The organism is Methylobacterium sp. C33D (assembly GCF_053345825.1).
This window is the reverse complement of record NZ_JBKFAV010000002.1, coordinates 56,242-171,584: the sequence shown is the minus strand read 5'-3', so window position 1 is coordinate 171,584 and position 115,343 is coordinate 56,242. Positions and strand designations below refer to the sequence as shown.

Sequence of the window (115,343 nt, the reverse complement as noted above, 5' to 3'; positions counted from 1 at the left end):
ACCTCATCGAACCGCCTCAGCAGAGGCGGTGAGCTTCACGACCGCGCTTACCAGCTCCGCCTCAAGATACGGTTTCTCCAGCCTCGGCCGGTCGGCGTAGGCCCCCTCTTGTGAAGCCCGGACGTCGCCGGTCGCGAACAGATGAGGGACGCCGAGGGCACCGAGCCGGTCCGCGATCGGGAGCGCCGTGCCTCGGTCGCCGAGGTTGAGGTCAAGAACCGCAGCGTCGATGGTGCTGTCCTCGATGAGATCGAGGGCCCGCTCTACGCTCGGTACAGGTCCAGCAACTTCGGCTCCGGCGCGCTGCAGCCAGCGCTTCATCTCCGAAGCGATGAGATACTCGTCCTCGACGACGAGGATACGTCGACCATCGAGCGGTCGGGCCGGGGCGGACATGGGCGACCTCTTGCAGTGATCAGCGATCGTGAGGATACCCCAGCCGAGCGGGTCTGCCTGAATGCAGGTTAGTTGATAGGCATCTCGATGCGACAGCGCACGCCGTCCTCGCCCAGGGCGTAACGCACGTCGGCGTCGAGGGCGTAGGCCAGTGCCTCTTGGATCAGCTCGGTGCCGTAGCCTCGGCGCGTCACCTCGGCCGGCCGCACATCGACGCCGCTCTCGATCCAGTTTAAGGCCAGCCTCCGGCGACCGGGCTCGCCCGAGATGATCTCCCACTCTACGGAGAGCTGGCCGACGCCGATCTTCAGGGCTCCGCACTTGACCGCGTTGGTGGTCAGCTCATGCAGGGCGAGCGCGAAGTTCTGCACTTGCCGCGCGCTGAGACGTACGTCCGGTCCCGAGACGGCAATACGATCCGAGAGCTCATCGACGTGCGCGGCCAACTCGGCTCGGACCAAGGCGCCGACCGCAACCGTGTCGCTGCCCCCCGTGCTCAGCAGCCCCTGTGCCCGGCTCAGCGCCTGCATTCGCTCCTCGAACGCCTCGACCGAGCCCCCCTGCTTCACCGTTCGGCCCGCCACAGCGGTGATCACGCCGAGCAGGTTGCGGGCACGGTGCTGCAACTCGTTGACCAGCACCTCCTGGCGGTTGACCGCGGCCTTCTCTTCGGTGACGTCGCGGCCGACCCCACCGATCCAGCACACCCGTCCTTCCGCATCTCGCATCGGACAGTCCGTGTCGCGCAACCAGCGTACCGTGCCGTCCTGGGGGCGCCGGATACGGTACTCGAACGAGACACGCTCACCGGCGCGCACCGCCTCGAAGCTAGCGAGGGCGATCTCGCGATCCTCGGGTACGATCAGGTCGAGCCAACCCGTCAGGTTGTCGTCGCCCCTCGCCGCCTCGCGGCCGAGGCCGTAGATCGTCTCGAAGGCCGGTGTGAGGTAGACTTACTGCAGGGTCTCGGCATCGCGGATCCAGAGCACGTCGGACGATGCCTCCGACCCAGCGAACGGCTTCTGAGGCTTGAAGGTGGGTGGGCGTCGACGTCCGCTACGGCGCCCGCGTAGCTCGGAAGCGGCCGAGCGGAAGACCATCCAGAGCGGCTATCCCGAGACCGACCCAGAACGGACGAACGAGTACCCTCACGGTCATCTCTGTAAGCAGACGTTTCAGCGATTTTTGCCATGCCGCTAATCTCCCCAGAGACCTCGGCAATGGTACGCATTCGTCAACGTAGATATTTATTAACCTCACTGACCCAATTGTCTTCGAAACGAGGACGCGATCCGATGTCATTCCTGTCGAACGTCAAAATTCTGAATAAACTACTTGGCGTTGTCGCGCTGATAGGATTTATGATTGCAGGTTGCGTCTGGTTCGCGCAGTCACGCATGACCCAGATCGATGATGCCTACACGCGCTTTGTCGATCACGATGCCAAAGCTGTTTCATCGGCCCGCCGTGTCAACCGTTATATGTTTGAATTGAACTACTGGGTCTATCGTATCATCGCCGAGACCGAAGATGCGCAGATGAAGGCTGCCGACGAAGGCTTCAGATCGGCAACGCCGAAGATGACTAGAGAACTCGCGGAGCTGCGTGAGCTGGCGCCGCCTGCCTTTTCACAGCGCATCGCCGATCAGGCTGCACGTCTTGATCAGTACGTGCGTGACGTGACCGAGGTCCGCCGGCTCGGTACCGCGAATCAGAACGCTGAAGCCATCGCCCTGGTCCATCGCGCGATCGATCCGACTTTCTCCGCGATGGTACAAGAGGGAGGGAAGCTCGGGGATGATATCACGGCCGCTATGGAGAAAGGCTCGAACGATCTGACGGATCAGACCAACGCTACCCGCTACAGCCTGATGTTGTTCAGTGCCCTCGGCTTACTTGCAGGACTTCTGGCCGCAGGTTTCGTGACGATCGCCGGCATCACCCGCCCGCTGGGCAGCCTGGTGGGGGTGCTGCAGCGGATGGCCCGCGGCGAGGTCGACGCCGAGATCCGCGAGGCCGCCCGCGGCGACGAGATCGGCGCCGTCGGCCAGGCGGTCGAGGGCATCAAGGCCATGGTCGCCCGCAAGGCCGCCGAGGAGGCCGAGGTGAAGCGCCGCGCCGACGAGGCCGCGGCCGCCGAGCGCAAGCGCACCATGATCGAGCTCGCCGACGGCTTCGAGCGCGCGGTCGGCGGGATCGTCGGCCTGGTCTCGTCCTCGGCCACCGAGCTCCAGGCCACCGCCCAGCAGATGACCGCCACCGCCGAGGAGACCGCCGCGCAATCGACCAGCGTGGCCGCGGCCGCGGAAGAAGCCTCGACCAACGTCAACACGGTCGCGGCCGCCGCCGAGGAACTCGGCTCGTCCGTGCAGGAGATCGGCCGGCAGGTGCAGGGCTCGGCCCATCTCGCCCAGGCCGCGGTCGGCGAGGCCGACCAGACCGCCCACCTCGTCCAGGCGCTCAGCCAGAACGCGGCGCGGATCGGCGACATGGTCGGGATGATCTCGGGCATCGCCGGCCAGACCAACCTCCTGGCGCTCAACGCCACGATCGAGGCGGCGCGGGCGGGCGCCGCGGGTCGGGGTTTCGCGGTGGTGGCCACCGAGGTGAAGGCGCTGGCCGAGCAGACCGCCAAGGCGACCGAGGAGATCGCGCGCCAGATCGGCGAGGTCCAGGGCGTGACCGCGCAGGCGGTGACGGCGATCGGCGGGATCACGGGGCGGATCCGGGAGATCGACAGCGTGGCGACCTCGATCGCGGCGGCGGTCGAGCAGCAGGGCGCGGCGACCCAGGAGATCGTGCGCAACGTGGCGCAGGCCTCGGCGGGCACCAACGAGGTGACGGGCAACATCGCCGGCGTGGCGCAGGCTTCGGAAGAGACTGGGGCTGCGGCCGGGCAGGTCCTGTCGGCGGCCTCGGAGCTGTCGCGGCAATCCGAGCATCTCGGCGCCGAGGTCGCCCGCTTCCTCGCAACTGTCCGCGCCGCCTGACACGATCCTATCGACGCAGGCGGCACAGTTGCTGACCCGCCTCTCAATTGTCCGCTTCCGCCCTATCACCGCGCGGAAGCGGGTGGGCAGAAAACCACCCTCTGCGGACGTTCAAGAATGTCCACCGGCGGGGCTGGAACTGGCCGAAAGCGGCCGTCTTGTGTGGATGGCTCCCGCATTGCAAGTGGCGAATTGAGCTTCTGACGCGTTGGTCGGGTGCAGTCTTGTGTCCGGCCTGTCGATGCAGTCGTTCATGTTGACCGCTGGCCCTGATGGTATCCGCGAGCTGGGTCCCACTCTGCTTTGCGGGCTATGATGCCCTGGACGTTCGGCGCGGTGTCCCGGCTCCCGGTCTGACCGGTTCGCCATCAACTCTCATCGTCCTCGCAACCTGGAAACGTCTCCTCTGCGTGCTGTCAGGCAGCCCTGGCCGCCGGTGCGCGGTAGGTGCCGCCGCGGGTCATGATCGCCCAGGCGACCCGCGCCGTGCGATTGGCCGCCGCCACGGTCACCACGCGCACCGGCTTGCGCTGCAGTAGCGTCGGCAACCGCGGGTCGACCGAGGTCGGCGTCGCCTTCGTGCGGCGGATCAGAGAGGTCATGCCGACTACGAGCAGGCGGCGCAGGTAGCGGTCGCCCATGCGCGAGATCCGGCCCAGGCGCTCCTTGCCGCCACTGCAGTTCTGCAGCGGTGTCAGGCCCAACGAGGCCGCGAACTGCCGACCGGAGCGGAAGCGTTCGGGCTCGCTCACCGAGACGGCCAACGCGGTTGCCGAGACGATGCCGACACCCGGGATCGTCGCCAGGCGCTGCGACAGGTCGCTGTCCCGATGCCAGGCCAGCAACTCCTTCTCAAGTCGGGTGAGTTGGATCTGCAAGGCACCGATCTGATCGGCCAACCCGGTCACCACGCGCTGGGCGAGCGGCGGCACCTCGGCCGCGTCTCCGGCCGAGAGTCGGGCCGCCAGTTCGAGCGCGTGCCGCAGGCCCCGCGCCATCTCGATCCCAAACTCGGCGAGCAGGCCTCGGATCATGTTCACCAGCTGCGTGCGTTGTTTGACCAGCAGGTCGCGCGCCCGGTGTAGCGCCAGCGCCGCCTGCTGCTCGGTCGACTTCACCGGCACGAACCGCATGCTGGGGCGCGTCACCGCCTCGCAGATGGCAGCGGCGTCGTTCGCATCGGTCTTGCCGCGCTTGACGTACGGCTTCACGTAAGCCGGCGGCATCAGCCGCACGTCATGGCCGAGGCTCATGAGCTCCCGGGCCCAGTGATGCGCTGTGCCGCACGCCTCCATGCCGACCAGGCATCGCGGCAGCTTGGCGAAGAACGGCACGACCTGCGCCCGCCTCAAGGCCTTGCGCACGACGACGTGCCCAGCTGAATCGACGGCGTGAACCTGAAAGATGCTCTTGGCCAGATCGATGCCGACGGTGGTGATCTCCATGGGGATGGCTCCTGCATGAGCGTGGCTGCTGTTTCGACAGCAACCTCATCTTGGCACCGAGATGCCGTCAGTCGGAGCGGGAGCCATCCACCCCATCTGCTTTGGAGGGGGCTTGCTGGAACAACGGACAGCGTCTTACCCGATCCAATCCGGTCATTCCGTCGAGGACGCGAACGCGTCGAAAGCTGTCAGGCGGCAACGTGGGCGAACGTGCCCAGTACCACGGCTGGGCTTTGTCCTCGCCCGGATTCGGAAAGCTCGATCTGGATGAGGCCTGGGAGGTAGGTGATTCCAAATAATCCTGTCTACGAACCTGACACCGTCTCCTGCACCTCCCCACGGGAAAGGGGCCGGCACCCGGGCTCGCGACAGCGTGTTTCAAGGCCAATCAAACATTGTCTTGTAAAGACTTAATCTCTGCTCAAGACATGGGTGATGAATCGAGCGATGACGTCGGCAGTTTCTGCCAACGCTTCGCGATGTGGGTGATGCCCAACATTCGGCATCTCATAAACAGTCAGCAGACCGGCGGGGCAAAGTCTGCGAGCGGCAGCAATCTGGGCCTTGGTTCCGTAAGCATCCTTCGTTCCCTGGATGACGATTGCCGGGACGCTCCATCGCGTGAGGGCTGTCTCGATTGTCCATCCGCGCCGAGCCGGATCCAACCAAGCGTCGTTCCAGCCGCGAAAGGCGCCCTCGACATCGGTATGCCGACGGCCGAGACGGACCTTCAGATCGCCCTTGTCGTAGGCGTCCCGGGCCCGTCGGGCCCCGGCCAGCGTCGCCTCCTCGACGAAAAAATGGGGCGCGATGAGGACGCCGCCCCGCACGCGGATGTCGCCCTCCGCCAACGCGAGGGCCGCGATCGAGGCGCCATCGGAATGGCCGATCAGCAGGCCGCTTCGCAGTCCCGCGAGGTCGAAGACCTGGGGAAGTATGGTGCAGGCTTCCTGTTCGAGAAAGTCGGCCCGGCGGGGCAGAGGCACCGGACTCGAGGCCCCATAGCCCTGCCGCGAGAAAGCCAGGACACCGCATCCGGTCTTCTCGACCAGAATTTCCGGCAGCGGGCCCCACTGCGTGGCAGAACCGAGACCCTCATGAAGCAACACCAGCGTCGGCGCCAAGTCCGGCTGCGGACCGACGAAACGGTATTCCAGCCGTAAGTCGGCCACCGCAAAGGTGCCGAATGTGTCGAGAGGGATCATCCCATCTCTACCATCATGCTCTCCGCGATCTTTTCCGCAATCATCAAGGTCGGGACGTTCGTGTTTGCGCTAGGAAGGCGGGGCATCACCGATGCGTCGGCGACGGACAGGTTCTCGGTTCCGATGACGCGCCCCCCCGGGTCGACCACCGCGCCGGGATCGTCGGCCCGGCCCATGCGGCACGTGCCGCTCGCATGCCAGACCCCGAAGACGTTGTCCCGGACAAAGTCGTCGAGAGCGCCATCGTCTTGGAGCACTGTCGCCCAAGCGTGGCCTAAGACGGCGCGCAGCAGCGGGGCGCGCAGCATGGCCGGTGCATCGAACACGGGGGCGAGGAGGCCGGTGAGCCGCCGGTTGCGAGGGGAGATGGCGCTCAACCGGCGGATCAGCGGCGAATAGTTCGCGGGGAATAGGTCGTCTGAGCGGGGGTTCAGCGTGGGCGAGACCACGAGGTCGCTGAGCAGCCGAATCCCCGAGGCGAGGCGTTCGAGGTCGCGGCGATCCGAGAGCAGGCCGAGGTCGATGTCGGGCGGGCCGGACGGGTTCGCCGGATCGAGACGCAGGCGCCCGACCGAGTGAGGCTGGTTCACCCAGAGGAAGTAGAGCGCGAGGCGTCCGCCGAGGGCGTGCCAGCCGGCACGGGCGGAGGCGGTGAGATACATATCGGAGGCGCAGCCTCCGGGATGGCCGGACGTATAGCGCAGGGCCAGCAAGCTCGCGCGCCGGAAGGTCTCGGGCAGCCGGAGCGAGCGGGGAAGGACCTGGGCCATCGTCAAAGCGGGATGGTCCCGCAGGTTCTCGCCGACGCCCGAACGATCCAGCCGGACGGGTATCCCGCAGGCGGAAAGCGCATCGCCCGGGCCGATCCCGGCACGCAGGAGGAGCACCGGCGATTGAAGAGCGCCGGCGCACAGGACTACGGAGGCGGCGCTCACTTGCTGCTCGGATCCGTCGCCCCGCCGCAGCACGGCCCCGGTCGCGCGGCGCCCGTCCATCACCAGCGAACGGACCTCGAGGCCGGCGGCGATGGTGAGATTCGGCCGGGCCCGCGTCCCCTCGTCCAGATACGCGGCGGCGGCCGAGACCCGCGCGTCGTCCCGGTTGGAGAAGGCCGGCGGGAAGATCCCATCCTCGAACTCGCCGTTCTGATCGACGCGCCGGGGCAGCCCCGTCGCATCGAAGGCGCGGGCGACCGCATGGGCGAAGGGGGGCCATGCGGGCTCCAGGATGCGCCGGATCGGGAGCGGCCCATCATGGCCGTGCAGCGGACCGCCGCAATCGAGGTCGGTCTCGAGCCTGCGGAAATACGGCAGCACGTCGTCCCAGGCCCAGCCCTCGGCGCCGAGCGCGGCCCAGGCCTCGTAATCGCGGGGCAGCCCGCGGTTGGCCGCCTGGACATTGATGCTGGACGAGCCGCCCATCACCCGGCCCTGCTCGTAGGCCCGCCGCCGCATGCGACCGCGGGAGTCGCGGGTGACCGCCGCGTCGAGCCCCGGCCAGATGTAGGTGTCGCCATGGAACAGCGGCATCGGATAGCTGTCGAGGATCTCCGCCGGCACCCGGCCCGGCGGTGTATCGATGCCGGCTTCGACGAGGAGCACCCGGCGCCGCGGGTCGGCGGAGAGCCGGTGGGCCATCACGCAGCCGGCAGAGCCCCCGCCGACGATCAACACGTCGACCGTTTCGGGCAAGGCGTTCACGGGATCAGCCGATCGCCGCGCGCCAGTCGGCGCCGGACGCGAGCACCGCGTCGAGATCGACCTCGGCCTCGCCGGGAACACGGATGCGCTTGAATTTCATGGGGGGCGCGTCGAGAGGAACGGTCGCGTCGAGACCCATCTTCGCGCCGACCCCCTCGCGGCCCGAGGGATCGAGCTTCGAGCCCTGGGCGTGAGGGATGACGACGAGGTCTCGGTCCGCCTGGAACCGCGTCGAGACCGCCCATTCGACTTCTCGCGGGGCGTGGATGTCGACATCCGTATCGACCACGACGGCGTGCTTGATGTCGTAGTGGGCGGCGAAGGCCCCGAGCAGCACGTTCTTGGCCTCGCCCTCCTGCGTCTTCCGCAGGCGGACGTAGAGGTGGTAACGGCCGACTCCCCCCAGGGACAGATGCACGTCCTCGACACCGGGGAAGCTGCGCTGGAGCGTCGCGAGGATCGTGGCCTCGCGGGGGATCGCCCCCAGCAACAGATGCTCCAGACCGCCCCCGACGATCATGTGGAAGATCGGGTCGCGCCGGTGCGTCACCGCATCGACCCGCATGACGTGCCGCTTGGCCCGCTCCCCGTAATATTGCGGGAACTCCCCGAACGGCCCTTCGGGCTCGCGGATTTCGGGCAGGAGGTGGCCCTCGATCACGATCTCTGCGTTCGCCGGAACGCGCACGCCGTTCGTCAGGCACTTGACCACGTCGAGGGGTTGGCCGGTGAGCGCCCCAGCGATCTCCAACTCGTCGTGGCCGAGGGGCACGATGGCCTGGGATGCGAGGAGGCAGGCGGGATCGACGCCGACCACGAGGGCGACTTCGAGGCCCCGGCCCTGGGCCTCGGCCTTGCGGTAGAAATTGTCGGTATGCCGGGGCAGGACCAGCACGCCGATCCTGTCCGGACCGCTGATCTGGCAGCGCAGGATGGCGACGTTCTGCAGGCCGGTCTCTGGGTCCCGGGAGATCATCAGGCCCGCCGAGATGTAGGGGCCGCTGTCGTGCTCGTTCAGAGTCGGCACCGGCAGGAGCTTCAGGATGTCGAGTCCCTCCCGGTGGACGACCTCCTGCGCGGGGGCGGAGTTGCGTTCGTACCAGGGGAGCGGCTGGGCGGCGGCCTGCTGGAAATGGGCGACGAGGCGATCCTGCGTGGTGCCGAGGGCTTCCGCCATCCAGGCCCGGCTCGACACGAGGCCCGAGACGATGGTGCCTGGATGCCCCCCGGGCTGCGGAAACAGGCTGGCCTGCCGGCCGTCGAGGCGGTTCGCCACCGCCGCCGCCTCGTGGCGCAAGCCGATTCCCGGCCGCGCGATGGCGAGGCGCCCATCCCCCGACAGCCGATCGAGCCAGTCGCGGAGGGAACGAACGGGGGTGAGCGCGTTCATGCTGTCCTCACGGCGGGATCATCTCAACCAAGCTTGCCAGGGGAGGAAGCGTTAAGCTCTTCCCGCAGGCGGGAAAAATAACGATTGGTGATGCCGCCCATCAGCCGGTTTGAATTGCGCCGACCGGCCCGCACATGGTCCTCTGGCGCGTTGCTCGTGTCGCCTGGGTCCCGTGTATGGATCTCCGTCAGATCTCCTACTTCGTCGCCCTGTTCGAGGAGGGCAGCGTCACCCGCGCCGCGCAGCGGATGAACGTCGTCCAGCCCGCGCTCAGCATGCAGATCGCCAAGCTGGAACGGGAACTCGGCCAGCGCCTGTTCGACCGCCAGCCGAAGGCCATGGTGCCGACAGCCGCCGGCCGGACGCTGCACCGGCTGGTCCACCCGATCCAGCGGGATGTCGCCGAGGCCCGGGCGGCCATGGCGCGCCTGTCCCAAACCGTGTCGGGCCGCGTCACGGCGGGCATCCTGTCGTCCCTGTCGATGAGCGTGATCCCCAGCGTCCTCGCTCGCTTCGCGGCGGCCTACCCAGAGGTCGAGCTGTCGCTGGCCGATGGCTACAGCAGCACCTTCATCGAGGGCGTCGGCAGCGGCGCCCTCGACCTCGCGGTGATCAACCGGCCGGCCCGACGCCTCGGCCTCGTCATGGCACCCCTCCTCGACGAGGAAATGGTGGTGGTCGGCGGGCGCGACACACCGTTGCCGGTGCCCCTGCCCCTCCGGATGGCGGACCTCGCCGCCCTCGACCTGATCCTGCCGTCGACCCGCCACGGCCTGCGCGTCGAACTCGACCGCCGTGTCACCGCCGCGGACGTGAACCTGAGCCCGAAGCTCGAACTCGACCTGCCCCCCGCGATCGCGGACTTCGTGGCGCGCTCGACGCGTTTCACCGTGCTTCCAAGCATTGCCGTCACCCGTCAGCTCGCCGACGGATCTCTCAAGGCCTACCGCATCGTAGAGCCGCGCATCGCCCGCGAACTGGTGATCATCCACCATCCGCGAAACCCGCTCAGCCATGCGGCGCAGCTCTTCATCGGCATCCTCGAGGAAGAGTTGAACGCGGCGGCGGCCGCACTCCAGGCCCATATAATCACCGGTTGAGCCCCCCGGACTGATGGCAGCGATCAGCCAACGTTATTCGACACGGGCGAGCACACCCCGATACTGTCACCTGCAACGTCGCCGTGCCCGTTGCGGCCGGGAGGAACGATGACACCGCTGCCCGTCGTGGTCGGCATCTCGGGTGCTTCGGGGGTGATCTATGGGATCCGTCTCCTGGAAATCCTGCGCGACCTCGCAATCCCGGCCCATCTTGTGATGTCGCGCTCGGCCGAGGTGACGCTGGCCCATGAGACCGACCTCAAGGTCGCCGACGTCCGCGCCCTGGCCGCCAAGACCTACGCCCAGGGGGACATCGGCGCCTCGATCGCCTCCGGATCCTTCCGGACCCGCGGCATGGTCGTGGCGCCCTGCTCCATGCGGAGCCAGGCCGAGATCGCGACCGGCGTCACATCCGGCCTGCTGACGCGGGCCGCCGACGTGACCCTGAAGGAGCGCCGCCGCCTCGTCCTGATGGTGCGGGAGACCCCCCTCCACACCGGCCACCTCCGCACCATGACGGCGCTCTCGGAAATGGGGGCGATCATCGCCCCGCCGGTTCCGGCCTTCTACGCGCGTCCGGAGAGCCTCGCCCAAATGGTGGACCATACGATCGGGCGGGTTCTTGACCTGTTCGACATCGACGCACCCGGCGTCCGGCGTTGGCGGAGCGGAGAAGGCTGACCAGCGATCAGCCCTCCAGCGCCGTCGCGAGAACCCGCAGCGGTGCCTCCGGCCAGGTCCGGCCGAGATGAGCGGCATAGAGGGCCAGCGCCTCGCCGCCCGAACTCGCCGGCATATCCGGGACCGGCGCAGCCTCGAAGAGAGCCGCGAGGGCGAGGCGCTCCGCCTCGATCTCCGTGAGCTTGATCCGCCTCCGGAGCGCCTCCGTCCCCTGGCCCGGCATGAGGTCCGACCGCATCGCCCGGCGGATCGCCCGTAAGGGAATAATCACCTGTCCGCGCCAAGGGCCGATCCGGTCTTCCGCTTCGGCGAGCGCCGAGGCGTCCAGCCTTCGTCCGGTCCTCCCGCACCAGATTAGGTACAGGAGCAGAGGCACATCGGCGGCGCCCTCGTCCTGGAGGGCGAGGCAGGCCGCGGCGACGCCGGGCCGGCCGTAGAACGCGCAGGCGAAGGTCCAGAGGGGATCACTCGTCATGGGAGGCCTCCGCCCGCGCAAAACCGTATCGTCAGGCCCGGTCGAGATTGCCCTGCGTCTCTGGCGTGAGAAAGGCGCCGACGAGGTAGACGAGCGTCACCCCGGTCATCACGAGCGTCAGCACCATCGGGATCTGCGTCGGCCCATCGGCAACGAGGGAGACGAGCGTCGGCAGCATGCCGCCCAGCGCGAAGCCGATGTTCCAGGTCAGGCCCGTGCCCGTCGCCCGCACCGCTGTCGAGAACTTTTCGTTGAGGAAGATCAGCAGCGGCCCGTAGCTGGCGTTGGCAATGAGCGCCAGCAGGAAGGCGCAGGCTGCGACCCCCACGAGGCTCGTCGTGTTCGCCATAGTCAGGAAGAGGGCGGGAAAGGCGAGCAGGCGGATGACGCCCATCACGAGGAACGACCGTCTGCGCCCGATATGCTGGCTCAGTTCGCCCATGCCGCAGGCGCCGATCGCCGCCGCGACGTTGGCGCCGATCAGGATCATCGAGGCGGTGGCGTTCGGCACGCCGTTCACGAGCTTGAGGAGGGTCGGCAGGTAGCCGGACGTGAGGTAGTAGGCCGCGCCTCCGCCGAAGGAGATGAGCGTCGCGACTACGAAGCTTCGCCGGTTGGACGGCGAGAACAGGGCGCGGATCGGAGAGCCCTCCGCCGGAGCACCCGCCCGGAGCGCCGCCTTCCGGGCCTGGAGATCCTTGAAGATCGGGGATTCCTCGAGATTGCGGAAGAGGATCAGGCCGATCACCGAGGTCAGGAGACCCGAGAAGAACATCAGCCGCCAGCCCCACTCGGTGAAGGCTTCTCCCGGCGCCATGAGCGAGACGACGTAGAAGACCAGGGAGGCAAGCAGGCCGCCAATGGCCGAGCCGCCCCCGCCGACCGCCCCGGACATCAGCCCCCGCCACCGCTCCGGGACGGATTCCGTCCCGATCGTGTGAGACGCCGCGACCACGCCGCCGACGAAGATGCCCTGGACGAGGCGGAAGATTAGGAAGATCGCGGTGGCGAGCCATCCGATCTGGCCGACCGTCGGCAGGAGGCCGAAGACCGCCGTCGACAGGCCGACCCCGGTCACCGCCACCATGAGCGCGCGGCGCCGGCCGAACCGGTCCGCATAGGAGCCGAACAGGGCCGAGCCAAGGGGCCGGATCAGCAGCGTGACCGCGAAGGAGGCATAGGCTCCGGCCAGCGATAGCATCGGCTTGTCGGCCGGAAAGAACAGGGCGCCGACGACGGGCGCCACGTAGAGCAGGATGAACAGGTCGAAGAGATCGAGCCCCCAGCCGAACAGCGAGGCCATGGCGGCCGTCGCCGTTTGCCGGCCCGTGGGCTTGGCGTGAGCGGGGGGATCGGATGCGAAGGTTGCGGCGGTCTGCATGGGGTTCCTCCGGGGGATGCGGTCGTTGCCGCGGTGGGGCCGGTTCGGGCTCTGGGTCGGGGGCCATTAGGGCGCGCACCATCGTGTCCCGCCGGGGCGGGATCGATGCGGTGCCGTGGGGGTCACGGGGGTGTGGGGAGCTGCCCTGCAGCCCCCCGGCGCGGTGGGTTTAGGAGCCGGTGAAACGCGGGGCGCGCTTGGCGTGAAACGCCTCGACGCCCTCACGGAAGTCGTCGGCCTGCCGCAGGCGGCTGTAGCAGTGTCCCTCGAGCTCGATGGCGATGGACAGGCTCGCGTCCTCGGTGTCGTTGAGGAGCTTCTTGGCAGTGCGCTGGGCGATGGGCGAGAAGGCGCGCAGTTCCTCCACGAGGGCGTCGGTGGCCTTCTCCAGGTCCGCGTCGGGCACGCATTCGGTGGCGATGCCCCAGTCGAGGGCCTGCCGGCCGGGGATGCGCTTCGAGCGCATCACGATGTCCTTCGTCCGCGTGATACCGACGATCTTCTGGAGCCGGGCCGAGCCGCCGGAACCGGGGATCTGGCCGAGCTTCTGTTCGGGAAGCGCATAGCGGCAGGTCTCGGAGACGATGCGGAAGTCGCAGGCCAGCGAGATCTCGAAGCCGACCCCGAACGTGTAGCCACGGTTGGCGGCGATGACGGGCTTCGAGCAGCGGGCCGGCGCCGCCATGTTCCAGGCGAGCTTCGAGACGTGTTCGGGCGAGGCGTCGAGGAAGCCCTTGATGTAGCCCCCCGACGAGAAGTGCTCGCCCTCCGCCCGCAGGACGATGACCCGCACGCGGGGATCCTCGTCCAGCGCCTCGAACACCTTCCGGATCTCGTCGCGCTGGGGCATCGCGATGACGTTCATCGGCGGCCGCGCCAGGATCACGTCGGCACGCTCGCGCTCGGCGTCGATCTCGACGCGGAAGCCGTCGAGGTTCGTCAGGCGCGGGTCGATGGTGGGGGTGTCACTCGTCATGGGGCTGGGCTCTCGCTGAAATTCGTTGGGGGGTGTCAGGCGGCCTCGTGGCCTTCGGCGCGGGGCTCGGCCTCGCCCTCGGGCACGTACTCGCCGGCCACGAGCTGACGGCGCAGCAGCTTGCCGACCGGCGATTTCGGGATCTCGTCCACGAAGACGTAGCGGCGCGGCAGCTTGTGACTCGGCAGGCCGCCCGCCCGGCAATGGGCGTCGAGCGCCGCTTCGTCGGTGCTACCGCTCCGCTTGATGAAGGCCGCGACGATCCGGCCCCAGCGCTCGTCGGGCAGGCCCACGACGGCGACCTCGGACACAGCCGGATGCAGGGACAGGCGACTCTCAATCTCGACGGGCGAGACATTCTCGCCCCCGGTGATGATCATGTCGTCGACCCGGCCGGTGACGTAGAGGTCGCCATCGGCGTCGGCGAAGCCGGTATCGCCAGTGAAGTACCAGCCGTCGCGAAAGGCCTTGGCGTCGGCCTCGGGGCGATGCCAGTAGCCCTCGAAGGCTTCGTCGCCTTTGGCGATGACGGCGATCTCGCCCTCCTCGCCCGGCGCGGCGGTTCGGCCTGGGTCGTCCCCCATGGGCACGACACGCACCATGGTGTTGAGGCCCGCCCGCCCGGCCGAGCCGGGTTTCACCGCCGCCTCGTGGTTGATCGTGAAGGTGTAGACCTCCGAAGAGCCGTAATGGTTGACGAACAGGTCCGGCCGGAACGCCTCGGTAAGGCGGGCGAGCAGGCCGTCCGTCATCGGCGCTCCGGCGAAGCCGAGCTTGCGCACGGAGGTCGTGTCGGTCGCCGGGAAATCCCGGTGGTGCACGAGGTCGTGATACAGGGTCGGCACGAGGTAGAGGTTGGTGATCCGCTCGGCCGCGATCAGCCGCAGCGCCCCGGCCACGTCGAAGCGCGGCAGGCAGACGAAGGTCCCGCCTATCAGCGACATGGCGAGGAGCGAGCGCACTCCCATCGTGTGGTAGAGCGGCATGACGCCGAGCGTCCGCTCGCCGCGCCCGTAGAGGTTCTGCGCCACGTGGGCGAGCGCCGCCGCCCGCTCCGCCCGGTGTCGCCGTGGGACCCCCTTGGGCTTGGCGGTGGTGCCAGAGGTGTAGAGCATCAGCGAGATTGCCTCCGCGTCGACCCGGGGCGTCGCCGGGGGGCCTTCGGTGGCGGCGAGGTCGGCGAAGGCGGTCTCGCCGGGGCCGGGTGGCGTGCCGACGGCGATGCGCGGGATCCGCTGCGACGCCGCGCTATCCCGCAGGCTCCCGGCCGAGATCGGTTCGTAGGCGATGGCGCGGGCTTGCGCGTTCTCGATCGCGAAATCGATCTCCTCGGCCTTGGCCCGCCAGTTGATCGGCGTGATCACGATACCTGCGAACTGGCAGGCCCAGTGCAGGGTCGCCGCCTCGTGCCGGTTCTGAAGGACCGTGACGAGGTGGTCGCCGGTCTTCAGTCCGAGCCGGTCGAGCCCCGCGACGGTCGCGGAGATCACCGCGAACCACTCCGTGTAGGTCAGCCGGGTCTCCCCGTCGACGAGGGCCAGGGCGCGGGGATCGCGGGAGACGCTCGCAAGGAAGCTGGTGCCAAGATCAAGCATGGGCGGCCTCCGGGGATGACGGGGCCGGGATGTCGCCCCTGAGTTCCGCAGCCGCCTCCAGGGCGGCCTCGATGATCGGCGCGTAGCCGGTGCAGCGGCAGAGATGGCCGCCGATCACTTCCGTGATCTCCCGGCGTGACGGGTTCGGCCGGAAGGCGAGATAGGCGTCGAGCGACATCAGGATGCCGGCGGTGCAGAAGCCGCATTGCAGGGCGTGCCGCCGTCGGAAGGCCGCCTGCAGCACCCCGAGCCGGCCGGGTTCCGGGGCCAAGCCCTCAACGGTCCGCACGGCGCAGCCCTCGACCCCCACGGCCAGCGTCAGGCAGGCTCGGGCGGGCACCCCGTCGATGGACACCGTGCAGGCACCGCAGACGCCGTGCTCGCAGCCGACATGCGTGCCCGTGGCCCCGAGCCCGTGGCGCAGGGCGTCGGTCAGCAGGGTGCGGGTCTCGACCTCGACCGTGGTCTCGCGCCCGTTGAGGGTGAAGGCCACCGTGTGACGGCCCTTCGCGTCTAGCTGTGGCATGGCACGCCCTCTTGATGGGTATCGCCTCTTGCGGCCCTTGCCGCTTCCTCCAGCACCCGGCGACCGAGGCTGCGCACGAGGTCGCGGCGATAGCGGGCGGAGCCGTGGAGATCGTCCCCCGCGCCGAGGTCCCAGGCGAAGGCGTTGAGGGCATCGTCGAGCGCCGACCCGTCGAGGCGGGGGAAGTCGCGGGCGGTTGGCCGATCGGCGACGCCGCCGACCGCGAGCCGCATCCGGATGCCGTCCACGACGCCCGCGCAGGCGACGATGGCGTAGTCGCCGTGCCGACGCCCCACCTCGGCGAAGGCGGTGCCGGCGCCCTCCCGGCAGAGGGGATAGGCGATGGCCTCGATCATCTCATCGTCGGCCCGGTCGGTGACCATCATGCCGGTGAAGAAATCCTCGGCCGCCACGCGCCGGAATTTCCGGCGGCTGCGCAAGTGAATCTCGCCCTGCAGCGCCACAAGGCAGAGGGGGATTTCCGCGCTCGGATCGGCATGGGCGACGGAGCCGCACAGCGTCCCCCGTGCCCGGGTCTGGATGTGCCCGACCCACGGCAGGGCGGCGGCCAGAAGCGGCAGGTCCCTGGCGAGTCCCGGCCGGTCGAGCAGGATCGCCTGCCGCACGCCCGCCGGGATGACGAGGGACCCCTTGTCGAGACGGGGCTCCTTGAGCGCCGGGATGCGCATCACGTCGACGAGCACGGTGGGCTTCGTCAGCCGCATGTTGAGCATCGGCATCAGGGACTGGCCGCCCGCGATGATCCGGGCCTCGGGGCCGTGCTGGCGCAAGGCTTCGAGGGCGTGATCCAGGGTTGCGGCGCGAAGGTAGTCGAAGGGAGCGGGCTTCATGCCGAGACTCCGAGGCGGGCGAGCAGGCGGCGCAGGAAGACCGGAAGTTTGGAAGAGGGGCCGGCGGAGCCTCCCGCCCGTCGAGCGAGGGCCGTGAAGAACCCCCCGATGATCACCCGCGCGGCTCCATCGAGGAGGCGTCCGCCCACCGCCGCGACCTTGCCGCCCACCGCCGCCTCGTAGACGTAGGCGATCCGCGTGCCCCCCGAGCCGTCGGGCTCTAGGGTCAGGCGACCGGTCCCGCCGCCGCTGCCGAGACCGCCCGTGACCGTACCGGTGAGCGTGACGGCGCGGGGAGCGTCGAGGTCCGAGAGGATCACTTCGGCCTTATAGCGGCCCTTCACCGGGCCGACGCCGAGGGTGACCTCGGCCTGAAACCGGGTGTCGGAGAGCTTCTTCACCCCGTGCGAACCGGGAATGACGGAGGCGAGCACATCCGGGTCGAGGAGCATCGCCCAGACCGTCTCCGGGGGAGCCGTGACGGCGGCCGAGCCCTCCCCGCGCAGGGTGCGGTCGCCCGCCTTCGTGGCGGGCTTCGGGGCAGAGTGGCCGGCGGGGGGCGCTCGCTCCTCCCCGCCCGCTGCGAGGACAGCGAGCTTGGCGGGGGTCAGGGGTAGGTCGATGGCCTCAAGCCCGAGGGCGTCGGCCACCGCGTTGGCGAGGCAGACCGGCGTCGACATGCAGTTGCCCTCGCCGACTCCCTTGGCGCCGAGCGGCGTGAAGGGCGATGGGCTCTCGACGTGCAGGATGCGCAGATCCGGCACCTCGGTCGCGGTGGGCAGCAGGTAATCGGCGAAGGTCCCGGACAGGAAGGCGCCATCATCGCCGTAGGACAGTTCCTCGAAGACCGCCGCGCCGAGCGCCTGCGTGAAGCCGCCGCGCACCTGCCCCTCGACCATGCCGGGGTGCAGGATGCGCCCGCAATCGTGCATCGAGACGTAGCGGTCGATGGCGATTTTGCCGGTGACCCGGTCGATCTCCAGGCCGCAGATGTCGAAGATGAAGCCATGGCAGAGGGAGGAGTTGATGTGGTCCTCCGCGTCCGGCGCCTTCAGTTCCGGGGGGGTCCAGAACACCGTCTCGCGGATCACCGCGCCGAGATCCTCGGGCACGAGGCCCGGCGACCAGTGGCTCGTGGCGGCCACCCGCGCGAAGGGCAGGCCCGCATCCGGGTTCAATCGCGAGGCGATGCGACCGCCCGCGAAGAGCAAGTCTTCGGGACGCAGGTTCAGCTGCGCCGCCGCGATCCGCGCGAGCCTGTCGCGCAGGCGGGTGGCGGCGAGGTGCGCGACCCCCGCCACGGCGGCGGCGAAGCGGCTCGCATAGTTGCCGGAGGCGATCGACCACGCATCCTTAGCGGTATCGAGGTCGGCCGTGACCCGGACCTGCTCCATCGGGAGGCCGAGCACGTCGGCCACCACCTGGGCCAGCACCGTCCGGTGCCCCTGGCCCTGCGGCACCGAGGCGACCTGCACCGTCACCGAGCCGACCGGATCGAGGGTGATGGTGGCGGTCGATTGCGCGCCGTTCTTGGGCCCGGCCTTGGCGCGTTCCTCCGCCGTCAACACGGTCGTGATGTAGCCCATGTTGGAGACGCTGGGCTCGACCGCCGCCGTGAGGCCGATCCCATAGAGGCGGCCCTCGGCGCGGGCGGCGTCCCGCCGCCGCTTCAGCTCATCGAGCCCGCCGTCCCGGGCGGCTTCATCGAGCGCGCGCTGGTAATCGCCGGAATCGTAGAGGGCGCCGGTCGCGGTGCGATAGGGAAAAGCGTCGGCTGGAATTAGATTCCGGCGGATCACCACGAAGGGATCGAGGCCCAGCGTCAGCGCGATGCGCTGCATCACCCGTTCGAGCGGATAGTAGACCTGCGGCCCGCCGAAGCCGCGCACGAGGCCGGTCGGCGTCTTGTTGGTCAGCACCACCCGGTTGCGCACGGCAACATTGCGGATGGCGTAGGCGCCGGTGAGGTTGCCGTGCATCCGGTAGAGCGTGGCGGGTTCGGGCGCCCGCAGGTAGGCGCCGCAATCCTCGACCTGATCCCAGTCGAGCGCAGTGACGCGCCCCTCCGCGTCGAAGGCGGCCCGGAGGGTCGTGACCCGGTTCGTGGCGGAGACGGAGGCCGAGAGGTGCTCCAACCGGTCCTCGATCCACTTCACCGGTTGGCCCACGAGGCGCGCCGTGGCGGCGATCAGCACGGCGTAGGGCGCGACGCCCTGCTTCACTCCGAAGCTGCCGCCGGAATCGGGGGGCGTGCGCAGGCGCAGGCGGTTGCCCGGCACCTTGAGCGCCCGGGCCACCACCGCGTGGATGCTGAACGGCCCCTGGAAGTTCGCCAGCACGTCGTAGGAATCATCGGTGGGATCGTAGGAGGCAACGACGCCGTAGGTCTCCATCGGCGAGCCGGTGTTGCGCGGGTAGCGCACGGTCACGGACAGGCTGTGCGGACTGTTTGTGAAGGCCGCCTCGGGATCGCCGTAGCGGAAGCGGCGGTCGCTGACGCAATTGGCGCCGACGCCCTCGTGCAGGACCTCGCTGTCGGGGGCGAGGGCCGCGAGCGGATCGACCACCGCGGGGCGCACCCGGTACTGCACCTCGATCAGGTCGCAGCCGTCCTCCGCGAGGTAGCGGTCGCGGGCGACGACGATGGCGACGGGCTCGCCGATATAACGCACCCGGTCCACCGCGATGGCGCGGGCATCGACGGCCGCCCGCAAGGCCGGGACGAGGCCGGTCGTGACGGCGTCGAGGTCCCGGCCCGTGACCACGGCGGTGACGCCGGGCAGCGCCTGGGCCGCCTGGACGTCGATGCCAAGGATGTCTGCATGGGCGTGGGGCGAGCGCAGGATCGCCGCGTGCAGCGTGCCGGGCCGCGTGCCGAGGTCGTCGATGTAGCGGCCGAGCCCGGAGAGCAGGCCGGCATCCTCGATGCGCTCCACCGATCGTCCGACATAGGTCGATGACACGATGCCCAAGCCGCTTCCTCCGCCGGACCTCTCGATGGGGTCCGTATCTCGGGGAGAATGGCGGCTCCGTGTGGGTGCGGCGATGCCGAGGCGTCTCGCGACTTACCAAAACGTCTCATTCTTTGATGACGGCGCCGTCAGGCAGCGGGCTGGCCGCCCCGCCGGACGATACCGCGGAAGATGCTCGGGGGGACGCTGACGTGGTCCCGGAAGAAGCGCGAGAAATGTGCGGGCGCGGCGAAGCCGAGGCGCATGCCGATCGCGGTGAGGGGCTCCTCGCTGCTCACGATGGCCTCGACGGCCTGCTCGATCCGGATCGCGTTGAGGAAGACATGGGGCGGGGCCCCGGTGGATTGCTCGAACAGGCGGTAGAACTGGGCGCGGGAGAGGCCCGCCTCGCGTGCCAGCGCCTCGGTGCCCAGCATGGCGCCGGGCTCTGCCCGCACCCGTGCGATGGTGCGTCGGATGCGCCAGTCGCCAGCGTTGCGCCGGGCGGTGGCACGGAGGGAGAGGGGCTCCTCGCGCCAAGCCGTGAACCGCTCGATCACGGCAACCATCAGGTTCGACAGCAACTCGTCCTGGATGTGGGAGGAAAGCGGCGCATAGACCATCTCGGCGGCGAGGTCGTGGGCGAGCCGGCGAATCGTTGGTGTGACGGCGCCCGACGGTTGTCCGAAGAAACCGGGCGCCCCGCTCGCAGACCAATTCCGCCGGAACGCGCCGAGCCAGTCGGGCTCGATGTACAGAGCCAGGATCATTGCCTTGGCCCGCTGGGGATCGTGCAGGTAGGCGTGGGTCTCCCAGGCGTTGATCAGGACAGCCTGATCGTCGGTGAGCGCCACAACCTGATCACCGACGAGGAACTGCGTGTCGTCTCCCTCGACCTTCAGGAGCACATGGCAATGCGGGTGCGCGTGGCGGACGAGGCTGCGGTCCATGTCGAGGAGCGCGACGCGGCCGAAGGCGCCATGGGCGATCTCAAGAGCCTCGGACATCCGCACTATTTAGCATGGTCCGCGGGGGCCAGCTAGATCGCCGCCGGGACACCCGTCCCGTCAGGGCGCCGCAACCGGTTCGTTCCGGAGCGTGGTCCTCTTCCGGAGTTCGGCTGTACCCATCACCGCTAGGGGAATGACGAGGGCCACATAGGCGTTGTCGATTCCCCCGGGATCGCCGGCGAGGAACCAGCCGATCGTCAGGACGAGGGAAACCAGGATGCTGACGACGGCGGCCCGCGGGGTGCCGAAGCGCGGAGCGTAGAAGGCAAAGATGACCAGGACCGCCAGGGTCGCCCGCAGGGATTTCGCGAGGAACGTCACCTTCAGGATATCCGGCGCGAAGATCGCCAGGGGAATCGGGATCAGGCCCACGAGCACCGTCATGCTGCGGACGAAACGCAGGGACGACGTCCCAGCCTCGCCCTGAAGGCGGGAATGATAGAAATCCTTGAACAGCAGGGTGGCGGCGCCGATGCTGAGGGCTGAGATCGTGCCGAACAGCGACCCCGCCAATCCCGCCACCACGATGGCGGCCAGCAGATCGTCCATCCGGGCGATCAGCCCCGGCAAAGCCTGGATCGCGGGGATTCCCGGCAGCAGCGCCGCCGCGCATACACCGACCAGGGCGGCGCCGATGCCGAACGGCACGAGCAGGAAGGCACAATAAAAGCTGGCCTGCCGCGCCGTGCGCCCGTCCTGCACGGTATTGATGGCCTGAATAACGTATTGCGTTGAGAAGACCGCGCCGATGCCGGCAACCATCCACGCGAAGATCTGCGACCAGCCGACCGTATCGACTGCGAACATCGCTTCTGGCACGCGGGCCTGCAGGTTCGCGAGGCCGCCGACCTGAGACAATCCGAAGGCGACGGCCGCGAGGATGCCAAGATACTTCACGACGGCATGGAGGACGTTCGTGTAGATGACCGAGCGCATCCCCCCGACACTGACATAAAGCGTCGCGACGATACCCGTGATGACGATGGCGCTGGTCCGGTCGACGTTGAGGAGGCCCGCCAGGATCGTACCGCCGCCCGCATAGGTCGAGACCGCGACGATCTGGAGCGCGAAGATCATAATGATCGAGGTCGCGAGCTTGGTCGGGCGACCGTAGGCCTTATTCAACGCCCCGGAGATCGTATTCTCGCCGAGTTCCTTAAAACGGGGCGCGAGCAGGATGGCGTAAAGAACGAATCCGACGGCGAGGGCGAGGACGTTCCAGGCTGCCGACACGCCGACTCTGTAGGCCGTCTGTGTGGTGCCGACGCTCGTCGCAGTACCGATGAATTCCGACATCAGCAGAAAGCCGATCAGGAACGCCGGATAGCGCGTGCCGCCGGAGGTAAAGCTTCCAGCGCTCCTCGCATGGCGTCGCACAGAGAAACTGATCAGCCCCATCGCCGCCATGTAGGCCAGGGTCAGGGAGAGAACGATCCAGTTTGGCTGCATGGGTGCGGCCTAACGGCAACGCCGTAGCGCCTGGGCGCCAAGGGAACCCAGCATGTTTCCTCCGAAATCATTCGGGGCCGCAGCTTTCCTCGCAGGAACGAGAAGCAACGGCTATTGCGGGGGAAACTAGATTTTGAACAGGAAGCGGACAAATATTCTGATTTGATCGGCACCATCAGATTATCTGATTCGGCACGATAATTAATATAAAGCGCACCCTAAGCAGGATGCGGTAAATCAAAAAGCGTTTTATATTGATTTGACAACGTATTAGAACAATTTTACAGAATTAATATATGTTGAAGATCGTATTGTGCTCGAAATATTATAAACTTAGACGATAGAAATTGGTCGGTATGTTGTCGAAGCGCATTTGTATGGACCTTGCGTGGGATAGCCACCGAGTAGCAGGACCGCCGAGAAAGCCAACATACTCCTCGCGACCCATGTTTGCCATCTTGGGCGGTGTTGGCGCATCCCGATGGTGGTCTTTCGCGGCAGTTGAACAAACTCAGCTTAGCTTGGAGCACGAAGGGGCGTAGGCCGTTGGCGACGGCGCGAGGACGAGGCTCACCTCGATTATGGTGTCGTTGAAGATCCACCGGGGGATTGTGCGCATCGGACCGAAATTCGTGAAGGTACCTGCGAAGCCTTTTCTACGGCGATTCACCGTCGGATAAATCGACAACCAGACCATCGCTAAGCCGCCGACATAACGTCTGCTTTTAGGTTGCTGCCCGGTTCGGCTGAGTGGCAGCAATGGGCGCCAAGTCGAATGTCCGGTTCTGCGCGCGACGTCGATCCAGCGTGACGAAATCTGGCCGAAAGCGGAATGACTGCTCGAAGGTCTTTCGGACAGACAAGCGGACATCGGTGGTCACGTACGCAAACGCGACGGAGCATTCTTCGTGCGCCGGCCTGTCAGGCCGGAAATCTCATCAAAGCTGTGCACCCAGTTCCGACGACAAACGCTCGCCGGCCTCGCGCAGGTGCGGTTTGAGGGCTTCGGCCCGCTCCGTCGTGAGCCTCGATGACGGACCCGAAAGCGCGAGGGCGCCGATCAGGCGCCGCTCGGTCCCGAAGATTGGCATTGCGAGCGACGCGACATGGGGATCCGTGATGCCCGAGGTGTAGAGCGGGACCTCGACCGGGATCGTTTGCGACGCGCCCGCGTCGCCGAAGGTGCGCAGGACCCGGGCGATGGCGGATTCGTCCATCGGCCGCATGTCGCCGGGGCGGACATTCATCCGCAGCGGTGACGGCGAGTCCGCCCGGAACAGGCAGAGCCGCTGGTTGCCCCGGCGGATGTAGAACGAGGCCGTCTCCAGGGACTCGGCCGCGAGCCGCTCCAGGACGGGGACGATCCGTTCCTCCAGGGCGAAGGATTGCTGGTAGACCGAACCGATCCGGGCCGCCTCGACGCCGAGGCGGTAGCGCCCATCGTCCAGCCGCTCGATCAGGTCGAACTTCTCCAGCGAGATGCACAGCCGCATGATCGTGCTCTTCACGAGCGCCGTGCGGCGGGCGAGTTCGGAGAGTTCCAGGGCGTCGTCGCCACGCCGGAACGCGGTCAGCACCGTCAGAACCCGGTCGGCCGAAGCCACGCCTTCGAGATTGGGCCGCGTACGCGCCTCCTTCGCCATCGCTTCGCACTCGTTCCGGTTTCGCGGTGTTCGGGATCGACGATCCATAGCCATCCGCCTCCCGCTCACCAAGCCGTGACGCCACCTTGCCCACGGCATCGTTGACAGCACCGGCCGATTGCGTCATCTAAAACGAAACGCCGTTTCAAAATTGGCGATTCGGGAGTGGACGTCATGGTGCAAGGGCAACAGGCCCAGGCTCCGACCCACGCGGTCGATGAGCGAAACCTCCATCGCAAGATGATGCGGCGGATCCTGCCGTTCCTCTTCGTGTGCTACGTGGTCAGCTATCTGGACCGCGTGAATGTCGGCTTCGCCGCCCTCACGATGAACGAGCACATCGGTCTCACCGCGACGTCCTTCGGCATCGGCGCGGGCCTGTTCTTCCTCGGCTATTTCATCGCCGAGATCCCCAGCAACCTGATCATGATGCGCGTCGGGGCCCGGCTCTGGATCGCCCGGATCATGATCACCTGGGGCCTCGTCTCGGCGGCCACCGCCTTCGTGACCGGGCCGATCCAGTTCGGCATCGCCCGGTTCCTCCTCGGCCTCGGCGAGGCAGGCTTCGTACCCGGCGTCTTCCTCTATCTGAGCTTCTGGTTCCCCTCCGCCGTGCGGGCGCGGGCCACCTCCCTCTTCCTGCTCGGGATCCCGGTCGCCAACATCATCGGCTCGCCGATCTCCGGGGCGCTGGTGCAGATCGAGGGCTTCGGCCTCGCCGGATGGCAGTGGCTCCTCATCCTCGAAGCCCTGCCGGCGGTGATCCTCGGCATCGTCTGCCTCTTCGTCCTCACCGACCGGCCGGAGAAGGCGCAGTGGCTAACGCCCGCGGAGCGCGAGGTCCTCGTCGCCACCCTCGAACATGAGAAGGCCGCCATCGAGAAGAAGCACCCGATGACCCTGGCCCAGGCCCTCCGGAACTGGCGGGTGCTGCTGCTGGCGGCGATCAATTTCTGCGCGATCATCGGCTCCCTCGGCGTCGGCCTGTGGCTGCCGCAGATGATCAAGCAGCTCGGGCTCGCGAGCTCGGTGGTCGGGGTCGTCGCCGCCATTCCCTATATCTGCGGCGCGGTGGCGATGGTGGTGTGGGGCCGCGTCTCCGACCGGGGCAGCGACCGCACGATCTATCCGGCCCTCTCCCTGGCCCTCGGTGCCGTCGGCCTGACCGCGAGCACCCTGACCCCGACACCGGGCTTGACCATCGTGGCGCTCTGCGTCGCGGTGATGGGCATCAATTCATACACGGCGACCTTCTGGGCCGTCCCCTCGGGCTTCCTCACCGGCCGCGCGGCGGCGGGCGGAATTGCGATGATCGTTTCGATCGGCAATCTCGGCGGCTTCGCCGGCCCGTACCTGATCGGTGTGATGCGCGAGCTCTCCGGGGGATTCACCGCCCCGTTGCTGGCGGTCGGCGGCATCCTCCTCCTCGGCGCCCTGATGATGCTGGCCCTGGGACGGCAGATCCGGCGGGAAGCGATCCCCGTCGCGGTCGCGGCGTAAACGCCATGATCCCGCATCTCCCCCCCGGGCCGAAGGTGCCGTCGCTCACCGCGGCCTTCTGCGCCGAGCTGCGCGCGCGGGGCTTCGCGGGCGACATCACCCTGGCCGAGGCCGACCGCACCGTGCTCGCCACGGACAACTCGATCTACCAGATCACGCCGCAGGCCATAGCCTTCCCGCGCGACCGCGACGACCTCGTGCGCATCGCGACCCTGCTCGCCGAGGAGCGGTTCGTAGAGGTGCGAATCGCCCCCCGCGGCGGCGGAACGGGGACCAATGGCCAGTCCCTCACGGACGGGATCGTGGTCGATCTGTCCCGGCACATGAACCACATCCTCGCCATCGACCCGGTGCGCCGCACGGCGCGGGTCGAGGCGGGGGTGGTGAAGGACCAGCTCAACGCGGCTCTGGCCGCGCACGGCCTATTCTTCGCCCCCGAACTTTCGACCTCCAACCGCGCCACCATCGGCGGGATGATCTCGACCGACGCCTGTGGCCAGGGCTCCTGCCTCTACGGCAAGACCCGTGACCATGTGCTCGCCCTCACCACCGTGCTCGCCGACGGCACGGTCTGGCATTCCGAACCCCTCGACGCGGCCGGTCTGGAGGCGGCCCAGAGCCGCCCCGATCTTGCGGGCGCCATCCACCGGGAGGTGGACAGGCTCCGGCGCGAGAACGCGGCGCTGATCGAGACGACCTTCCCGCCGCTGAACCGCTGCCTCACCGGCTACGACCTGGCCCATCTGCGCCGCGCCGACGGCCGCTTCGACCTCAACGCCGTGCTGTGCGGCTCGGAGGGGACGCTGGGCTTCCTCGCGGAGGCGACGCTCAACGTCCTGCCGCTGCCGCGCCACTTCGCGCTCGTGAACCTCCGCTACGACAGCTTCGACGCGGCCCTGCGGGACGCGCGGACGCTCGCGACCTTCGGGGCGGCCTCGGTCGAGACGGTGGATTCCAAGGTTCTGGGCCTCGCCCAGGAGGATCCCATCTGGGAGGGCGTCGCCGCCTACTTCCCGGAGGATGCGGGCGAGCGGGCCCGCGGCGTCAACCTGATCGAGTTCGTCGGCGACGGCGAAGGTGCGGTCGAGGCGGCGCTCGCCCGTCTGACGGCGGCCCTGGACGAGGCCGGTCGCACCCGTGGCCGACGCGGCTACACGGTGGCCCGGGGCGAGGCGGAAGTCGATCGCCTCTGGGCGATGCGCAAGAAGGCGGTCGGCCTGCTGGGCAACACCAAGGGTGACCGGCGGCCCATCGCCTTCGTGGAGGACACCGCCGTCCCACCGGAACACCTCGCCGACTACATCGCGGAGTTCCGCAACGCCCTCGACCGGCGCGGGCTCGATTACGGCATGTTCGGCCACGTCGATGCCGGCGTGCTCCATGTGCGTCCGGCCATCGACATGAAGGCCCCCGGCGCCGAGGCGCTGGTCCGGGCCGTCACCGAGGACGTCGTGGCCCTGACGCAGCGCTACGGCGGGCTGCTCTGGGGCGAGCACGGCAAGGGCGTGCGCTCCGAGTTCTCGCCCCGCTTCTTCGGCCCGCTCTATCCCGTGTTGCAGGCGGTGAAGGCCGCCTTCGACCCGCGCAACCAGTTCAATCCGGGCAAGATCGCTGCCCCCGAGGGTGCCGCGTTGCTCACGGTGGACGGCGTGCCGACCAAGGGGTCGCGGGACCGGGCAATCCCGGAGGCCGTCCGGGCCGCCTACGACGAGGCGCTCCACTGCAACGGCAACGGCGCCTGCTTCAGCTGGGACCCGGACGAGGCGATGTGTCCGTCGTGGAAAGGCACCCGCGAGCGTCGGCATTCGCCCAAGGGCCGCGCCCAGCTGATGCGCGAGTGGCTGCGGCGGCTGGCTGTCGAAGGCCGCGACCCCCTCGACGAGGCGGAGCGTCTGCGCGCCCGCCCGGGCTGGCTCGCCTTCCCGGCCCGCCTCGCCGCGACCCTGCGGCGGCGGGACGACTTCTCCCATGAGGTCCAAGAGGCGATGGCCGGCTGCCTCGCCTGCAAGTCCTGCACGGGGCAGTGCCCGATCAAGGTTGACGTGCCGACCTTCCGGGCGAAGTTCCTCGAACTCTATCACGGTCGCTACCTGCGGCCCCTGCGCCACCACGCCGTCGCCGCCCTGGAGGTCGCCGTGCCGTTGCTGGCGAAGGCGCCCAGGCTCGCGAATGCCGCGACGTCCCTCGGTCTCACCGGGGCGATCGGGCTCGTCCACGTACCGAAGCTTTCCGGGCTCGACCTGCGCGGGGAACTCGACGCTCGCGGCGTGAACTTCGCCGATGCCGACGCCCTGGACCGCCTCCCGGAGGCCGAGCGCCTGACGAGCGTCATCGTCGTGCAGGACGCCTTCACCAGCCACTACGACACGCCCGTCCTCCTCGCCCTCCTCGATCTGCTGATCGGGCTCGGCCTGCGACCCTGGCTCGCGCCCTACCGCCCGAACGGCAAGCCGCTCCACGTGCATGGCTTCCTCGGCCGGTTCGCGCGGCTGGCGGCTTCCAATGCCGACGACCTCGGCCGGGTCGCCGCGACGGGCGTCGCCCTCGTCGGTCTCGACCCGTCGATGACGCTCACCTACCGCTCGGAGTACCGGCAGGCCCTACCGGGGCGGGACCTGCCGCGGGTCCACCTCGTCCAGGAATGGCTCGCCGGCCGCCTCGAGCCCGGCCGATCAGCTTCTGAAGCCGAGACCTACTGGCTGCTGCCCCACTGCACCGAGCGGGCGACGGCGCAGCCGGCGCTCGCCGACTGGACCAGGGTCTTCGCCGCCCTGGGGTTGCGCCTGTCGGTGCTGCCGTCCGGCTGCTGCGGCATGGCCGGCACCTACGGCCACGAGGCCGAGCACCGGGCGATGTCGGAGCGGATCTACGGCCTCAGCTGGGCTGGGCACGTCGCCAAGAAGGGGCGCTCGGGTCGCCTGCTGGCCGACGGCTATTCCTGTCGCTCGCAGGTCAAGCTCGTCGACGGCCTGCGCCTGCCGCACCCCGTCGAGATCCTCCGCGACCATCTCGCCGCCGGCCCGATGGCCTGCCGGCGGACCACCACCCTCACCGCATAGCCCGACAGGAGCACACCATGGCAGACCGTACGCAATTCCGTTTGGGCCTCGTCGGCTACGGCGAGATCGGCAGCACTCTCGGCGCCGGCCTGCGCGGCGCCGGCCTCGAGTCGATCGCCTGCTACGACAAGTACGCCTTCGACGGACCCTACGCGGACCTCATCCAGGAGCGGGCCGAGAAGGCCGGCGTCACCCTCGTCCGCTCGAATGCGGACCTCGCCGAGGCCGCCGACCTGATCGTCAGCGTCACGCCGGGCGCCGCCTCGCTGGAGAGCGCCGACGCCTTCGCTCCGGTCCTGACGAGCCGTCACACCTTCCTCGACTTCGCCTCGGCGACGCCGAAGATCAAGCAGGGCGTCGCGGCCAAGCTCGAAGCGACCGGCGCCTTCCTCGGAGACGGCTCGATCGAGGGCACGCCGCTGCACGGCTATTCCATGCGGATGCTGTCGAGCGGCCCGGCCGGTGAGCGGGTGCGCGACCTTCTCGTGCCGTGGGGGATGCAGATCGAGTTCACCGGCCCGGTGCTCGGCACCGCCTCGGGGATCAAGATCATCCGCTCGGTCCTGATCAAGGGGATCGAGGCGCTGACCGACGAGATGCTGCTCGCCGCCCATCAGTACGGGATCGACGAGATCGTCCTAGCCTCGGCCTCCAAAACCCTCGCCCGGCCGTGGATGCACACGGTGCAGAGCCTCACCCCGTCGGGGGTGATCCACGCCAAGCGCCGGGCCGAGGAGCTGGAGATGTCGGCCGACGCCGTCGCCGATGCCGGGGTCGAGCCGATCATGGCCCGCGCGGTGGCCCAGCGCCTGCGCTGGAAGGAGAGCCTCGGCCTTAAGGACCACTTCAAGGGCGTCGTCCCCCGGACCTACCAGGAGGCCCTCGACGCCATGGTGCTCAAGGCCGGCCTCAAGCCCGTCGCCTGAAACCTCACTTTCCCGCATCGAAGGACGAACAACCATGGCCATCGGTTTCAAGATCCATCCGCGCACCCGCACGGTCGAGCCCGCCACCGTCGAGAAGTTCAAGGCGATCGCGGTCGCCAACATCAGCGACTCCATGAGCCGCATGAGCCACGGCGGCGCCAGGATCCGGCCGCTCCATGCCGGGGGCGTGCTCAGCGGCGTCGCCCTGACCGTGCGGGTGCGCCCCGGCGACAACCTGATGATCCACGCGGCCCTGAACCGGGCGAAGCCCGGCGACGTCCTCGTCGTCGATGGCGACGGCGACTTGACGAACGCCTTGATGGGCGAACTCATGCTGTCCCACGCGCAGCAGATCGGGTTGGCGGGCGTCGTCCTGAACGGCGCGGTCCGCGATTACGGCTGGATCCGCCAGAACACGTTCCCGGTCTTCGCCGCCGGCGTCACCCATCGTGGCCCCTACAAGAACGGGCCGGGCGAGGTGAACGCCACCATCGCCCTCGACGGCATGGTGATCGAGCCCGGCGACCTGATCGTCGGCGACGACGATGGCGTCGTCTGCGTGCCCTTCGACCAGACCGAAGAGGTCTTCGCCGCCGCCGACAAGAAGCAGCAGGGCGAGGCCAAGACCATGGCGGCGATCCAGGCCGGCACCGTGGACCGCTCCTGGGTCGAGCGCGCCCTCGCGGAGGCGGGCTGCGAGGGGATCTGACCGGCGTCGCCGTCCTTGCGAGCGCAGCGAAGCAACCCAGGGACGCGCCACGTCTGGGACCGGCCCGCATCCCTGAATTGCTTCGCTCACGCTCGCAAAGACGACACGACAACACACCAAAGGGAGGGAGAGCGATGGCCGCCACAGAACACGCCAAGCATCCACTTGAGACGGCGACCATGCGCCGGGTCATCGTGCGGCTCGTGCCGTTCCTGATGCTCTGCTATTTCTTCGCCCTGCTCGACCGGGTGAACGTCGGCTTCGCCGCTCTGCAGATGAACAAGGATCTCGGGCTCACCCCGGCCATGTTCGGCTTCGCGGCTAGCCTGTTCTTCGTCTCGTACTTCCTCGTCGAAGTCCCGAGCAACCTCGCCCTGCAGAAGGTCGGGGCGCGCCGCTGGATCGCCCGGATCATGATCACCTGGGGCTTCGTCACGATGGGGATGGCCCTCGTGACAGGTCCCCATTCCCTCTACGTGATGCGCTTCATCCTGGGCGCGGCGGAGGCCGGGTTCTTTCCCGGGGCGATCCTCTACCTGACCTACTGGCTGCCGAGCGAATACCGGGCGCGGATCCTGGCGACCTTCACGGTCTCGATCCCGCTGGCGACCTTCCTCGGCTCGCCCCTGTCGGTGACGCTCCTCGAACTCGACGGGCTGCTCGGCCTCAAGGGCTGGCAATGGCTGTTCGTGCTTGAGGGCCTGCCCACCGTCTGCCTCGGCATCGCCTGTCTGTTCGTCCTGACCGACCGGCCCCGCGACGCGAACTGGCTCCGCGACGACGAGCGCGCCTGGCTCGTCGGGCGCCTCGACGAGGAGGCTGCCAAGCGCAAGCCGATCGGCCACATCTCCCTGTGGCAGCTCGCCCGCAACAAGTACTTCCTGACGATGGCGCTGGTCTGCTCCGGCGCCTCGGCGACGGGCAGCGTGCTCTCGGTCTGGCAGCCGCAGATGATCAAGTCGTTCGGGCTGACCAACCTGCAGACCGGCTTCGTCAATGCGATCCCCTACGGCATCGCCACGGTGCTGATGGTGCTCTGGGGCCGCCACTCGGACCGGCAAGGCGAGCGGCGCTGGCACACGGCGATCCCGCTGCTGCTCGCCGCCTTCGGCCTGTCGTACCTGAACCTCACCGCGGGCATCGCGACGGCCGTCATGGCCGTGACCTTCGCCCTGGTCGGCGCCTACTCGTTCAAGGGGCCGTTCTGGGCGCTCTCCGCCGGCTGGCTCTCGCCGGGGACGCTGGCGGCCGGTCTCGCCGGGATCAACGCCATCGCCAATCTGATCGGGGGCGGCCTGATGGTTAACGTGGTCGGCCTCGTGAAGGACGCCACCGGCAGCTTCCCCCTCGGGATGCTCCCCGTCGCCGCGCTGGATGCCGCCGCCGCGATCAGCGTGATCCTGATCAGCCGCGCCCATGCCCGCGAGGCCCACGCGGCGGCGCAGCCTGCCTGAGCCACCTCCCACGCGCCCGCACCGAGGCCACGCGATGTCGTTCTTCGCTCCCCCGCCGGCCGTGACGGCCGAAATCTTCACGCGCCTGCCCGACCGATTCCGGAAGGTCCGGCCGACCGCCTGGGCGAACGCCAACCGCGGCGGCCACGCCATCGACTCTTTCCTGGAAGGCCCCGTCTTCGACCGGACCGGCCGTCTCTATGTGACGGACATCCCCTTCGGCCGGATCTTCCGCATCGACCGAGCCGGCGAATGGGAGCTCGTCGCCGAATACGACGGCTGGCCGAACGGGATGAAGATCCACCAAGACGGGCGGATCTTCATCACCTGCTACAGGCGCGGCCTGATGCTCCTCGATCCCGACACGGGGGCGGTGACGCCGTTCCTGGAAACGGCGGGCTCGGAGGGCTTCCGCGGGGTCAACGACCTGACCTTCGCCAGGAACGGCGACCTCTACTTCACTGACCAGGGCCAGACCGGGCTGCAGGACCCGACCGGCCGGGTCTACCGCCTGCGCCCCTCCGGCGAGCTGACCTGCCTCGTCGACACGATCCCGAGCCCGAACGGCATCGTCATCGACGATGCCATGGGCAGCCTGTTCGTGGCCGTGACCCGCGCCCAGCAGATCTGGCGCATCCCCCTGAACGCCAGCGGCCTCGTCGCGAAGGTCGGCGTGTTCGCGCAGCTGCACGGCGGCCTCGGCGGTCCGGACGGCATCGCGCTCGATGCCGAGGGCTGCCTGATCGTCGCCCATACCGGGTTCGGGTCGATCTGGCGCCTGTCGCCGGTCGCGGAGCCGCTGCTGCGGGTGAAGTCCCCCGCCGGGATCTCGACCACCAACGTCGCCTATGGCGGCCCGGACGGGGCGACCCTGTTCATCACCGAATCCCAGACCGGCAGCATCCTCACCGCGCGGATGCCGGCCGCCGGCCAGACCCTCTTCTCGCACCACTGAACGGACCGGACGGATGCCCCCCTCGATGACCCGCCGCGCGCATCTCGCGGCCCTCTTGGCTGGCGCCGCCCTCGCCGCCGGCCTGCGGCCCGCTGCGGCCCAGACCGTGCCCTGGTCCGCGGGCACGGATCGGCCGACCTTCACCGTGCCGCCGGGCGCCACGGACTGCCACCACCACATCTACGATGCGCGCTTCCCGGCCGCGCCCGGCGCCACCCTGCGGCCGCCGGATGCGAGCGTCGCCGATTACAAGCTCCTGATGCAGCGCCTCGGCATCAGCCGGCACGTCGTGGTGCAGCCCTCGACCTACGGGGTCGACAACAGCCTCCTCGTCGAGTCGATGAAGGCGTTCGGGCCGACCGCCCGGGGCATCGCGATGCTCGACGCCTCGGTGACGCCCGAAGAGCTGAAGCGCCTCGACGGGGCCGGCATCCGCGGCGTCCGCTTCGGGACGCGCCTGCCCGGCGGCGCCCCGATCACCGACCTGGGGCCGGTCGCCCGCAAGATCGCCGACTTCGGCTGGCACATCCAGCTGGTCTCCGACGGCGACAAGATCGTGGACCTGGCCGAGACCCTGAAGGGCCTGCCGGTCCCGGTCGTGTTCGACCATATGGGCCATCTGCCCGAGCCCGCCGGCCCCGACCATCCGGGCTTCAAGGTGATCGCCGACCTGATCGACGAGAACGGCGCCTGGGTGAAGCTCGCCGGCGCCTACATCCTCTCGAAGGTCGGGCCGCCGAGCTACGCCGACCGGAGCCGCCTCGCCCGCGCCTACGTGGCGCTCGCCCCCGAGCGGCTCGTCTGGGGGAGTGACTGGCCGCATCCGACCTCGCCGGCCGACGCGAAGCCGGACGATGCCGTGCTCCTCGACCTCCTGGCGAACTGGGCGCCCGACGAGGCGGTGCGAAACCGCATCCTCATGGCTAATCCGGCCAAGCTCTACGGCTTCTGATCCGATTTCCGACGCGAGAGGGCCGGCCTATGCTCAGCCAAATCCGATCCCGGCGCACCGTCCTCCAGGGTGGCGCGGCGTTCGCCCTGGCCACGGCCGCCAGCCTTCGTGACCGGCCGGCGAAGGCTGCGGACGCCACGCCGTTCTCGTCGGGGACGGACGCGCCGACGATCGCCGTTTCGCCGAACGCCTGCGACTGCCACATCCACATCCTGTCGACCCGCTATCCGGCCTCGCCCCACTGGAAAGGCCAGCCGGTGCTGGACAGCGACGTCGCCGCCTACCGTCAGGTGCAGGCCCGCCTCGGGACGAGCCGGGTGGTGGTGGTGACGCCCTCGACCTACGGCACCGACAACCGTCCGACCCTCGACGGCGTGGCGGCGTTCGGCCCCGCGGCCCGCGCGGTGGTCGTGGTCGATCGCGACGTCACCGATGCCGAGCTTCGGACGATGGCGGGCCAGGGCGCGGTGGGCATCCGGGTGAACTTCGGCACGCCGCAATCCTGGGGGCCGACCACCGCGGAGCGCCTCGAGACGATGGCCCGCAAGGTCGCGCCGCTGGGCTGGCACGTCCAGATCTACGCGACCGGCGACACGATCGTGGAACTCGAACCCGTCCTGAGCCGCCTGCCGACGCCCCTCGTCATCGATCACTTGGCGCGGCTCCCGCCCGACCAGGGCGTGAGCCATCCCGCCTACGCCGTGGTGCGCCGTCTGCTCGACGGCGGCCGGACGTGGATGAAGCTGTCGGGGGCCTACCTCAATACCGCGAGCGGGCCTCCCGCCTATGCCGACGCGACGGCGGTCGCGAAGTCCTTCGCGGCCGCGGCCCCGGAGCGCGTGGTCTGGGGCAGCGACTGGCCGCACCGGGGCGAGAAGCACCTGCCCGACGACGCCCGGCTGCTCGACCTTCTGGCCGAATGGGTCCCCGACGACGGGGCGCGGGCGCGGGTTCTGGTCGATAATCCCGCGGCGCTGTACGGGTTCGGCTGAGCGAAGATGGAGGAGCAGATCCAGGCCAAAGCCTCGGTGATCCTGTCGGCTTCAGCGATTCTCCACGTGACATGCCACGGCCGAATGGGCTCGAAGCAGCCTGCCGATCCTGGCTGACAACGGAAGGAACGCGCTTCTACGGCTTGCTCAGGACAGGAGCGCGAGCAGACCGGACAGGTCGGGTCGTTCATCGATCGCCCAGAAGGCGTCGAGGACGCGACGGACCTCGAGCGCATCGAGACGCTTGCCCGCATTCATGTGAAACTTGCGTTCGACGTCGTCGCGGGACATCGGCCTCGACACGAATCCCGGCACGTCGTCGACCTGCCTCACGATCTCGCGCCCATCCCTCAGCGTCGCGGTCAGTCGGTTCGGCACCGCTTTCGGCTGCATCGCCGTGAGGGCAGGGTCCTCGGCGACAGTGATCCGGTCAATGAGGGCGAGCAGGGTCGGATCGCTCAGCTTGTCGGGGGCGTAGCTGTCGTTGGCGATGGCGCCGTCGAGCATCGCCCGCGCGGTGATATAGGGCAGGCTGTGGTCGGCGGTGTCCTTCGTCGTCGGGCGCCACTTCTCGCGGTCGCGGCCGGCGGTGACGTAGCCGAGATGCGTCGTGTCGATGCGCAGGCTCTGAACGGCGTCGACACCACCGGCTACCGCGACGACGTCGATCGCCGCCGGGATCGCCGTCAGGCAGTAGACCTGGGCCGGATAGGGCTTGATCCCGCATCGCGCGATGCGGAAGGGGCGCCCCTCACCGCCGAACGTCGCCACGTCGACGGTGAATGGGCCCGAGACCTGCTTGAAGAATCCGGCGCGGCCTTCGAAGATCGGCGCCGGGCCCGTGAGACCGGCGCGGGCGAGGCGCGCGGCGAACACGCCTGCGCGGGTCGCCTCGGCATCGGCCACGCCCTTCCAGTCCGAGAGCGTCTGGACGCGGGTCTGGTTCATGGCGATATGGCCGTTGATCGCGAGATTGACGGCCTGGGTCAGGGCTTCCGGGGAGAGACGCATCAGCCGGCCCGATGCCAGCGCGGAGGCAGGCAGGCAGTAGACCGGATGGTCCCAGCCATGCCCCGTTACTTCCGCGGCATCGAGCAGGCGGCAATTGATCTCGTAGGCGAGGGCGATCGAAGCGATCAGTTCGCGGCCGGTCGCACGCTCCGCCTCGGCGACGGCGAGGCAGGCGGCGATGGCGTCGCTAGGGTGACCGGGCTCGCGGCCGACATAGACGTCGTTGAAATCCTCGTAGCGGATGGCGACGCCGTTGGCGAAGGCTGCGAGTTCCGGGCTGCTCCGCCGGTCCGTGCCGAGGACCGTCGCGGAGCCCGCCCCGTCACTGAGCGCGATCTCCCGGCAGATCCGCACGGGCCCGGCATCGAGGGCGGCGAGCCCGCATCCCAGCGCGTCGATCAGATGGATCTTCACCGTCTCGACGGTGGCCGGATCGAGATCCTCGGACCGCAGACGATGGGCATAGGCAGCGAGCCTATCGGCGAGGGGAGGTTCCCCGTCGGGAGCGGCCCTCGCCTGTCTGGCGACCAGGGCGGCGCCCGCGGTCAGCCACGCCGCGACCTGACGGCGGGAGGGCGAGGGCGTCATCCGCATAGGCCGCTCTCCCATCAGGCGAAGCCGTAAAGCTTGGCCGGGTTGTCGACGAGGATCTTATCCCGCATCGCCTCGCTGCCGGCCCAGTCGGAAAGCAGGTCGAACAGCACCGCGTCGTCGGGCTTGTGCTTCTCCGTGACGTGCGGCCAGTCGCTGCCCCAGACGAGGCGCTCGGGGGCGAGCTTCACGAACGCCCGGGCGGTGCGCGTTGCGTCCGGGTAGCCGGGCGGCCCGGCCTCGGTGTTCAGGTATGCACCCGCGAGCTTCACCCAGGCCCGGTCCTTCTCGACCAAGCCGGCGATGGTCGCGAAGGCGGGATCGTCGGGCCCCCTGGCTGGATCAAGGCGGCCCATGTGGTCGAACACGATGGGGCATGGCAGCCTGTTCAGCAGGGCCTCGTTCTCCCGGATCTGGTCCCCGGACATGTGCAACTGCACGTGCCAGCCGAGGTCGGCGATGCGCTTGGCGAGCGGCTCGATCGTCGCGATGGCGGCCACCGTGTCGTTGGGGTTCCACACGCTGAAGCGAAGGCCGCGGACGTAGCTGGCGTCGAGGCGCTTCAGCTCGACGTCGGTGACATCCGGGTGCAGGACGGCGATGCCGCGCCCGTTCCCGCCGAAGCGCTTGAGGGCGTCGAGCAGACAGGTCGGGTCGGTGCCGTGGTTCTTCGGCTGCACTGGTACGGCGCGGGTCGTGCCGAGACGCGCCTGGAGCAGGCGATACGCGTCGAAGGTCATACCCGGGGGCTTGGGTGTGTCCGGCGGCGGGAAGCGCGCGTCGATGATGTGGAAGTGGCAATCGCAGGCCTTGGCCGGCGCCCGATGGCGCGGCCGTTCGGTCCCAGCGGAGTTCGGGACCGCTCCGTCGGTCGCGAGCGCCCAATCGGACGTTGCCATGCCGGCCATGGCGGCCGCGACGAAGCCGCGGCGTGTCAGCGTGGGCATTCCCATCCTCCCTGTCACTGTCGTCAGCGGGCGTCGCCGCTGCGGACCACGCCCGCGGCGACGAGGTCGTCGAAGGCCGCGCCCGCGATGCCGATCTGCCCCAGCACCTCCCGATTGTGCTGACCGAGGGCCGGCGCCGGGGTGCGGATCGAGCCCGGCCGGTCGTGCAGGCGCGGCACGACGGCGTGCATGGGGATGAGCCCCATGTCGGGGTCGGGATAGTCGGCGATGAGTTCGCGCTCGACGACGTGCGGATCGGCGACGAGCTTGGCCGCATCGTTGATCGGGCCGATCGTCACCTCGGCGGCCTCGAAGAAGGCGACGTTCTCGTCCTGCGTCCGCTCCGCGATGAAGGCGCCGATGATCGCGTCGAGCTCGTCCACGTGGCGCAGCCGGTCGGCGTTGGTGCGGAAGCGCGGGTCGTCCACGAGGTCGGGGCGCCCGATCGCTCGGAACAGGCGCTCGGCCATCTTCTGGATCGAGCCCGACAGGCCGACATAGAGCCCGTCGCTGCACCGGTAGGCGTTGCGCGGCGCCGAGTTCGTCGAGCGCGAGCCGGTCCGGGGCTTTCCCTTGCCGGTGAGCCGGTAATTGGCGGCCTGCGGGCTGAGGATCGCGAAGAGCGGGTCGAGGAGCGGCAGATCGATGACCTGACCCCGGCCGCCGTTCACCTCGACCTCGCGCAGGGCGATCATGGCGGCTGAGGCGCCGGTGAGTCCGGCGACGCCGTCCGCGAGGTACATCGGCGGCAGCACCGGCTCCCGGTCGGCGAAGCCGTTCATGGCGGCGAAGCCCGAGAACCCCTCGATCACCGTGCCGAATCCAGGCCGCTGAGCGTAGGGTCCGTCCTGCCCCCAGCCGGAGATGCGGATGATTGTCAATCCGGGATTGAGGGCGTGCAGTGACTCCGGCGAGAGGCCCATCGCCTCCAGGACACCCGGCCGGAAGCTCTCCACCAGCATCTGGCAGGAGGGCACGAGTGCGCGGAGCACCTCGATGGCGCGGGGATCGCGCAGCGACAGACACAGGCTCTTCTTGTTGCGGGCGTAAATCTTCCAGTGGGTCTCGACGCCCTCGGTCTTCCAGGCGCGCAAGGTATCGCCCTCGGGGGGCTCAACCTTGATCACCTCGGCACCGAAATCGCCCAGCATCTGCGTCAGGACGTTGCCGGCGAAGAGGCGGGAGAGGTCGAGGATGCGCACCCCGTCGAGGATACCCCGGGCCTCGGGACGGTAGTCGCGCCGGTGCAGTTCGCGCTTGGTCATCGGGCTTCCGTCGCGGTGTGGAGATCGGACAGCGCCACGACGGCGCGGGCGCGGGCCAGGAAGGGCGGATCGATCATGCGCCCGTCCACGAGGATGGCGCCGAGGCCGCGTGTCTCGGCCTCGGCGGCCGCCGCCAGGATGCGGCGCGACCACGCCACCTCGTCCGGGCTCGGCAGGAAGGCGGCGTTGGCGATCTCGATCTGGGACGGGTGGATGCAGGTCTTGCCCGCGAAGCCATGGCGGCGGGCCGCCGCGCACTCGGCGCGGAAGGCCTCGGGGTCATTCACCGCCGCGAAGGCGCCGTCATAGGCGGGCAGGCCGGCCTCGGCGGCGGCGAGCCGAACGGCGACGCGGATATGGGCGACGGCGGCTTCGTCGTGCCGGTCGATGCCGCAGGGCTCCAGCAGATCGGCGTAGCCGATCTGCAGGCCGGCGACGCGGGGATGCGCGCGGGCGAGGTCCGCCGCCCGTCGGAGGCTTCTCGGAGTCTCGATGTTGACGAGGAGGCGGATGCGACCCGCCGGATCCAGGCGGTCGAGGCGGGCGGCCGCCTCGGTGATGGCGGCCGGATCCTCGGCCATCGGTAGGTTGATGACATCCGTGCGCGGCAGAGACACCGCCTCGAGGTCGCGCGCGAAATGCTTGGTGCCGGGAGCGTTGATCCGCACCACGACGGCCTTGCGCAGGCCGGTCGGCGGTTCCCGCAGATAGGCCGCGAGACTGTCCCGCGCCTCGTCCTTGCGGGCTTCCGGCACGGCGTCCTCAAGGTCGAAGGAGAGGGCGTCGGCGGGGCCGGCGGCGGCCTTCGCGAACAGCTCGGGCCGGGAGGCCGGGACGAACAACTTCGAGCGCATCAGCACGGCGCGGCTCCGTCAGGCGATCTTGAAATGCGCCATCGCGACGATGGCCGCGGTGACGGTGAGCGCTCCGCCGATCCGCGTCGCGACCTGGGCGAAGGGCATCAGTTCCATCCGCTCGGCGGCGGTCAGGATCATCACGTCGCCCGTGCCGCCGAGGCCGCTGTGGCAGGCGTTCACGATCGCGGTCTCGATCGGGTACATGGCGAGCCAGCGCCCGACGACGTAGCCGGTGCCGGTCAGCGCGAGCACGGTCGCCACGATGGTGACGAGGTTGGCCGGGTGGAACGCCTCGACCAACTCGTGCCAGGGGGTCAGCGCCACCGCCGTGCTGAACAGCAGCGGATAGGTCACCGCCACCACGAAGAAACGGAACACCACGCGGGCGCCCTCTTCGAGTGAGTCCGGAACCGCCCGCAGCAGCTTCGCCAGGACGACGAGGAACAGCATCGCCACCGGCGCGGGCAGGCCGATCAGCGCATGGATCAGCGTGCCGAAAACGTAGATGGCGATGCCGGTTATGCCGCCGGCCGCCACGGTGGCGACGTCGATCCCGGAGGTGTTGCGGTGAACCGCACCGGGGTCGGCATCCGTGGCTCCGTCTGCGGCGGGTTGGAGCCGGCCGTTGCCGGTGAGGTCAGGGCGGCGCTTGCCCAGCGTGTTCAGGGCGCCGCAGAGGATGATGGCGACGAGGTTCCCGAAGAACACGAGCGGCAGGATCTGCCCCAGCATCCCGCCGTGGTCGACGCCCAGCGCCTCCGCGTAGCCGACCGAGAGCGGGATCGCGCCTTCGCCGACGCCCCCGGCCATCACGGGCACCACGACGTAGAGGATCGACCGCCAGAAACCGATACCGACGAGCCAACCGACACTTCCGCCCACGAGGAGGCCGGCGAGCGACCCCAGCGCCAGGGGCACGAAGATCTTGGCGAAGCCCTGGATCAGCACCCGCCGGTCCATGCTCAGGATCGAGCCGACCACCACGGCAGTGATGAACAGGTAGATGAAGTTCGTCGATTTGGTGAAGGTCGTCACCGACTGCACGAGCGGCGCCGGCAGGAGTTGATGGGCGACGAGGTATGAGGGCAGGAAGATCGTGACCAGGGACGATCCGCCGACCGCCCGCAGCACCGGAATACGCCGTCCGATCTCGGCACAGGTGAAGCCGCCCGCGATTAGGACGGCGATCATCACCGTCACTTCGCCCGAGATCTTTCCTCTGATGGCGAAGGCCGCGATGAGGGTCAGCAGGAGGACATAGACGGGAAGCGGGATGATACCGACCCGCGCTTCCATGGCCCGCGTCCAGACAGACCTTGGCGGCGTCGAACGGGTCGAGGTCGCGACCGGCGACCCGGCAGCGGCATGCGCGCTCATCGTTTCCTCCGCTGAGCCCCGTATTCCGCCGGGGTCGATTTGTGTCGGGCAGGCCCCGCCCGGTTCATCTTGTCCCGCGGCCACTTCGTCGAGTAAAATGAATTGATCTCATCAATTCATGATTTTCTCGCATGAAAATTCCGGTCGATGGCGTTCAGGCCTTCGTTCTCATCGCGGAACTCGGCAGCTTTCGCCGGGCATCCGAGAGCCTCGGGTTGACCCAGACCGCGCTGACCCGGCGGATCCAGAAGCTCGAGGGCTTCCTCGGTGCGGTGCTGCTCGACCGCACGACACGAACCGTGCGCCTCAGTGCCGTGGGCCGCGAGTTCCTGCCCTTGGCCACGCGGCTGATCGCCGATTTCACCCATGGGATCGATCGCCTTCGCACGACCTCACGGCTGGGCATCGGCGACGTTACGGTCGAGACCGTCCAATCGATCGCCTTCCGCCAGATCCCGGCGGTTCTGCAGGCCTATGCCCGCGATCACCCGCAGAACCGCGTACAGATCCTCGAACGCTCCGGCGCGCTGGTGACCGAAGCCGTGCGCAAGGGGGAAGCGGATTTCGGGATCCACATTCAGCAGGAGGCCGATGTCGATCTCGTCGAGGATCGGCTGGTGCGAGATCCGTTCGTGCTGATCTGCCACCGCGGCCATCCTCTGGCCGGACGGCGCGAGCTCCGCTGGTCCGAACTTTCCGGTACGGATCTCGTGACCCTCGGCGGCGCCAGCGGCAACCGGACCCGCGTCGAGGCTCAACTGGCAGCCGTCGACTTGCCGCCACGCGGTCGGTTCGTAGTCGAGAGCACGCCGACCGCTCTGGCTCTGGTGTCGGCCGGCATCGGCGCCGCGATTCTTCCGGCTGCCCTCAGGAGCGCATACCCGCGGGACGATCTCGTCGAGATCCTGCTGACCGAGCCCGCGATCTACCGCACGATCAGTCTGGTGCGCCGCCGCAACACATCACTGACGCCTGCGGCCTCCATGTTCTACGAGGCACTTAAGTCGGAGTTGTCCACGGGCTTCGAAGGGTCTGGACCGTAAGAAGATCCGCCTCGCGCCGCCCTGCCGCGCTGACGAGGGCGTACCGCTCGGAGGTCCGCTTTCGGGATCTAGCCGCAACGCCGTGCATGACCGGATAGGGCGCCAAGCCGAACGTCCGCTTCTGCGCGCGATGGCGATCCGGCGCGGCGTAGTCTGGCCGTAAGCAGAATGGCTGCTTCAAAGCTCAGGCGGCAATTAACCGGACCTTGACCCTGCGGCCTTGGCGTTTCGCTAAGACCCGAAATGGCGCACGCCCAGACGGCCCAGCTACGCTGCTGATGCCAACGCGCGCCTCGCCGTGAACTCGGCAATCAATATTATAAACCTCACCGCCCTTCTGATATTTGCCATAGTCGCGGTCGCTACTGATGATGACCGTGCCAACAATCAGTTTCGGGGCATCAAAATTCCGTATCGGATAAATTGAGCGTAGAGAAAAGGCTTTTGCTCCGTCAGCGGCCTCTTGCCTTCGTCTCCTAGCGATATCGGCTAGAGCGGCGAAGTCCGGCCCAGGTCGATGCGAGGCGGTCGCAGCCGCCGAGCGTCGCGGCGCCGACGGCTGCGATGACGCCGAGCAGCAGGTACGTGCGGGGCATAAGGGTGACATATCCCGGGAACCGCGGGGCGCGACGGCCAACCCGAAGGTCAGGCCGCCGCGTTCGTGATGGCCGCTTACATGCGGTTCATCATCATCTTCCGCTTCATCATCCGACGCTTCATCATCTTCTTATGCATCATGCGCTTCTTCATCATCATGCGCTCGCTGCTGCTCATCCGAACCTGCGTGACGCCTGCCGGGGCGGTCTGAAGGCCGTTCGGGCCCATCGGGGCGGCTGAGGCGGCGCCGGTTCCGAGCACGAGGCCACCGAGGACCGAGGCCGCGAGCGCTAGGGTGGTGATCTTCATTCGATGTCTCCTGTACGGGGAAGGAATCCCCCTTCGCACAGTGATGCAAGATGAGAATTGCGCCGCAAGTTCCTGATTTTCCGAGAGAAATATCCTTGAGCGCTGGCGACCGCGCACAGTTTTTCGGGCGCCGGAGCAGGGCCCCGCGCCGCGCCCTGGCCGGGCGTATGCCGACCTGTACGGAGGCCCGTCCCGAAAGGTTTCAGCTCGGGCTGGGATAAGCGTCCCACCGTCATGCCCACCGTGGCAGGACGGTGGGATCCGGCCCCGACCCTTCATGCGTGGCGTCATGCCAATCTGATCGAGGCCAGGACGCGCCAATCGGTGCGGATGCGGCGTCCCGCCTCGATCCGCACCGTGAACCCCCGTCCATCGAAGAACTCCAAGAGCGGCATGGTCAGGTTGCGGCCGATGCCGGCCATCTCGCGAAATCGCCCGACCGTCAGCAGGCCCTCGGGATGCTCCCGCGCCACCGCGTCCGCGATGCGCGCCAGTTCGGCGACTGCCTCCGGCAGCGCGTAGTAGCTATTCGAGACACGCACGAGCCAGCCGAGTCGGCCGACCTTGTCGAGGAGGCGGCGGAGCTCGTCGGGCTGGCGGCCCAGGCGCTCGGCGAGCACGGTGAGGCGGGGCTGATCCAAGCCCGCCTCCTCCAGCACGGCGCGAACGGTGTCGTAGACGACGGCGTCGGCCGGACGCAGGCGCGCCACGTGGCCGGGCAGGTGCAGGAGCGCGCCGCGTCGCAGTACCCGTTCCGTCCGGACGAGGCCGTCGAGGGCGGCCGGGAGGGCGGGACGGTCCCCGGCCTCCACCGTCGATGCGATCTCGTCGTGAGTGAGCCCGGGGTTGTCGGGCTGCGCCATGTGCGTCCGGGCGAGTTCGGACACCACGCGCGCGGCCAGCACGGCGATCCGCGAACCCTGGAACGCGAGCCGCGGGCCATCCTCCGCGACGACCGCACCCTCCTCCGCGACGAGGGCGTCCAGCATCGCCGCGGGCAAATTGCGCAGGCGGGCGAGGCGGACGAGGTCGACCCCGGGTCCGGAGGTGGCGAGGAGGCCTCGGAGGGCGCGGCCGTCATCCACGGTGTCGAGCGCAGCGACGACCGCCCGGCGTTCCGGCGTCCAGGGGCCTCGGCGCGGCCCGTCCACGTCTAGCACCCAACCGCCCCCGAGCGTACGCACGGCTGAGACGTCGCGCAGGACGAAGCGGTCACCGGCCAGGGCGCCGATCTCGCGGTCGAGCGTGATCACTGCCCGGGCGGTCGCGCTCGGTTCGACCGAGCCAGCCCCAGGGAGCAACAACCGTCCCGTCACCGCGGCCGCCCCGAGATGGAGATGCACCGGGGTACGGTGGCGCAGGGGCCGACCCTCGTGCGGCAGCACGCGCACGGAGACGTCGAGGCGGGTCGCCGGACCGTGCAGGTCCGGCGCCAGGACCCACGTGCCCCGACCCACGTCGTCGACGGACAGCCGGGGACCAACCAGGTTCAGGGCGCAGCGCTCCCCAGCGCGCGCGGTCTCGGCCACCGCGTTGTGGACGCGCACGCCGCGCACCCGGACCTCGCGCGCGCCGGGCGAGACGAGCAGCCGGTCGCCCACGCGGACCGTGCCGGCATGTACCGCGCCGGTCACGACCAAGCCGGCACCGGGCACGGTGAAGTGCCGGTCGACGGCGAGCCGGAAGCCGCGGTCAGCACCGGTCGGGACGCGGGAACGAGCCGTGGCCTCCAGCAGGCGGGCGAGGTCGTCGATGCCCGATCCCGTCAGCGCCGAACAGGCGACGACCGGCGCTCCCGCGAGGCCGGTACCTGCGAGGAGGGCATGTATCTCCACGGTCACCGCGGCGATGCGCTCCGGGTCAGCGCGGTCGGCCTTCGTCACGGCGACGATGCCGCGGTCGAGGCCGAGAAGGTCGAGGATGACGGCGTGCTCGCGGGTCTGCGGCATCACCCCGTCGTCGGCCGCGACCACCAGCAGCGCGCAGGACACACCAGTGGCGCCCGCCACCATGGTTCGTACCAGGCGTTCGTGCCCCGGCACGTCGACGAAGCCGAGCGGGACCCGCAGGCGACCGTCCCGCGGCGCGTAGGCGAAGCCAAGATCGAGAGTGATGCCCCGGGCCTTCTCCTCGGGCAGCCGGTCGGCGTCGATGCCGGTGAGCGCCTTCACCAACGCGGTCTTGCCGTGGTCGATGTGGCCGGCGGTGACAACGATCATGCGGCCTTCTCGTCCGCGGAAGGTGGCGGCGCGGGAGCCCCCCGCGCCGCCTTCCGCCTCAACCCTTGATCCGGGTCTCGGCGAGTTCGGACATGCAGGTGTCGTAGGGCGTGAACGCCACCCGGTCCGACACCGCGAACAGGGTGAAGGGCGAGTACAGGAACAGGGCCTTGGCCTCGTCCTGTAGGTACCGCTCCACCTCGCGCACCACCCCCTCCGTCCCGGTCTCCGGCGTATGCAGGAGCTTGTCGTAGAGGGCGTCGAACCTCGGGTCTTCCGGACCCTGGCGCAGGGTCGCGTCCTTCCCGAAGAATTCACGGTGCACGCAGGCCACCGGATATTGCGGCGTCCAGTCGAAATACCATTCGAGCTTGACGTCGAACTCCTCCGGCAGGTCGCCCCGGTCGCTGACGAAGCGGCAGCCCAGGCCGACCTTGGCGAGGCACTGGCCGATGGCCTCCACCACGCCCTTCCAGGCGGGCGACGCCACGAAGACCAACTCCCGCCCCCCGAGGCCCAGGCCGTCGAGCGTGCGCTTGGCACCCTCGGGGTCGTGTAGCATCGGCTTCATGTCCGGGTCCGCGCCGTAGCGGCCGGGCTGGATGAAGGCCGGGATCACCGTGCCGTAGCCATGCGCTCCGTGCTCCAGCACGAAGGCCTGGTCGATGGCGAGGTTGAGCGCCCGGCGGGCCTCCGGTTTGCGCCAGGGCGAGTCCGGACGGTTCTCGTTGAAGACGCCCGTCAGGATCGTCTTCGCCTTCTTCGTCTGGATCTTGCCGTGCTCGCTTGCCGGGAAGGCGTGCGCCTCGTCCGGCGTCAGGTCGAACACCACGTCGACCCGGCCGTCACCGGACGCCACCGACTTGATGCCCTCGGCCTTGCCGATCACGTTGTCGTAGACGATCCGGACCGTCGGCCTGCGGGCCGGGTTCCAGTACGTCGGGTTGGGCTCCATGACCACGCGGTCGGAGCGGCTATCGATGAGCGAGACGCCCTCGGTGAGCACGAACGGGCCAGTCCCCCACGGACCAGGCGCGTCGATGACTCACCAATGACCTTCTGCCGAACCCGTCTTCGGGTCGACGAAGCCCCACTCGTTCCAGAAGCGCGTAGACGGTAGGTGCATGCCGCGCAGCTTCATCAGCGCCGCGGAGTCCCCGCCAGGGAAGCGCATGCGAATGGTGCGCTCGTCCACCGCCTCGCAGGTCACGTCCCGGGCGAAGTTCAGGAAGGCGCCCGGCGGGTGCGGATTGGTCCATTCCTGAACCTTGTCGAAGCCGAGCTTGAACATCGCCGCGTTGAAGGGCTCGCCGTCCTGGTAGACCGCGTCCCGCATCGTGAGTTCGAGGGTCTCCTTGTCGAGCCAACGCCAGCTCTCGGCGAGGCTTGGCTGGCCGATGCCGTCGTGGTCGACGCGGTTGGCCTCCTCCATCGTGTTCCAGGTGATGGAAAGCCAATTCACCGGCGACGGGTCGACCACCGTCACCGTGTTGTGGGGTCCCCAGGGCTGGCCGCCCCCTGGATCCCCGGTCGCTTGCGCGTCCATATTTCCTCCTATGTTCGACCCGCATGGCGTGCGGGCATCGTCCGGCCCATCGCGAGCCGACAAGTTGGAGGGCGCCGGCAATGACGCATGGCCCTCGATAGATCCGCCCGGGTCGCCGGCCATCCCGCCGTCGAACCCACGCAGGAAAAGTTCGCCTCCGCAGGGAGCATCGCCGCCTGCGCGCGGTGCATCCTCAGTCCGGGTCGTCGTCCCGGGCCATGCCCGTCGCGGCGACGCGGTCGGCGAGTTCCTTTAACTCCTGGCGCAGGTCGGCGAGGTCGCGGTCGCCTAGCCCGGTGCGGCAGACGACGGCCTGCTGGGCCTCTGAGACCCTGACCTCCAACGACCGGCCCGTCTCCGTCAGGGCGACGAGGACGACGCGCCGGTCATCGGCACGGGCGCGAGTGACGAAACCCGCAGCCTCCAGCCGGTCGACCAGGGGCGTGATCGCGCTGGACGTGAGTTGCAGCCGGGTGGCCAGGTCATGCACCGCCGTCACGCCGTCCTGCCAGAGCGCCAGCATGACGAGGTACTGCGGGTAGGTCAGCCCGAGCTCGCCCAGAAGCGGCCGGTAGGCGCGCACGACCGAGTTCGTCGCGGCGTAAAGGGCGAAGCAAAGTTGGTCGTCAAGCCTGAGCCCAGGCTGCTTAGTCGATGTCGCCATTGAGCGGCGCTCCGTTCAGACCTGAATCATTCACGCGTGAACGGTGCTGTCAACCCGTCGGTTTCCCTGGCCGCACCCGAGAACGACACCGGCGCGCAGATCGCCCGAATGCGCGGCGATTGGGTCGGCAGGACCGGAAATGGTGAAATTTTGGCACGAGAGAGCAGGGAGATGGATTAAAGGCCAGCCTGAGACGTTTATCTTGCCCCCAAATAGATACGGCAATGTCGTTGCCGTTTTCCAGTCGGGACACTTAGTCTAGCCGACATCAGAAAATGATTTGAAGCAGCTTTAGTTCGGGATGTGACTTGGATGGTACATCGGTGCGCTGCGTTATCGTCTAACTTGCGGCGCGATTGGTGTCACGAACAAGAGATTGCTGTGATTAAAAACCTGCTTGGTGTTCTGGTTGCGAGCACTGCTCTGACCGGCGCCGCCTCGGCCGCCGACCTGCCGCGCCGCGCCGCCCCGCCGCCAGTGTTCACCCCCGTCCCGGTCTTCACCTGGACCGGCGCCTACTTCGGTATCAACGCCGGCTACGCCTACACCGAGGCGGACACGATCCGGACCGTCGGCATCGGCGCCCTTCAGAGCAACGTGAACAACCTGCTGCGCAGCCCGGCCGTCCGCCTGCCGCAGGACGGTTTCTCTGCCGGTGGTCAGGTCGGGTACAATTACCAGTTCACCCCCGGCTCCGGCATCGTCGTCGGTATCGAGGCTGACGCCCAGTACATGGATCTGCAGCGCACCGGCGTGCAGTCGATCTTCCGTCCGGCCTTCAACCCGAACGTCCTGACCAACACGTACCGGACGGACCTGAGCTTCCTCGGCACCGTCCGCGGCCGGGTCGGCTACGCCTTCGACCGCGTGTTCGTTTACGGCACCGGCGGCTTCGCCTACGGCGACGTGACCCAGCGCGTCGGCTTCCAGACCGCCGCGCCGCTGACCTATTTCGGTAGCCGCTCGCGGATCGATACCGGCTACGCCTACGGCGGCGGCATCGAGTACGCCTTGCCCACCGACTCGTTCCTGAACTTCTTCCGGTCGAACGCCGTGACGATCAAGGCCGAGTACCTGCGCTACGACCTCGGCAGCCACAACCTGCTAGTCGGCTCCGTCGGCGGCCCGGGCGTCGGCTACATCTCCCGCTTCCGGACCGAGGGCGCCATCGCCCGCGCCGGCCTGAACTTCAAGTTCGGCTCTTACTGAGATCCGGTCGAGCTGCTCCCGGCCTGCGCGCCGGGAGATGCGACGGTGGGCGAGGGGTAGTTGGTCCTCCTCGTCGCCTTCCGCCGCATGAGAGCAGCCCTCCGGCTGACCTTCGTATCCCCAGCCCGATCAAACTGGCCGCGAGGTCGGCTACACCCTGGGAGCCCCCGCTCCTGGGGTGCTTTTTGATACGACCACTTCCCAGTCGGGGCCGCATATGCCGAACGAGTGCTCGGGAGCGGTCGCGAAGGGCTATGGCCGACCAGTCGCTGGTGGCCTGCTCCAATTAATCCCAGAGCGTCCGCTTCGTCCGGGCCTGCGCCGGAAAGAGTCTCGGCCGTAATCCACCCTGAACGGCCATCTTGCTTCCGACCCAATCCAGTCGAAAAGCTCGATCCGCCTCGGCCGAGAAAGCAGACAACCCACGCCCAAGTCACTGCCGACCTGCGGCCGCCAAGCTGGCACGGTCAACGATTTCGATTGCGCCCCGACGAAGTTCGATCAGGCCCGCCTCTGCCCATTGCCCCAGGAGGCGGCTGACCACCTCACGAACGCTGCCGATGTCGTCCGCGAGCTTCTGATGGGTCACCGCGGCGACACCCCGCGGATCGGCCTCGGCCAGGAGCCGTTGCGCGAGGCGCTGCTTCAGCGGCGCGAATGCGACCTCATCGATCAGCGTGAACAGGCCGGACATCAGCCGCGTGTAGTCGTCCATGACGAAGCTGCGGAACGCGGCGCTCTCGCCCATCAGATGCTGGAACGTGCCCACCGGCAGAGCCGCCAACTCGGTCTTCTCCTCGGCCACGCTCTGCGCCGGGAACGTGCCGCCGGACAGCAGGCACTGCGTGGTCAGGGCACAGGTGCCGCCGGGGCCGACCTTGTAGATCAGCACCTCGCGCCCGCCCTCGGACATCCGGAAGATGCGCGTGCGGCCTTCCAGGCACATCAGGTAGTTGGCGCACTCGCCATCAAGTTCGTAGGCGATGGCGCCGGCGTCCAGGACCGGGAAGTGGACGGTTCCCCGGGCGATCTGCAGGTGCGCCGGGCTGAGCGCTTGAAGCAGCGGAAACCGGTCGATCCAACGTTCGACCTTGTGGGCATCCGTCATGGCGGCACAGTCCCCCGGCCATGACGACGGGCTGATCGTCCGGCTCGCGTTGCGTTTTTCTCCCGCCGCGCCGGACTTGTGTGACCTGGGTCACCGACCGGGTGCAGCGGGCCGGCATAGCATCGCGCCACAACGAACACGATAAGGCGCCCGCCATGTGTGGCGCCGCCGGGAGTGAACCGATGCGCCGCCTCGCCCTCAGCTTCATGCTCGCCGTCCTCGCAGCCTGCCCCGCCTCGGCCGAACAGGACCTGCTGCTCGGGGCGGACATGTCCTCGCCCGCCATGACCAAGGCCGAGATGTGCCGCGCCGACGTCGAGACGATGATCAAGGCCGCGGACGGCAAGCCGGTCGACCTGCACGACAAGTCCCTCTCCGGGCTCGATCTCTCAGGGCTGAACCTCCGGGGCGTCAACCTACGGACGGCGCGCCTTAACAAGGCCAACCTCCGTGGCGCAGACCTCAGCGGCGCGAACCTCGAACAGGCGTGGTTTCTGAAGGCCGACCTGTCCGGCGCCAAGCTCGCGGACGCGAAGATGTTTGGCATCACCGCCCGGGACGCCAATTTCAGCGGCGCCGACCTCAGCCGCTCCATGCCCATCGGAGACTTCAAGGGCGCTAACATGAGCGGCGCGACGTTGGTCGACCTCAAGGGTGGGGCCGACATCAAGAACCAGTCCATGGGCCTGATGCGGACGGTGTTCACCTCGGTGAACCTCTCCGGCGCGAACCTGTAGGGAGCCAACCTCGGCCGGTCGCGCCTTGAGTATGCCAACCTCAAGGACGCCGACCTCACCGACGTGATGCTGATGAGCTCGGATTTGTCAGGCGCCAACCTGACCGGCGCCACAGTCACGGGCGCGGACTTCAAGAACGTCGACGTCAGCGGTGCTCGGCTCATCGACCTCAAGGGGCAGGCCGAGGCCAAGGACTGGGCGGAAAGGGTGAACGTCGACCGCGCCGTCACCCAGGCGACCAATTGAGCCGGCCGTCTGCCTAGACCCATCACCAAGGACACAGACAGCCCATGACCACCCGTCGCTTCCTTCTCGGCGCCCTGGCTGCCGCTCCCTTGCTGTTCGGTACCGCCGCGAATGCCGCCGAGGCGGTCTTCAGCCCCGAGGCCTTCGAGGCGGCGCAGAAGGCGGGCAAGCCGATCCTCGTCCACGTCACCGCGCCGTGGTGCACCGTCTGCGCGGCGCAGAAGCCGATCCTGGCTAAGCTGGAAGCCCAGCCCCGGTTCAAGGACCTACAGGTGTTCGACGTCGACTTCGACAGCCGGAAGGACGTGCTGAAGCGGTTTGGCGCGACGAGGCAGAGCACCCTGATCACCTTCAAGGGTGAGAAGGAGACGGGTCGTTCGGTCGGCGATACCCAGCCGGAGTGGATCGAGGGCGCCGTCGAGAAGGCGTTGTAGGTCGGTCGTGGCCACGACGTTCGGCCTCGCGTTTATCGCCGGCATCCTCTCGGTGCTGTCACCCTGTGTGCTGCCCTTGCTGCCGCTGGTGCTTGGTGCCGCGGCATCGGAGGACCGGCTCGGCCCCGCAGCCCTCGCCGCCGGCCTCGCGCTGTCCTTCGTGGCTATCGGGCTGTTCGTGGCGACTGTGGGGTTCGCCATCGGTCTCGACGACGATGTCTTCCGTACCGTCGCGGCCATAATGCTGGTCCCAATCGGGCTCGTCCTGATGGTTCCAGCTGCCCAGACCCGGCTCGCCGTCACCGCCGGTCCGGTGAGCAACTGGATCGAGAGCCGGTTGGGCGGTTTCTCGACAGCCGGGCTCCTTGGGCAGTTCGGGGTCGGGCTGCTGCTAGGGGCGGTCTGGAGCCCCTGCGTTGGGCCGACCCTGGGCGCTGCGTCCCTCCTCGCCGCTCAGGGGCGGGACCTGGGCACGGCGGCGCTTACGATGCCCCTGTTCGGTCTCGGCGCCGCCCTGCCGCTCCTGCTCCTCGGTACGCTCTCGCGCGAGGTGCTGATGCGCTGGCGCGACCGGATGATCGGGCTCGGCAAGGGGCTGAAGGTCGCCCTGGGCGCCATCCTCGTGGCCACCGGCCTGATGATCGCCACAGGCTACGACAAGGCTGCGGAGACTGTCCTGGTCAACGCCTCGCCGGCCTGGCTTACGAACCTGACCACCCGGCTTTGATGGCGGGCACGCCGTAGACACTCTTCGTCAAACCGTGCTCGGGCCGGCAAAAGGCGAGCGGCGGTGAGAGGGTATCGCGGCCGATGGCGGGCGCCGCGCGAACCCCTTTGACGGCTCGCACGTGTCCCTCCGGACGAAGCCATGCCATAGGTATATCCTGAACCAGCCGATGCGCCGGAGCCCGCCGGAATTCGCTTTCCCGCGGCAAGGGAGGAACCGTGCCGAACGTGGGGACTCCTGCAAACGCGGACCTCGCGCGGCTGATCGCGGCCGTGGCCACGGGCGACCGCCTGGCCCTGCGCGCGCTCTATGACGCCGCCGCCCCGAAACTTCTTGGGATCATCCTCCGTATCCTGAGGGACAGGGACGCGGCCGAGGATGCGTTGCAGGAGGTGTTCGTGCGCATATGGCAGCGTGCAGGCACCTATGATCCGAGGACCGGGCCTGCGACCGCATGGCTCGGCGCCATCGCCCGGCACAAGGCCATCGACCGCCTTCGGCAGGATCAGGCCACCCGCCTGACCCAGGCCGACGAGGACTGGTTCGAACGCCTCGCCGATACAAGCGACGGCGAGGCGGACCTCGCCCGCCGTGACGCCCTCGCGCATTGCCTCGAAGCCGTCGAGCCCGCCCAGCGCGACTGCCTCGTCCTCGCCTATTGCGAGGGCTGGTCACGCGAGGAGTTGGCGGCACGGCACGACCGCCCCGTCAACACGGTCAAGACGTGGCTGCGCCGCGGCCTCATGAGCCTGCGCGGCTGCCTGGAGGCGACATGAGCGGCGATGCTGGCACGGGCGCCGCGCCCTTCTGGGCGGAGGATCCCAGCGGCGCGGCTGGGGAGTACGTCCTCGGGACCTTAGCCGCCGACGAGCGCGCCGTCTTCGCCTTGGCTATGGAGGGGGACGCCTCCCTCCGCGCGACGGTGGCCGACTGGGAGGCGCGGCTCGCTCCGCTCACGGCGACGGCCCCATCGGTCAAGCCTGCGCCCGACGTATGGGATGCAATCGAGGCCAGGATCGGGACGGATCGCTCACCTGAGGTCGATGCCGGTGGCGCGACTGTCCGCAGGCTGGAGCGCGGGCTGCGGATCTGGCGGCTTGCCGCGGGGGCTGCGACCGCGCTCGCGGCCGGCCTCGCCCTCTGGCTCGCGGTCGGGCCGCGGCCTTCCGCCACCGACCGACAGTACCTGGCCGTGGTCGACCGCGGCGGCACCCTGCCGGCGCTGATCGTGCGCGTCGATCTCGACGGCGGCACCGTGCAGGTCCGCAGTCTCTCGGCGGAGACGCCGCCGGACCGCAGCCTGGAGCTCTGGTTCGTGGGGGCGAATGCCGCGCCGCGCTCGCTGGGCCTCGTCACTGACCCGGCGGCACGCCTGCCCGTGCCGGCCGCCCTCCGTGCCGGTGCGGAGGGTGCGACCCTCGCGGTGTCGGTTGAGCCGAAGGGCGGCTCGCCGACCGGTGCGCCAACAGGCCCGGTCGTCTATTCCGGAAAGCTCCTGCGCGAATGAGGCGGGCTCCGGCCTCCGCCGGCGCCCGCCCCCGCGATCAGGGCATCAGCACGCCGCTAACGACGTGGATGACGCCGTTCGACTGCATCACGTTCGGGATGGTCACCGGAACAGTGTTGCCCTTCACGTCGGTGACGTAGACTTTCTTGCCCCTGGCCGAGACGGCGAGCGGCTCGCCCTCGACGGTGGTGAGCTGGTTCTGTCCCTCCGGCTTCTTGGCGAGCGCCATCAGGTCCTTGGCGGTGTAGACGCCCGGGACGACGTGGTAGGTCAGGATCTTCGTCAGCGTCGCCTTGTTCTGCGGCTGCACGAGGTTTTCCACCGTGCCCGGCGGCAGCTTGGCGAAGGCGGCGTTGGTCGGCGCGAACACCGTGAACGGGCCCGGACCGTTCAGCGTGTCGACCAAGCCGGCTGCCTTCACGGCTGCGACCAGCGTGGTGTGATCCTTCGAGTTGACCGCGTTCTCCACGATGGTCTTCTGGGCGTACATTGGCGCGCCGCCGACCATCGGGTTCTTGGCGAGCGCCGGCGCAGCGACGAGGCTGAGGCCGAGAGCGACGCTTAGAAGGGTCTTGGACATGGTGTCTCCCTGATACTGCGCCCCTCCAGGGGCGTCGCAGGGGCCTACGGGGCTCGGCGGGGGAAAAGTTTCAGGCCTGTCCGACGCCGCCGCAAATGCGTCCGAAGCCCCAACTGACCTCACTTGCGGTGACACGGTGGTATCGATCAACCCATTCGCGCGTTGACGTTTCCTATCGCCCACGGGTCGGACAGACGTGCATGCCATGTATTCGGACACGCCACGTCTGGGAGATAAATCTTTGCCGCCCATCGGCGGGCACGGCATCGAACTGGAGGTGACAAAGTTGCCCGAGGCCAAGCCCGGCTTCGTGCTCCTGCCGCGCCGGTGGGTGGCCGAGCGCTCTTTTGCCTGAGCCACCCGCTTCCGCAGGCTCGTCAAAGATTACGAGCGCTATGCGAGCACACTGGCAGACCTCCACCTCGTCGCTTTCGCCTACCTCATGCTCAGACAAGCCGCTCCGCTCGCCAAAGGCCCACAACAACGTCTAGTCATCTCGGCGGTGAAGGAATCCCTGCCATCGCTCTCGCGAGGAAGCGATGGCAGGTCATTGAGGCATTGATGTCCGCTTCTGAAATGTTGTCCGCCTCTGCTGAATGACCGAGATGGGCGCAAAGCGGAACGTCAGCTCTCCGATTCGAGCACTGCTACGTGGCCACAAAGCATATCTTGGCAGCTATCTGCCGTTGTTTAAAGCATTCGCCATCCACAAAATATGATTCCACGCGGGATCGCTGTTTAGATGCGTCACTTGATGGCAGAATAAAGCTTCGCGCGAACGGTTAGCTATAAATAATTTACCGATTATTTGCCAACCAATGCTCCACCGCGCTTATGAACTCCTGTCGCATGCCGCCCGATGCTGCAACCGAGAGCATCGAGCCGAGTGCGGCTGCTGGATCGGGAAGCGACCGCTCAATCGAGTTCTCGTGTTTGGTCGGCACGGCATATCGCTCGATCAAGCGGATCAAGTAGATGGCATAGGCCGGGGGTCCCCGCTCGGCCCAAAGATGCACGGTGCGACGTGAAACACCAATCTCCTGCGCGAGTCCGATCTGGGTACGCCCAAGCCGACGCAAGACGGCTTTAAACTCGTCTCCATTCATGATTGTTTGAGATCCTTGCCGATGCGGCGCCCGAGATGCCCCTCGCATAGTCGCGCAGAGAAATCTGGAGGCTTCCGTCGTTCCTTTGATCGGGAGCTTTATCGAAGGAATGGTAACATCTCCTACAGCCATGCCGCGATAGGAGTGACCCTCGTGATCCACGAGCAACTCCGGACAGGCTTATCCCTATGGCTTTTGGCCGTACTCCCCAGGACGAGCGTCTCAAAGCAGAGCACCTCCAAGCCGAACAGCAAGCCGAGGAAATCGACCTCCTTCAACGTCGCACGAAGGAACGGTCTGTGGTGGTCGAGCACAAGCGGTCACGCACCTCACGCCTGACCGGACTTGAACCAAACCCCTCGTCCGCGACGACCACCATCCAAGTGACCCAGAAGATCAGAAGTCAGAAAAATTCGCTCGGCGCCGTGGAGAAGCGACCACCTCCGAGAATCGAGCTTGCCCCGGTTGGAGCAGTTCCAGGGAAAAAGTAGGGTTCGGCAACGGAAATCCGTTTCTGCCGGCAACACGAGGCCAGATTGGAAGATCGCGTGCTTGCGAAGGGATGAAAGGCTCCGACGCGGGAAACATATTTGCCTTACGCGCCGGGGCCTAACACAGTGACGTTTGTTGGCGGATCGTCCGAGCCAACAACGCTTCACTCCGCAAAATCTCAGTCCTGGGCAAATCCACGACTGAGATCACGCCTAATTTCTTCAAACTCTACTCGTCTTCTTACTATCTCGGTCAGACCCTCGATGAGAATCTCGCGATCGCCGTCGAAGATCTCGCACAGGGCGTGTATTGCGTCTGCGAGCGGCTGTAGATCGCCCATGTCGGAGGCGGAAGGCGGGAGCGCGAACATCACTGCACCTCCTCGACCTTAGAGACTATCTCGCATAAATTCCCTTCGTCGTTCGCCGCCAAGGCGCAATCGATCTCTGCGCGGGACAGGTAGCCCTCTCTCTCGAGGAGGCGGGCGATCGCTTGCAGGGCCGGCCTGCGCTCGCTGAGAGTCGCTCGTGCCCGCTCACCCGCACGACGGAGTCGCTCGGACACCGCGGGCAACAGACCTGCGATCATGACCATCTCACCGGATGCCGGCTCTAGGTGGATGTTGCCGAGGTGGCCGAAGCCATAGGCCAACTCGATGTTGCGTGCGATGCGCGTCGCCATCGCGAGATCCGATTCAGGTCCAAGCCCTGCGCCGGCCGAGCCAGCGCCGAGTTCGATCTCCTCAGCGACTTTACCTCCCAGGATCGAAGCCAGTGCCGCCTCGAGGCCAGCAAAAGTCGTAGCACCATCGCCGGCTAGCGACACCAGCGTCTGGCCGCCGTCGTCGTGCAACGACAACTCCATGAACGCGCCGAAGCCCAAGGCGTGGCCGACGATCGCGTGACCGGCTTCATGAACGGCGACACGGTACCTCTCCTCCGGAGAGAGCGGCCGGCGCCCTTGTCGGATCTCGATCAGCAGATCCCCCACAGTCACGTCTCTGCCGCTTCGACGCGCGGCTCCCTTGGCGCGCCGGACGAACGCTTCGACATCGGCGCCTGTCATCCCTCGCGCGGCCAGCGCCAGCGGCAGTGTCGATTGATCCGCCAGGATCCCTGCTCCGATGTGATGCCGGAAGATTCGAGCGAGCGCGGCCGTGTCAGGTTTCGCGATCTCAATCTCCCGATCCAGGCGACCGGCCCTTTTCACCGCAGGATCGATCTGATCCGGGTGGTTCGTTGCCGCGACGACGACGACGCCCGGCCTCTCCTCCATGCCGGCCAGTAGCTCGAGGAACAGATTCACGATCTGCGTCCAGTACTGGACGTACTCGCCTCGGATCTGCGCACGATCGGAGATGCCGTCGAGTTCGTCGATGAACAGGATGCACGGTGCTTGCGATCTAGCCTGGGCGAAGACTATGCGGATGGCCTGTAACGTTCCGGACAGGTAGCTCGAAGCGTTCCATTCGGCGACTGACGTTGCCACCAACGGCACCCGGGCGCTTTTCGCCAAAGCTTTGGCAAAACTCGTCTTTCCGACGCCAGGCGGGCCCGATAACAATAGCCCCCGGTGGTCGAATTCCTCCCACCCAAGACGTCCAGCCCTATAGGCCTGGAGATCGGCAGCGGCGGCCAGTCCCCAGGTCTTGGCCTCGCCATAGCCGTCCAACACCTCCAGGGGCGGCCCCTCGCCGAGATAATCAGCCTTGGCGGCGACGATTTTCTCGAGCGCTTCGATGCAGGCATCTGGCGTGCCGGTCCGTCGGAAAGCGACAGGCAGATCCGCGATGTCGATCATGCGAAGCAGATCGGGATCGATCTCCCGCGATGGCATGCCGCCGGCGACGGCCTCGATCACGAGCGTGAGACCGGCCTGGTCAAGATTCATGAGAGCGATCCGATGCTCGGATGAGCGCGTCAGGTCACGCGGCAACTGCCGCACCGGATCGGGCGAGATACCGACGATCGGAATCCGAACATGAAGAGCCGCGCGGATCGCCTCGTTGCCCTTGTCCGGCCTCGCCTCAGTCCCGATCCCATCGCAGACGAATAGCGCGGCATGCCGGCGAGTCAGTTCACGGCCTGCTCGCCCTACAGCGAGATCGACGATTTTGGCCTGGGACCGGAACAGGCACTTCTCGGCGACGATCCGGGCCGGCTCGACGAGATCCGAGACGTTCGTCGCGAGGGAGACCACAGGCGCTTCCCGACGAAGGCGCCGTACGAGGCCCGTCTCGGCGGCTACGGCGCGCGCGAGCATGACGGCAACAGCAGCCAGGTCGGCCGGGATCGGTACATGAGCCGATTCGGGTCGGTCAGCCTCGTCCTGCGCGACGATCTGCTCCACGGCATCGTCGTCGAGCGAAAGTCCGTCTTCGTAGGCATCTGAACTGAAGCGTTGACTTGCCTTGAGCCGCTTGCGCTCTTCGTGGACGAGTTGCTGCAGAAAGGCGCGCGCGAGGCGATCGGAGGCTTCACCCGTCGGGGCGGGCGGGATCGAACCTGCGGATGCATAGGTTGGGAATGGCATACGAGATCTCCCACGGTCGGGCGTGGGTAGGCGCCGACCGTCAGCTTTGCTGCTGGGATGGTGCGGCGACGCGGCTGACTCGACGAAGTCGAGACGCTCTGCAGGCATCGCTTTAGGAGATCGCCTGCTTCATAGGCGATCTCCAGTTTGTAGAACACAAATAGAACAACTGATACCGGCGCTGGGTTTTGTCCACAAGCTGGGCTTGCATCGTGCTGTGTCGTCGCTGGGCTATCGGCCACCTGCGCCCGTCAGCTACCCAGATCTGGCCTTCCGGCTACCCATGACCGCGACCATGCAGTAGCCTCTTGTAACTTGATCCATCCCGCGTCGGGTATACTCCTCGGCGCGGTGGCGGGTGAGAGACCGTTAGCCTCTGGGGCCACCAAGCCCGCAATTGAGCCAGGGTCCTCGCCCGCCGTTCCATCGAACCCGAACAGTCGCTTGGGCCGCTCAACGCGAAGCCCGCTGCGCAAGGATGGGGTCAGATGGACGCTCCTGTTGTCGGGATCGACGTGGCTCGTGACCGCCTCGATATTCACGTTCATCCCGCAGGGGCAGACTTCGCCGTTGATCGTACGACCGAGGGCGTGGAGCAGCTGTGCGACGTCGAGGCGGAATTGAAGGCGATCGCCGCGAGCGCGACCGTATTTCGCCGGCTGTCCGGGGGCAACAAGGACGATGTGCTCGGCCGCTTCGGCCGGTTCTCGCGCGCCTTCGACATCTCAACGGCGACGCCGCTGGTCCTCTACCTCGGCACGACGATCGACGACCCCGTCGAACTGGGTTGCGGCACTCGCCATCATCGAGTCGTTCATCGTCCGTCGCGACATCTGCGGTCTGACGATGGCGGGCTATAACAAGGTCTTCACCGACCTCATCTCACGCCTTCGGTCAATTGATCGCCAAGTTCTGCTAGGCACCTTGCGGGACGGTCTGGCCGCGGGGACCCTCGACACGGTTCGCTGGCCCGACGATGCCGAGTTCGGCGATGCGTGGCGCTCCCGCACCCAGTACAAGCCGGCGCGGCAAGCCAGACTGCGTCACCTGTTCGAGCGGCTTGAAGAACGCAAGCGCGCGAGTGCCTCAGAGATCGTGGAGATCAAGACGGATCTCACCCTTGAGCACATCATGCCTCAGAAATGGCGGACCCACTGGCCGATCTCGGGCTTCGCTCACGAGAACGAGGCCGCCCCGAGCGCCGATTACCTCTCGCGGCAGGCTGCGCGCGAAGGCAAGGTGCACACGCTGGGTAATCTGACGCTGCTCACCCACACGTTGAACGCAGCGATCTCGAATGGGGCGTTCTCAGTCAAGATGACGGCCGTACGGGCGCAAGCAGCCTTGGTCCTGAACCGCGAGTTGCTCGACTACGACACGTGGGACGAAGACGCGATCACGACTCGCGGGGCGGCACTGTTCAAAGTCGCTTCGCAGTTGTGGCAGGCACCTCCACCAGCAGTTCCAGGACCGGTGTGACCGATTGTTTGGCCTCATAATGTTCCAGCTGTCCTAAGCCGCCACCTCGTGCGACGGTTCGTGGGTCAGGACGGGCCAAGTGAGAGCCGCTGGGTCGACGCTGTAGCGCCGGGCCCAGTCAGCCAAATTCTGCGGCCGATAGGCTGCATCGGCGCGCCAGCGGTCGAACACGGACGCATCAATGGTTTCGTTGACGATCTCGTCGTGCCCGCCTGGGAACAGCCGCGGCGGTTCACCGATGATCCGGAAGAATGGGTGGTTGAGCTTCGCCTTGGCATAGAGGCCCCAGGCGAACTCACGAAAGCTGTCTGAGATAGCCGCGCGCAGCATATCAGCGCCCGGCTCGACGGTGCCGCGGAACGCGAGGCCGTGCCCTTCGGCCTTCTGCATCAGCCATTGAAGCGGCCTCTGGGCGAGGAGATCGCTGCGGCAGCCGCCGCCGACATTGGCATGCGCGCCGACGAACCAGCGCTGCTCGACGCTCGCGATCGTACGGGGAGCGGCCAACTCATTGGCCGGGACGCCGTCGCGAATTTTCTTCGTCCACAGCGTCGGCGCGAATGCCTGGCGGTGCTCATCGACCGCGACCGCATGGTAGGCATTCTCCAGCGGCACGCGTAGTCCGGTATGTAGAAACTTGAAGCCGGACCGGCTGAGGCCGGGTATGTTCCCGAAGGGTATGCCGAGCGCGCCGACGGTGTCCCAGACACCGACCATCTTGATCGGCACGGGCATCGCGTCGGCTAGCATCCACCGCTCTTCCAAGCCGAGCTTCGCCGCGACCGGCGCGGGCATCTCGGCGAGTTGGCGGATTGTGGGAACGGCGTCGTCTTTCCGATAGCGCTCGAACAACTGTGCCACGCCGAGCGCCGCTCCGGGGCGGAGAAGCCCGCATTTGGCGATGAAGCCGGCGAGGCTGCGCGCGGTGTAGACCCCGCGGCTGAACCCGAAGATGAAGATCTCGTCGCCGGGTTCGTAAGCCTCCACGAGCCATTCGTAGGCCTCGGTGATCGCCCGGTCGAGGCCATAGCCCAGCATGCCGCCACGGACCTTCTCGCCGAAGTTCGTGCCGACGCCTTTGCTATAGTAGACGACCTGGCGCGCGCCATCGTTGCTGCGCGCCGCGCAGAGTGCCTTCAGCCGCCACACGTTCGTGTTGTCGCCGACGGTGTTCCACGTCCCATCGAGAAACAGGGCCACGCGCTTACGCGTTTGCCCGCCCGTCTCGCTACCCGGGTTCGACATGGGTCTATCTCCCCATTCCAAAGAAGCGTTTGATCCGGCCTAGCAGACCGGGAGATGCGGGCGTGGGCACCAGAGGCGGTACGACCGGCGGCTTCTGCTCGGGCGTGTCGTAGAACCGCGCCCTGGCAGCCCGATCCCGGGCTTGCTCCGCCGTGACCTGCTCCGGGGACCAGGGACCGGCCTCGATCACACGCCCGCGCTTCACCACGTAATGCGACCTGCAGGGCTGCTGCCAGTTTCCGACTGACGGGCTGAGAGAGATCGTGTCGCCGTCGAAGGTCATGGACCAGTCGGTCGGCGTGAACGGTGTCACGACCTCCTCGCCGCAGCCGCAGCAGCAGCGGTGTGCGGCGGTGGCGTAGGCCATCGACACGTAGAGGATCCCCGGCTCCAGCTTCTCGGGGAGGTTCTCGACGAAGCGATGCTCTAATTGCTTATGGCGCATCAGGGCTTCTCCTCGTTGAGCAGGAGGTTGCCGTCCGTCGTGTAAGTGCTGTGCAGCTCCCCCTCGAGGTCGCGGTAGAAGCCCCGGAGCTTCTTCCATTTGACAACCGCCATGATGGCGTTGAGCGCGTTCAGGTCGGCGACCTGGATGTTGGAGGCGTACACGTCGTCGGCCCCGCCGCCGGCGAACGAGACGTGGCGACGGATCCGATCCCGTGCGTTGGGCGTGCTTGCCGTGACGCGCAGGATGCCGCCGAGCGTACCGTCGGTCAGATCGAGGCCCATGCCGCAATCGATGAACGACGCGCCGATCGCTTCGAGTTTCTCCACAACGAGGCGCTTGGCCTCGCCCGCGTCGAGGCAGAGGAACGCGAAGGTGACGCCGTCGAGCAGTGCGAGGTTGGCCGCGGTGATCGGGACCGAATGCGGAACAATCCCGCGCCGCATCCGCCCATAGATCCCTGCCAGGTAGTCGACCTTCTTAGGTGCCTCGCGCAGTTCCTCGATCGACGGTGCTCCCGGTGCACGGAACGCGTTGTGCTGGAGGAACTCGTCTCCATCGATGAGCCGGATCTCGCGCACCGGCGTCTTGGCGATGAGGTCGAGCACGTAGCCACCCGATCCGCCGAGGCCGATGATCGCGATGATCTCCGGCTCCAGTCGCCCGGTCAGCGCGCCGATCCCTACCCGATCGGAGGCTGTCTCCGTGTAGTTGAAGACACTCTCCTCATCCGGCTCCGGGGTGCGAAACACGCGCGGGGTCGCACTGGCGTCCAGCGTCATCGCCGGCCCAGAGAGGATGCGCGCGTAGGTCGTCATCTTCTCATAGTGGTCAGCGTAGAAGCCGACATCCGGCTTGCTTGAGAAGGCATGCTGCGTTGTGAGGCCGTGGCCTAGGTCCTGGCGAACGCTCTGGTGGGCGATAGCCTGGATTGGCCTCCCCTCGGCTGTGCACGGATATGCGCCGTCGAACATCATGACGTGCGTGTTCGGCCGGATCGTCACGTCACCGGCGAGGGTGAGGGTCGAGATCAGCGTGCCTCGGCGGACGCGGCACGCGTTGTCGACGTAGGGGACCTCGCGCATCACGAGGTACCCGCCGACGATCTGCACGAAGTAGCCCTCCTCGCGCAGGCGGGCGAGGTCAGGACTAGCTCTGAACAGTGCGCGTGACATTGAACGTCGTCCCCTTCTTCACGTTCACGGCACCGCCCGCCGCCAGTTCGCCCGCAGCAGGCGTCGCAGCCGCGTGGCGGTAGGTCATGGTGAAGACGACGTTGGGCTGTGCCTGCCCGGGGAAGGCGATCGCGACGATCTCCTCGAACGTGACGCGGGTTCCCGGCACAGTGCGGGCGCGGGCGTTCACGATGATTTCGGTTTCGACCGGCGGCTTGGGCGCGACGATGAAACGTTCGACCCCGGGGCCGGACAGATCGAACGCGGTGTCCGGGTCGATCAGTCGGTCGCTGCCGCCGGGCACATCGAGAAAGACCCCGTCATCCGGTCCGGGATCCGCAAGGATGTAGAGGTCGGCCCCGTCGATATGCGTCCGGCCCCACATGATGCGGGCCTCCCGGACGATGAAGGGAAACAGCACGCCCGTGCGGAAGGCGACGAAGCGCTCCACACCGCGGTGGCGGAGGTTGTACTCCTCGTGGGGGCGCACGTCCTCGAAGTCGCCGCTCGGCAGGATGGCGAAGAGGCTGAATTCCTCGGCCGGGTGCAGTCCGGCCTCTGCGAGGATCTGCTGCCCGAGCGGGACCGGATCCTTCAGGAAGAGATCCTTGAACTGCAGGTCCTCGAAGGCGAAGGCCACCCGGTGAGCGCCGTGGTGTTCGGCTCGATGTCCGTGGCCGTGCGGGCCCCCTTCACCGTATTTCTCATGATCAAGCACGACGTCGTATCCTTGTCTCGGCCGGACGGTGTCCGGCTCTCAAGCTTGGATCGACGGTGGTCTGGCGGACCGGTAAGCGGCCCGCAGAAATTTTTGAGAACTCAGCGCCTGCGGCGTGTCAGCAGTCCGTCCGGCAGGGGGCCGCAGACGAAGAAGGCGGGGCATCGGGGGCAGGTCCGCTGCGACTGAACTGCCGGAAAGTTGCCGGCGCGGATACCGCCGAGCACCTGCGCGAGCTTGGCCCGGCGGTTGCGCAGCACGGTCTGAGACATGATGACCGGGCGTTCCACGCCGTCTGCGAGGTGGATCAACTCGACGATGACGCCTGGGAACGCCTGCTGCGCCGCCAGTAGGAGCGCGGCCGCGCCAATGTCGTCATTCTCCTTTGAGCTTTTGTGTCCCGTGCGCACCCGCCGGAACCGGCGTTGCCCGTCAGCGTGCATCAGCAAGTCATCGGCGCGTACGACGACGGTATCGCCGTCGATGTCGAAGGCGATGTCAACCGGCTGCTCTGGAACATGGCCGTGGCGGGTGGAGAGGAAGTACGTGACGAGCGGGACGGCGAGGTCTCGATAGGCTTGGTGGTCGGGCCCGGCGATATCGTGGGCCACGAACGCGGCGGTCAGCGCGATCTCGAGGGCGGCGGCTTCGCCGGTCTCCGGTGCCTCGATCACGGCCTCGACGACCGTGCGGACAGCCTCGTGCATCCGCATGTACGCGGATTCGGTGCGACGGCCTCCGATCCGCAGGACATGCGTGTAGAAGAAGCGGCGCGGGCAGGCCTCGTAGAGGGCGAGCTGCGCGCCCGAGAACGACATCCCGCCCTCGAAGGCGAGCTCGACGGGCGCGCTGTGCACGCTTGCTGGAACGGTCAGTGCCGGCGCGACGTGGCGGCGCTCGAGGCCCTTGCCGAGCCTGTCGAGGAAGGGCGATAGCGGGCGGGCGGTGCCGTTGGATTTCTTGGTCGGGGCGTAGGCGATGAGGCGGTCGCGCGCCCGGGACACGGCGACGTAGAACAGGCACTCCTGCTCCTCGGCGTGTGCTGCTTGGTGAGCCGCAATCCCGCTCTCACGCGCACCCGCGATCATCCCGTCTGGCGGTGGACAGGCTGGCGTACCGGCTGCGCGAGGCAGAGTATCGCCGTTCATACCCGGCAGGTGGACGATGTCGAATTCCAGCCCCTTGGCGGCGTGGATCGTCATCAGGCGAACCCCGTCGAGCTGCTGCGCCGCGGCGGGCAATTGGCGCAGGTCTCGATCGTCGCGCAGGCGCACGAGCCGCCTTATGCGGTCGAGCACGAGCGCGATCCGATGAGGCCCCGGGGCGCTTGGCTGCGCGCGCAGGAAATTCATGAGCTGCCATATCGCGATCCCGGCGCTTCGTTGCGCAACATCGGTGGCGGCAGTGAACTCAGCCGCCCGCCGCGTGCGATCAAGCAGCACTGTGGCCAGCACGACCCACGGATCAGACGATCCATCAAACCCTTCGGCGATGGCCGCCAGCGTACATAGGGCATCACGAGCCGGAGCCGTCAGCCCTGCCGGACTGAAGGCTGCGCTCGACCAAGCTCCAGGAAGAAGCTCAACATCGCGAAGGTGATCGAGGACGACGACGAGATCCGCCATCGTCAGCCGGTGATCGGGTCCGCATGCCGCGCGAACTAGACCCATCGCGCGAGGGTCACAGAGAAGTGACAGAAACGCCAGCAGATCCCTAACTTCGGGACGCTCGAACAGGCTGCCGAGGTAGAGGACCGGAACGCCGAGCAGCTCCAGATTCCGTCCCAGATCGGCGAGTGCCTCGTTTCCGGTGCAGAGCACGGCTTGATCGGCGTAGCGGTATCCCGCGCGGCACATCTCGGCGATCGCCTCAGCCACGGCCGGGGCTTGCTGCTCTTTGTGATCGACCGTGCGTAACTGGAGGTTCGTTCCCCCGTCACCCCGGTCGGGATGCAGCGTGCTCTCGCCCGCGACAGCCATGCCTGCGCCGAAGCTGGAAAACCCTCTGACGACTTCCCCGAAAGAGCGGTAGTTCGTGGTCAACCTGCCATGCTTCCCGCCTGGAAAATCCTCGGAGCCGAAGCGAGCCATGTTGAACGACGAGGCACCCCGGAACCGATAGATCGACTGGCGCACGTCACCGACGGCCCACAAGCCTTGTCCGTCCCCGCACAGAGCCGTCAGCAGCCGGACACTCGCGCGGTTCACATCTTGGTATTCGTCGATGAGCACGTGACGGTAGCGCGCGCGCAATGCGGCGCGGAGGCCTGCGTCCGCCTCGAGTAGGCACACTGGTTCGGCTACTAGATCGCCAAAGTCGAGGCGGCCGCGTTCATGCTTGAGGTCCTCGTACAAGGCGTAGACGCGGGCCACTTCGGCCGCCCGGGCAGCCTCCTTCGCTTTCGCGTCGTCTCCGTTGGCCGCGTCGCTCATTGCCCGGGCAAGCGCAGCATAGGTTGTTGCATCCACGACCTCGTCTTGCGCGCGTGAGATCGCCGCGAGGATGTCGGAGATGATCGCGGTCGGATCGTACAGATTGCGATAGTGCGTGAGGTTGAGGGCGGCGAAGCGGTTCTCAAGGAGTTCGACCGCCTCGGCGCGGTCGATCATCTCGGGGGGCCGATCCCGGTTTGCTGGGTCGACCCGCCGTAGCAGGTCAAGTCCGAACGCATGGAAGGTCCCGATTGTCATCGCGGCCGCAGCGCTGGCATCGACGCCCGCGATCCGCTCGGCCATCTCGCCCGCCGCCTTGTTCGAGTACGTCAGGACCAGGATCGAGCGAGGGTCGATGTCGTCCTCTAGAAGTCCCGCGACACGGTTGGTCAGCGTCTGCGTCTTGCCGGTGCCGGGGCCGGCCTCCAGCAGGTAGGGTCCGCCGCGGTGGGCAGCCGCGTCGATCTGCGCCTTATTAGGCTTTTTGGGACGAACCGGACGCGTGCGCGCTGGCGTTGTTTCCGGTTCGACCTTAGGCAGGAGCAGAGCGTCCAAGAGCTGCGGTGCGACGACCTCGAACGGCGCGCCGAAGTGCGCCGCGATCTGCGTGGCTGTCAGACCTTGCGCGACATGCATGTCGCGCAGCACCGGCCGCGGCAGGAGTAATTCGCGGGCGAACAGGTCCATCTGGACTTCGCGCCGCTGCCTGCGGCTGTAATCAACCCTGTCCGGCCCGATCGGCGCAGGCTCTGATGAGCGGGCTGGGTCGACTACGGTCCCGTCCGTTGGATCTCGCCTGTCGCCGAGTTCGGCATGGCCGATCTCGTGCGCGACGAGAAAGGCACGCTCAAAGTCTGTCCCGCGCTTCTCGTGGACGATCAGGTCGTCCTTCGGGATAAGCGTAGCCCGCCCGCCATCGAGGATGGCTGCACCGGGCTTGGTTGGTTCGACGTCCAAGCCGCGCAGGTCGGCAATCGCGACCGCGAACGCATAGGGGTGGCATGGGTCGTGGCCTGCGGCGACGGCGCTCGCGTGCAGGGCGGCGGCAGATCGTCGTGCGAGTTCGACCGCGTCCACGTTCAGTCGCGGCCGGCGAGGAGGTCCGAGATTCGCGCCGGCTCGATGTCGGCGTCGATGAGGATCTGTTCGAACGACACCTGCTCTGTGACCGTGGGCTGAGTGTCGGCCTTGTAGCTACGTCCAAATGCGACGCCGGGCGGCGTAGCAAGAGTCGCAAGGAGTGCTTCAGTCCCAGCCCCGAGCGCTGTGGCCAATCGCTCGATGAATCGTCGCGGTACGGTCTTGAGAATCACCCTGCGCTCGCGGAAGGCGGTCACGACTTGCCGCGGCACAGAAAGAATTCGTGCGACCTCCCTCAGTTGCGTCGGGGAACGGTCAGCGAAAGGGTCAACGACCGGTTCAGAGACGGCATCGCGTAGTCTGGCCCACGAGGCATCGGTCAAGGCGACCTCGTCCGGGCTTGGCGGATTGTTGTCATCATCGATCGGTCGGACAAGCTCGCGATATAGGGAAATCAGCGCCGCCGCATGCTCCGGGTGGCGTTGGACGTACCGAGCTAGTGCGGTCACGTCGCTCTCCGCCTCCAGGGCAAAAGCATCCAGTATGTCGTCGAGATCGGGCGTCTCAGCTGGTCGGCTCACGACGCGTCCTCCTGCGTCAGTAACCGGCGCAGCGATTCGAGCGCTCTGTCGCGCCGATTTCGAACCGTCTTCTCTGCGAGCCCGGTCGCTCGCACGATGGATTCGACATTCGGATCTTTCGATTCGATCGGCATTCCCCTGTGCACGAGCATCTCAACGATCTCTCTTTGTTCCGGTGGCAATCTGTTGATCGCTGCGTCGAGTTCAGACCGGTAATCCGTCGCGTATTTCGTCGCGATCGTGAACGGATCGGACGCTTCAGCGGCCTCCTCCACATTCGCGAGAACGTCTCCTGTTTCCTCATGGAACAGGGGCTTGGCCTTGCGCTCCTCACGCGTCACGGCGCGTTCCGCGCTATCACGGAGCCGCGCGATGGCAGACGCGAAGCGTACCTCGTAAAAATCAAGGCGTTCCTCGTAGGCCTGCCCGTCGGCTGCCAGCAGATCTGTGAAGCGATCCAGGACGTAATCTCTGACGCGTAGGCTGTGGGCTAAAGCGGTTTTACCGTCCGCCGCCTCTGCTCGCGGCATTTGCTTCAGCAGCCGCCTGACCAGGATTTTATGGAGCTGCTCACTGAGTGCCAGCGCTCTCGCGCCATATGCGCGCCGTAGGAAATAAAGAACGCACTCCGAGCGAACATAGTTGGGATTACTGCTGGGCAGGTTGCAGGTCCAAATGAGATCGGGATCACCGAGTTTGGTGAGTGAACCGATCCGGGATTCCACCTCCGGATCACGCTCGTAGGGTCGCCCGTCCAGACGCCGCTTGCGTAGCGGCGTGAGAGCCCCGCCTCCGACTGCCATTTTCTTGCTTCGCTGGCTCGATCCGCCCTCTAGCCGCAACTGCTACGTTAGGTTGAGTCGCTCCGCAACAGGCTACTGCCTCACGTGTGCGCCATCTGTTGGCGCGGACTTTCTCGGCGCGGAAGCATGCGACGGATGCAAGGGGCGTCCTCGAACTTCATGCCCCAGCACTGATGCGGCTTGGTTGTTCGAGGAACGCGTCGAGTTCAGGGTCGATCTCGACTTAATCGAAACGCCGGGGCAAAAAGCCCTTATTTATCAACGGCGCTTGTGTGGCTGTGACAAATTATGCTGAGATCGAGGTCAAGAACGCACCCAAAAACGACAATCTATGGTGTGCCTCACGAGAGAGTGGCGGAGAGGGGGTCCGAACAACTAATCAATTAAACACTTGATTATAAGAGTTTTTTTAATTGTCGCTCGAATTTACCCCAGCATTTGCCCCAGCAGATCGACGGTGCGAGCTTCCGTTTCCTCGCTCAAGGCACGGAGGCGACGCGACGCTCCTCCTCGAACTGCCGTAGCGCCAAGACGTCCTTGTAAAGGGCGCGCCTGTGAGAGCCGACCTTGCGGTAAGGCAATCGGGCGGCGTCCATGCGGTGGTAAATCACGGGCCTCGAGCCCCCTAGGACCTACGCGACGGCCTCTCGCGACAGCTCGGTTTCCCTCGAGCCCAGCATGACCTCTTCGGCCTCGGCGAGGCGGGTCAAGGCGGCCTCAAGCGCTTGCATCGCCGACGCGGTCAGTGAGCCGAACGTCTCGCCAGAGAAGCCACACAGCGTCAGAACACCCGCCTTGAGAGCGCCGTCGGTTCGGAACCTGCGGATCTCCAGAGAGAGGCGGGCATTCGGCTCGCGGTCTGCTTCGGTGGACGCAATGACTGCCGCGGCCTCCGGCATGACAGCCCCATCAAATATCTGAAATAATTGTAAGTTTTCCGGGATAAGTGGCAAGTCAGCGCCCCGGCACGGCGGCCGGGCAGCAGGGTCACCTCGGCAGTACGCCCTATGTGGTGGCAGCCCCACACTCTCGATGAACGACGTTTGGAGCGGCTCCAAAAAAGCTAAGCTGGATTGTCAAATCGGTTCGCCAATGGGACCAACAATCTGGATAGCCGGATTGCCGACATGGTCCTCATACCCGACGAAAGCAGGCAGGTGCCCCGTCCAGACTGCCGAAGGCCCCTGTACGTGCACCTGCCGCCGAACCTGATTGTCAGCCTCAAGAAGGCTGCTCTCGACGAGAGCCGGCCTGTCTACGCTTTGGTCGAGGAAGCTGTGACGCATCTGCTGTATGCACGACGTGAAGCTGCGGCTCTGGGAGGAAAGAAGTAGTGGCCATTCAGAGCGTAAGGCAGCTTTGCGAAGTCAGCGACATCGTCTCGAAGGACGGCCTGGTCGATCAGATCGCCAATCTGGATGACCTGCACAAGGGCAAGATAGATCCAGATGCCTTCTTCCGGCGCAACCATTTCACCGAGGGTCTGAGCGCGCTCGTCCGGAACGGCTTCGACCGTCTCTCCGGCAGGACCGGAGACGGTGCGTTCTACCTCTCTCAGTCGATGGGCGGCGGCAAAACGCACTCCCTCATTGCCTTCGCCCTGCTCGCCCAGGATGACGGCCTTCGCCATCGCATCATCCCGAACATCGCGCCAACCGCGACCTTCGGCTCGGCGAAGGTCGTCATCTTCAACGGCCACCAGAACCCCTCGAACTTCCTCTGGGGCGAGATCGCCGACCGTTTGGGCCGTCCAGGGGCGATGGCGCGTTTCTGGAAGGATGGCGCCAAAACGCCGGGCGTCGACGATTGGGTGGCTACGCTCGGCGACGGCCCCGTGCTGATCCTGCTGGACGAGCTCCCGAGCTACCTGCAGATGGCCGAGGGGCAGGCCGTCGGCAACTCGACGCTCGCCGACATTACCATCGGCGCCTTGGAGCGTCTCTTCAATGCCCTGTCGCAGCTTCCACGGGCCTGCGTGGTCGTCACGAACCTCATCGACGACGTCTTCGCCGAGGGCTCAGGCAAGCTGAAGACCCTAATCAACACGCTGAACAAGCAGTACGGCAAGTACGCCCAAGCCATCACGCCGGTGCAGCAGAACTCCGGCGAAGTCTTCCAGATCATCAGGAAGAAGCTCTTCGACAAGCTGCCTGATGGCGACGTCATCGACGAGATCGCGCAGGTCTACGTCGACGAGCTCAACCGCGCCAAGAAGGTCGACGACGTCCCGTCCATACCGGAGAGCTTCATCGCCCGGATACGCGAGACGTACCCCTTCCACCCATCCATCCGGGACATCGTTGCCCGGTTCAAGGAGAACCCTGGCTACCAGCAGACCCGGGCCCTCATCCGCATCCTGAGACTCGCCGTCCGGAATGCCTGGACTTCCACCGACTCGATCTTCCTCATCGGGTTGCAGCACCTCGACCTGAACCATCCCGGGACGGTTGAGGAAATCCGCAAGATTAATAATCACTACACGAATGCCATCTCTAAAGACATCGCCGACCGGGGCAACGCCCTGGCCGAGCAGGTCGACGCCGGAGAGGGCTCGTCCACCGCGTCGTCTATCGCCAAGCTGATCCTAATGTCCTCGCTGTCGACGGCCGAGCAGCCCATCCTCGGGCTGAGGCGATCAGAGGTCATCGAGTGCCTGATCGACCCGCTCACCCGGACACCGGCCATCTCGTCCGCCTTGGACAAGCTGTCGGGCAACGCCGAGTACCTGTTCAAGGGACCAGACGAGCGGATCTACTTCGGCCAGACGGCCAACGTGGTCTCCGAGATCAACAACACCGCCACCAGTCTGGCGGAGGAGGTTGTAGACCAGGAGCTGCGCAACAAGCTCGGGGACGTGTTCGAGCCGAAGACGAAGGCGCTATACAACAGGAACCTGGCCATCCTGCCTTCGCTCGACGAGATCAAGGTCGGCGACGAGGACGTCACCCTCGTCATCGTGGAGCGACCGGCGCAGAGCCTACCCCCGCCGCTCGTGGAGTGGTGGGAGAAGCTCGACCGGCAGAACCGTGTCCTGATCCTAACGGCCGACCTGAACTCGCTGGGCTCATTGCGCACCATCGCCCGCCAGATGCGCGCCATCTCCATCGTGGAGAAAGCCATCGCGTCCAGGCACGGCAAGGAGTCGAGCCAGATGCGCGAGGTCGAGGGCATCAAGGCGCGCGCCGCCAATAGCTTCACCTCCGCCGTCCGCGAGACGTTCACCACCCTCGTGTTCCCCACGGACAAGGGCCTGCGCGACTACGGCCAATTCCGCATGGAGTTCGACAACAACGACTACCGGGGCGAGGAGCAGATCCTCAAGACGCTCGAAGCCCGCGGGAAGTTCTACCCGGCCGGCAAAATCGAGACCGAGATCTCCACGCTGCGCGAGGAGGCGGAGCACGAGCTTTTCGACGCCGACGCCGTGCAGCGCGTGGAGCTCAGGCGCAAGGCGGCTGCCAAGAAGGGCTGGTACTGGCTCGCCTCAGGCGGCCTCGATCACCTTATCACCGAGAGCGTGCGCACGAAGCACTGGCGCGAGCGCAACGGCCTCATCGAGAAGAAGTACGACCGGCTCACCGCCGTCACGGTCCGCTTGGAAGGGTCCTTGGACGCTGCCCTGGAGAAGGGCGTTTACAAGCTCATCGTGACCCCCGAGGAGGCGGACACGGTCTACGCCTCCGCGACCGGGCAGCCTGACCCAACGGTTTCCGGGAAAGTCTCCGGGCGGAGCTACGAGACCAGCGCGACCAAGGTTTGGTTCCTGCCCGTGGACAGCCGGGGCGAGGCGAAGACGGGGCCTGCCGTTGAGTGGCTCGCACCGGTCAAGCTCGCCGCGCACGCCGCGTCAACCTCCTCCGGGACCACCATCGACTGGACGGTCGTGCCCCGGTCCGCCGAGGTTCGCGCGTCGTTCGACGGCTCCGACCCGATGCATGGCCATGTGGTCACCGCCCCACTTTCGGTGCCGGCGACCGCGAAGGAGGTCAGGCTCGTGCCGGTGGTTGACGGTCGCTCCGGGGAGGAGGTTCGTGTCGGGTTGGGCGGCGGCAGGGACGCGCCACCGCGACCTAGGGAGATCCGCGAGGATCGCCCGCTCCTGCTGCGCCATCAGCTTCGTTTCGACTCCATCACCCGCCTCACCGACGCGATGACGGCCCTGCAGGCTGCCACTGGCGCGGTCGTGCGCGGCGGTCAGATCGAGATTGGGGCCGAGGAAGGCGACGTGTTCGCCGACATCACCTTCGGCGAGGGCGTCTCGATGTCGGCAGATGCGGTCTCGGCGGTCATCTCGTCGGTGGCCCAGTCTGGTGGATTCACCGCGACCCGGGCCAACGCGAGCTTCAACGAGACCCGGTTCGCCACGGGCAAGGACTACAAGTTGTTCGCCGACGCCGTGGGGCTCGATTTCGAGACCATGAAGTGGGCGCAGGATGAAGGCGTCTGAGGGGTAGCGTCATGCCGGATTTCGATTGCCCCGACTACTACATCGAGCACTGCTACCTCGTGCAGGTGCCCCGGGCCACGAAGGAGACGGTCGACGTCTTCGAGGTGTTCGGCCGGCCGCCGGTCGCGACCGAGGCGGTGCTCTCCCCCGAGGTCATCCTCCGGGCCCAGCTCCCCAAGGCCAAATGGGACGCGGTCTCGGGCGAGGTCCGCTCCGAGTTCAACCGGCGCCTTAAGGCGGAGCGCAAGCGCGCGGGCTCGTGGGCTCAGGGTAACAACGGCGTCCAGCGCTTGCTGGGCAAGGAGCTCCTGGTCCTCGTCTGGGCCGTCGAGCAGGACGACGTGTCCGTCGAGCAGTGCGACGTCGCCATCCGGAACTGGCTCGGGTTGAAGCCCGAGGAGCGCTGGTGGCTCTACACCATGACCGCGGCATCGACGGGGTACTCGCACCAGAGCGGCATGGGCTGGCGCGACGCGCTCCGCCGCGCGCTGTGCTTCGGCACAAAGCGCGACGTGTTCTCGCTTGGCGTCATGACGGGGCGCGGTCACCTGCCCCCGCGGAAGAACACCGGCGTCGCCCAGCAGCCTGACGTAGCGCAGAAGCGCATCGAGTTCGCCGCGCTCAGGGCTATCTCGGACCGGCTGGAGGCATTCGCATGAACGTACATTCGTCCATGACCACGACGGTCGTCCCATATTCCCTTAGTGATGCGCCTTGCTTTATTGAAGCGCAATTCCCCGTCGGACGCGTTTCGGCGGAAGTCTACAAGGAAAGAAAGGCTATTCACGGTCAGATACTGACGTCCCTCGGGTCGTACTGGAAGGGGCGCAAGCCGCTTCTGCTTGTCAGGGCTACGCTTCTCGGCTTGCTCCTACCAGCAACCGAGGAGCCGCTTAAAGATTTGCAGATCTTCCTGACGTTGCTGGGGATGGATGATCGCAGCTTCGTGAAGCGGATCAAGACAATTCGACCCGAACAAATCGACACCGACTGGCCAGGCTATCGCGATTTGGTCGAAGCAGAGTCCAAGCCCCGGTGGAGAGCAGGGCTGTCGAAAGATGAGCGAGCTGAAAAGCTCGGGGCGTGGCTAGTAAGCCTACCTTATGCAAAGCGCCTTGCGTTCTGTTACAGGCCCGATGAGTGCCCCGTCGATCTACAGGCGGATGCTTGGGACGAAATAAATCTACACCTTAAGACGGGCGCCAGCAGTATTCCCGAACTCGTTGAGCAACTTGGGATTATGCGCTATGGGCACCGCCCTCGGGTTGCGGACACCTTCGCCGGCGGAGGTTCGATCCCGTTTGAGGCCGCTAGAATAGGATGCGAAACGGCTGCATCGGATCTCAGCCCGATAGCTTGTATGCTCACTTGGGGTGGGCTGCATATAATCGGGGGAGCGGCCGAAGAGCAGGCAATAGTTCGCAAAACTCAGAAGAAGGTTGTCCAGGCCGTCCAGGGCGAAATTGACAAACTTGGATTTGAGCGTGACCGCGAAGGCCGTAGATCGAAGGCGTATCTCTACTGCGCCGAGGTCCGCTGCCCGAAGACGGGTTACCTTGTTCCGGTCGCGCCATCTTGGGTGATATCACGCAACCACCGTGTTGTAGCTCAGATTTTTGCTAGACCGAGCAGTAAAGACTACGACATTCGTATTATCACGAATGCAACCGATGAAGAAATTCTGGCAGCGGAGACCGGCACGTTAGTAGGCGACAGAGTGGTTCATCCGCAAAACCCCGGCCGCGAAGGCGTCGCCATGTCGGTCATTCGCGGAGATTACAAAGGTGAAGCTGGTGGAATCTCAAACCGAATCCGGCGGTGGAGCAAGAGTGATGTCACTGCAAAGGAAGACGATGTCTTTCGTGAGAGGCTATATTGCATCCAATGGCTGAAATCTGACGCAATCGAGGCTTTTGAAGCTATCGATGGCAATGCGGAGGAAGAAGGGAATGAGAGCGATAGCCGTTCGACCTTCTTTGCCGCACCCACCGCTCACGATCTTAACAACGAAGCAATGGTTCTTTCGCTGGTCCAGCGCGAACTCGCGACGTGGCAGGCCGCGGGGTTAGTTCCCGATCAGGAAATATTGACCGGCGACAAGACTGACGAGCCAATCCGCACCAGAGGGTGGACGCATTGGCACCAATTATTCCTGCCGCGGCACCTCTTATTCGGAGCCATCACACTAAAGCACATCCGGAATGTAGAACATCCGCTTGCAAGGGGCGCACTCCTTATCAGCTTTTGCCGCACCTTAAATTACATGTCCAAGATGACGCAGTGGATGGTCCGCAATCCGACTCCAAAGAAGCCGGCAGATGTAGTCAATCATGTATTCTACAATCAAGCTTTGAACACGTTTTACAATTTCGGCGCCCGTGCCTCGACAGGTCTCCTTCCTGCGCTCGGCAAGGCGTACCCAAGCGCCAGCTTGCCTGGCGAGGGAAGCGTTTCAAGCTTCCCAGCGAAGGATATCACAAAGACAAACGACATATACGTTACTGATCCCCCCTATGCGGATGCTGTAGCTTACCATGAGATTACAGAATATTTTATAGCTTGGGCCCGTAAACTGGGTCAAGATTTCTTCCCCGGCTTTGTCTGGGACTCTCGGCGGCAGCAAGCCATCAAAGGAGTGGATGAAAAATTTCGAGCTGACATGGTCGGTGCTTATCGGTCCATGGCGGACCACATGTCGGTGAATGGCAGTCAGGTCGTTATGTTCACCCACCAGGACGCTGGTGTCTGGGCTGACTTGGCCGCGATTATGTGGGCTGCCGGCTTGCGGGTTACTGCGGCATGGAACGTAGTCACTGAAACTGAGAGCGCAACAAAAAAAGGCAACTACGTGAAGGGAACAATCCTTCTAGTCCTACGCAAAAGAGTCGAGACAACGAATATCAAGCGGATGGACATTGAAGGAGAGATCGAAGAAGCCGTCGACCATCAGCTTTCTGCCTTGCATAGCCTAGACGAGGACTGGACATCAGAAAGCCTGTACACGGATGGCGATCTTCAACTAGCTGCATATGCGGCAGCGCTTCGCGTCATAACAAATTACGCCACCATCGACAGGAAGGAGGTCGGCGCCGACGTCTATCGCAAGCTTGCGAAGGGCGAGAAAACGGTGATCCGCGAGCTTATCGAGTATGCGGCCTCCGTAGCCAACAACAAGCTCGTCCCCGATGGCTTCTCTCCGGCCATGTGGAGAGATCTCGACGCGCCCTCCCGATTCTACGTCCGTATGCTCGACATGGAAAGCAACGGAATAACAAGGTTCGCGGATTTTCAGGATTTCGCCCGGACTTTCTCCGTCGCCGACTATGCTGATCTGATGGACTCAACGAAGGCGAACTCAGCCTCGCTCGCGGGTGCTGGTGTCCTGAAGGGTAGGATGCTCGGCGGCAAGGGCTTCGGCTCTTCCCTACTGCGACGCGTGCTTTTCGCCACCCATAAGACGATGCAAAAGGACGACCCGCGGGAAGGACTGGCGTTCCTCAAAACAGAGCTTGGGCAGGACTACTGGCCCAACCGGGCGAAGCTCGTGTCGCTCGCCAAGTACGTCTCCACCAAGACCGCGCGGACGCGCCCTATCGAGAGCTCGGCGGCCGACCTGCTGGCCCAGCGCCTCGAAGTCGACAAGGTCTGAGCGCGGACGGAGGCAAACCGGTGGCCATGTTGCGTTACTCCTCCCGTCGCGGGTCCTTGCGAGACATGCTGGGCGAGCGCCTCTCGCGCTCGCACCGCTACCTGCGCATCGCCGGCTATTTCCGATCGTCCCTCCTTGAGCTCATGTCGGAAGAGCTTTCGGGCATCGACGAGATCCGGGTAGTATGCAACGCAGAGCTCGACCCGAACGACATCAGGGTTGCCAAGGCCGCCAGCGAGGGCTCGGACGCGCTGTCGCGCGCGCTCGTGGCCGGCTGGATGGCCGGGCAGTCCAGCATCGAGGAGCTTCTCGCGAAGAGTCGCTACCGCATCCTGCACGACTTGCTCGCGTCGGGACGCATGCGCGTGAAGGTCGTGCCGCGGGACGGCGCGAACGTGTTCGTGCACGGCAAGGCCGGCATCATGGAATTTCGGGACGGCGGTTCGACTGCCTTCGTCGGCTCCATGAACGAGAGCGCCACCGGCCTCCTGCACTCCTATGAGATCATCTGGGAGGACGACGCCCCGGAGGCGACCAAGTGGGTGCGGGAGGAGTTCGACCATTTCTGGAACCTGGGCGTGGACCTGCCGCAGGCGGTCATCAGCCACATCGGCGCGGTCTCGCAACGGCTTGAGTACGCCTCCATCGAGCTCGCCCGGAAGGAGGGTGGCCTCTCAAACCCTGCCTCCTCCCTGGTCGAGCGCCCGATCTACAAGACCGGCCAGATCCTGCGGCCCTGGCAGAAGCGGTTCGTCCAGGCCTGCGTCGACGACCATGCCCTATACGGCAAGGCGCGGTTCCTGATCGCGGACGACGTCGGCCTCGGCAAGACCCTGTCGATGGCCGCGGCGGCCATGGTGCTCTCGCTCCTGTCCGGAGGCGGCGTGCTCATCCTGGCGCCGGCGACCCTGACGCGGCAATGGCAGACTGAGCTGGAGGACATGCTTGGCCTTCCCTCGGCCATCTGGTCCTCGGCCAAGAAGCAGTGGCTCGACACCAAAGAGTTCGCCGTTTCCCCCAAGGGCGATGCCAGTGCGGTCGCCCGTTGCCCGATGCGCATCGGCATCGTCTCGACCGGGCTCATCGTGAGCGGGGACGAGGACGGCGAGATCAAGCACCTGCGAGAGTGCCACTTCGGGGTGGTGATCCTCGATGAGGCCCACAAGGCGAGGGCGGACCGTGGCGGCAAGGACGACGCCCGGACAGGCGCCAAGCGCCTCCTGGACTTCATGGAGCGCATCGCCGCCAACTCCGACAACGTCATCATCGGCACGGCGACCCCCATCCAGCTCAAGGCCGTGGAGTTGCACGACCTCGTCGCGATGCTGGCCAAGGGTACGACGCACGTCCTCGGCAAGGAGGGCAGTCGCGCCTGGTCGTCGGACGCCAGCATCGGCTACCTCACCGGCGAGAAGCCGTGGCCGGAGGACCCGACCGACCAGTGGGGCCTGCTCCGGAACCCGCTGCCGCCGGCATCGGAGTCCGGCTTCTACCGGGTCGTGCGAACGGCCCACCGCCTGCCGGACGGCCGCATCGACGGGCCTCGTTACGACGAGCTCTCGCAGGGTCAGAGGAGTCGGCTGCGGACCGAGTTCCCGACGCTCGTGGCCCAGACCAATCCCATCATCCGGCGCGTCATCCGCCGCTCCCGCACGATGCTTGAGAATGCCGGCCTGCTGCCCCGGATCGACGTGGTCGTGCATCCGCGGGCCGGGGACGGGCTGCCAAGCGAGCTCTTCTCCGGCGAGGGCCTGGAGATGGGCTTCTCGTTCCGCCAGGCGTACGATGCCGCCACCCGCTTTTGCAGCCTCTACGCGCGCACGCGGCCGGCCGCGGGGTTCATGAAGACCATCCTGCTGCGACGCATCGGCTCTTCGGTCGCGGCCGGCCTGGCGACGACAAGGGCGCTCCTGGCGGGCGCCACCAGCGGGTCCGCCATCGACGACGGGGACGAGGATCTCTTCGCCCAGGAGCGCGAGCGCATGCCGCTCACCCCCGACGAGACGGAGGCGCTGCGGGAGGTCGAGACGCACCTCCTGGCGGTGCTGGCTCGCGGCAAGATGGACCCCAAGGTCGACGTCATCATCCGCTACCTCGCCGACAATCGCTGGCTCGCCGACCACGGCATGATCGCGTTCAGCCAGTTCTATGACACGGCCGAGTTCGTGGGCGAGCGGCTCGCCGAGCGCTTCCGCGAGCAGCCCATCGCCATCTACGCGGGCGGCGGCCGGTCGTTCGTGCTCCACAACGGCGAGAGGCGCCGCACCGACCGCAACGTCATCAAGGACCTCGTTCGGGCAGGCACCATCAAGCTCGTCGCCGCCACGGACGCGGCTTGCGAGGGTCTGAACCTGCAGCGCCTGGGCTCCCAGGTGAACGTCGACCTGCCTTGGAACCCCTCCCGCCTCGAACAGCGAAAAGGGCGCATCCAACGCATCGGCCAGCGCCGGCCCGAGATCCACGTCGCCAACCTGCGCTACGCGGGCACCTACGAGGACGAGGTCTACGGGGCCCTCTCGGAGAGGTTCGAGGACATCTTCAAGGTGCTGGGCCAGCTGCCGGACTCCTTCGAGGACGACTGGGTCGACGCCGTCCTGAAGGACCGGGAGGCGGTCAAGCTGTTCCCGAAGCGGGTGGAGCAGATCCGCAGCCCCGTCGAGCGCCGCTACTTCCGAGACGTGGCGGACGACGATGGGCTCGATTGGGAGGGGACCGAGCGCATCATCTCCTCACGGGACATCGAGGAGTTCATGCGCAAGGGCTGGTGATCATGCCGGTAGGCCGCTCCCAAGCGCAACGCCATCGCCATCCCGCCGCAGGGCGGGGACGGACCAGCTTGGCCGGTCACTAGCCGACCAGCTTCGCAATCGCCTCTAACGCTGCTCGCTTCCGCCATGACGACGTTCGGCAGATCCGGCCACTACCGGACGAACCAGCAAGGAACGACCTTCTGGGTCAGCGACCACAGCGTGAGCCGCGACGACTGGCCGGCCGGCCTGCCTCGGCCGGTCATGCGAGCCTACGGGTGCGACGACGCCGTCTCGCCCTCGCGGAACGTGACCATCCCCAATGCCCACTGTCCGGTATGTCACCAGCCGGTCTTCTTCTTCATGGCCGCGAACGGCGGCCGCGTCTTCTTCGACGACCTGGGTCCGCCCTGGCCAAAGCATGGCTGCACGATCTCGGCGACGGCGGGTGTTCCAGGGTTCGCCGACGCGGGGCGCATCGCGCGGTGGCAGCAGGAGCGCCGCGGGTTGCACGGAGTGTCGGTATCGGACGACGCACTGGCAGTGCGCCCGGATTGCGTCCGGGGCATCGCGCGGATCGTGCGTCGGCGCGGGAGAGCCGTCGCCGTCGTCGAAACCGACGATGGCACCGTCGCCTTCGAGGTCGAGGGCGCTTGGCCCGGACGCTCCTCGAAGGCGGTCTACTTCCGCAGGGTCGAGCCACCGGATGCACCCGAAGCCTTGGAATACCTGGCGCCGGATCTTGCCGTGGTCGCGATGCGCGTGGTCGCCGCGGTCGAAGTACCGACCGAGCCCTCCGTCGACGATTTTCCTGCCATCGCTGAGCTCGGCATCCCTGATGTCGATGTTTGGATACGGACCCACCTGCCCGGGTTCGCACGCGGCCCACGCCTCAAGATGGGGGGACACGTCGTCGGGGTCGCCGGCAGGCTGGGCCGGTCCCGCGTCGTCCTGCTGCCGCTGGCCGCCTGGTTCGACAAGGACGAGGACGATTGGGGCCGCGACGATGCCGAGCGGGTGGCGAATGGCCTGCGCCAAGTGCGCGAGTGGACTGGACGGATCGGGCGGATGCTGGACCGGTCCGACCGGACCCGCAAGGACCCGTTGTTCCGGGACGTCTTCGTTTGGCTCGTGCCGGAAGGATCCTGGGCGTTCGATATGGAACGCGCGGCCCGCGACTTCTCCCGGTCAGGGCCCTCGCGGCCCGGTGCCTCGCTTGGGCCGCCCCCGGTCCATGTGGCGCAGGCCTTGGAGAAGGAGATCGAGGAGGATCTCCGCGAGACCCGCTTCGGCCTCGACGAGCTCATGCCCGGGGAACGGGTCTACCTATCGGAAGGCGCGAAGCGGCATACCGAGAAGCGTTGGCTCGCCGCCATGCAAACGGAGTCCGGGCTCGACCCGACCTTCGCGCACCTGGAAGGCGAGGGTGTCCGGTTCCAGTTCATGGGCACTTTGGTCAGCCTACCGCAGCGGTGGGGTCAGCAAGCCATCCTGCCGGACGGGCGCAGGCTGCTCGTTCTGCTGCACCTTTCCTCCCCGGAACTCGGGCTTGCCTTCGTTCACTTCGGTGCGCCCGTCGAGAACGATTACGGCTTCGAGACCCATGAGGCCGACGCGATCTTCCATGCGAAGCGGCTCGCCGTAGCCCTCAGGTTCCTCGATACCGGTGCCGGGCGCTAGCTTGGCTCCCACCGGCAGTCGCGGTCCCGCCTTTCCTCACATGTAGAACCGATATCTCGGGTCCGGGACCTGGCCCTCGCCGACGTGCTTGAGGATCTCACCCACCTGGCGGGCGGCCCGCATCGTGATGGGCAGCGCCCCGTCGAACTGGGTGTTGTTCCAGTTCATCTTGGTCAGCGCCAAGGTCTCGTTCAGGAGCATGTCCCACTCGGTCCTGTCGCGGCGATGGGCCTTCATCATCAACGGGTTCGGGACGTAAAGCCCGGGATAGGTGGCGAAGAAGTCGACGCTCCCCCGGGTGTAGAGCAGCGAAGTCTCCCTATCGAGCCGCATCGCCGTGCCCCGCAGGGGCGGGTAGTCGCCGTCCCGCATGAGGCGCACCGGCGACCGGCGCGGCAGCCAGATCAGGTCGGCCTGGTCGATGCCGAGCTCGTCAATGGCGGCGTCGAAGCCGGCGGTCTCCTCGCGGTGGAAGGGGGAGCTCTTGTGGACGACGAGGCGCGCCGGGAAGGTGCCCCACTCGCGCTTATAGGTGGTGAGCGAGTTCCTGGTGAGCGCGTATGCGTCCTCCTCTGAAAGGTAGGGATGGCGGTCGTTCTTGTCGCGCAGAGCCCGGCCGCCCTTGAGGATCAGGCCCTCGCCCCGTTCGTCGAATAGCTGGGCGGAGCTCGTGCGCAGGGAGGTGCGCCCGAGGTCCTCGAAAAAGCTGATCCCCAGGAAGGTCGCGGAGTATTCCTCGCGCCCGCGCACCATGCGCCAGGGCGTGCCGCCGGCCTTGTAGTAGAGGGCGCAGAACAGGTTCCAGGCCCGGGTGGCCTCGTCCTGCACCCGCCTGGTCGAGAGCTTCGCGAGCTTGCGCTTAATCACCGCCCGTTCGTCGTAGGTGGACGGCCAGACGATCTGGATGGGGATCTTGTAGGCCAGGGTGGCAGCCTTCAGCGCGCCCCGGAAATCCTCGTATGGGTTGGCCTCCTCGTCATCCTCCACCACCTCCTTGGTAGTTTCTGCTCCCTCCGACTCGGTTGTCCCGCCCTCGGACTCTTCCGGGATCCTGAGGTTCTTCACGCGCTCGATGAGCTCAACCGGCAGAGCGCAGACGACGACCTGGGGCGGCCGGTCCATTTCGGAAAGGTCGCGGATCTCCTGCTCGAACAGCTCCACGGCGAGGCGGATGGCGACCTCGTCGTGGGACTCACCGGTCACCTTGGATATGCTGGCGGGCCGCAGGACGCGCTGGTGGTGGCGGTCGATCTCGAACCAGCACCGGAACGGCCCCGCGATGCCGCTGCCCGGAAAGGCGGGGAAGAGGTTGGGCTGCCAGCTCGGCTTGGCGGGGATCTCTCGCTCGCAGCGGGCGAACCACTCGCGGAAGCCGTCGACGGTCTCGGAGGAGCCGATCAAGCCGACCCGGACCGTCCGGGTCCCCTCGGTGGAAAAGTCGACGGGGCCATGCTCGACGAGGCCGAAGCGCACGTCCGGGTGGCGCCCGTCGCCGCCGAACTCCAGCAGCGGCTCGTGGACGTGCTGCAGCCTAAAGGTCGAGCTCACTCTGTCCTGCCTTCCGAGCCTTGCTCATGTCCGGGTCCTCGCGCGCCGACCAAAGGTCGTCGGGGACCCCGTAGGGATGGCGCAGCGGATCTAGCGCCTCGAAGCTGAGATAGGGGTACTCTTCGCGGAGCATGTCGCCCCGTTCCGTGAGCAGGGCGCGCCACAGGCGCATGTGCCCGCGCACGTTGGAGTTCCGCTCAATCTCCTTGATCCGCTTCAGGTAGTCCGGGGCGAATGCGCTCTCCGCGAACCCGTCCCGGGTGAAGTGGTAGGTCGTGTCGACCGCGAGGTACCACTCGCCGTCGAGGTTGAGGAAGCGCGGGACGAACGCCGCGTGCCGCAGGTAGGAGGCGGCAGTCTTCTCCTTATTGAGGCCATGCCGGGACACCACGGTCCGCTTGCCGTCACCGCGCGCGTCCTTGAACGTGTAGACGCGCTCGCCCCGCCGCTGGGGATTGCTCTTGAAGAAGTAGAACCGGCGGCCGCGGTCGAACACGAGGCGCTCGCGGACGCGCTCCCCCAAGCACAGCCCCAGCAGGCGCACGAACAGCCTCCTGCTGGCCTCGCCGTCGGACTCCGCCCAGTCTAGCGTCTCGATCTGGTCGATGCTCCCCTGGTCGCAGGCGTCCTCGAAGAGTTGGTCGTCGAGGTCGCGGAAGGTCACCAGCCGGTCGCCGTCCACGACCCAGTCGATGGGCGGTCGCTCCCGCTTGCGCCTGAGCGCGTCCCTGACCTTGCCAGGGCCTTCCTCGATGGACGCAACGTTGAGGCGGTACGGGAAGCTGGCCCGGAGCAGGTTGGTCTCAAGCTCCTCTTCGAGCCGCATCGACGGGGTGACCACGCCCGGCCGCGCGAAGCCCGCCACGAGTGCGGCGAGCTTGCCGACGGCCTCCGGGGTGAGCTCGTCCTCCCGGCGGACAAAGACCACCTTGCGCGACCGCTTCCGGTCGGGGTCCTGAAAGTACGACTGGATGGATTTCCAGCAGATGAGTTCGGTCGCCGGGTTGATCACGACGAGGATGACCGGCGTGTTCGCGTTCGACCAATACTCCAGGTCGCGGTCATCCACCCGGAAGGAGAAGGTCTCTCCGTTGTCCTCGGCAAGCCTGCTCACCGTCTTGAGCTGTGCCGCGACGTACTGCGCCTTGACCTCACCCGTCTCGGGATCGCGCAACTCGATGAAGCCGTCGATGCCCGCGTCGAGGGTTCCAGTCGTTGGGTGGAACGTCAAGCCGGCATCGAGGATGCGGGCCGCGAGACGATGGACGCCAGCATCGCCGAGCATTTGGCTCCCCGTAAGCTTCTTCAAAGCTTCTCCCACAGCGCGTTGACGGCAGCCACCTACATTATCTGTACTACGTTTGTTCGCCTACGAGTGGATGCCCTCGTCCCATTAGACTTCGGCTCGCTGCCCTACCTTACCCATGCGCTGACCTCGGGCAAGCTGGACGTTACAAGATCCACAAGGGGTCGAGAGCTCGCTCTGGCAGTCCTCACTTGAACGCTGGCCATGGCTCTTCCTCAGGCAGCGGCTGCCTTCAACGCCGTCCAGGCGATCTCACGGACCTGAGGTGATGCTACCGGCCAATCGCCATCGGGCAGCTTTCCCAATGCGGAGCGAAAGACCTGCATCTGCGTGTCGCCAACCCTGAGGCCGCGCAGACTTGGCAGTCGATCCAGAAGGGCGAGGGAGCGGTCGGTCCCAACTATGGGTCGGTGACCCTGTGTGCGTACCTTCCAAATGCCGTTGAAGGCCGGCTTGCCCTTCCCCGGGCGGGAAAAGTCGAGATAGATCCGACCCGGTCTGCAATCGTCGAGTATGTCGTTTCTGACCTCGTAGAAGGGCGCCTCGCCCCTTGCGTCGTAACCTTGCCTGTCGTCGAGTCCGTATTCCCCCTCGACATCCTTCCAAGTCCGCTCGGCCTCGTCGCTCGGGGCGCCGTCCTTGTACAAGGTCACCCACACATCGAGGCCATCAAACGGCTTTGGCTCATGGGCGAGGGCATGCAGGAGCGTCGGTCGCCGCGCCTCTCGGACCTTCGTGAGTTCGCCGCGGGCCGCCTCGACCATGGTGGCGTCGACTGGCGTGCCGCGGCGCCACGCCGCCTCGAACCATACGGACGCATCATCGATGACTGTTTCGTCGTCGCATAAGACGGCCGTCTCCGTTCGTGCCGGCGGCTCGTCCGAAGCGCCCAGGCCGCCGCGGGAGGCGTTCGCGGAGCCGAGCACGACCAGGCCCGGGTACAGGTAAGTCTTGGCGTGGAAGCCTTCGACCGTCATGATGGTTGCGCCGCCGCGGATGAGATCAAGGATGGCGCCAGCGTGGCAACCCTCGCTCCATAGATCGCAGATGACCCGGGTGCTCCCTAGAGCGCTCCCGAGGCCAAGGCGTTCGACCGCACCCGCTCCCCAATAGGCAACGCCAAGACGGCGTGTGGCATGCTGCGCATTGGCCCGCCTCAGGGCTTCGATGATGAGTTCGCCAGCCAAGAACCTGGTCGCCATCGCTTTCGCCCCCACTTCTTCCCATTATGTTGCAACACCCATGGCAAAGGTCAGGCCTGGACATCTCCTCGGGTCGAGGGAGGCCGTGGCGATTCTGATTTCTGCACAAACAGCTTAGTCAGAGTTCGGCCGGAGACGTGGCTCGCCCGCGACTTTGTGCAGTTCCGGGACGAGTTCCTTCCGCGAGTCGGCGACGAACGACTCGCGACGTTGAGGTCGGCCCCATGACCCGGAGCTGCTGAGCCGACTACGCAACCGACTCAGCTGGTGACGGCAGCCTTCGACGCAGCCCGGCCAAGGTTCCAGACCTCGAGGGCGGCCTCGGCAATCCACTGCTGCCTGGCTTCGATGGCGGCCTTGTTCCAAGCCGGAGCAGGGTTCAGCCGCTGGGCCGCCTGCGTGATCTTATCGCCCACCCCGACCGCCATCGCGGATGCCTGGCAGCGCGCCAGGAGGAACTGGGACTTCGGGTAGGAAAGAGCTTTCTTGCTGTAGGCGGCGTTCTTGATCACGCGGTTAACCGCTGCTTCCACCAGCATCAGGTTGCCGAGGCGATTGATCAAATCGACATCCGCGGCTCCGTCACCGAACTCCGCTCTAGCCTCCTCGTCCGCTCCCTGCGCCAGGATGTGCTCGATGTCGTTCTTGGTTTCCAGGTAGTGCGTAAGGCTTTCCCGGCCGGCCTCACCGTAAGCCAGCACGTCGAAGTGGCGGGTGAGTTTCGCCATCAGGTAACGCAGGCGGAACTTCCGCATGTCCCACGCGTGGAGCGACAGCAGCTTCGTCGTGAATGCTTGCCGGTGCTCATTCTTTTGCCGGACGAAAAACTCCTCAACGAACGTCGTGAAGGCAGGTTCACCTTCCACATGCCGGAGCTTGCGTGCCGCCTGGGCGATGCTGCGCTCGTAGTCTTTGGTCGGAATGCCGGCGATCAGCCAGATGAACATCAACTCCTCTACCTGCCGTGTGAGCCGCGAGAACAGGGCCGGCGGCAGGTGTCTCCCCGCGAGCAGAAGCACCAAGTGCTGCTTGACGGCTGTTCCCCCCAGGGCCTGCGTGTTCATGATCCCATTGTCGAGGTGCCCCGTCACGGTCTTCCCGTCTGTGAAGTTTAGGTAGGCGATGGCACCGTCCCGCAGGCGTTGCGCAAAGCCAATGGGGTCACTGCCATGCCTCGTTTGCTTCTCGTTCTTTACCAGCCACTCGTAGATGTCTTCCTCACGCAGTTGGCCTTCCACGTCGTAGGTAGCCATTAGGTAGTAACGAAGGAAGCGAAGCGGCTTCTCACGCGCTTCGTAGATCGCTTGCGTCAGGGAGCGCCATATGTCCTTGAGCTTGACGAAATCGCCTTCCTTCGCGTTCATGAATAGTAGATTCTTCAACAGGTCCATCGCGTCCAGGCCCACGCCCCGGTCGTTGATGGTCTCGAAAATCTTTAGCGCGCGACTTATGTTGGGCGTCTCAATGCGAATGAGCTTGACCTTGTTCGTAAAATATCCGAGGAACCGACGGAGGCCATTCGGGTCATTAGGAAACTGAACCGTCAGGAACTCCCTAATGGTGTCGTAAGCGCCCGCGAGATTCCGGATGGAACGGGTGCCTTCGCGGCGTGCATCCAGTCCTTTGCCGGTGCCGTAATCAACGAGGACACCGCTGGCATCCTCGTACTGGAGGTCAAGCCTCATCCGCTCAACCGTTTCGCCGTGCCAATTCATGTCGGCAGCCGCTATCTGCGCCTTCAGCGTCGGTGGCACTTGTCCGTCAAGCTCAGAGATCATGTCTCGTAAAGCGCAAAGCGTCAGGAACGAGGTGGTACTCCGTTGCTGCCCATCTATAAGGTCAAAGACACCGTCCTTGCTTGGGCATACGACGATGGTCCCGATGAAATATTCCGGCGCGCTGTCCTTGGTAGCTTCCTCAAATTCACTGTGAATATCCTTGAGAAATTGCTCAACTTCCTCGCCTCGCTCGCCCTTCGCGTCTCGTTCACCCCAGACGTATTCGCGTTGATAATCGGGAACTCGATAGAAGCTCAAGAAAATCTGAGCGAGACTTAGGTCCTGCGACGTGATCGAGTTGGCGGTCATCATTCCTCCGTCGGGATGGTTACTAGTCCGGCGCTTGACCCGAATGCCGGCAGCCAGTGGCGCCAACAGGATGCCGGACGGCGCAGGGCGATTAGCGGCAAGGTGTCTACGAATACCGTCACGTCTGCAGCCGGTTCGGCAATCGCCGGAGGCTGCGTCTCGGATGGCGGTCGGCCCTCCCTTTCACGCATGACCAGGAACAGCTCGACCGTCGCCATCGCGTCCGCGAGGGCCCAGTGCTTGGCGTCCGGTAGTTGGACGCCCGCCTGCGACGCCAGGATGGCCAGCTTGTAGCTGCCGAACCCCGGATAGGCACGCTTCCCGAGCCGCATGGTGCAGAGCACCTCCCGGTCGCTCCAGAGGTTCAGCCGCTCCATCTCCGCCTGGAGGAAGCGGCGGTCGAATCCCGCGTTGTGAGCGACCAGGGTAGCGCCCTCGACGAAGGCCGAGACCTCGCGCATGATCTCGGCCAACGTGGGCGCGTCGGCGAGCATGCCGTTCGTGATACCTGTGATCGCCGTAATGCGTCCTGACACCGGGAACCCGGGGTTCGCGAGGCTCCGGAAATGGCGACCGATCCGGCCTTTCACGATCTCGACCGCCCTGACCTCGATTACGCGGTCGCCGTTGTTCGGCGACAGGCCGGTCGTCTCGAAGTCGATAACGACGAAGCGCTCGCCTGGCTCTGCAAGGGCGTGCTCCAGCTCGGCGATCTTGGCGAGCGCGGAGGCATGCCCTTGGTCGGCGGCTGCGTGAAGCCTGACGTGCCCCTCCTCGCGGTCGGCTGGCGTGCCCAGTCCCTCCAGGTGCATCAGGCCGAATTCGTACTGGGCATCGAGGTCGCTGCCGTCATCGGCCGCCAAGGGAAGCCACGAGAGGGCCTGCCCCAGGTCGACCTCGAAACCGACGCCATCCCGGTAGGCGCGCCCGAGGTGTAGCTTGGCTTCGGCGAAGTCATAGTCGGCCGTCCTGCGCGGACGATTTGAATGAGGGTGCGCTTCTCCCGTCCGCACTGAGTCCTCGCATTTCCTACTCGAATTCGTCAGCCCGGCCTGGTGAACAGGCCGCTCTTTTTTACATCCTCCCAACTGGGCCTATGGAAAACTGGCTTAACCGCCTTCGCGGCCCCATTCTTGGAGGTGATGAAGGCAATCATCTTGCTCTGCCAACTTTGCCATAGCGCATCGGCGCCATGATAGATTACATCTTCGCCGAAACCAAAGCATACGCCGGTCGCCCGATCGGCCGCCCGCGTATAGAACTGATAGACGCCATCGCCAGTATCTCGATAGCCGAATTCCCGGTTTCCCGATACCGGATGCTCTCCGGGGCACGCAAGGCCGATCTTCACCGGAGTGAAAACCCATCGATTGCTCGCCGCAACGCTGGTGACCACCGCCCCTTCTTCCCAGAGCAGGCCCTTGGGGATTTTAAAGACCATAATCGTGCCCAAAGGCGCATCGCCGGCTCCGCCCCACTTCTCGCTGTCCTTGTCGTCCATCCCAGCGAATGTGGACAGCTTCTGATCGAAAAAGTCGTTTAGGTTTTGCCGCATAAATTTGAACAGCTCGGCGGCCGTATAGCTTGAAGGCAGACGTATCACATCCACAGCATAGCGGTCGAAGTTCACCTTAGTCGCGGGCGCCTCGTCAATCTTCTGGACACTAAATTTTACCCTGGGCAGTCCTGCCGCCGCGCGCGAGGCTCCTAGGGCCGCAGCATCGGGAAGGAGGTTCAAGAGGTCCTTCCACGCCACCCAAACAGGCGGCGCTTGCCCGGACGAGGACCGCACGCCGAGAAAAGAGGTGCTCGCGGCGCCCGCGAGCACGCTGCGGCGCGATATCAGAGGCGTAGCGCACGTCCGATTTTCATCCATCACCTATCTCCCCTGCTGTGGTTTGGAGCGTCGTGAACAGTCCATTCGTCGGCTTCCCGTGCGGCTGTTTCCGCGATCGAACCAAGAGCCTCAGTTCTCCTTCAGCGGCTCCGACACGTGGACGTGCAGTACACACGTTGCGAGCGATTGGCCGGCGGAGTTGCACAGCCAGGCGTTCTTGCAAATTAACCCTACGACCTGCGGCTTCTGCCGTAGCACGTCGCCCGGGATGCGGAACTGGCCCGTCCAACGCCCCTCGCTGCTGAGCACGAGGTGCCCAATGCCTTGGCCGAGCTCGCTGCCGGCCCGGTGCAGCTCGGCGTCCCGGTCATCACCCGTCACCGCCGCCTCATCGCCGCCGAGAATCTCGGTCGGCCTCATGCGGATCCGGTGCCCGGCCATGCCAAGCCCGCGGCAATCGGCCTGGCCAATGTCACGCCCACCTGGCTGAACGACCCGCTTGCGCTGTGTCGCGCGTCCATCGGCGTCACGGCCACGGCGAACCGGTACACGGGCGGGACACAGCCCTGGAGGAGCGCTGGGGCGGAGGGCCGTATCCGCGGGAGAGCGCCGCCCCCGGGCGCGGCGGTCCGGTCGGGGCGGGCGTGCTCCTGCAGCAGCACGAGTCCCGGCTGGAACAAGGCGTCCGCGGAGGTAGCGAAGCTCATCATCAGATCTACATAAGCGCCGGGCCCCTCGTCCGGCGGCCCAGGTAGCTTATGCGCGAAGTGCACCGGCGCACTGAGGCAAGAGACTGAGGTCATTGTTTCCTGAGTGGCGAGGCTTTCGATGTCGACGAACGCGGGTACGGGCATCAGCACTTGCGGATCGAACCGGGACCACGCGCCGAGATCGACGTGACGGTAAGGTAAGAAGTCGCTGAATCAGCGCGGCGGGGCGCAGGGAAACGCCCGGGGCGAGCGGAACAGTGCCGATTGGGTTGTCCCCCAGTAATAGCTTCATAAAACGCTTCAGTTACCCGGCGCGGTCAATCTAAGGCGCGCTCGATTTAATTGATAATTAGCTAGCTGGTGGGATATTAGCCCTATGACGGAGACGTTCTCAGCTCAATGCAGCCGTATGCAACTGTCCCGACCGCCGCCCCCACCGTTTACAGCCCTGCAAAGATCCTCGAGGGTCGCGTAGTCACCTGACACGTCGGTTCCCAAAAAAATATTTGTCAGCGTCACAACCTCTTGGCTCACGCCAGTCTTGGGGCGGTAGCCGTTCTGACTTGTGCTCAACGGCTGAGGCTCTGAGGCTACTTGGCCGCACATTGGGCTGGACCAGTTTATCCCCCCCACGTACGGGCTGAGGATCACTCCGCCAGCGGCCGACAAGACCATGAGGAAAACCATGCCTAAAAAGCGGACCATGATTTGGCTCCGAATGCAAAAAACACAACTAGCGCGCTGATGATGACGACAATGCAAATTACCCCAAAGAAAGTAAGAATGCGATCGACTAATTTTGCCTTTGGCTTCTCCGGCGGATAGCTGTGAGGTATGGGGTCGACCCCAGGTATAGCGGGTTGGTCGTTTGCGGCCACGCTGCGGTAATTACTCTCGTAGAACGTGGTTGCTTCACGCCAAGCTCGATCAATGCCAGCGAGCCACGCCGCAGACAGCCCGGTGCGCAGCTTCGCAGCAATAATCGAGAAGAATATGCCGACCAGCGTGGCTCCAAAGCCCATTCCGATGCCAGCGTACATAGCGGACTTGGCTTCTAAGCGAATGAGTGGGTCCGCTGCATCGAGATTACGTGCTTCGAACAGAGAGTTTCCGATTCCGAAGACGGTCCCGAGAAAAGCGATCTTCAGCATCGTATCGCCGAGCATCTCGAGCATGTCGACGTGAGTCGCGCAATCATCGACCAACATGTCCCGGTAGTTACGGAGGCGGGTCTCGGCAGGGGTCGTCGAGGGCGACAGCGCCTTTTCGAGAAATCTGTCGACGAATGCTCGGACGCGCTGCTCGCTAGCGTTCTGTAGTTCCTTATCGAAGGCCGCCTTGTCCTTTGGCCCCAAGGGATCTTTCAATCCCTTATGGACTAGCGCCGCAACATAGCTCGGCGCCCCCAGCCAGCGTGCCAGCAGACCAGCTGTTTCGATGGCCGTGAAGACGAACACCGCAAGCGTGAGCAATTGAATTGGACCCAGCAGAAAGGCCCCCCACCGAACGTGCTGCAGGTGCTGAACAAGCGCTACCCCCTCCCCGTTCAGGAGATTCCCGCGCAACTTTTCCATTGTGCTGCAGGAAGACGGGTCGAGGAGTTTCCGCGACTCCGCGCACAAGAGCTTCTCTTGTCCCGGTTTCCCACGCCAAACAGCCTCCGTCCTCCTGAGTAGGACGTCACTGGAATCGATTATGCGCGGATGGGCAACACCGAAGAGGGGCTCCAAATCATAGAAAACACCGTCCTGATCCAAGAACTCAGCCATCGGGGCATCCGAGCCGACGGGCTTCTGTGCGTCGGGCTGATCCAAAGCCGGAACCTTCTTTGGACAGAAAGAATGCGTAATTTTATATCGAAGCTGCGTCGCAGTTCGCTCTAAATCTATTTTTACATCTATACCAGCGTTACAGTAGGCGATATTTACATCTTTAGCAAAGCCGCTGGCATTGTCAGGGGCAACCGGAAAAAACCAAGGCACGGCTACGTATTGGTGGAACCACCAAGCGACTAGGCCAGCGACGAAGATTTTGATCGCGAGGCGTGACACAGACCGAAGACGACCGACGTCAGGACCCCAGAAAAAGTCTAGTATCAATGGCATGATGCAACATCCGTAGGCTCGATGCACTCTGAGCGCAGCAGCGTGTTTTTCGCTCTGTCGTGATTGCCGAGTTCCAACTCTGCCATCCATGCGCGCACGGCTAGGTCCCCATCGGTGATGCCGCCCGCGAAAAGCATTGCAGCCGTCCAGTGGCCGATCAGATTCGACGACTGCATCTCGCCCGTGCCGCGATTACGGTCATCTTCCGGTGGTATAAGCTTGCTAACGTCCAAATTTAGCACTGTATTTGCCCAACGAGAAAGGTACGGCGTACTCGGCTGAGCCGAGACGGATTCTAGGATCCAACTGTGATTTTCGTTGAGCTTTACCGCGAATAAGATCGACGCTTTAGGGCCGTCGACATGAATGCTGACTGGGGACGCGGGCGTGCTTGTAGATGGTTTAAACTGATTACACGCAGGGGCAAACGATAAAGAAATTTTTCCTGCTTTTGACCATTGAAATTTAACACAATATTCTAAGTCTAGACTTTGTATTCTAGCTTGAAAGAGAACTGCCTCGGACGTTGTTGATAGAACGGCAGGTGATACACAGCGATTATTGCCCACAGCCGCCAGGATTCGACTAGCAAACATGAGCGGCCGCGCCAACGGTGCCGACGGGTCGCAGGTCAACCTTCGAGCATAGTCGATGTCGTTTTTGCGATAAAACTCTGTATGACAGCCTTCATCAGAGACCTTAGCGTTCTTGATTGCATCGACAAAACCGCTCGATGGCTTTCCGCTCCAACTACATAGAGGAATGGCCTGCAAACAGACACTCTCTTCCTTGCCTTCGGAGGATACACGAACGTCTAGTAACGTGTTGCCGGCCGCCGATATGGCCAGGATTGTGCCCGGGCCGATCTCGCAGGCTGCAGCGGGAGAGAAAGCTGTCCAAAGAGCAAAGACTACCAACAGATAGATGCGCGTCATCGGCACTCGCCCGTTCTCGTGAAGCACTTCCAGGGGCGTCCCAGCCGGCTTTCGAACTGGACCTCAACATGGTTCTGGCCTTTGGCTAACAAAACCTCGTCAATGGTCAGCCCGTCGATTTCCGACAGATCAATCAATTTACGACATTGATTCCCGTCCTGGTCGCTACCGGCGGACGTGATCAACTTTGACGCGCCCGTTGCTGAAAGGCGCACGACAACCAGAGTCTTCCGGCAATCCTCCGCAGGGTATGACATGACGAATTCGCCAGGCCCTTCTGTTGCTTTGGGACTCTTCGGGGTCGCGGCATCGAAGATAATGATGGCTCCCAGTGCTCCGCAAAAAAGGTCTGTCGCGACTACAGAAAACCAATCCGCTCGGCGTACGCTTCTCATGGCCGGCATGACCTCAACGGGAAGATGGCAGCCGGATCACCGGTCTGAACCGTTGCCGTGAGGCATGTCTCAGGCCAAGCAAGTGAATAGAGATGGATTTGACATTGCTGCTTCACTGGAAAACTGATTTTTCCATACTGAAGTGTGCATGGCCCTTGCGAGCAAGTGTTACTGGCGATCCACCCCGTATAAGCTGCGCCGATTACATATCTAGGTGGAGTAGATGAGCCGTATCCCACGGCCCGAAACCTGTGCTCAGGGACGTCGCCCGGGACGATGGCTAGGCCAGAAAATTGAATGATGCCGCGGTTTCCGACAGAACTTCCGGAGAATACAAATGGCGCCAATGCAGCGACAGGGCCTGCCGAGTCCCAAAGGAAGCTCTCGTTTAAGGTGGCTGATTTGTACGGGCAGGCTTCAAGTTGCAGGAACGAGTCCGCTAGCTTTAGAACGTCCTTGCCTATGCATCTCCTTGCCTCCTCCGGCAGAAGCGATATGCCGTCATCGTTGGGACAATCACTTTCCATCACGACGACAGCTGTCTCCGTCTCACTTGGACTTCCTGACGGCTTCGATATCCAAAGGAGAAGGAAGGCGCCGAAGAGAGCCGCGATAAAATCTACCTGATAAAGGTTGGAACGTACCCGTCGACGCTTCGGCATCGGAGCTAATCAACGATTCTATTGCAGGCTTCCGCCGAAGTTTTCAGCTTTGCGATGGGCTCTTGTTGCAGCTCCCGAGTGTACCCGAATGCGGAATAATTATTTGTGTCGCCGTCGCGGACTGCGATACCTTTGATTCCAGAGCCGCCCTTGCAAACCACTACCAATCCGGGCCCAGGATTGCGTGCTACCCGCGTCAGTAGCGGATCACCTCCGAAAAAACGTTCGCTTCCGGGCTTGCTCTTTAGACGGCAGCGTATTTGTCCAGTTGGCACGCCTTGGCAGGTCACGTCCGGATCGCCGCCAGGAGTAGCCAAATTTTCACTTGGTCCACGGTTAATGGCTTGATCGGCCGTCTTTTCACGAACCTCTTTCTCCAGGTCACCCTCACGACTTGGCCCGACGCTGATTGTCGATGTGCTCCCTGACCCGGTCGGGGTATCCTTGTCTCCGTCTCCTGGGCCCTTTCCCTTTCCGCCGCCACTGCCGTCGAAAATACTCATCAGAATAGCAACGAAGAGCATGGCGCCGCAGACGTAGGGGTTTCCACCACTCGCGAAGCACACGTTTGCCGCCATAGTCAGAGCCGTTGAGAGCAGCGCTTTCGCATCTTTCGCTTGGGTGATCTGCCGAGCCGCTCTGTCGATATCTTCGGCGCATTTCCTGACATCGGGATCTGGGTAGCTGCCAAGAGCTGAGAGTTTCTTGGGATCGACGTCGTTGATGTTGCGAGGAAGGAGGCTCTCATATTCGCCAGCTTTTGATGCAACAACCGACCGACACTTCGAAAATGTGGCTACAGCATCCGACTCTTGCTTTAGAAGACCCTCTTTAAGGTTGTCGATGTCTTTTTGACTGCAGCCCTCTAGCTTAAAATTGAAATTTTCTGGCGTTACCTTGGCCTTGGCAGCGCCGCCCACGCACTTTTGGACGAGGCTAGCGACCGACGGTTCGAGTGCATTGAACTTCGTAGGATCCTCAAGACTCTTTACGAGATCCTGTGACAGGCCCCGACTCTCAGCATCTGCAGCTTTTTTCTGCGCCGTCTCTTTATCTGGCTTGGCTTCGCCCGCGACCTGCTTCGCCAGGATCGTAGCAAGAGTTCTTAGTATTTCTGACTGAGCTTGTTGTGTAGACTGAGCCTGTTCTTTCAAACCGGCGACGTCATTCTGAATTTTCTCGAGCGGAGTTTGTGAATGAGCTTCGTTTTGGAGCCCTATACTAACCACAAGCGCGTACACGAGGAATCTGCGCATATGCCCCATCACCGCCCGCCGTCTATTTATTGTATCAAGCTGGCTCTGTACAACGCCGGCTGGAAGGTTGCTAGGGCGTATCTGCAACATGTCTCATTAGTGCGAGCGCGCCAGCTTTTTGCTGTCTTCATTCGTATTTGGCATAGAATCCGCTCGGCCTGCGGTGCGCCAAAGGGCGTGAACTCATAGTTTTGTGTGCTTGCACCGAGTTTACAGAGACGCCCTAGCATTATAGTTGCAGACTAATACTCCTATCTAAGAGATTTCGGATGGGGAGGCGAGCCTCAGCCTCGCTGGAGTCCACGCTGGAGCTCTGGTCGATGACCCTTGGCAGGCCAAGCAGCGCATCCGCTTGCTTTTTGCTGCCCGCAGTGTCGCTGCCCCGGCCAACGCCTTCCTGAACGACCTGCTCGGAGGTGAGCGGCGCAAGACCGGCTGGATGCCGGTCGTGGCCGCCGGGGATCCGGGTCCCTGGCGCCAGCGGGCCATCCTCGGTCGCACGCACTGGGATGCGGAGGCTCTGCACGATGTGGTGCGCGATGACGACGTCGAGACGTTCGCCTCACCTGACGCTGTTCTCGTGGCCAACGAGATCGGCTTTCTGAAGCAGGGCAAAGCCTTGTGCGGTGTCGGCCTGCAGCACACAGGCTCGGCCGGCAAGATCACCAACCTCCAGATCGGGGTGTTTGCCGCCTCCATCTCGGATCAGGGCCACGCCTTCATTGACCGTCGATGTACCTGCCAAAGCCTGGACCGGGGATCCAGCCCGAAGGCAAGCGGCGCATGTGCCAAAGGCGACCACCTTTGCCACCAAGCCGCAGCTGGCGCTCGCCATGATCGAGCGGGCCATCCAGGCAGAGGTGCCGTTTGTCTTGGTGGCGGCCGACAGCATCTACGGCGTGGGCGAGATCGAGCCAACGCTTCGGTGTGCTGACATCGGCTACGTGCTGGGCGTCAGCGGTCAGCATCACTTCTGGTCCTGGGTCGCAAACCTCGACGTCGCAGGCCCCGCCGAGGACATCGCCAAAGACATCTCCGACTGGGACTGGCTGCGCCTCTCGGCCGGAGCCGGTACCAAACGACCTCGCCTGTTCGATTGGGCCTATCTGCCGCTAGCCACGCTCCGGTCCGACGCGCTCGAAGCCGCGCACGATCAGAGCCTGTGGACGCGCGGCCTGCTGATGCGGCGCAGCCTGGCGGACGGGGCGCTCGCGTACTTCACTACGCGGTGCCCGGCCGGCGAGCACCACGTGGACCACCTAGCTGGCCGGGACCGCAGCCTCGACGGCGCCAAGGCGAGCGCAGGAACTCCTCGTGCCGGTGGCGCGGCATGTAGCGGTCGATCATAGTCCCCTCCAGCACGTTGAGCGCAGCAAACAACGTCGTGGTGCCATGACGAACGTAGTCGTGAGGGTGCGTGGCCCGCCGTCCCGATTGGAGCGGTCGGTCGTGCCGGGTGCGCTCAAGACCCTGGATCTGGCTCTTCTCGTTCACAGGTAGCACCACCGCCTGACGGCGCGGGTCCAAGTAGAGGCCGATGATGTCCTCCATCTTCTCGCCAAAAGCCGAGGCGGCAGAGCGGTTGAAGGTGCGAACCCGGTGCGGCTGCAGGCGGTGTTCCTGCCAAATGCGCTGAACCGAGCAAGGAGATGCAGATCGCTGCAGCGACGCCGCGACCGGTCCAGTTGGTGACCCCACTAGGCGGCTCGGAGCCAGTCAGGGTCAGCACCTTGACCAGGATGTCTGTAGAGTGAGGTGGGTTGCCGGGCGAGCGGGTCTTGTCGCGCAGCAAGGCGTCGACACCCTCCTCGGCGAAGCGCTGCTGCTAGCGCCAGACGGCGGGTCGGCTGACGCCAGCTTGTTGGGCGACCTGGAGGACGGACGGGCGTTTGGCCGAGAGCTGGACGATCCTGGCGCGCTGGATGTGCTTGAGAGGTCGTGTCCGATCCGCGACGATGGCGGACAGGCGGGTCAGGTCGGCGGCACTCGAGATCACACAGACAGTCTGAGCCATACCTCAGACCCGCACGGCCTACGCCTTCCGCGAGTCGTCCGTGTGCGTCAACTCAACAGAAGGAACCCTATACGAAGCCTGGGAGAAAACAGCCGCCCCGGACAACCGCATCGCGGAGTTGCGATCTCAGCGGCGATGCAAGAGGCCCTGCGCTGGGCCCAAAGTATCGAGACGTACGACAACTTGATGCGTCCCTACGCGGCGTAGTGCGGATCGCGCAGCGTCTGGGAGGTGCAGCCCGGTCAATCTGCCACATGCGCAACAATAGCCGGACAAAAAAACCCAACAACGCCAGCGATAGGAGGGGATGGAAAGGAGGGAAGAGGAAAGTATACCATATGTAAGATCTTCCGCCCATAAGTGCTTGTCATAACAGCGGAAATGCACCGCAGGCGGACACCCACTTCTCGACCATGAGATCGCGTACCAAGTCGGCCTCCGGGGCAGCGACGACGATCTCGTCATGCACGGGCACGGTGATGATCCCGCGCTTCCTGGCTGCCCGCATGACAGCGCCAAGGATTACTGCCTCGAGTGCCTGTAGGCGAGTGCCACAGCCCGCGCAGAAGGATCCGGCGATGGCCTCGTGCCGCACCGCCACCGCGTCGAGGAGCCGGCGAGCATTGTCCCGATGGTCCGGACGCACTGTGATTGCCTGGCCCTCGAAAATCTCGCTATTCGCCAGCCTAAAGGCCATCGCGCCGACCGCTTGTTGCCGGCTGCCCGCGTTGATCAGGATGAGCAGGGCGAGTTTGATCTCGTCACGCTCGAAGCCGGGGACGTCGTAGGCGTCACCATCGAGTACCTTGCCGGCCTGGGCGTAGAGCAGGTTCGGGTGCGAGGCCCCGAAGTCGATCAGTTCGACCGGCATGCTCCCTATGGTGAGCTGGCGCCGTCGCTCCTTCGGCAAGTTCTGAGCGAAGTGGCCATACCAACGCATCCCCTCTTTCCAGCTCCCATTGTTGGCGATCCGGCGTAGCTCGAGGTGGTCGGGCCTAATGAACATCGACCTCTTCTGGTTGCCGTTGGCGTCGAGCAGGCCCGGGACAATGACGGGGCCGGACTCAGTCCAGTTCACGTCCTCGACCTCGAGGCGAATCTCAGCCGACGCTAGGGCCTCGTTCTGGGCCCGGATATCCTTCCGTGTCGCGATCGTGCGTTCGGTCTCTGCGTACCCCACGATCTGCTTGCTTGCGTCCTTCATGATCAGGACTTCGGCGCCGACCCGGCGGTTCACGGCCGGCTGCTCGCCGAGGCGGGTGATCAGGTCGTCGGTTGCCTTCATTCGAGACTGCTTTCCCTTGCCGCCATCGCGCCAGTTCTTGCCGCGCTCGACCTCAAGGAGGCCCGCGCCCTCAAGGTGCATGACGCCCTGCCGCACGTTCGCGTAGGTCATCAAAGGGTGATAGCGGCGCAGAGTCGTGTAGGCGTTTCGGTTAAGGCTGAACGAGGTGGCTCGGCCCTCACAGTGTCCGATCAGGACATCGGCGACGATGCTGCACATCGCGTCCGCGAGTGGCTTTCTAAGATTGTGCTCGAGACCGAGTAAGGCCAAAACGGCCGGGCTAACCTCATGCCCCATCAGTAGTGGCTGATCTCGCTGTTCACCTACGGGAAGTTCCCGCGCATCTAGATTGCCTGTGGCATTGTGATTCCAGTTGATCAAGTTCCTGTCCGACACCCTGTCGCGTCACGCCCTGGCAGGCCATCGCGGCGGGTTCGCCCCCTGTTACTGGTCCTGATGGATTTTTTCTCTGAGCCCGGAGGCCATAAATTCTCTGATGACTAGCTTCGCCTAGCTGTGGACGACCGGCGTTTATTGCTCAACTGCGTCGACCGCCCAGGCGGATGGGCGCGTACGGAAGCTGGAACCGCGGGTCAAAATTGAGTAGGCAATGGCCTCTTTCATGCTGCCGTGCGGCCAAGCTTCTCCCCTTAGACACTCTCGACTGCGAAGAAGCTGACGCGGTCATCACCGTTGATGTGACGTCTCCCTAACTGAAGTTGCTGCCTACGATGTTCGATGTTCGAAAAAATGCTTTTAATATTTGCGTAAATGCGCCTGCCTTTTGAGGGCGGCCCTATTTCTAGATAAAAAATTAGACCCTTTTTTAAGGCGCATCACGAGCGGGTCGTTAGAGTCTGCCCGCTAGCTCGACAAGCTATTCAATAGTCGGCTGCGAGTGCTCATTCTGCATGCGCGAAGATGAAGGTACTGGCCGGCGGCGCCCTCGGCCCGCCGGCCCGCAATGTCAACTAGTGTTTAGTTGGAGTAGAAGGCGTCGCCCTCGCCTTTCGCCGCCGACGCCGACGCGAGCCACGCTTTGGCGCTCGCGGTGCCCAGTTCGATGCGGTGCTCCGGCCAGTCCAGGCCCATCCACATGCCTTCTATGAAGATATCGGCCGCTGCGGCTTCATCCGGATCGAATGGTCGGGATGCTTCGATCTCAGCTGCTAAGTTTTCCGCTAGGCTTGTGCATCGGAAGCGTTCGCCCCTCTGCCGTAAGCTTGCCTCGTACAGGGCTTTCGCGAGGATGTGGAAGTCCTCGCTCACGTAGATCTTGCGCTTGCTCACGCAGCCCTCCGGCTCGGCAGTGTGTTCCACCACGTTTGGGCGTCCTCTCGGCTGATCAGGACACGCGAACCGATCCGCTTGGCCGGAAGGCGTTCGGCCCTCATCTCGTCGAAGACGCGGTTCTTACTGATGCGGTAGGTCGCGCACATCTCGGCGATCGTAAGCACCTGGGTGCTGGCGGGTGGCAACTCCTGCGCCATTTTGTAGTGTTCGTTCATCGAAACTCTCCTGGGCCCAGCTGGGCTATGGAGAGAGGGCTACTGGCTACGCTCCCACAGTAAAAGGCCGTCGAAATTTCCGTGGCACCCGACCTGCCACGGAAATTCAGCGGCGATTTTCGTTGGCCGCCACACCGTATTGGAGCTTGACAGCCAAACGGTAGCGATTTTCGAGAGTCGCCGGGCTGGTTCCCGGCTCCAACCCGAGCGCCTCGGGGATCCACTCCGAGTCAGGCGATGAACCCGCGATAAAGCGGCAGATAGCTGTATTCGTGACGAGATCCGACCGTATCAATCCGTCCCGCGACGCGTCCCTCACCAACTCAACGTATAATAACAGCTTTGAGTTTTGCAGATCCGTCCATTTCTTGGGTCTGCCGACCTTCTTGCCTCCGGAAACAGGCGTGCTCGTGTGCACACCGCCCAGCAATTCCGGAGCGTACCGGTTAGCAAGCCGCAGCGCGACCGCGCGCCAGTCCGTCGGATCACTTACACCGACATGTGCGAACAGCACTGCATGCTTATGGCTACCTGCATCAACGGCGCCATCGTCGACCGAGTCTTCGCTCATTCCGAGGCTCCTGACGCAACGAATTCGGCCCAAGCGCTCATCAGGGCGCGGCGTTTCTCAAGAGCGTCGCCGCGTCGATAGGCCTGTTCCGTCGCGTTCCCGACTGCATGCGCCAGCGCTGCCTCAGCCACCTCGCGAGGGTAGTTTGTGGTCTCTCCGGCCCAGTCCCGAAACGATGACCGGAAGCCATGCGTCGTCGCTCGGACGCCCATGCGTTTGAGCAGCGCACTGAGCGCCATGTCAGACATCGGCTTGTCAGCGCGGAAACTCGGGAACACCAGGTTGCCTCGGCGTAGCGGTTCGACAGCATCAAGGATTTCGAGCACACGCGGACTGAGCGGCACTCGATGCTCGCGCTCCGCTTTCATCCGCGAGGCTGGTATGATCCAGGTATTGGTTTTCCGGTCGATCTCTGACCACGGGCATTGCAGAACCTCACCCACACGCGCCGCAGTGAGAATTGTGAATTCGAGGGCAAGAGCCGAGATCGCCGTGCGTGTGCGGAGCGCGGCAACGAAGGCCGGCACCTCTGCGAAAGGCAGGGCAGCATGATGACCACGAGCAAGCTTTCGGCGCTTGGGCAATAACTGATCGAGGTGACCGCGCCAGCGGGCTGGGTTTTCTCCCGAGCGCAGCCCCTTGGCCTTGGCAGCGTCCAGAACGCGCTCGATCCGTCCTCGCACCCGTGCGGCCGTCTCATTCTTTGTCGTCCAAATTGGCGAGAGGACGGCCAGCACGTCGTCGGTGGTAATTTCCGCCACCGGTTTGGCCCTCAATGAGACGGCGTAGGTGTTGAGCGTGGAGACCCATTGCGCTCTGTGCTTCTCGTTCTTGAAGCCCTTGGCCAACTCCGGCAGGAGCGTGTCAGCGAAGGCACCGAAAGTCACAGCCCGCGCTTTGGCAAGATCAGGTCGATTTTTCTCCGCAATCGGGTCTCGGCCCTCTGCTATGAGGCGGTGGGTCTCATCCCGGCGCCGACGGGCGTCGGCGAGCGAGACAACGGAAGCGCTTCCGAGCCCCATCTCCCGTTGCCGTCCTCCGTGCCGGAAGATCATGATCCAGCGTCGCGAGCCGCCCGGATCGACGACAAGATAAAGGCCTGCGCCGTCGCCGTAGCGACCCGGCTCTTTCGTACGCGAGACCGTCAAAGCGGTAAGCTTGTTGACCGCGCGAGCCATGTGTCCGCCCAACCCCCAGCATCTGCCCCAGCAGCAGGAGCTCTATCGGGCAGGACTGGGTGAAACTATGTCAAGCCGTTCGGACGGGAAAGCGCAGCGGAAACAAGGGCCAAGAGGCCTCAGCGAGACCGCCTCAAGCAGTAGACTGGCGGAGAGGGGGGGATTCGAACCCCCGATGCCCTTGCAGGCATGCCGCATTTCGAGTGCGGTGCATTCAACCGCTCTGCCACCTCTCCGCAAGGTGCCTCGATGAGACGGGCGGTGCGTAGCACGCGCGGTCCCGCTTCACAAGCGAGACGTCGCGCGCCGGCGCCGGATCAGACCACCACGGTGATCGCCTGCGCGGCGCGGGTCAGACCGGTGTAGAGCCAGCGCGCCCGGTGCTCGCGGAACGCGTAGGATTCGTCGAACAGCGTCACCCGGTCCCACTGCGACCCCTGCGCCTTGTGCACGGTCAGCGCGTAGCCGTAGGTGAACTCATCCGTCTCGCGCCGCAGGAACAGCGGGATCTCCTCGTCCGTGCCGGAGATCATCGCGCGCAGCACCTTGATGTCGGTCGGCTTCCGGCGGAGCGCCGGATCGTCCTCCGGCACCACGTCGAGGCGGATCAGGTCCGGACGCGGCGGCGCGCGCAGCGCCTGCACGGTCCAGGTCGAGCCGTTGAGCAGGCCCTTCACCCGGTCGTTGCGCAGGCAGACCAGCTTCTCGCCGATCGCCGGCATCGGGTCCGTGTGGCCGGCGAGTTCGCGCAGCCGGGCATTGTAGAGGCGGCGTGTCTTGTTCAGACCGACCAGCACCTGATCGCACTCGAGCACCTCGGCCGGATCCAGGGCGCGCCGCGACACGATCCGGCTCTGCCCGTAGCTGCCGAGCTCCAGCCGGCCGCCCTCGCGCACCGTCATCGCCATGCGGACGATCGGGTCGTCCTTCGCCTGCCGGTGCACCTCGGTGAGCATCACGTCGGGCTCCGCCTCGGTGAAGAAGCCGCCGCCGCGCACCGGCGGCAGCTGCGCCGGGTCGCCCAGGACGAGGACCGGCCGCTCGAAGGACAGGAGATCGTTGCCGAGGTCGGAATCGACCATCGAGCACTCGTCGATGATGATCAGGTCGGCCTTGGCGGCCGGGCCCGAGCGGTTCAGCGTGAAGGTCGGGCCTCCCTCCTCCGCCTCCTTGGTGCGGTAGATCAGCGAGTGGATCGTGGCGGCGTCGTAGCAGCCCTTCTGGCGCATCACCGAGGCCGCCTTGCCGGTGAAGGCGCCGTAGACCACCGTGCCGTCGACATCCTCGGCGATGCGGCGGGCGAGCGTCGTCTTGCCGGTCCCGGCGTAGCCGAACAGCCGGAACACCTGCGATCCCCCGTCCCGCCGCCACGCGGCGATCGCCTTCAGCGCCGCGTCCTGCTGCGGCGCGTAGGCGGCCGGCAGACCCGCACTCACGGCCAGCGCACGGTCGGCGGCATCGAGGACAGGATGGAGGCGACGTTGCCGCCGGTCTTCAGGCCGAAGATCGTGCCCCGGTCGTAGAGCAGGTTGAACTCCACGTAGCGGCCCCGCCGCACCTGCTGCTCGTGGCGGTCCGCCTCGGTCCAGGGCGTGCCGAGATTGTCGCGCACGATCTTCGGGTACGCCTCCAGGAAGGCCCGGCCCACGTCGCGGGTGTAGGCGAGGTCGGCCTGCGGCGTCCCGCTCCAGAGGTAATCGTAGAAGATCCCGCCGATGCCCCGCGGCTCGTTCCGGTGCTGGAGGTGGAAATACGCGTCGCACCACGCCTTGTAGCGGGCGTGATCGATGCCGTGCGCCGTGCAGGCCCGCTCCAGACAGGCGTGGAAGTGGCGGCTGTCCGGATCGTCCTGCGTGCGACGCCGGTCGAGCACCGGCGTCAGGTCCGCCCCGCCCCCGAACCACGCCCGCGTCGTCGCGACGAACCGGGTGTTCATGTGCACCGTCGGCGCGTGCGGGTTCCACGGATGGGCGATCAGCGAGATGCCGGTGGCGAAGAAGCGCGGGTCCTCGGCGGCGCCGGGCATCTGGGCGCGGAATTCCGGCGCGAACTCGCCGTGCACCGTCGAGATGTGCACGCCGGCCTTCTCGAAGACGCGGCCCCGCAGCATCGCCATCACGCCGCCGCCGCCCGGCCGCCCCGTGTGGTCGGTCCGGTTCCACGGCGTCTTCTCGAACGTCCCGGGCGCCTCGGGCGCGTCGGGATGGAACGGGCCCGTGGCCTCCGCCTCGAGGGTCTCCAGGGCGGCGACGATCCGGTCGCGCAGCGTCTCGAACCACGCCGCGGCCTCGGACTTCATGGCCGTCACGTCGGCCTCGGAGGGAGGCGCAGCCAGGGCTGCGCGCGCGTCGTCCGGCATCGTCATGACACAGGCTTTTCCACCCTGCCGGGCGCACGTCAATGCGGTCGCCGCCCCGCATGAGCGCGCAGGGCGCCCGCACCGGCATCCCGGCCGGGGCCCCGGGCGGCGACGACCGCCCTACGCGGGTGCCGGCCGCTCGCCGACGGGCTTGAGCAGCCCCGTGGCGGTCGCCACCAGCTCGCCGGCCTCGTCGCGGATCTCGGCCTCGCAGAAGATCACCGACCGCCCCGCCCGGCTGACCCGTCCCTCGGCGATCAGGACGCCGCGGCCGGGGGCGAGGAATCGGGTCTGCATGTCGAGGGTCACCACGGGACGCCCCGCCCGCAGCCGCGCCGCCGTCCCCAGGGCGACGTCGAGCAGGGTGCAGAGCGCGCCGCCATGGGCGATGCCCAGGTTGTTGGCGTGCTCCGGCCGCAGGGCGAGGCGCAGCCGCGTCCGGCCCGCGCGCAGGTCGAGCGCCTCGATCCCGCAGTGATCCACGAACGGGATGATGGCGCCGAAGACGGTGCCCGGCTCGGATTGCTGGTCCTCTTGCTGGTCCACGTCGATCGCCCCGGATCCTGCCCTGCCCGGATCCTTATCGCCCGCCCGCGTCCGAGGCCATGACCGGTCCGCCGCAGATCACGTGACAGTCTGGCCGAAACGTTCGTCCCGCCCCGAAGGCTCACGGGACATCGCGGCGGGCCGCCGCGTGAAGTTCCGCGCCTCTCATCAGACCGGAGACGGATCTTCGCAGAGGAAGCCGGCGGCGAGATCGCGGCGGAAGGCATAACCGGCGCCCGTCCGCGTCGCCCGGTCTCATCCAACCTCGGCTCCGGGGTGTCGGTTTGCTCGACCGTCGATTTCAGCTCGACCCACGGTTTGAATAATATGCGTGTTCATGGCCGGGGCATTGTGTAGGGAAATGCTCGACGACGACTTGATTTTGCTGCACAGACGTTAGAACCGTCCCAGGACGGTCGGATAGAGGGAATCATCGATGGACGACAACGCCACTGAGCAGCAGCAGACTTTTATCGAGCAGGCCTCCGACATCGTCTCGGCGTATGTCTCGAACAATTCCGTGCCGATCAGCGAATTGCCCGGTCTGCTCGCCGGCGTTCACGCCGCGCTGACGAAGCTGTCCGCCCCCACGGCGACGGTGACCGAGGCGGCCGACAAGCCGACGCCGGCCCAGATCCGCAAGTCGGTGACGCCGGACGCCCTGATCTCGTTCATCGACGGCAAGCCGTACAAGACGCTGAAGCGGCACCTGTCGCGCAACGGCCTGACGATCGAGCAGTATCGCGAGCGCTTCGGGCTGCCGCGCGACTACCCGTCGACGGCCGCGAGCTACTCGGCCCAGCGCTCGGAACTCGCCCGCAGCCTCGGCCTCGGCCAGCAGCGCCGCAAAGCCGCCGCCCCGGCACCGGCTCCCGAGCCCGTCGCGGAGACGGCCGAGAAGCCGAAGCGCGCGAGCCGCCCCCGCAAGGCCAAAGAGACGGCCTGAACCGCCCAGACGCCGGCCTGAGCCCGGCGCTGCCCGGGCTCGTGGATACCGGCCGGCGCGCGTCCCGCGCGCCGGTCCGTCACGCGAAGTCGGCGAGATCGTCGGCGACGTCGCCCGCGGCGATCTCCGTCTCGGCCTTGTGCCGCTCGGCCGCCTCGGCCCCCGCCTCAGGCTCCGCCTCGGCCATCCCGGGCCGTGTCACCGGCCGCCCGGACACCGGCGCGGTCTCCGGCACGGTCTCTGGCGCCGCCCGGCCGGCCTCTCCGTCGGGGGATCGATCCGTCACCCGCCCTGCCATGATGCGCTCCCCGACCCGCAGACGGGAGAGCAAAGCGCGGACGGCCCGCCGCGTTCCGCGCGCGGCGCAGCGCGACCGCGTCGCGCGCGGCGTCGCCGGGCCGGCGGTGAGCACCGTCCGCGGAATAGCGCCGTATCGAGAGAGGTCGCCGCGCGTTGAACGGCCGGACACGCCGATCGGGAGCGGGATTTGGGCAATCGCTACGGGCTGGAGATCCGCGCCGCCGCGGGGTCCGACGCCGCGGGTCTCGCGGCCCTGCTGGGCGAGGCGGGGGTCGAGGTCGGCGCCGCGGACCTCGCGGCCCGGATCGAGGCCCTGCAGCGGGCCGGCGGGACCGCGCTCGTGGCCGTGGAATGGGGACCGCCGAACGGCCTCATCGCCGTCGCCCCCGTGCGGACCCTCGACGCGCCGCGGCCCTTCGGCCTGATCACCGGCCTCGCCGTCGCCGCCGAGTCCCGCCGCCGGGGCATCGGCCGGGTCCTGCTGAAGGCGGCCGGCCGGGCGGCGCGGCAGGCGGGCTGCGACCGGCTGCTCCTGGCCGCGGGGCCGGACCAGGCGGCCCTGCGCGCCTTCTGCGACGCCGCCGGCTTCGCCGCGGACGGGACGATGCTCGCGCGACCGCTGCTGAAGCGGGGCGCCGGGGACGGCTGAGATCCGCGACATCCTGGCCGAAGCCGACCGGGCCCATCGGGCGTTACCCCCGGAGAGTGGAGCCCCCCGATGACGCTGCGATCCGAGACCCCGCCGCCGCCCGCGAACCTGCCCTGCGACCCGCCGCCGGATTCCGAGGCGCCCACCGCCGCGCAACTCAAGGGCGACATCGACAGCGGCCGCACCGCCGACAAGACTCCGCACATGGATATCGGCGCGGCTCCGCTGGGGACCTGCGAGGAGGCCGGCGGGACACCGCCGACGCCCCAGGAAGTCCGGATCGCACGGCAGAACGAGCGCGCCCCCTCGGAGCGGGCGGGCAAGGGTTACCCGCACCAGCGACAGCCCTGGGTCCTGCCGCTCTATGCCGGCATCATCGTCGCGGCGGCCGTGGGGCTCGGGCTCGTGCTCTGGCTGACGCACTGACAGTCGCACTGACAGTCCGGCCGGGGTTGAGCCGGGAGGGTGCCATCCTGGCGCAGGACGGCACGGTCGCCGCGGAGGCGGCTTAAAGGTCGATTCACGTCGATGCGGTTAGCGTGACCTTACTGCAGTCTTGCGTAACCGATCCTCCATGCCCCCATCCGTCGATGCTCCGCCGGACCTGTCCGGGCTCCTCGAACTGTCACGCATCGAGAATCTCGATCTCAAGCCGGTGATCCTCCGGGTTCAGACGGACCTGTTCGTCCGGGCCGCGGCCCGGGACCGGAGCGAGATCGAGATCTTCGAGTCCCTGGCCTGCGGGCTGATCCCGACGGTGGACGAGGAGACGGCCCGGGTCGTGGCCCGCAAGCTGGCCCCCTGCCCCGAGACGCCCCCCGCGGTTCTGGAGGCCCTCGCCCTGCGCGGCGGCGGCGCCCGCGACGCGGTGGTGGAACTGGCCCCGACCCTGAGCCATCGCCTGATCGAGGCGGCCCTGGCCGAGGGGTCGGACATCGCCGCCCGCATCGCCGCCCGGGCCGGGCTGAGCCGGGAGGCGGTGGACGAACTGTCCCGCGAGGGACGCCCCGAGATCGACCGCGCGCTGGCGGCCAATCTCGGCCACACCCTGCGGGGCGCGGCCCTGTCGCGGCTCGTGGATCGCGGCCGCACCGCCCCCGACCTCGCCCGGTTGCTGCTGGTCCGGCCCGACGTGTCGGCCGCCGACCTCGTGCCCCTGTACCTGCACGCCGACCCGCTGCGCCGCACGGTGATCGGCCGGGCCGTCGAGGCGACCGCCGCCCTGCGCCCCTGCCCGCCGCCGCCCCGCGGCCTCGGCGAGACCCTGACCGGCCTGTCCGCCGCCCGCGACGTGCCGGCCTTCATGGCGGCGCTGGCCGACGGCCTCGGCCTGCCGCGCGATTTCCTGACCGTGGTCGCCGACGCGAGCGCCCGCTACGACCTGCTGACCCTCGGCCTGAGGGCCGCCGGCCTGCACGAGGAAGAGGCGGTCTACATCTTCCTGACCCTCAACCAGGGGGTGGCGCGCTCGGCCGAGCGCGTGGCCGACCTCGTCCGGCTGTTCCGCACCGTGAGCCGCCCGGCCTCGCGGGACCTGATCGCCGCGATCCTCGACCGGCCGCTCGCCGAGCGCGGGCGGAGCGAGGCCCACCAGCCGGCGCACGGCCCGGAGGCCAAGCTGCGCCAGGGCGCCGAGCGCGCCGCCGGGCAGCGGCCGCCCGTGCCGGCGCGGGCCCGGACGGCGAGCGGCGGGGAGCCGGCCTGACCGGCCGGCCGTCAGCGCGGCCCGGTCCGGGGATCGCTCCGCGGATCGCTCTCCGGATCGGCGCCCCGCCAAGCGGGCTGCCGGTCCGTCTCCTGCAGGGTGTCGTTCGAGGGCGGCGCCTCGGCGGCGCGGCGGCTCAGCTCCGCCATCAGGCCGCGGGCCAGCACGGCGCGGACCGCCCGCTCCCGGGTCTCGGGCGGGACCGCTTCCAGGGCGGCCGGCACGACCGCCTGGGCGCCCGGAACGGCCCCGGCGAGCTTCCGGGCCTCCCCGGCCGGATCCGCCCCGGTGCGGAGCATGGCGAAGTAGGAGAGCACGCCGATCACCAGCGCGGCGCGCAGCAGGACGGTCATGGGACGGTTCCTCCGCTCGAGATCGCGCGAAGCATTCGACGGATTTCGTGAACCGGGCCTCTACCAACTCGAGCTTTCCCGCACGATGGTGAACGAAGCTTGTTCGCGATCGGCTGGTTACCTCGCGGAAAGCATCCCGACCATTCGGACAAGTCCCGCAACACTCGTTTAAGCCGGCTCTGCGACCGTCCGGTAGTCGTTCGAAGTCGAACCGGAGGCGCGACGGATGCGGGAACGCAGCCAGCGCGACGCGTGCCAACCTTGACCATCAAGACTGTCCTGACGTCGCTGATCGACGAACGGCTCGCGGGCCTCGTCCACGAATCCGTGGCCGACAATCCGGCCGCCCGCGCGCGCCACCAGCGCTTCCTGGTGTCGCGGCTGGCGACCGGCGCCGTGATGATGGCCGGGCTGCCGCCCTACCTGCTGTGGCGCGGGGTGCCGTCGGGCTTCGAGGTCCTGGCGATCGCCAGCCTGCTTCTGCCGGTCCTCGCCGCCGTCCTCCTCACCCGCACCGGATCCCTGTGGGTCGCCCACGCGGTCTCGTCGGCGGGCCTGACCGGCCTCGTCGTCGCCCTGGCGGGCGTCACCGGCGGCGTCACCTCGCCCGCCGCCGTCTGGCTCGTGGCGATTCCCCTGGAGGCGCTGGTCTCCGGCTCGCTCCGCGCGACGATCGCGGCCGCCGCGATGGCGGTCCTCGGCGTGCTGGCCGTGGTGGCCCTCGGTGCCTGGGCCGGCGCGCTGCCGGTCATGGACATCTCGGCCGCGATCGCCCTGCCGGCCTTCGCGATCACGGCGATCGGCCACGTCGCCGCCCAGGCCCTGGAGCACATGCGCAACGAGGGCGCGTGGCGCGAGCGGCTGCGCGACAACGAGGCCCGCGACCGGCTGCTGCTCTCGGCGATCGACGACCTCGTGACCTGGCACGACCGCAACGGCCGCGTGCTGGAGGCCTCGGTCTCGGCCGTGCGGCTCCTGGGCAGCGACCCGGCCCGGCTGCGCGGACACGGCCTGCTGGAGCGCGTCCACGTCGCCGACCGTCCCGCCTTCCTCAAGGCGGTGAGCGACGTCGCCGCGACCGGGCGGCCCGCGACCCTGCCCCTGCGCCTGCACGTCGAGGCCGAGACCGGCCGCGCCGACGGCGCGAGCCTGATCTACGCCGAGATGCGCGCCCACCGGATCGAGCACGGCCCGCACGACGCCGCCATGGCGGTCGTGGCGGTCACCCGCGACATGACCGAGCACCACCGGCACGCCGTGGAGTTGGAGCGGGCCCGCGCCGAGGCCGAGCGGGCCGACGCGATCAAGGGCCGGTTCCTGGCCAACGTCACCCACGAGCTGCGCACGCCGCTCAACGCGATCATCGGCTTCTCGGAGGTCCTGGCGGGCGAAGGCGCCGTCAGCCTCGGCCCGGTTCAGGCGCGGGAATATGCCGGCATCATCGGCGCCTCCGGCCACCACCTGCTCGGCGTCGTCAACACGCTGCTCGACATGAGCCGGATCCAGAGTGGCAACTTCGACTGCGCCCCCGAGGCCTTCGACATCGCGGACCTGCTCCGGGCCTGCTGCGACCTGATGCGCCTGAAGGCCGACGCCGCCGGCGTCGTGCTCACCGCCGCCCCGTCGGGACCGGTGGAGATCACGGCCGATCCCGCCGCCTGCCGGCAGGTCCTGATCAACCTGATCTCGAACGCCGTGAAATTCACCCCGTCGGGCGGCCGCATCGACCTGTCCCTGCGGCGCGGCGCCGGCACCCTGGACATCGTCGTGGCCGATACCGGCCTCGGCATCGGCGCGGACGACCTGCCCAAGCTCGGCACCCCGTTCTTCCAGGCCGGGAGCGGCGGCTACAAGCGCCAGCACGAGGGCACCGGCCTCGGTCTGTCGGTGGTCCAGGGCCTCGTCGGCCTCCACGGCGGCTCCCTGCTGATCGAGAGCGCCCCGCAGGCCGGGACCGTGGTGACCGTCACCCTGCCCCTGGTCTGCCAGGCCCCGGCGGCCGCCCACGGCCCGGCCCCGATCCGCACGGCGGTGGGGGGCGCCCCGGCGCCGCGCCGCGTGGTGCGCCTGCCGCTCGGCCTGTTCGACGCGGAGCCGGGCCTCGCCGCGGCCCCAGCCGACCCGGTCCTGCGCCGCACCGGCTGACCCGAAGATCCCCGGAAGGAGACATGATGTCAGGCTACCGCGAGATCACCGTACCGGGCGAACCCGGCCGCGCGCGCCGGTCCGCACCGGGCCGCGCCGCGGTCCAGGGTGACTGGCGCACCGTGCTCGTCGGCGCGCTGAAGGCGACGGGCGCCACCTGCCGGACCAGTCCGGGCGCCGTCCTGGGCAGTCTCGTCGCCCTCGGCGCGGCGGGCTTCGTCTGCGTCAACGCCCTCGGCTACCAGACCGGGCGCCACCCGGCGCCGATCCTGCCGAAGCTCGCCCAGAAGGCACCCGCCCCCCGCGAGGCGGCGCCGGCCGCCAGGGAGGCCGCCAGGGAGGCCGCCCGGGAACCCGCGCGGGATCCGGTGCGGGTCATCGAGGCCGACCGCGCCGCCGCGCCGGTCCCCGCCAAACCCGCGGCCCGGGACGCGATCGGCGAGCTGATCCGGTCCGAGGAGACGACCGCCTCGGTCACCCCGAAGGCGTCGCCGGTTCGGCCGGCCGCCAAGCCGGCCCCCAAAGAGGCGAAGGACGCCAAGGCGGCCAAGAGCGAGAAGGACGGAGATCTGGTGCTGCGCGCCCAGAAGGCGCTGTCGAAGCTCGGCTACGCGGTGAAGCCCGACGGCGCGATGGGCCCCGGCACCCGCGCGGCGATCGAGAAGTTCGAGCGCGGCGCCAAGCTGCCGGTGACCGGAGAGGCGACGGGCCGGACCCTGCGCGAACTGGTGGCCCGGGCGGGCCACGGCTAGCGCGAGTGTGGCGGCACCCGCTCCGCCGGAGCGGCGCGGGTGCCGATCGTCGTGAGAGCGCGACCCTCAGTACTGCGTGCCGGTGAACCGGCAGATCGTCTTGCAGCGCGGGCCGCCGTTGGCCTGCCAGGACTTCGCGTGGCCGATCGACCCGGTCATGTCCTGCGTGGGATTACCGCCGGGCCGGTGCACGACGATGTTACAGGGATCGCTCGGAGTCCGCTGGTAGCGCGGGCACGACTTGGACTCGCGGTTGCCCAGTAAATCCATGAGCGTCTCCGGACGGGCGTGGGCCGACGGCACAACACCGCACAGGCAGGCGACCATCAGCGTCGCGAGCGAGGTCATTCTCCGCATCGGAGTGCTCCTTAAATCATCGTGACATGCGAATTCGGGCTCCCTTTGCTCAGTTAATCAGCAGAAAATACTATAGATGTGCGTTGACGCACATCGATCAATCCTTTTTTAATCCCGAAAAAGGCTGGAATTCTTGCCGGAATATTCGGCGCGCTGAACCGTCACTCTCTGATGGCGCCGCGTCGAGCGCCCGAGCTTGCCCGAACCGCCGCTTTCGCGCATGGCGGAGGCCGCACCGCTCCGGACCGCGGGGTTCAGGGTCCGTCCGCGGCGCCGCGGACCGCCCTCCCCCGGCGCGCCGAGGCTCACAGGGCAACACACGCATGCGCCTGCGCTCCGATTTCTGGGTTTCGGCCCATCTGCGGCGCCTGGACGTCGCCGGCATCCCGGCGGTGCTGCGCCGGCGCGGATCCGCGGAGGCGGGCGCGATCTTCGTGAAGGTCGATCGGCTCGACGGCAGCGCCGACCTCTACGGGCCGGCGCCGCAGGCCCTGTTCGAGGCCGAGGAGAGCGGCGACCGCCGCTTCGCCGCGATCGTCTCCGGCGGGAGCCCGCTCGACGTGGAGGAGCGCCTGACCAAGGAGATCCGGTTCGATTCCGATCTCTGGATCATCGAGATCGACGACCGCCAGGGGCGGCATTTCCTGGATCTGGCGGAGTAAGGGAGGGCGCGACGCCCTGGGTCGCTCCGCTCCGCTCGTGATGACGGAGCGGAGCGAAGGCAGCGGTCGTCAGCCCTCGATGATGCGCTCGTCGAGCTTGCGGTCGACGGTCGCGACGGTGCGGTCGATCTCGGCGTTCGGCTCGCCGAGCTGGTGCGCGATGAGCTTCACCAGCAGGTCGACCCGCTCGATGTAGGGCGCACCGTTCGCCACGGCCCGCGCCGCCGAGGACGGCTTCAGCAGGCTCTCGGCCGCCTTGGCGTACTTCTCGAAGGGTACCTGATCGGCCGGGTCGGCGCCGAGCTTCCGGGCGATGCCGTCGACGTGGTCGTAGATCGCCCGCGAGGCCGCCAGGTCGCCGTGCACGGCGTCGTGGATCGATTGCGGCTCGCCCGGGGTGATGCAGCGGTAATTGCCGGTGAGCAGCATCGACCACTTGGCGAGCGGCACGAACAGCGAGTCGAACACCTTGAGCTTCACCGGCACGTCGTGCCCGTCGAGGCGGACGGCGTCGATGTCGGCCTCCAGCTCGCGGAGCAGCCGGTTGTGGGCCTCGTCCGCGAAGGTCGCGGCCTTGAAGTTCGTCGGCAGGCCGACGTGGAGGACGTTCGCCTCCTCCTCCGGCGGCCGGAAGGCCTGCGGGTCGGGGGAGCAGAGCGACACCAGCCCCGGCTCGAACCGGTCCCACACGCCGGCATTGGTGTAGGCGTCCTCGAGGTCCATGGCGGCGAGCGCCGGGATCCGCTTGAGGTAGGGCAGCGGCGGCATGTTCATGATCGACAGGCACGGCAGCTTCGCCGCCGCGATCTTGATCATCAGGACGCGGATCGTGTGGTTGTTGTACTGCGGCTCCTGCATGGCGAGGCCGACGAGGTCGTAGCGCGACACGTCGACGTCTTCCGGCGGCATCGCGTCGACCTTGCCGGGCAGGTCGCGCGAGTGGATCGCACGGTGCTCCTTCTCGTCGCGCAGCTTGATGCGGACCTCGGTCCCTTCGCGGTTGATCAGGTCCGCGGTCTTCCGCCGGCACACCAGGGTCACGTTGTGACCGGCCATCAGGAGCTTGGTTCCCAGGAGCGAGCCGTAGGAGGCCCCCAGGATCAGGATGTTTCGGGCCACGTCTTTCCTCCCCAGCATTGAAGACTTGCTGTGTGTTGTCTGGCTGCTGGGAACAGCGCGTCCACGCCACGCCCCGAGCGCACATGCGATGGATGGCAGCCGGGCGAGAGGAAGGCAAGCCTTCTGGTATACCTAATCCCAAACCCTTTGTGAGGCCCTGCCGGTGACAGGCGGGGCGATCCCTATCCTCCGCACCCGGGATCTCCACAGGGCGGCGCCTCCGGGACCGCGCGCGGGGCCGTCCCGAGCCCCCCAGACGACTGCCCTGCCCGCGTGCCCTAGCCCCACAGCTCCGGCGTCGGCGGGTGCATCAGGCTACGCTCGTAGCGCAGCGGCGGGTCGCGGTCGCGGGCCAGCAGCAGCGGCCCGTCGAGGTCGACGAACTCCGCGTCGTTGGCGAGCAGGGCGGCCGGCGCCATGCCCAGCGAGGTGCCGAGCATGCAGCCGACCATGATCGAGAGCCCCCGGGCCCGCGCCTCGCGGGCGAGGAGCACAGCCTCGGTCAGGCCGCCGGTCTTGTCGAGCTTGATGTTGATCGCGTCGTAGCGCCCGGCGAGCGCGTCGAGGCCGGCGCGGTCGTGCAGGCTCTCGTCGGCGCAGACCGGCACCGGATGCGCGATTTCGGCCAGCAGGGCATCGGCGTCGGCCGGCAGCGGCTGCTCGATCAGCGCGACGCCCGCCCTCAGGCAGGCCTCGAGGTTGGCTTCCACGTTCTCGGGCCGCCACGCCTCGTTGGCGTCGACGATCAGCCGGGATTCCGGCGCGCCCGCCCGCACCGCGGCGATGCGTTCCGGATCGCCGTCCCCGCCGAGCTTGACCTTGAGCAGCGGCCGGTGGGCGGCCTCGCGGGCGGCCTCCGCCATGCTCTCCGGCGTGCCGAGGCTCAGCGTGTAGGCGGTGATGGCCGGCCGCGGCTCGGCGAGACCCGCGATCGCCCAGGCGGGACGCCCGCGGCGCTTCGCCTCCAGATCGAACAGCGCGCAGTCGAGGGCGTTGCGTGCGGCGCCCCCTTTCATGCGCGCCATCAGCTCCTCCCGGCCGATCCCGGCCGCGATCGCCTCCGCCTGCCCCTCGATCAGGGCGCTGACGCTCTCGACGCTCTCGCCGTAGCGCGGATAGGGCACGCACTCGCCGCGCCCGACCGCGTCGCCGTCCGCGATCGTCGCCACCACGACGGCGATCTCGGTGCGGCTGCCGCGCGAGATCGTGAAGGCGCCGGCGATCGGGAAGTGCTCGACGGCGAGGGTCAGGCGGCGGGCCATGTCAGGCCTCCGGGAAGTCGGCGACGATCCGGTCGACCAGCCCGTCGACGCCGAAGCGCACCGGGTCGGTCGCGGGCAGGCCGTGCTCGGCCGCGAGCGCGTCGAGGAGCGCCCGGGCCTCGCCTTCGGCGAGCGCCTGGGTGTTCACCGCGATGCCGACCGGCCGGATCGCCGGGTTGGTCAGGCTGCCGAGTTGCACGGTGAGGTCGATCACCTGCCGGATGGTCGGCAGGGGGTGCTTCACGCCGCGCATATTGGTGCGGGTCGGCTCGTGGCAGACCACGAAGGCGTCGGCCTGCGCGCCGTGCAGCAGGCCGAGGCTCACGCCCGCGAAGGACGGGTGGTAGAGCGAGCCCTGGCCCTCGATCAGGTCCCAGTGGTTCGGCGCGGCCTCGGGCGCGATCGTCTCGACGGCGCCGGAGATGAAGTCGGCCACGACGGCGTCGATGGCGACGCCCCGGCCGGAGATGAACACGCCGGTCTGACCCGTGGCGCGGAAATCGGCGTCGAGGCCGCGCTCGCGCATGCCGCGCTCCAGGGCCAGCACGGTGTACTTCTTGCCGACCGAGCAGTCGGTGCCGACGGTGAGCAGGCGCCGCCCGGTCCGCTTGGTGCCCTTGCCGGTGGGGAAGCGCTCATCGGTGTGGCGCACGTCGTGGAGCTGGCGGCCGCGGCGGGCGGCGGCCTCCGCGATGGCCGGCACCGCGCCGAGCTTCACGTGCAGGCCGCTCGCCACGTCGAGACCCGCCTCGATCGCCGCCACGATCTCCTTCACCCAATGGTCCGGCAGCACGCCGCCGGCGTTGACGACGCCGATCACCAGGGTCCGGCAGCCCTTCGCCAGGGCCTCGGGCAGGGTCATGTCGGGGATGCCGAGATCGGCGGCGCAGCCGGCCAAGCGCATCTGGCCGACGCACCATTCGGGGCGCCAATCCTTGATCCCGTAGGCGGTCTTGGCCGCCAGCGTGTCGGGCACGTCGCCCAGGAACATCAGGTAGGGCGTGGCGATCTGCATCGGTCGAGCAACCTTCTCCGGAGGCCGGCGGACCGTCTATGCGGGATCGCGACCGTTCGGCGCAATGCACGAGGCCGGCCAGGACGGTGGACGCGGCGATCGTCGGGCGCATGCCGGGGCTGCGCGCCGTCATCGCGAGCGCAGCGAAGCGACCCAGGGCAGCGCGACGTCGGGAAGCGTGGCGCCGACTGGATTGCTTCGCTGCGCTCGCAAAGACGGTTTGCCGCCTCAGATCGGCGGCGCGCCGAAGCCCCGTTCAGGCGGCGCGTCGTCGCGCGACCTGCGCCTCGTTCGCCACCGCATCGACGGGCGACAGCACGCCGGTCGCCCGGACGAGACCCTCGGCACCCGCCAGCGCCCCGGCGCGCAGTTCCAGGCCGAGGAAGCGCGCGCGCTCGAACGGACCCGGCAGGGTCAGTCCGTCTGCGAGCACGCGGTCGAAGCCGAACCGGGCGTAGTAGGGCGCGTCGCCGACCAGAAGCACGGCGCCATGGCCGAGGGATTCGGCCCGGCCCAGGGCCGCCTGCATCATCACAGAGCCGAGGCCCTGGCCCTGGATCGCCGGATCGACGGCCAGCGGCCCGAGCAGCAGCGCCGGGCGGGCGTCGCCGGTCTCCACGTGCCACAGCCGCAGGGTGCCGACGAGGCGACCGCGCCGGGTCGCCGCGAAGGCGAGAC

General features: G+C 66.6%; 92 protein-coding genes, 1 tRNA gene and 7 pseudogenes (1 of these 100 running past the window's edge). 34 read left to right on the top strand and 66 right to left on the bottom strand.

Annotated features, from left to right (window positions below):
• Positions 1-3: 3 nt before the first annotated feature.
• From ACLBXO_RS02230 to ACLBXO_RS02220, 3 genes and pseudogenes are all read right to left on the bottom strand, one after another.
• A complete protein-coding gene (locus ACLBXO_RS02230) occupies positions 4-396 on the bottom strand; it encodes a response regulator (protein WP_447684365.1) in 393 nt (130 codons plus the stop codon).
• 68 nt (positions 397-464) lie between these two features.
• Positions 465-1,037: an HWE histidine kinase domain-containing protein gene (locus ACLBXO_RS02225; RefSeq protein WP_447684407.1), complete on the bottom strand. Its 573-nt coding sequence runs from the start codon at positions 1,035-1,037 to the stop codon at positions 465-467.
• Positions 1,038-1,058: 21 nt separating this feature from the next.
• Positions 1,059-1,337, bottom strand: a pseudogene (locus ACLBXO_RS02220) (PAS domain-containing protein); the annotation flags it as partial.
• Between the two features lie 354 nt (positions 1,338-1,691).
• Here ACLBXO_RS02220 and ACLBXO_RS02215 point away from each other — a divergent pair.
• Entirely contained in the window at positions 1,692-3,386 is a 1,695-nt protein-coding gene (locus ACLBXO_RS02215; RefSeq protein WP_447684364.1) for a methyl-accepting chemotaxis protein, read from the top strand.
• A 416-nt stretch (positions 3,387-3,802) separates the two neighbouring features.
• Here the strand turns inward: ACLBXO_RS02215 and ACLBXO_RS02210 are convergent, their stop codons facing one another.
• From ACLBXO_RS02210 to ACLBXO_RS02195, 4 genes are all read right to left on the bottom strand, one after another.
• A complete protein-coding gene (locus ACLBXO_RS02210; protein WP_447684363.1) occupies positions 3,803-4,831 on the bottom strand; it encodes an IS110 family transposase in 1,029 nt (342 codons plus the stop codon).
• A 410-nt stretch (positions 4,832-5,241) separates the two neighbouring features.
• A complete protein-coding gene (locus ACLBXO_RS02205; RefSeq protein WP_447684362.1) occupies positions 5,242-6,036 on the bottom strand; it encodes an alpha/beta fold hydrolase in 795 nt (264 codons plus the stop codon).
• Positions 6,033-7,736, bottom strand: coding sequence for a GMC family oxidoreductase (locus tag ACLBXO_RS02200; RefSeq protein WP_447684361.1), 1,704 nt, complete (start codon positions 7,734-7,736; stop codon positions 6,033-6,035). The genes ACLBXO_RS02205 and ACLBXO_RS02200 overlap by 4 nt, the downstream gene beginning before the upstream one ends.
• A gap of 4 nt (positions 7,737-7,740) precedes the next feature.
• Positions 7,741-9,126, bottom strand: coding sequence for a UbiD family decarboxylase (locus ACLBXO_RS02195; protein WP_447684360.1), 1,386 nt, complete (start codon positions 9,124-9,126; stop codon positions 7,741-7,743).
• A gap of 176 nt (positions 9,127-9,302) precedes the next feature.
• On the opposite strand from ACLBXO_RS02195, the gene ACLBXO_RS02190 reads away from it, so the two are divergent.
• Together ACLBXO_RS02190 and ACLBXO_RS02185 are read left to right on the top strand one after the other, a co-directional pair.
• Positions 9,303-10,226 carry a LysR family transcriptional regulator gene (locus tag ACLBXO_RS02190; RefSeq protein WP_447684359.1) on the top strand — a complete coding sequence of 308 codons (924 nt, stop codon included), beginning with the start codon at positions 9,303-9,305 and terminating at the stop codon, positions 10,224-10,226.
• Positions 10,227-10,334: 108 nt separating this feature from the next.
• Positions 10,335-10,907 (top strand): UbiX family flavin prenyltransferase, encoded by a 573-nt coding sequence (locus ACLBXO_RS02185; protein ID WP_447684358.1) that lies wholly within the window; start codon positions 10,335-10,337, stop codon positions 10,905-10,907.
• 7 nt (positions 10,908-10,914) lie between these two features.
• On the opposite strand, the gene ACLBXO_RS02180 is transcribed toward ACLBXO_RS02185, so the two are convergent.
• The 10 genes from ACLBXO_RS02180 to ACLBXO_RS02135 form a co-directional block, all read right to left on the bottom strand.
• The gene (locus tag ACLBXO_RS02180; RefSeq protein ID WP_447684357.1) at positions 10,915-11,382 is read right to left on the bottom strand and encodes a TIGR02444 family protein; all 468 of its coding nucleotides are present in this window, start codon (positions 11,380-11,382) and stop codon (positions 10,915-10,917) included.
• A gap of 31 nt (positions 11,383-11,413) precedes the next feature.
• Positions 11,414-12,763: an MFS transporter gene (locus ACLBXO_RS02175; RefSeq protein WP_447684356.1), complete on the bottom strand. Its 1,350-nt coding sequence runs from the start codon at positions 12,761-12,763 to the stop codon at positions 11,414-11,416.
• 169 nt (positions 12,764-12,932) lie between these two features.
• Complete coding sequence (locus ACLBXO_RS02170) at positions 12,933-13,739, bottom strand: enoyl-CoA hydratase/isomerase family protein (protein ID WP_029357553.1); 807 nt, start codon at positions 13,737-13,739, stop codon at positions 12,933-12,935.
• 35 nt (positions 13,740-13,774) lie between these two features.
• Positions 13,775-15,334 carry an AMP-binding protein gene (locus tag ACLBXO_RS02165; protein WP_447684355.1) on the bottom strand — a complete coding sequence of 520 codons (1,560 nt, stop codon included), beginning with the start codon at positions 15,332-15,334 and terminating at the stop codon, positions 13,775-13,777.
• On the bottom strand, positions 15,327-15,860 hold the full coding sequence (locus ACLBXO_RS02160; RefSeq protein ID WP_012321639.1) for a (2Fe-2S)-binding protein: 534 nt from the start codon (positions 15,858-15,860) through the stop codon (positions 15,327-15,329). Before ACLBXO_RS02160 ends, ACLBXO_RS02165 begins: the two co-directional genes overlap by 8 nt.
• The gene (locus tag ACLBXO_RS02155) at positions 15,848-16,711 is read right to left on the bottom strand and encodes an FAD binding domain-containing protein (RefSeq protein WP_447684354.1); all 864 of its coding nucleotides are present in this window, start codon (positions 16,709-16,711) and stop codon (positions 15,848-15,850) included. The genes ACLBXO_RS02160 and ACLBXO_RS02155 overlap by 13 nt, the downstream gene beginning before the upstream one ends.
• Positions 16,708-19,683, bottom strand: a complete 2,976-nt coding sequence (locus ACLBXO_RS02150) for a xanthine dehydrogenase family protein molybdopterin-binding subunit (protein WP_447684353.1) — start codon at positions 19,681-19,683, stop codon at positions 16,708-16,710. Before ACLBXO_RS02150 ends, ACLBXO_RS02155 begins: the two co-directional genes overlap by 4 nt.
• Before the next feature lie 128 nt (positions 19,684-19,811).
• On the bottom strand, positions 19,812-20,669 hold the full coding sequence (locus tag ACLBXO_RS02145) for an AraC family transcriptional regulator (protein ID WP_447684352.1): 858 nt from the start codon (positions 20,667-20,669) through the stop codon (positions 19,812-19,814).
• A gap of 60 nt (positions 20,670-20,729) precedes the next feature.
• Entirely contained in the window at positions 20,730-22,121 is a 1,392-nt protein-coding gene (locus ACLBXO_RS02140) for a sodium:solute symporter family protein (protein ID WP_447684351.1), read from the bottom strand.
• A gap of 938 nt (positions 22,122-23,059) precedes the next feature.
• Complete coding sequence (locus tag ACLBXO_RS02135) at positions 23,060-23,764, bottom strand: IclR family transcriptional regulator (protein WP_447684350.1); 705 nt, start codon at positions 23,762-23,764, stop codon at positions 23,060-23,062.
• A 174-nt stretch (positions 23,765-23,938) separates the two neighbouring features.
• On the opposite strand from ACLBXO_RS02135, the gene ACLBXO_RS02130 reads away from it, so the two are divergent.
• From ACLBXO_RS02130 to ACLBXO_RS02095, 8 genes are all read left to right on the top strand, one after another.
• Positions 23,939-25,264 carry an MFS transporter gene (locus tag ACLBXO_RS02130; protein WP_447684349.1) on the top strand — a complete coding sequence of 442 codons (1,326 nt, stop codon included), beginning with the start codon at positions 23,939-23,941 and terminating at the stop codon, positions 25,262-25,264.
• Positions 25,265-25,269: 5 nt separating this feature from the next.
• Positions 25,270-28,323, top strand: a complete 3,054-nt coding sequence (ydiJ, locus tag ACLBXO_RS02125) for a D-2-hydroxyglutarate dehydrogenase YdiJ (RefSeq protein ID WP_447684348.1) — start codon at positions 25,270-25,272, stop codon at positions 28,321-28,323.
• Between the two features lie 17 nt (positions 28,324-28,340).
• A complete protein-coding gene (locus tag ACLBXO_RS02120; RefSeq protein ID WP_447684347.1) occupies positions 28,341-29,249 on the top strand; it encodes a DUF1932 domain-containing protein in 909 nt (302 codons plus the stop codon).
• 34 nt (positions 29,250-29,283) lie between these two features.
• On the top strand, positions 29,284-29,958 hold the full coding sequence (locus tag ACLBXO_RS02115) for an RraA family protein (RefSeq protein ID WP_447684346.1): 675 nt from the start codon (positions 29,284-29,286) through the stop codon (positions 29,956-29,958).
• A gap of 134 nt (positions 29,959-30,092) precedes the next feature.
• Positions 30,093-31,412, top strand: coding sequence for an MFS transporter (locus tag ACLBXO_RS02110; RefSeq protein WP_447684345.1), 1,320 nt, complete (start codon positions 30,093-30,095; stop codon positions 31,410-31,412).
• 34 nt (positions 31,413-31,446) lie between these two features.
• Positions 31,447-32,367, top strand: a complete 921-nt coding sequence (locus ACLBXO_RS02105; protein WP_447684344.1) for an SMP-30/gluconolactonase/LRE family protein — start codon at positions 31,447-31,449, stop codon at positions 32,365-32,367.
• A gap of 13 nt (positions 32,368-32,380) precedes the next feature.
• The gene (locus tag ACLBXO_RS02100) at positions 32,381-33,319 is read left to right on the top strand and encodes an amidohydrolase family protein (RefSeq protein ID WP_447684343.1); all 939 of its coding nucleotides are present in this window, start codon (positions 32,381-32,383) and stop codon (positions 33,317-33,319) included.
• 29 nt (positions 33,320-33,348) lie between these two features.
• The gene (locus ACLBXO_RS02095) at positions 33,349-34,311 is read left to right on the top strand and encodes an amidohydrolase family protein (protein WP_447684342.1); all 963 of its coding nucleotides are present in this window, start codon (positions 33,349-33,351) and stop codon (positions 34,309-34,311) included.
• 147 nt (positions 34,312-34,458) lie between these two features.
• Here the strand turns inward: ACLBXO_RS02095 and ACLBXO_RS02090 are convergent, their stop codons facing one another.
• Genes ACLBXO_RS02090 through ACLBXO_RS02070 form a run of 5 tightly spaced genes read right to left on the bottom strand, consistent with a single transcriptional unit; the run spans position 34,459 to position 40,359 of the window.
• Complete coding sequence (locus ACLBXO_RS02090) at positions 34,459-35,916, bottom strand: MmgE/PrpD family protein (protein WP_447684341.1); 1,458 nt, start codon at positions 35,914-35,916, stop codon at positions 34,459-34,461.
• Positions 35,917-35,930: 14 nt separating this feature from the next.
• The gene (locus ACLBXO_RS02085; protein ID WP_447684340.1) at positions 35,931-36,860 is read right to left on the bottom strand and encodes an amidohydrolase family protein; all 930 of its coding nucleotides are present in this window, start codon (positions 36,858-36,860) and stop codon (positions 35,931-35,933) included.
• Between the two features lie 23 nt (positions 36,861-36,883).
• Complete coding sequence (locus tag ACLBXO_RS02080) at positions 36,884-38,125, bottom strand: CaiB/BaiF CoA transferase family protein (RefSeq protein ID WP_447684339.1); 1,242 nt, start codon at positions 38,123-38,125, stop codon at positions 36,884-36,886.
• Positions 38,122-38,979: an HpcH/HpaI aldolase/citrate lyase family protein gene (locus tag ACLBXO_RS02075; protein ID WP_447684338.1), complete on the bottom strand. Its 858-nt coding sequence runs from the start codon at positions 38,977-38,979 to the stop codon at positions 38,122-38,124. The genes ACLBXO_RS02080 and ACLBXO_RS02075 overlap by 4 nt, the downstream gene beginning before the upstream one ends.
• Positions 38,980-38,997: 18 nt before the next feature.
• The gene (locus ACLBXO_RS02070; RefSeq protein ID WP_447684337.1) at positions 38,998-40,359 is read right to left on the bottom strand and encodes a 2-hydroxycarboxylate transporter family protein; all 1,362 of its coding nucleotides are present in this window, start codon (positions 40,357-40,359) and stop codon (positions 38,998-39,000) included.
• Positions 40,360-40,490: 131 nt separating this feature from the next.
• Here ACLBXO_RS02070 and ACLBXO_RS02065 point away from each other — a divergent pair, with 131 nt between their 5' ends.
• On the top strand, positions 40,491-41,402 hold the full coding sequence (locus ACLBXO_RS02065; protein ID WP_447684336.1) for a LysR family transcriptional regulator: 912 nt from the start codon (positions 40,491-40,493) through the stop codon (positions 41,400-41,402).
• Positions 41,403-42,074: 672 nt separating this feature from the next.
• Here ACLBXO_RS02065 and ACLBXO_RS02060 read toward each other — a convergent pair.
• The 4 genes and pseudogenes from ACLBXO_RS02060 to ACLBXO_RS02045 all read right to left on the bottom strand — a co-directional run bounded on the left by ACLBXO_RS02060 (position 42,075) and on the right by ACLBXO_RS02045 (position 46,737).
• Positions 42,075-42,308 carry a hypothetical protein gene (locus ACLBXO_RS02060; protein WP_447683833.1) on the bottom strand — a complete coding sequence of 78 codons (234 nt, stop codon included), beginning with the start codon at positions 42,306-42,308 and terminating at the stop codon, positions 42,075-42,077.
• 287 nt (positions 42,309-42,595) lie between these two features.
• Entirely contained in the window at positions 42,596-44,527 is a 1,932-nt protein-coding gene (gene selB / locus ACLBXO_RS02055; protein WP_447684335.1) for a selenocysteine-specific translation elongation factor, read from the bottom strand.
• Positions 44,528-44,585: 58 nt separating this feature from the next.
• Positions 44,586-45,959: pseudogene (locus tag ACLBXO_RS02050) on the bottom strand (ABC transporter substrate-binding protein).
• A 307-nt stretch (positions 45,960-46,266) separates the two neighbouring features.
• Complete coding sequence (locus ACLBXO_RS02045) at positions 46,267-46,737, bottom strand: MarR family winged helix-turn-helix transcriptional regulator (RefSeq protein WP_100253365.1); 471 nt, start codon at positions 46,735-46,737, stop codon at positions 46,267-46,269.
• 381 nt (positions 46,738-47,118) lie between these two features.
• On the opposite strand from ACLBXO_RS02045, the gene ACLBXO_RS02040 reads away from it, so the two are divergent.
• The gene (locus ACLBXO_RS02040; protein WP_447684334.1) at positions 47,119-47,946 is read left to right on the top strand and encodes an outer membrane protein; all 828 of its coding nucleotides are present in this window, start codon (positions 47,119-47,121) and stop codon (positions 47,944-47,946) included.
• Positions 47,947-48,379: 433 nt separating this feature from the next.
• On the opposite strand, the gene ACLBXO_RS02035 is transcribed toward ACLBXO_RS02040, so the two are convergent.
• Positions 48,380-49,054, bottom strand: coding sequence for a Crp/Fnr family transcriptional regulator (locus tag ACLBXO_RS02035; RefSeq protein WP_331298285.1), 675 nt, complete (start codon positions 49,052-49,054; stop codon positions 48,380-48,382).
• Positions 49,055-49,236: 182 nt separating this feature from the next.
• Here ACLBXO_RS02035 and ACLBXO_RS02030 point away from each other — a divergent pair.
• The 5 genes and pseudogenes from ACLBXO_RS02030 to ACLBXO_RS02010 all read left to right on the top strand — a co-directional run bounded on the left by ACLBXO_RS02030 (position 49,237) and on the right by ACLBXO_RS02010 (position 52,705).
• Positions 49,237-50,037 (top strand): annotated as a pseudogene (locus ACLBXO_RS02030) (pentapeptide repeat-containing protein).
• 44 nt (positions 50,038-50,081) lie between these two features.
• The gene (locus tag ACLBXO_RS02025; protein ID WP_447684333.1) at positions 50,082-50,471 is read left to right on the top strand and encodes a thioredoxin family protein; all 390 of its coding nucleotides are present in this window, start codon (positions 50,082-50,084) and stop codon (positions 50,469-50,471) included.
• 7 nt (positions 50,472-50,478) lie between these two features.
• Positions 50,479-51,198, top strand: coding sequence for a cytochrome c biogenesis CcdA family protein (locus ACLBXO_RS02020; protein ID WP_447684332.1), 720 nt, complete (start codon positions 50,479-50,481; stop codon positions 51,196-51,198).
• A 218-nt stretch (positions 51,199-51,416) separates the two neighbouring features.
• Positions 51,417-51,974, top strand: a complete 558-nt coding sequence (locus ACLBXO_RS02015; RefSeq protein ID WP_354456434.1) for a sigma-70 family RNA polymerase sigma factor — start codon at positions 51,417-51,419, stop codon at positions 51,972-51,974.
• Positions 51,971-52,705 (top strand): anti-sigma factor, encoded by a 735-nt coding sequence (locus ACLBXO_RS02010; protein ID WP_447684331.1) that lies wholly within the window; start codon positions 51,971-51,973, stop codon positions 52,703-52,705. The genes ACLBXO_RS02015 and ACLBXO_RS02010 overlap by 4 nt, the downstream gene beginning before the upstream one ends.
• Positions 52,706-52,742: 37 nt before the next feature.
• Here ACLBXO_RS02010 and ACLBXO_RS02005 read toward each other — a convergent pair whose 3' ends face one another.
• Positions 52,743-53,285: a fasciclin domain-containing protein gene (locus ACLBXO_RS02005; RefSeq protein WP_447684330.1), complete on the bottom strand. Its 543-nt coding sequence runs from the start codon at positions 53,283-53,285 to the stop codon at positions 52,743-52,745.
• 256 nt (positions 53,286-53,541) lie between these two features.
• Between ACLBXO_RS02005 and ACLBXO_RS02000 the strand changes: the two are divergent.
• Positions 53,542-53,760: pseudogene (locus ACLBXO_RS02000) on the top strand (transposase); the annotation flags it as partial.
• Between the two features lie 322 nt (positions 53,761-54,082).
• Here ACLBXO_RS02000 and ACLBXO_RS01995 read toward each other — a convergent pair.
• From ACLBXO_RS01995 to ACLBXO_RS01985, 3 genes are all read right to left on the bottom strand, one after another.
• The gene (locus ACLBXO_RS01995) at positions 54,083-54,391 is read right to left on the bottom strand and encodes a helix-turn-helix domain-containing protein (RefSeq protein ID WP_447684329.1); all 309 of its coding nucleotides are present in this window, start codon (positions 54,389-54,391) and stop codon (positions 54,083-54,085) included.
• A 670-nt stretch (positions 54,392-55,061) separates the two neighbouring features.
• Positions 55,062-55,253, bottom strand: a complete 192-nt coding sequence (locus ACLBXO_RS01990) for a hypothetical protein (RefSeq protein ID WP_447684328.1) — start codon at positions 55,251-55,253, stop codon at positions 55,062-55,064.
• Positions 55,253-57,415, bottom strand: coding sequence for an AAA family ATPase (locus tag ACLBXO_RS01985; protein WP_447684327.1), 2,163 nt, complete (start codon positions 57,413-57,415; stop codon positions 55,253-55,255). Before ACLBXO_RS01985 ends, ACLBXO_RS01990 begins: the two co-directional genes overlap by 1 nt.
• 488 nt (positions 57,416-57,903) lie before the next feature.
• Here ACLBXO_RS01985 and ACLBXO_RS01980 point away from each other — a divergent pair.
• Positions 57,904-58,041: pseudogene (locus ACLBXO_RS01980) on the top strand (IS110-like element ISMex17 family transposase); the annotation flags it as partial.
• 220 nt (positions 58,042-58,261) lie between these two features.
• Positions 58,262-58,894, top strand: coding sequence for an HNH endonuclease family protein (locus ACLBXO_RS01975; protein ID WP_447684326.1), 633 nt, complete (start codon positions 58,262-58,264; stop codon positions 58,892-58,894).
• A 33-nt stretch (positions 58,895-58,927) separates the two neighbouring features.
• Here ACLBXO_RS01975 and ACLBXO_RS01970 read toward each other — a convergent pair whose 3' ends face one another.
• The 8 genes from ACLBXO_RS01970 to ACLBXO_RS01935 form a co-directional block, all read right to left on the bottom strand.
• The gene (locus tag ACLBXO_RS01970) at positions 58,928-60,139 is read right to left on the bottom strand and encodes a DUF2235 domain-containing protein (protein ID WP_447684325.1); all 1,212 of its coding nucleotides are present in this window, start codon (positions 60,137-60,139) and stop codon (positions 58,928-58,930) included.
• 4 nt (positions 60,140-60,143) lie between these two features.
• Positions 60,144-60,584 carry a DUF6527 family protein gene (locus ACLBXO_RS01965; protein ID WP_447684324.1) on the bottom strand — a complete coding sequence of 147 codons (441 nt, stop codon included), beginning with the start codon at positions 60,582-60,584 and terminating at the stop codon, positions 60,144-60,146.
• Positions 60,584-61,759 (bottom strand): ThiF family adenylyltransferase, encoded by a 1,176-nt coding sequence (locus tag ACLBXO_RS01960; RefSeq protein ID WP_447684323.1) that lies wholly within the window; start codon positions 61,757-61,759, stop codon positions 60,584-60,586. The genes ACLBXO_RS01965 and ACLBXO_RS01960 overlap by 1 nt, the downstream gene beginning before the upstream one ends.
• The gene (locus ACLBXO_RS01955) at positions 61,734-62,477 is read right to left on the bottom strand and encodes a multiubiquitin domain-containing protein (RefSeq protein ID WP_447684322.1); all 744 of its coding nucleotides are present in this window, start codon (positions 62,475-62,477) and stop codon (positions 61,734-61,736) included. Before ACLBXO_RS01955 ends, ACLBXO_RS01960 begins: the two co-directional genes overlap by 26 nt.
• Before the next feature lie 101 nt (positions 62,478-62,578).
• The gene (locus tag ACLBXO_RS01950) at positions 62,579-65,986 is read right to left on the bottom strand and encodes a UvrD-helicase domain-containing protein (RefSeq protein WP_447684321.1); all 3,408 of its coding nucleotides are present in this window, start codon (positions 65,984-65,986) and stop codon (positions 62,579-62,581) included.
• 2 nt (positions 65,987-65,988) lie between these two features.
• Positions 65,989-66,570 (bottom strand): hypothetical protein, encoded by a 582-nt coding sequence (locus ACLBXO_RS01945; protein ID WP_447684320.1) that lies wholly within the window; start codon positions 66,568-66,570, stop codon positions 65,989-65,991.
• Positions 66,567-67,295 carry an RNA polymerase sigma factor gene (locus tag ACLBXO_RS01940; RefSeq protein WP_447684319.1) on the bottom strand — a complete coding sequence of 243 codons (729 nt, stop codon included), beginning with the start codon at positions 67,293-67,295 and terminating at the stop codon, positions 66,567-66,569. The genes ACLBXO_RS01945 and ACLBXO_RS01940 overlap by 4 nt, the downstream gene beginning before the upstream one ends.
• Positions 67,296-68,005: 710 nt before the next feature.
• A complete protein-coding gene (locus tag ACLBXO_RS01935) occupies positions 68,006-68,272 on the bottom strand; it encodes a hypothetical protein (protein ID WP_447684318.1) in 267 nt (88 codons plus the stop codon).
• Between the two features lie 434 nt (positions 68,273-68,706).
• Between ACLBXO_RS01935 and ACLBXO_RS01930 the strand changes: the two genes are divergently transcribed.
• The 5 genes from ACLBXO_RS01930 to ACLBXO_RS01910 all read left to right on the top strand — a co-directional run bounded on the left by ACLBXO_RS01930 (position 68,707) and on the right by ACLBXO_RS01910 (position 79,896).
• Positions 68,707-71,820, top strand: a complete 3,114-nt coding sequence (locus ACLBXO_RS01930; protein WP_447684317.1) for a DUF499 domain-containing protein — start codon at positions 68,707-68,709, stop codon at positions 71,818-71,820.
• Positions 71,821-71,831: 11 nt separating this feature from the next.
• Positions 71,832-72,479, top strand: a complete 648-nt coding sequence (locus ACLBXO_RS01925; RefSeq protein WP_447684316.1) for a DUF3780 domain-containing protein — start codon at positions 71,832-71,834, stop codon at positions 72,477-72,479.
• Positions 72,480-72,493: 14 nt separating this feature from the next.
• A complete protein-coding gene (locus ACLBXO_RS01920; protein ID WP_447684315.1) occupies positions 72,494-75,469 on the top strand; it encodes an anti-phage-associated DUF1156 domain-containing protein in 2,976 nt (991 codons plus the stop codon).
• 65 nt (positions 75,470-75,534) lie between these two features.
• Positions 75,535-78,237 carry a helicase-related protein gene (locus ACLBXO_RS01915; RefSeq protein ID WP_447684314.1) on the top strand — a complete coding sequence of 901 codons (2,703 nt, stop codon included), beginning with the start codon at positions 75,535-75,537 and terminating at the stop codon, positions 78,235-78,237.
• Positions 78,238-78,363: 126 nt separating this feature from the next.
• On the top strand, positions 78,364-79,896 hold the full coding sequence (locus ACLBXO_RS01910) for a hypothetical protein (protein ID WP_447684313.1): 1,533 nt from the start codon (positions 78,364-78,366) through the stop codon (positions 79,894-79,896).
• A gap of 36 nt (positions 79,897-79,932) precedes the next feature.
• Here ACLBXO_RS01910 and ACLBXO_RS01905 read toward each other — a convergent pair whose 3' ends face one another.
• The 10 genes from ACLBXO_RS01905 to ACLBXO_RS01860 all read right to left on the bottom strand — a co-directional run bounded on the left by ACLBXO_RS01905 (position 79,933) and on the right by ACLBXO_RS01860 (position 93,939).
• Positions 79,933-81,444, bottom strand: coding sequence for an argonaute/piwi family protein (locus tag ACLBXO_RS01905; protein WP_447684312.1), 1,512 nt, complete (start codon positions 81,442-81,444; stop codon positions 79,933-79,935).
• A complete protein-coding gene (locus tag ACLBXO_RS01900) occupies positions 81,428-82,753 on the bottom strand; it encodes a DUF4365 domain-containing protein (protein ID WP_447684311.1) in 1,326 nt (441 codons plus the stop codon). The genes ACLBXO_RS01905 and ACLBXO_RS01900 overlap by 17 nt, the downstream gene beginning before the upstream one ends.
• 212 nt (positions 82,754-82,965) lie before the next feature.
• Positions 82,966-83,952 carry a phospholipase D family protein gene (locus tag ACLBXO_RS01895; protein WP_447684310.1) on the bottom strand — a complete coding sequence of 329 codons (987 nt, stop codon included), beginning with the start codon at positions 83,950-83,952 and terminating at the stop codon, positions 82,966-82,968.
• Between the two features lie 260 nt (positions 83,953-84,212).
• Positions 84,213-86,039, bottom strand: coding sequence for a DUF262 domain-containing protein (locus tag ACLBXO_RS01890; protein WP_447684309.1), 1,827 nt, complete (start codon positions 86,037-86,039; stop codon positions 84,213-84,215).
• Complete coding sequence (locus ACLBXO_RS01885; protein WP_447684308.1) at positions 86,039-87,052, bottom strand: exonuclease domain-containing protein; 1,014 nt, start codon at positions 87,050-87,052, stop codon at positions 86,039-86,041. Before ACLBXO_RS01885 ends, ACLBXO_RS01890 begins: the two co-directional genes overlap by 1 nt.
• A gap of 29 nt (positions 87,053-87,081) precedes the next feature.
• Positions 87,082-87,777, bottom strand: a complete 696-nt coding sequence (locus ACLBXO_RS01880; protein WP_447684307.1) for a hypothetical protein — start codon at positions 87,775-87,777, stop codon at positions 87,082-87,084.
• A 228-nt stretch (positions 87,778-88,005) separates the two neighbouring features.
• Entirely contained in the window at positions 88,006-88,296 is a 291-nt protein-coding gene (locus tag ACLBXO_RS01875; protein ID WP_447684306.1) for a hypothetical protein, read from the bottom strand.
• Between the two features lie 979 nt (positions 88,297-89,275).
• Positions 89,276-90,637 carry a hypothetical protein gene (locus ACLBXO_RS01870; RefSeq protein ID WP_447684305.1) on the bottom strand — a complete coding sequence of 454 codons (1,362 nt, stop codon included), beginning with the start codon at positions 90,635-90,637 and terminating at the stop codon, positions 89,276-89,278.
• 44 nt (positions 90,638-90,681) lie between these two features.
• Complete coding sequence (locus ACLBXO_RS01865) at positions 90,682-91,626, bottom strand: hypothetical protein (protein ID WP_447684304.1); 945 nt, start codon at positions 91,624-91,626, stop codon at positions 90,682-90,684.
• Between the two features lie 1,062 nt (positions 91,627-92,688).
• A complete protein-coding gene (locus tag ACLBXO_RS01860; RefSeq protein WP_447684303.1) occupies positions 92,689-93,939 on the bottom strand; it encodes a hypothetical protein in 1,251 nt (416 codons plus the stop codon).
• A gap of 269 nt (positions 93,940-94,208) precedes the next feature.
• Between ACLBXO_RS01860 and ACLBXO_RS01855 the strand changes: the two are divergent.
• A pseudogene (locus ACLBXO_RS01855) lies at positions 94,209-95,180 on the top strand (IS701 family transposase); the annotation flags it as partial.
• A 27-nt stretch (positions 95,181-95,207) separates the two neighbouring features.
• Here ACLBXO_RS01855 and ACLBXO_RS01850 read toward each other — a convergent pair.
• The 10 genes and pseudogenes from ACLBXO_RS01850 to ACLBXO_RS01805 all read right to left on the bottom strand — a co-directional run.
• Positions 95,208-95,953, bottom strand: a pseudogene (locus ACLBXO_RS01850) (IS630 family transposase); the annotation flags it as partial.
• 367 nt (positions 95,954-96,320) lie between these two features.
• Positions 96,321-97,619, bottom strand: a complete 1,299-nt coding sequence (locus ACLBXO_RS01845; protein ID WP_447684302.1) for a hypothetical protein — start codon at positions 97,617-97,619, stop codon at positions 96,321-96,323.
• A gap of 597 nt (positions 97,620-98,216) precedes the next feature.
• Positions 98,217-98,528 (bottom strand): hypothetical protein, encoded by a 312-nt coding sequence (locus ACLBXO_RS01840; RefSeq protein WP_447684301.1) that lies wholly within the window; start codon positions 98,526-98,528, stop codon positions 98,217-98,219.
• A complete protein-coding gene (locus ACLBXO_RS01835) occupies positions 98,525-98,746 on the bottom strand; it encodes a helix-turn-helix domain-containing protein (protein ID WP_447684300.1) in 222 nt (73 codons plus the stop codon). The genes ACLBXO_RS01840 and ACLBXO_RS01835 overlap by 4 nt, the downstream gene beginning before the upstream one ends.
• A gap of 106 nt (positions 98,747-98,852) precedes the next feature.
• Positions 98,853-99,317 (bottom strand): hypothetical protein, encoded by a 465-nt coding sequence (locus tag ACLBXO_RS01830; protein WP_447684299.1) that lies wholly within the window; start codon positions 99,315-99,317, stop codon positions 98,853-98,855.
• Positions 99,314-100,495, bottom strand: coding sequence for a tyrosine-type recombinase/integrase (locus tag ACLBXO_RS01825; protein WP_447684298.1), 1,182 nt, complete (start codon positions 100,493-100,495; stop codon positions 99,314-99,316). The genes ACLBXO_RS01830 and ACLBXO_RS01825 overlap by 4 nt, the downstream gene beginning before the upstream one ends.
• A gap of 146 nt (positions 100,496-100,641) precedes the next feature.
• Positions 100,642-100,731, bottom strand: a tRNA-Ser gene (locus ACLBXO_RS01820).
• A gap of 81 nt (positions 100,732-100,812) precedes the next feature.
• Positions 100,813-101,931 carry an ATP-dependent DNA helicase gene (locus ACLBXO_RS01815; protein ID WP_012321591.1) on the bottom strand — a complete coding sequence of 373 codons (1,119 nt, stop codon included), beginning with the start codon at positions 101,929-101,931 and terminating at the stop codon, positions 100,813-100,815.
• Positions 101,928-102,860, bottom strand: a complete 933-nt coding sequence (hemF, locus tag ACLBXO_RS01810) for an oxygen-dependent coproporphyrinogen oxidase (protein ID WP_331316805.1) — start codon at positions 102,858-102,860, stop codon at positions 101,928-101,930. Before hemF ends, ACLBXO_RS01815 begins: the two co-directional genes overlap by 4 nt.
• 114 nt (positions 102,861-102,974) lie before the next feature.
• Complete coding sequence (locus tag ACLBXO_RS01805) at positions 102,975-103,400, bottom strand: PaaI family thioesterase (protein WP_331316806.1); 426 nt, start codon at positions 103,398-103,400, stop codon at positions 102,975-102,977.
• A 436-nt stretch (positions 103,401-103,836) separates the two neighbouring features.
• On the opposite strand from ACLBXO_RS01805, the gene ACLBXO_RS01800 reads away from it, so the two are divergent.
• Positions 103,837-104,346 (top strand): MucR family transcriptional regulator, encoded by a 510-nt coding sequence (locus ACLBXO_RS01800; protein ID WP_447684297.1) that lies wholly within the window; start codon positions 103,837-103,839, stop codon positions 104,344-104,346.
• Positions 104,347-104,425: 79 nt separating this feature from the next.
• On the opposite strand, the gene ACLBXO_RS01795 is transcribed toward ACLBXO_RS01800, so the two are convergent.
• Positions 104,426-104,644 (bottom strand): hypothetical protein, encoded by a 219-nt coding sequence (locus ACLBXO_RS01795; RefSeq protein ID WP_447684296.1) that lies wholly within the window; start codon positions 104,642-104,644, stop codon positions 104,426-104,428.
• 189 nt (positions 104,645-104,833) lie between these two features.
• Here ACLBXO_RS01795 and ACLBXO_RS01790 point away from each other — a divergent pair, with 189 nt between their 5' ends.
• The 3 genes from ACLBXO_RS01790 to ACLBXO_RS01780 all read left to right on the top strand — a co-directional run bounded on the left by ACLBXO_RS01790 (position 104,834) and on the right by ACLBXO_RS01780 (position 107,000).
• A complete protein-coding gene (locus tag ACLBXO_RS01790) occupies positions 104,834-105,295 on the top strand; it encodes an N-acetyltransferase family protein (RefSeq protein ID WP_447684295.1) in 462 nt (153 codons plus the stop codon).
• A 69-nt stretch (positions 105,296-105,364) separates the two neighbouring features.
• Complete coding sequence (locus ACLBXO_RS01785; RefSeq protein ID WP_331316843.1) at positions 105,365-105,721, top strand: hypothetical protein; 357 nt, start codon at positions 105,365-105,367, stop codon at positions 105,719-105,721.
• Between the two features lie 148 nt (positions 105,722-105,869).
• A complete protein-coding gene (locus ACLBXO_RS01780) occupies positions 105,870-107,000 on the top strand; it encodes a DUF2336 domain-containing protein (RefSeq protein ID WP_447684294.1) in 1,131 nt (376 codons plus the stop codon).
• An 11-nt stretch (positions 107,001-107,011) separates the two neighbouring features.
• Here ACLBXO_RS01780 and ACLBXO_RS01775 read toward each other — a convergent pair whose 3' ends face one another.
• The gene (locus tag ACLBXO_RS01775) at positions 107,012-107,353 is read right to left on the bottom strand and encodes a hypothetical protein (protein WP_447684293.1); all 342 of its coding nucleotides are present in this window, start codon (positions 107,351-107,353) and stop codon (positions 107,012-107,014) included.
• A gap of 252 nt (positions 107,354-107,605) precedes the next feature.
• Here ACLBXO_RS01775 and ACLBXO_RS01770 point away from each other — a divergent pair, with 252 nt between their 5' ends.
• A complete protein-coding gene (locus tag ACLBXO_RS01770) occupies positions 107,606-109,498 on the top strand; it encodes a sensor histidine kinase (RefSeq protein ID WP_447684292.1) in 1,893 nt (630 codons plus the stop codon).
• Between the two features lie 26 nt (positions 109,499-109,524).
• Positions 109,525-110,250: a peptidoglycan-binding domain-containing protein gene (locus ACLBXO_RS01765; RefSeq protein ID WP_447684406.1), complete on the top strand. Its 726-nt coding sequence runs from the start codon at positions 109,525-109,527 to the stop codon at positions 110,248-110,250.
• A 66-nt stretch (positions 110,251-110,316) separates the two neighbouring features.
• Here the strand turns inward: ACLBXO_RS01765 and ACLBXO_RS01760 are convergent, their stop codons facing one another.
• Positions 110,317-110,607 carry a hypothetical protein gene (locus tag ACLBXO_RS01760; protein ID WP_447684291.1) on the bottom strand — a complete coding sequence of 97 codons (291 nt, stop codon included), beginning with the start codon at positions 110,605-110,607 and terminating at the stop codon, positions 110,317-110,319.
• Between the two features lie 323 nt (positions 110,608-110,930).
• Between ACLBXO_RS01760 and ACLBXO_RS01755 the strand changes: the two genes are divergently transcribed.
• Positions 110,931-111,269: a DUF1491 family protein gene (locus tag ACLBXO_RS01755; RefSeq protein WP_331316852.1), complete on the top strand. Its 339-nt coding sequence runs from the start codon at positions 110,931-110,933 to the stop codon at positions 111,267-111,269.
• Positions 111,270-111,338: 69 nt separating this feature from the next.
• On the opposite strand, the gene ACLBXO_RS01750 is transcribed toward ACLBXO_RS01755, so the two are convergent.
• The 4 genes from ACLBXO_RS01750 to ACLBXO_RS01735 all read right to left on the bottom strand — a co-directional run.
• On the bottom strand, positions 111,339-112,388 hold the full coding sequence (locus ACLBXO_RS01750; protein WP_331316853.1) for a ketopantoate reductase family protein: 1,050 nt from the start codon (positions 112,386-112,388) through the stop codon (positions 111,339-111,341).
• Between the two features lie 278 nt (positions 112,389-112,666).
• A complete protein-coding gene (dgcA, locus tag ACLBXO_RS01745) occupies positions 112,667-113,650 on the bottom strand; it encodes an N-acetyl-D-Glu racemase DgcA (RefSeq protein ID WP_447684290.1) in 984 nt (327 codons plus the stop codon).
• A gap of 1 nt (position 113,651) precedes the next feature.
• Positions 113,652-114,665 carry an N-acetyltransferase DgcN gene (dgcN, locus tag ACLBXO_RS01740; RefSeq protein ID WP_447684289.1) on the bottom strand — a complete coding sequence of 338 codons (1,014 nt, stop codon included), beginning with the start codon at positions 114,663-114,665 and terminating at the stop codon, positions 113,652-113,654.
• Between the two features lie 256 nt (positions 114,666-114,921).
• A protein-coding gene (locus ACLBXO_RS01735; RefSeq protein ID WP_447684288.1) for a GNAT family N-acetyltransferase crosses the window boundary here: on the bottom strand, positions 114,922-115,343 show its 3' portion. Its footprint extends 130 nt past the window's final position; the window shows 422 of its 552 coding nt (coding positions 131-552); its start codon lies off the right edge, out of view; its stop codon occupies positions 114,922-114,924.

Coding starts and splice junctions, on each gene's coding strand:
- ACLBXO_RS01860 (WP_447684303.1), bottom strand. CDS start 93,939: ATGCGCAGATTCCTCGTGTACGCGCTTGTGGTTAGTATAGGGCTCCAA.
- ACLBXO_RS01760 (WP_447684291.1), bottom strand. CDS start 110,607: ATGCGGAGAATGACCTCGCTCGCGACGCTGATGGTCGCCTGCCTGTGC.
- ACLBXO_RS01985 (WP_447684327.1), bottom strand. CDS start 57,415: ATGCCATTCCCAACCTATGCATCCGCAGGTTCGATCCCGCCCGCCCCG.
- ACLBXO_RS02180 (WP_447684357.1), bottom strand. CDS start 11,382: ATGACGAGTGATCCCCTCTGGACCTTCGCCTGCGCGTTCTACGGCCGG.
- ACLBXO_RS02070 (WP_447684337.1), bottom strand. CDS start 40,359: ATGAGCGCGCATGCCGCTGCCGGGTCGCCGGTCGCGACCTCGACCCGT.
- ACLBXO_RS01785 (WP_331316843.1), top strand. CDS start 105,365: ATGACGCTGCGATCCGAGACCCCGCCGCCGCCCGCGAACCTGCCCTGC.
- ACLBXO_RS02110 (WP_447684345.1), top strand. CDS start 30,093: ATGGCCGCCACAGAACACGCCAAGCATCCACTTGAGACGGCGACCATG.
- ACLBXO_RS01765 (WP_447684406.1), top strand. CDS start 109,525: ATGTCAGGCTACCGCGAGATCACCGTACCGGGCGAACCCGGCCGCGCG.
- ydiJ (WP_447684348.1), top strand. CDS start 25,270: ATGATCCCGCATCTCCCCCCCGGGCCGAAGGTGCCGTCGCTCACCGCG.
- ACLBXO_RS01920 (WP_447684315.1), top strand. CDS start 72,494: ATGACCACGACGGTCGTCCCATATTCCCTTAGTGATGCGCCTTGCTTT.
- ACLBXO_RS02155 (WP_447684354.1), bottom strand. CDS start 16,711: ATGAAGCCCGCTCCCTTCGACTACCTTCGCGCCGCAACCCTGGATCAC.
- ACLBXO_RS02080 (WP_447684339.1), bottom strand. CDS start 38,125: ATGACCAAGCGCGAACTGCACCGGCGCGACTACCGTCCCGAGGCCCGG.
- ACLBXO_RS01795 (WP_447684296.1), bottom strand. CDS start 104,644: ATGGCAGGGCGGGTGACGGATCGATCCCCCGACGGAGAGGCCGGCCGG.
- ACLBXO_RS02105 (WP_447684344.1), top strand. CDS start 31,447: ATGTCGTTCTTCGCTCCCCCGCCGGCCGTGACGGCCGAAATCTTCACG.
- ACLBXO_RS02115 (WP_447684346.1), top strand. CDS start 29,284: ATGGCCATCGGTTTCAAGATCCATCCGCGCACCCGCACGGTCGAGCCC.
- ACLBXO_RS02210 (WP_447684363.1), bottom strand. CDS start 4,831: ATGGAGATCACCACCGTCGGCATCGATCTGGCCAAGAGCATCTTTCAG.
- ACLBXO_RS01970 (WP_447684325.1), bottom strand. CDS start 60,139: ATGTCGAACCCGGGTAGCGAGACGGGCGGGCAAACGCGTAAGCGCGTG.
- ACLBXO_RS02100 (WP_447684343.1), top strand. CDS start 32,381: ATGCCCCCCTCGATGACCCGCCGCGCGCATCTCGCGGCCCTCTTGGCT.
- ACLBXO_RS02145 (WP_447684352.1), bottom strand. CDS start 20,669: ATGTCCGAGGCTCTTGAGATCGCCCATGGCGCCTTCGGCCGCGTCGCG.
- ACLBXO_RS02060 (WP_447683833.1), bottom strand. CDS start 42,308: ATGAAGATCACCACCCTAGCGCTCGCGGCCTCGGTCCTCGGTGGCCTC.
- ACLBXO_RS02160 (WP_012321639.1), bottom strand. CDS start 15,860: ATGCCACAGCTAGACGCGAAGGGCCGTCACACGGTGGCCTTCACCCTC.
- ACLBXO_RS01835 (WP_447684300.1), bottom strand. CDS start 98,746: ATGAACGAACACTACAAAATGGCGCAGGAGTTGCCACCCGCCAGCACC.
- ACLBXO_RS01960 (WP_447684323.1), bottom strand. CDS start 61,759: ATGTCACGCGCACTGTTCAGAGCTAGTCCTGACCTCGCCCGCCTGCGC.
- ACLBXO_RS02165 (WP_447684355.1), bottom strand. CDS start 15,334: ATGCTTGATCTTGGCACCAGCTTCCTTGCGAGCGTCTCCCGCGATCCC.
- ACLBXO_RS02190 (WP_447684359.1), top strand. CDS start 9,303: ATGGATCTCCGTCAGATCTCCTACTTCGTCGCCCTGTTCGAGGAGGGC.
- dgcN (WP_447684289.1), bottom strand. CDS start 114,665: ATGCAGATCGCCACGCCCTACCTGATGTTCCTGGGCGACGTGCCCGAC.
- ACLBXO_RS01995 (WP_447684329.1), bottom strand. CDS start 54,391: ATGAATGGAGACGAGTTTAAAGCCGTCTTGCGTCGGCTTGGGCGTACC.
- ACLBXO_RS02130 (WP_447684349.1), top strand. CDS start 23,939: ATGGTGCAAGGGCAACAGGCCCAGGCTCCGACCCACGCGGTCGATGAG.
- ACLBXO_RS01910 (WP_447684313.1), top strand. CDS start 78,364: ATGACGACGTTCGGCAGATCCGGCCACTACCGGACGAACCAGCAAGGA.
- ACLBXO_RS01875 (WP_447684306.1), bottom strand. CDS start 88,296: ATGAGGCCGACCGAGATTCTCGGCGGCGATGAGGCGGCGGTGACGGGT.
- ACLBXO_RS01990 (WP_447684328.1), bottom strand. CDS start 55,253: ATGTTCGCGCTCCCGCCTTCCGCCTCCGACATGGGCGATCTACAGCCG.
- ACLBXO_RS02005 (WP_447684330.1), bottom strand. CDS start 53,285: ATGTCCAAGACCCTTCTAAGCGTCGCTCTCGGCCTCAGCCTCGTCGCT.
- ACLBXO_RS02085 (WP_447684340.1), bottom strand. CDS start 36,860: ATGCCCACGCTGACACGCCGCGGCTTCGTCGCGGCCGCCATGGCCGGC.
- ACLBXO_RS01755 (WP_331316852.1), top strand. CDS start 110,931: ATGCGCCTGCGCTCCGATTTCTGGGTTTCGGCCCATCTGCGGCGCCTG.
- ACLBXO_RS02120 (WP_447684347.1), top strand. CDS start 28,341: ATGGCAGACCGTACGCAATTCCGTTTGGGCCTCGTCGGCTACGGCGAG.
- ACLBXO_RS01895 (WP_447684310.1), bottom strand. CDS start 83,952: ATGGCGACCAGGTTCTTGGCTGGCGAACTCATCATCGAAGCCCTGAGG.
- ACLBXO_RS02095 (WP_447684342.1), top strand. CDS start 33,349: ATGCTCAGCCAAATCCGATCCCGGCGCACCGTCCTCCAGGGTGGCGCG.
- hemF (WP_331316805.1), bottom strand. CDS start 102,860: ATGACGATGCCGGACGACGCGCGCGCAGCCCTGGCTGCGCCTCCCTCC.
- ACLBXO_RS01800 (WP_447684297.1), top strand. CDS start 103,837: ATGGACGACAACGCCACTGAGCAGCAGCAGACTTTTATCGAGCAGGCC.
- ACLBXO_RS02035 (WP_331298285.1), bottom strand. CDS start 49,054: ATGACGGATGCCCACAAGGTCGAACGTTGGATCGACCGGTTTCCGCTG.
- ACLBXO_RS02170 (WP_029357553.1), bottom strand. CDS start 13,739: ATGACGAGTGACACCCCCACCATCGACCCGCGCCTGACGAACCTCGAC.
- ACLBXO_RS01935 (WP_447684318.1), bottom strand. CDS start 68,272: ATGCCGGAGGCCGCGGCAGTCATTGCGTCCACCGAAGCAGACCGCGAG.
- ACLBXO_RS01965 (WP_447684324.1), bottom strand. CDS start 60,584: ATGCGCCATAAGCAATTAGAGCATCGCTTCGTCGAGAACCTCCCCGAG.
- ACLBXO_RS02135 (WP_447684350.1), bottom strand. CDS start 23,764: ATGGCGAAGGAGGCGCGTACGCGGCCCAATCTCGAAGGCGTGGCTTCG.
- ACLBXO_RS02195 (WP_447684360.1), bottom strand. CDS start 9,126: ATGAACGCGCTCACCCCCGTTCGTTCCCTCCGCGACTGGCTCGATCGG.
- ACLBXO_RS01865 (WP_447684304.1), bottom strand. CDS start 91,626: ATGACGCGCATCTATCTGTTGGTAGTCTTTGCTCTTTGGACAGCTTTC.
- dgcA (WP_447684290.1), bottom strand. CDS start 113,650: ATGGCCCGCCGCCTGACCCTCGCCGTCGAGCACTTCCCGATCGCCGGC.
- ACLBXO_RS01825 (WP_447684298.1), bottom strand. CDS start 100,495: ATGGCTCGCGCGGTCAACAAGCTTACCGCTTTGACGGTCTCGCGTACG.
- ACLBXO_RS02230 (WP_447684365.1), bottom strand. CDS start 396: ATGTCCGCCCCGGCCCGACCGCTCGATGGTCGACGTATCCTCGTCGTC.
- ACLBXO_RS02205 (WP_447684362.1), bottom strand. CDS start 6,036: ATGATCCCTCTCGACACATTCGGCACCTTTGCGGTGGCCGACTTACGG.
- ACLBXO_RS02175 (WP_447684356.1), bottom strand. CDS start 12,763: ATGCAGACCGCCGCAACCTTCGCATCCGATCCCCCCGCTCACGCCAAG.
- ACLBXO_RS02025 (WP_447684333.1), top strand. CDS start 50,082: ATGACCACCCGTCGCTTCCTTCTCGGCGCCCTGGCTGCCGCTCCCTTG.
- ACLBXO_RS01915 (WP_447684314.1), top strand. CDS start 75,535: ATGCTGGGCGAGCGCCTCTCGCGCTCGCACCGCTACCTGCGCATCGCC.
- ACLBXO_RS01890 (WP_447684309.1), bottom strand. CDS start 86,039: ATGACCGCCAACTCGATCACGTCGCAGGACCTAAGTCTCGCTCAGATT.
- ACLBXO_RS02010 (WP_447684331.1), top strand. CDS start 51,971: ATGAGCGGCGATGCTGGCACGGGCGCCGCGCCCTTCTGGGCGGAGGAT.
- ACLBXO_RS01780 (WP_447684294.1), top strand. CDS start 105,870: ATGCCCCCATCCGTCGATGCTCCGCCGGACCTGTCCGGGCTCCTCGAA.
- ACLBXO_RS02090 (WP_447684341.1), bottom strand. CDS start 35,916: ATGCGGATGACGCCCTCGCCCTCCCGCCGTCAGGTCGCGGCGTGGCTG.
- ACLBXO_RS01830 (WP_447684299.1), bottom strand. CDS start 99,317: ATGAGCGAAGACTCGGTCGACGATGGCGCCGTTGATGCAGGTAGCCAT.
- ACLBXO_RS01775 (WP_447684293.1), bottom strand. CDS start 107,353: ATGACCGTCCTGCTGCGCGCCGCGCTGGTGATCGGCGTGCTCTCCTAC.
- ACLBXO_RS02215 (WP_447684364.1), top strand. CDS start 1,692: ATGTCATTCCTGTCGAACGTCAAAATTCTGAATAAACTACTTGGCGTT.
- ACLBXO_RS02140 (WP_447684351.1), bottom strand. CDS start 22,121: ATGCAGCCAAACTGGATCGTTCTCTCCCTGACCCTGGCCTACATGGCG.
- ACLBXO_RS02065 (WP_447684336.1), top strand. CDS start 40,491: ATGAAAATTCCGGTCGATGGCGTTCAGGCCTTCGTTCTCATCGCGGAA.
- selB (WP_447684335.1), bottom strand. CDS start 44,527: ATGATCGTTGTCACCGCCGGCCACATCGACCACGGCAAGACCGCGTTG.
- ACLBXO_RS01975 (WP_447684326.1), top strand. CDS start 58,262: ATGGCGGGCTATAACAAGGTCTTCACCGACCTCATCTCACGCCTTCGG.
- ACLBXO_RS02185 (WP_447684358.1), top strand. CDS start 10,335: ATGACACCGCTGCCCGTCGTGGTCGGCATCTCGGGTGCTTCGGGGGTG.
- ACLBXO_RS02075 (WP_447684338.1), bottom strand. CDS start 38,979: ATGCGCTCGAAGTTGTTCGTCCCGGCCTCCCGGCCCGAGCTGTTCGCG.
- ACLBXO_RS01925 (WP_447684316.1), top strand. CDS start 71,832: ATGCCGGATTTCGATTGCCCCGACTACTACATCGAGCACTGCTACCTC.
- ACLBXO_RS02045 (WP_100253365.1), bottom strand. CDS start 46,737: ATGGCGACATCGACTAAGCAGCCTGGGCTCAGGCTTGACGACCAACTT.